83 protein-coding genes, 2 tRNA genes and 1 riboswitch (1 of these 86 only partly in view) are annotated in these 101043 nt (G+C 72.0%); of the genes, 55 read left to right on the top strand and 30 right to left on the bottom strand.

The window, feature by feature from the left end:
* Window positions 1–51 precede the first annotated feature (51 nt).
* The gene (locus ABT232_RS06880) at window positions 52–1287 is read right to left on the bottom strand and encodes a DEAD/DEAH box helicase (protein WP_502975338.1); all 1236 of its coding nucleotides are present in this window, start codon (window positions 1285–1287) and stop codon (window positions 52–54) included.
* A gap of 486 nt (window positions 1288–1773) precedes the next feature.
* Between ABT232_RS06880 and ABT232_RS06875 the strand changes: the two genes are divergently transcribed.
* Window positions 1774–2526, top strand: a complete 753-nt coding sequence (locus ABT232_RS06875) for a ferritin-like fold-containing protein (RefSeq protein WP_351836901.1) — start codon at window positions 1774–1776, stop codon at window positions 2524–2526.
* 77 nt (window positions 2527–2603) lie between these two features.
* Here ABT232_RS06875 and ABT232_RS06870 read toward each other — a convergent pair whose 3' ends face one another.
* The 4 genes from ABT232_RS06870 to ABT232_RS06855 all read right to left on the bottom strand — a co-directional run bounded on the left by ABT232_RS06870 (window position 2604) and on the right by ABT232_RS06855 (window position 4553).
* On the bottom strand, window positions 2604–2873 hold the full coding sequence (locus tag ABT232_RS06870) for a hypothetical protein (protein WP_351836898.1): 270 nt from the start codon (window positions 2871–2873) through the stop codon (window positions 2604–2606).
* Window positions 2874–3106: 233 nt separating this feature from the next.
* Complete coding sequence (locus ABT232_RS06865) at window positions 3107–3334, bottom strand: DUF3107 domain-containing protein (protein ID WP_073940165.1); 228 nt, start codon at window positions 3332–3334, stop codon at window positions 3107–3109.
* Window positions 3335–3483: 149 nt separating this feature from the next.
* On the bottom strand, window positions 3484–4131 hold the full coding sequence (locus ABT232_RS06860; protein WP_351836894.1) for a TetR/AcrR family transcriptional regulator: 648 nt from the start codon (window positions 4129–4131) through the stop codon (window positions 3484–3486).
* A 197-nt stretch (window positions 4132–4328) separates the two neighbouring features.
* On the bottom strand, window positions 4329–4553 hold the full coding sequence (locus tag ABT232_RS06855; RefSeq protein ID WP_351836891.1) for an Rv3202a family protein: 225 nt from the start codon (window positions 4551–4553) through the stop codon (window positions 4329–4331).
* A 198-nt stretch (window positions 4554–4751) separates the two neighbouring features.
* Here ABT232_RS06855 and ABT232_RS06850 point away from each other — a divergent pair, with 198 nt between their 5' ends.
* The 12 genes from ABT232_RS06850 (at window position 4752) to moeZ (ending at window position 19947) form a co-directional block, all read left to right on the top strand.
* Window positions 4752–5861 (top strand): alpha/beta fold hydrolase, encoded by a 1110-nt coding sequence (locus ABT232_RS06850; protein ID WP_351836888.1) that lies wholly within the window; start codon window positions 4752–4754, stop codon window positions 5859–5861.
* Between the two features lie 8 nt (window positions 5862–5869).
* Window positions 5870–7165: a DUF3152 domain-containing protein gene (locus ABT232_RS06845; protein ID WP_351836885.1), complete on the top strand. Its 1296-nt coding sequence runs from the start codon at window positions 5870–5872 to the stop codon at window positions 7163–7165.
* Between the two features lie 68 nt (window positions 7166–7233).
* Window positions 7234–7326, top strand: coding sequence for an Ms4533A family Cys-rich leader peptide (locus ABT232_RS06840; protein ID WP_329334993.1), 93 nt, complete (start codon window positions 7234–7236; stop codon window positions 7324–7326).
* Window positions 7327–7547: 221 nt separating this feature from the next.
* Window positions 7548–9266, top strand: coding sequence for an ABC transporter substrate-binding protein (locus ABT232_RS06835; RefSeq protein WP_351836881.1), 1719 nt, complete (start codon window positions 7548–7550; stop codon window positions 9264–9266).
* A gap of 4 nt (window positions 9267–9270) precedes the next feature.
* Window positions 9271–10275, top strand: coding sequence for an ABC transporter permease (locus tag ABT232_RS06830; protein WP_351836878.1), 1005 nt, complete (start codon window positions 9271–9273; stop codon window positions 10273–10275).
* Complete coding sequence (locus ABT232_RS06825; RefSeq protein ID WP_351836875.1) at window positions 10272–11270, top strand: ABC transporter permease; 999 nt, start codon at window positions 10272–10274, stop codon at window positions 11268–11270. Before ABT232_RS06830 ends, ABT232_RS06825 begins: the two co-directional genes overlap by 4 nt.
* 158 nt (window positions 11271–11428) lie before the next feature.
* The gene (locus tag ABT232_RS06820; protein WP_351836920.1) at window positions 11429–13234 is read left to right on the top strand and encodes a dipeptide ABC transporter ATP-binding protein; all 1806 of its coding nucleotides are present in this window, start codon (window positions 11429–11431) and stop codon (window positions 13232–13234) included.
* Between the two features lie 189 nt (window positions 13235–13423).
* Window positions 13424–15190: a DUF3492 domain-containing protein gene (locus ABT232_RS06815; protein ID WP_351836872.1), complete on the top strand. Its 1767-nt coding sequence runs from the start codon at window positions 13424–13426 to the stop codon at window positions 15188–15190.
* Between the two features lie 170 nt (window positions 15191–15360).
* Window positions 15361–16683 (top strand): hypothetical protein, encoded by a 1323-nt coding sequence (locus tag ABT232_RS06810; RefSeq protein WP_351836917.1) that lies wholly within the window; start codon window positions 15361–15363, stop codon window positions 16681–16683.
* Between the two features lie 226 nt (window positions 16684–16909).
* Window positions 16910–17968: an SDR family oxidoreductase gene (locus tag ABT232_RS06805; protein WP_351836870.1), complete on the top strand. Its 1059-nt coding sequence runs from the start codon at window positions 16910–16912 to the stop codon at window positions 17966–17968.
* The gene (locus ABT232_RS06800; RefSeq protein ID WP_351836868.1) at window positions 17956–18705 is read left to right on the top strand and encodes a spherulation-specific family 4 protein; all 750 of its coding nucleotides are present in this window, start codon (window positions 17956–17958) and stop codon (window positions 18703–18705) included. The genes ABT232_RS06805 and ABT232_RS06800 overlap by 13 nt, the downstream gene beginning before the upstream one ends.
* Window positions 18706–18768: 63 nt before the next feature.
* Window positions 18769–19947, top strand: coding sequence for an adenylyltransferase/sulfurtransferase MoeZ (gene moeZ / locus ABT232_RS06795; protein ID WP_351836865.1), 1179 nt, complete (start codon window positions 18769–18771; stop codon window positions 19945–19947).
* Window positions 19948–20011: 64 nt separating this feature from the next.
* Here the strand turns inward: moeZ and ABT232_RS06790 are convergent, their stop codons facing one another.
* The 3 genes from ABT232_RS06790 to ABT232_RS06780 form a co-directional block, all read right to left on the bottom strand.
* Complete coding sequence (locus ABT232_RS06790) at window positions 20012–21532, bottom strand: alpha/beta hydrolase (RefSeq protein ID WP_351836863.1); 1521 nt, start codon at window positions 21530–21532, stop codon at window positions 20012–20014.
* Window positions 21533–21672: 140 nt separating this feature from the next.
* A complete protein-coding gene (locus ABT232_RS06785; protein WP_351836860.1) occupies window positions 21673–23223 on the bottom strand; it encodes an alpha/beta hydrolase in 1551 nt (516 codons plus the stop codon).
* A 236-nt stretch (window positions 23224–23459) separates the two neighbouring features.
* The gene (locus ABT232_RS06780) at window positions 23460–26375 is read right to left on the bottom strand and encodes a lysylphosphatidylglycerol synthase transmembrane domain-containing protein (RefSeq protein ID WP_351836857.1); all 2916 of its coding nucleotides are present in this window, start codon (window positions 26373–26375) and stop codon (window positions 23460–23462) included.
* Between the two features lie 185 nt (window positions 26376–26560).
* On the opposite strand from ABT232_RS06780, the gene ABT232_RS06775 reads away from it, so the two are divergent.
* From ABT232_RS06775 to nudC, 5 genes are all read left to right on the top strand, one after another.
* Window positions 26561–26950 carry an MGMT family protein gene (locus ABT232_RS06775; RefSeq protein WP_351836856.1) on the top strand — a complete coding sequence of 130 codons (390 nt, stop codon included), beginning with the start codon at window positions 26561–26563 and terminating at the stop codon, window positions 26948–26950.
* A 257-nt stretch (window positions 26951–27207) separates the two neighbouring features.
* The gene (locus ABT232_RS06770; RefSeq protein WP_351836853.1) at window positions 27208–30741 is read left to right on the top strand and encodes an ATP-dependent helicase; all 3534 of its coding nucleotides are present in this window, start codon (window positions 27208–27210) and stop codon (window positions 30739–30741) included.
* A 108-nt stretch (window positions 30742–30849) separates the two neighbouring features.
* Entirely contained in the window at window positions 30850–34398 is a 3549-nt protein-coding gene (locus ABT232_RS06765) for an ATP-dependent helicase (protein ID WP_351836850.1), read from the top strand.
* Window positions 34399–34408: 10 nt separating this feature from the next.
* Window positions 34409–35812 (top strand): dipeptidase, encoded by a 1404-nt coding sequence (locus ABT232_RS06760; RefSeq protein ID WP_351836847.1) that lies wholly within the window; start codon window positions 34409–34411, stop codon window positions 35810–35812.
* Between the two features lie 157 nt (window positions 35813–35969).
* Window positions 35970–36914 (top strand): NAD(+) diphosphatase, encoded by a 945-nt coding sequence (gene nudC, locus ABT232_RS06755; protein WP_351836846.1) that lies wholly within the window; start codon window positions 35970–35972, stop codon window positions 36912–36914.
* Between the two features lie 105 nt (window positions 36915–37019).
* Here the strand turns inward: nudC and ABT232_RS06750 are convergent, their stop codons facing one another.
* Window positions 37020–37262, bottom strand: a complete 243-nt coding sequence (locus ABT232_RS06750) for a mycoredoxin (protein WP_351836843.1) — start codon at window positions 37260–37262, stop codon at window positions 37020–37022.
* A gap of 170 nt (window positions 37263–37432) precedes the next feature.
* Here ABT232_RS06750 and ABT232_RS06745 point away from each other — a divergent pair, with 170 nt between their 5' ends.
* From ABT232_RS06745 to ABT232_RS06725, 5 genes are all read left to right on the top strand, one after another.
* The gene (locus tag ABT232_RS06745) at window positions 37433–39634 is read left to right on the top strand and encodes an ATP-dependent DNA helicase UvrD2 (RefSeq protein WP_351836842.1); all 2202 of its coding nucleotides are present in this window, start codon (window positions 37433–37435) and stop codon (window positions 39632–39634) included.
* 165 nt (window positions 39635–39799) lie between these two features.
* Complete coding sequence (locus ABT232_RS06740) at window positions 39800–40126, top strand: hypothetical protein (protein WP_351836839.1); 327 nt, start codon at window positions 39800–39802, stop codon at window positions 40124–40126.
* A 178-nt stretch (window positions 40127–40304) separates the two neighbouring features.
* Window positions 40305–40673, top strand: a complete 369-nt coding sequence (locus tag ABT232_RS06735) for a WhiB family transcriptional regulator (RefSeq protein ID WP_351836836.1) — start codon at window positions 40305–40307, stop codon at window positions 40671–40673.
* Window positions 40670–40999: a putative WhiB-interacting protein gene (locus ABT232_RS06730; protein ID WP_351836834.1), complete on the top strand. Its 330-nt coding sequence runs from the start codon at window positions 40670–40672 to the stop codon at window positions 40997–40999. The genes ABT232_RS06735 and ABT232_RS06730 overlap by 4 nt, the downstream gene beginning before the upstream one ends.
* Before the next feature lie 137 nt (window positions 41000–41136).
* Window positions 41137–41346 (top strand): hypothetical protein, encoded by a 210-nt coding sequence (locus ABT232_RS06725; RefSeq protein WP_351836831.1) that lies wholly within the window; start codon window positions 41137–41139, stop codon window positions 41344–41346.
* A gap of 9 nt (window positions 41347–41355) precedes the next feature.
* On the opposite strand, the gene ABT232_RS06720 is transcribed toward ABT232_RS06725, so the two are convergent.
* On the bottom strand, window positions 41356–42717 hold the full coding sequence (locus ABT232_RS06720) for an ABC1 kinase family protein (RefSeq protein WP_351836830.1): 1362 nt from the start codon (window positions 42715–42717) through the stop codon (window positions 41356–41358).
* Window positions 42710–43924, bottom strand: a complete 1215-nt coding sequence (locus ABT232_RS06715; protein WP_351836828.1) for a TOMM precursor leader peptide-binding protein — start codon at window positions 43922–43924, stop codon at window positions 42710–42712. The genes ABT232_RS06720 and ABT232_RS06715 overlap by 8 nt, the downstream gene beginning before the upstream one ends.
* A 184-nt stretch (window positions 43925–44108) precedes the next feature.
* On the opposite strand from ABT232_RS06715, the gene ABT232_RS06710 reads away from it, so the two are divergent.
* From ABT232_RS06710 to ABT232_RS06695, 4 genes are all read left to right on the top strand, one after another.
* Entirely contained in the window at window positions 44109–44705 is a 597-nt protein-coding gene (locus ABT232_RS06710; protein WP_351836825.1) for a M48 metallopeptidase family protein, read from the top strand.
* Window positions 44706–44860: 155 nt separating this feature from the next.
* Window positions 44861–46600, top strand: coding sequence for a TerD family protein (locus tag ABT232_RS06705; protein WP_351836823.1), 1740 nt, complete (start codon window positions 44861–44863; stop codon window positions 46598–46600).
* 11 nt (window positions 46601–46611) lie between these two features.
* Window positions 46612–47292, top strand: a complete 681-nt coding sequence (locus ABT232_RS06700; protein WP_351836821.1) for an AIM24 family protein — start codon at window positions 46612–46614, stop codon at window positions 47290–47292.
* An 18-nt stretch (window positions 47293–47310) separates the two neighbouring features.
* Window positions 47311–48066 carry an AIM24 family protein gene (locus tag ABT232_RS06695; protein ID WP_351836818.1) on the top strand — a complete coding sequence of 252 codons (756 nt, stop codon included), beginning with the start codon at window positions 47311–47313 and terminating at the stop codon, window positions 48064–48066.
* A gap of 51 nt (window positions 48067–48117) precedes the next feature.
* Here the strand turns inward: ABT232_RS06695 and ABT232_RS06690 are convergent, their stop codons facing one another.
* Both ABT232_RS06690 and ABT232_RS06685 read right to left on the bottom strand, forming a co-directional pair.
* Window positions 48118–48654: an NUDIX hydrolase gene (locus ABT232_RS06690; protein ID WP_351836816.1), complete on the bottom strand. Its 537-nt coding sequence runs from the start codon at window positions 48652–48654 to the stop codon at window positions 48118–48120.
* Window positions 48651–50132 carry a zinc-dependent metalloprotease gene (locus ABT232_RS06685; protein WP_351836813.1) on the bottom strand — a complete coding sequence of 494 codons (1482 nt, stop codon included), beginning with the start codon at window positions 50130–50132 and terminating at the stop codon, window positions 48651–48653. The genes ABT232_RS06690 and ABT232_RS06685 overlap by 4 nt, the downstream gene beginning before the upstream one ends.
* A 194-nt stretch (window positions 50133–50326) precedes the next feature.
* Here ABT232_RS06685 and ABT232_RS06680 point away from each other — a divergent pair, with 194 nt between their 5' ends.
* The 4 genes from ABT232_RS06680 to ABT232_RS06665 all read left to right on the top strand — a co-directional run bounded on the left by ABT232_RS06680 (window position 50327) and on the right by ABT232_RS06665 (window position 53449).
* The gene (locus ABT232_RS06680; RefSeq protein WP_351836812.1) at window positions 50327–51439 is read left to right on the top strand and encodes an SDR family oxidoreductase; all 1113 of its coding nucleotides are present in this window, start codon (window positions 50327–50329) and stop codon (window positions 51437–51439) included.
* Window positions 51440–51544: 105 nt separating this feature from the next.
* Window positions 51545–52006 carry a molybdenum cofactor biosynthesis protein MoaE gene (locus ABT232_RS06675; protein ID WP_351836809.1) on the top strand — a complete coding sequence of 154 codons (462 nt, stop codon included), beginning with the start codon at window positions 51545–51547 and terminating at the stop codon, window positions 52004–52006.
* A 127-nt stretch (window positions 52007–52133) separates the two neighbouring features.
* Entirely contained in the window at window positions 52134–52298 is a 165-nt protein-coding gene (locus ABT232_RS06670; protein WP_351836807.1) for a hypothetical protein, read from the top strand.
* A gap of 53 nt (window positions 52299–52351) precedes the next feature.
* A complete protein-coding gene (locus ABT232_RS06665) occupies window positions 52352–53449 on the top strand; it encodes a YlbL family protein (RefSeq protein WP_351836804.1) in 1098 nt (365 codons plus the stop codon).
* A gap of 70 nt (window positions 53450–53519) precedes the next feature.
* Here ABT232_RS06665 and ABT232_RS06660 read toward each other — a convergent pair whose 3' ends face one another.
* Complete coding sequence (locus tag ABT232_RS06660; protein WP_351836802.1) at window positions 53520–54065, bottom strand: PPA1309 family protein; 546 nt, start codon at window positions 54063–54065, stop codon at window positions 53520–53522.
* A 162-nt stretch (window positions 54066–54227) separates the two neighbouring features.
* Here ABT232_RS06660 and ABT232_RS06655 point away from each other — a divergent pair, with 162 nt between their 5' ends.
* From ABT232_RS06655 to ABT232_RS06640, 4 genes are all read left to right on the top strand, one after another.
* On the top strand, window positions 54228–57200 hold the full coding sequence (locus ABT232_RS06655) for a UPF0182 family membrane protein (RefSeq protein ID WP_351836914.1): 2973 nt from the start codon (window positions 54228–54230) through the stop codon (window positions 57198–57200).
* Between the two features lie 43 nt (window positions 57201–57243).
* Window positions 57244–57317 (top strand) — tRNA-Met (locus ABT232_RS06650).
* A 206-nt stretch (window positions 57318–57523) separates the two neighbouring features.
* Complete coding sequence (locus tag ABT232_RS06645; RefSeq protein ID WP_351836799.1) at window positions 57524–59404, top strand: tetratricopeptide repeat protein; 1881 nt, start codon at window positions 57524–57526, stop codon at window positions 59402–59404.
* Window positions 59405–59488: 84 nt separating this feature from the next.
* A tRNA-Met gene (locus ABT232_RS06640) sits at window positions 59489–59562 on the top strand.
* A gap of 155 nt (window positions 59563–59717) precedes the next feature.
* On the opposite strand, the gene ABT232_RS06635 is transcribed toward ABT232_RS06640, so the two are convergent.
* Entirely contained in the window at window positions 59718–60134 is a 417-nt protein-coding gene (locus tag ABT232_RS06635) for a Fur family transcriptional regulator (protein ID WP_351836797.1), read from the bottom strand.
* Between the two features lie 153 nt (window positions 60135–60287).
* Between ABT232_RS06635 and ABT232_RS06630 the strand changes: the two genes are divergently transcribed.
* Complete coding sequence (locus ABT232_RS06630; RefSeq protein WP_351836794.1) at window positions 60288–61742, top strand: catalase; 1455 nt, start codon at window positions 60288–60290, stop codon at window positions 61740–61742.
* Window positions 61743–61864: 122 nt separating this feature from the next.
* On the opposite strand, the gene ABT232_RS06625 is transcribed toward ABT232_RS06630, so the two are convergent.
* Window positions 61865–62302: a CBS domain-containing protein gene (locus tag ABT232_RS06625; RefSeq protein ID WP_351836791.1), complete on the bottom strand. Its 438-nt coding sequence runs from the start codon at window positions 62300–62302 to the stop codon at window positions 61865–61867.
* A gap of 169 nt (window positions 62303–62471) precedes the next feature.
* Window positions 62472–63272, bottom strand: coding sequence for a histidinol-phosphatase (gene hisN, locus ABT232_RS06620; protein ID WP_351836788.1), 801 nt, complete (start codon window positions 63270–63272; stop codon window positions 62472–62474).
* A gap of 197 nt (window positions 63273–63469) precedes the next feature.
* Between hisN and ABT232_RS06615 the strand changes: the two genes are divergently transcribed.
* Complete coding sequence (locus tag ABT232_RS06615; RefSeq protein WP_351836785.1) at window positions 63470–64078, top strand: TetR/AcrR family transcriptional regulator; 609 nt, start codon at window positions 63470–63472, stop codon at window positions 64076–64078.
* A 142-nt stretch (window positions 64079–64220) separates the two neighbouring features.
* Here ABT232_RS06615 and ABT232_RS06610 read toward each other — a convergent pair whose 3' ends face one another.
* The 4 genes from ABT232_RS06610 to ABT232_RS06595 all read right to left on the bottom strand — a co-directional run bounded on the left by ABT232_RS06610 (window position 64221) and on the right by ABT232_RS06595 (window position 67844).
* Window positions 64221–64544 (bottom strand): DMT family transporter, encoded by a 324-nt coding sequence (locus tag ABT232_RS06610; protein WP_351836783.1) that lies wholly within the window; start codon window positions 64542–64544, stop codon window positions 64221–64223.
* 89 nt (window positions 64545–64633) lie between these two features.
* Entirely contained in the window at window positions 64634–65644 is a 1011-nt protein-coding gene (gene rsgA, locus ABT232_RS06605) for a ribosome small subunit-dependent GTPase A (protein ID WP_351836781.1), read from the bottom strand.
* 17 nt (window positions 65645–65661) lie between these two features.
* Window positions 65662–67005, bottom strand: coding sequence for a 3-phosphoshikimate 1-carboxyvinyltransferase (aroA, locus tag ABT232_RS06600; RefSeq protein ID WP_351836778.1), 1344 nt, complete (start codon window positions 67003–67005; stop codon window positions 65662–65664).
* Window positions 67006–67130: 125 nt separating this feature from the next.
* On the bottom strand, window positions 67131–67844 hold the full coding sequence (locus ABT232_RS06595) for a M50 family metallopeptidase (protein ID WP_351836775.1): 714 nt from the start codon (window positions 67842–67844) through the stop codon (window positions 67131–67133).
* 49 nt (window positions 67845–67893) lie between these two features.
* Here ABT232_RS06595 and ABT232_RS06590 point away from each other — a divergent pair, with 49 nt between their 5' ends.
* From ABT232_RS06590 to ABT232_RS06545, 10 genes are all read left to right on the top strand, one after another.
* Window positions 67894–68709, top strand: a complete 816-nt coding sequence (locus ABT232_RS06590; RefSeq protein ID WP_351836772.1) for an SOS response-associated peptidase — start codon at window positions 67894–67896, stop codon at window positions 68707–68709.
* Between the two features lies 1 nt (window position 68710).
* Entirely contained in the window at window positions 68711–69358 is a 648-nt protein-coding gene (locus ABT232_RS06585) for an alpha/beta hydrolase family protein (protein ID WP_351836769.1), read from the top strand.
* Window positions 69359–69679: 321 nt separating this feature from the next.
* Window positions 69680–70375: an RNA polymerase sigma factor SigR gene (gene sigR / locus ABT232_RS06580; RefSeq protein ID WP_351836766.1), complete on the top strand. Its 696-nt coding sequence runs from the start codon at window positions 69680–69682 to the stop codon at window positions 70373–70375.
* Complete coding sequence (gene rsrA / locus ABT232_RS06575; RefSeq protein WP_351836764.1) at window positions 70372–70674, top strand: mycothiol system anti-sigma-R factor; 303 nt, start codon at window positions 70372–70374, stop codon at window positions 70672–70674. The genes sigR and rsrA overlap by 4 nt, the downstream gene beginning before the upstream one ends.
* 117 nt (window positions 70675–70791) lie before the next feature.
* Window positions 70792–72096, top strand: a complete 1305-nt coding sequence (locus tag ABT232_RS06570; protein ID WP_351836761.1) for an HD domain-containing phosphohydrolase — start codon at window positions 70792–70794, stop codon at window positions 72094–72096.
* Window positions 72093–73334, top strand: a complete 1242-nt coding sequence (locus ABT232_RS06565; protein ID WP_351836758.1) for an HD-GYP domain-containing protein — start codon at window positions 72093–72095, stop codon at window positions 73332–73334. The genes ABT232_RS06570 and ABT232_RS06565 overlap by 4 nt, the downstream gene beginning before the upstream one ends.
* 116 nt (window positions 73335–73450) lie before the next feature.
* Complete coding sequence (locus ABT232_RS06560) at window positions 73451–74458, top strand: tetratricopeptide repeat protein (RefSeq protein WP_351836755.1); 1008 nt, start codon at window positions 73451–73453, stop codon at window positions 74456–74458.
* A 112-nt stretch (window positions 74459–74570) separates the two neighbouring features.
* The gene (def, locus tag ABT232_RS06555; RefSeq protein ID WP_351836752.1) at window positions 74571–75221 is read left to right on the top strand and encodes a peptide deformylase; all 651 of its coding nucleotides are present in this window, start codon (window positions 74571–74573) and stop codon (window positions 75219–75221) included.
* Window positions 75222–75529: 308 nt separating this feature from the next.
* Complete coding sequence (gene cyc1 / locus ABT232_RS06550) at window positions 75530–76609, top strand: epi-isozizaene synthase (RefSeq protein ID WP_351836749.1); 1080 nt, start codon at window positions 75530–75532, stop codon at window positions 76607–76609.
* On the top strand, window positions 76606–77979 hold the full coding sequence (locus ABT232_RS06545) for a bifunctional albaflavenone monooxygenase/terpene synthase (RefSeq protein ID WP_351836746.1): 1374 nt from the start codon (window positions 76606–76608) through the stop codon (window positions 77977–77979). The genes cyc1 and ABT232_RS06545 overlap by 4 nt, the downstream gene beginning before the upstream one ends.
* Window positions 77980–77982: 3 nt before the next feature.
* Here ABT232_RS06545 and ABT232_RS06540 read toward each other — a convergent pair whose 3' ends face one another.
* The 3 genes from ABT232_RS06540 to ABT232_RS06530 all read right to left on the bottom strand — a co-directional run bounded on the left by ABT232_RS06540 (window position 77983) and on the right by ABT232_RS06530 (window position 82538).
* Window positions 77983–78945 (bottom strand): GlxA family transcriptional regulator, encoded by a 963-nt coding sequence (locus ABT232_RS06540; protein ID WP_351836744.1) that lies wholly within the window; start codon window positions 78943–78945, stop codon window positions 77983–77985.
* 225 nt (window positions 78946–79170) lie between these two features.
* On the bottom strand, window positions 79171–80184 hold the full coding sequence (locus ABT232_RS06535) for a ribonucleotide-diphosphate reductase subunit beta (RefSeq protein WP_351836741.1): 1014 nt from the start codon (window positions 80182–80184) through the stop codon (window positions 79171–79173).
* On the bottom strand, window positions 80184–82538 hold the full coding sequence (locus tag ABT232_RS06530) for a ribonucleoside-diphosphate reductase subunit alpha (protein ID WP_351836739.1): 2355 nt from the start codon (window positions 82536–82538) through the stop codon (window positions 80184–80186). Before ABT232_RS06530 ends, ABT232_RS06535 begins: the two co-directional genes overlap by 1 nt.
* A 120-nt stretch (window positions 82539–82658) precedes the next feature.
* A riboswitch (cobalamin riboswitch) is annotated at window positions 82659–82787 on the bottom strand.
* Between the two features lie 227 nt (window positions 82788–83014).
* Between ABT232_RS06530 and ABT232_RS06525 the strand changes: the two genes are divergently transcribed.
* The gene (locus tag ABT232_RS06525; protein ID WP_351836736.1) at window positions 83015–86635 is read left to right on the top strand and encodes an NACHT domain-containing protein; all 3621 of its coding nucleotides are present in this window, start codon (window positions 83015–83017) and stop codon (window positions 86633–86635) included.
* A 216-nt stretch (window positions 86636–86851) separates the two neighbouring features.
* Here ABT232_RS06525 and mctP read toward each other — a convergent pair whose 3' ends face one another.
* From mctP to ABT232_RS06510, 3 genes are all read right to left on the bottom strand, one after another.
* Window positions 86852–88480 (bottom strand): monocarboxylate uptake permease MctP, encoded by a 1629-nt coding sequence (mctP, locus tag ABT232_RS06520; RefSeq protein WP_351836734.1) that lies wholly within the window; start codon window positions 88478–88480, stop codon window positions 86852–86854.
* Window positions 88477–88743, bottom strand: a complete 267-nt coding sequence (locus tag ABT232_RS06515; RefSeq protein ID WP_351836731.1) for a DUF3311 domain-containing protein — start codon at window positions 88741–88743, stop codon at window positions 88477–88479. The genes mctP and ABT232_RS06515 overlap by 4 nt, the downstream gene beginning before the upstream one ends.
* Window positions 88744–88925: 182 nt before the next feature.
* Window positions 88926–89690, bottom strand: coding sequence for a GntR family transcriptional regulator (locus tag ABT232_RS06510; protein ID WP_351836728.1), 765 nt, complete (start codon window positions 89688–89690; stop codon window positions 88926–88928).
* A gap of 411 nt (window positions 89691–90101) precedes the next feature.
* Here ABT232_RS06510 and ABT232_RS06505 point away from each other — a divergent pair, with 411 nt between their 5' ends.
* From ABT232_RS06505 to ABT232_RS06490, 4 genes are all read left to right on the top strand, one after another.
* Window positions 90102–91379, top strand: coding sequence for an extracellular solute-binding protein (locus tag ABT232_RS06505; protein ID WP_351836725.1), 1278 nt, complete (start codon window positions 90102–90104; stop codon window positions 91377–91379).
* 135 nt (window positions 91380–91514) lie between these two features.
* Entirely contained in the window at window positions 91515–92504 is a 990-nt protein-coding gene (locus tag ABT232_RS06500) for a carbohydrate ABC transporter permease (RefSeq protein WP_351836722.1), read from the top strand.
* Window positions 92501–93331, top strand: a complete 831-nt coding sequence (locus tag ABT232_RS06495; RefSeq protein ID WP_351836719.1) for a carbohydrate ABC transporter permease — start codon at window positions 92501–92503, stop codon at window positions 93329–93331. The genes ABT232_RS06500 and ABT232_RS06495 overlap by 4 nt, the downstream gene beginning before the upstream one ends.
* A gap of 8 nt (window positions 93332–93339) precedes the next feature.
* Window positions 93340–94824: a glycoside hydrolase family 3 protein gene (locus tag ABT232_RS06490; RefSeq protein ID WP_351836716.1), complete on the top strand. Its 1485-nt coding sequence runs from the start codon at window positions 93340–93342 to the stop codon at window positions 94822–94824.
* Window positions 94825–94996: 172 nt separating this feature from the next.
* On the opposite strand, the gene nagB is transcribed toward ABT232_RS06490, so the two are convergent.
* Window positions 94997–95782: a glucosamine-6-phosphate deaminase gene (gene nagB / locus ABT232_RS06485; RefSeq protein WP_351836713.1), complete on the bottom strand. Its 786-nt coding sequence runs from the start codon at window positions 95780–95782 to the stop codon at window positions 94997–94999.
* 380 nt (window positions 95783–96162) lie between these two features.
* Between nagB and ABT232_RS06480 the strand changes: the two genes are divergently transcribed.
* On the top strand, window positions 96163–97233 hold the full coding sequence (locus tag ABT232_RS06480) for an SIS domain-containing protein (RefSeq protein ID WP_351836711.1): 1071 nt from the start codon (window positions 96163–96165) through the stop codon (window positions 97231–97233).
* Between the two features lie 40 nt (window positions 97234–97273).
* On the opposite strand, the gene ABT232_RS06475 is transcribed toward ABT232_RS06480, so the two are convergent.
* Window positions 97274–98026, bottom strand: coding sequence for an SDR family oxidoreductase (locus ABT232_RS06475; RefSeq protein ID WP_351836708.1), 753 nt, complete (start codon window positions 98024–98026; stop codon window positions 97274–97276).
* A 96-nt stretch (window positions 98027–98122) separates the two neighbouring features.
* On the opposite strand from ABT232_RS06475, the gene ABT232_RS06470 reads away from it, so the two are divergent.
* Together ABT232_RS06470 and ABT232_RS06465 are read left to right on the top strand one after the other, a co-directional pair.
* Window positions 98123–98845, top strand: coding sequence for a TetR/AcrR family transcriptional regulator (locus ABT232_RS06470; protein ID WP_351836706.1), 723 nt, complete (start codon window positions 98123–98125; stop codon window positions 98843–98845).
* A 436-nt stretch (window positions 98846–99281) separates the two neighbouring features.
* Entirely contained in the window at window positions 99282–100748 is a 1467-nt protein-coding gene (locus tag ABT232_RS06465; RefSeq protein WP_351836912.1) for a histidine kinase N-terminal domain-containing protein, read from the top strand.
* A 288-nt stretch (window positions 100749–101036) separates the two neighbouring features.
* Here ABT232_RS06465 and ABT232_RS06460 read toward each other — a convergent pair whose 3' ends face one another.
* A protein-coding gene (locus tag ABT232_RS06460) for a WhiB family transcriptional regulator (RefSeq protein WP_003992873.1) crosses the window boundary here: on the bottom strand, window positions 101037–101043 show its end. Its footprint extends 251 nt past the window's final position; 7 of the gene's 258 nt are visible here — the last part of the coding sequence; the start codon falls outside the window, past its right edge; its stop codon occupies window positions 101037–101039.

Genomic DNA, 101043 nt, shown 5'->3' with positions numbered 1-101043 from the left:
TGGCGGTGCACTGGGGCGAAGACGCCGAGAACGAGACCTCCGGGGGCCGTGTCACCGGCCACCACGGCCGCCGCGTCCGCGGCCCTGACGGCCACCCGGCTCGCCCAGGTCCTCCAGCTCCTCCGCGTCGAGCCCGGCGCGGGTGCGCTCGGCGCGCGGCAGGACACCCTTGGTGCCGGCCGGGATGCCGAGGTCCTCGAACAGGTGCGGGGAGGTGGAGTAGGTCTCCACCGGGTCGTTGAAGTCCAGCTCCAGCGCCTTGTTGATCAGCTGCCAGCGCGGGATGTCGTCCCAGTCGACGAACGTGACCGCCGTGCCCTTGGCGCCCGCGCGACCGGTGCGGCCGACGCGGTGCAGGTACGTCTTCTCGTCCTCGGGCGACTGGTAGTTGATGACGTGGGTGACGCCCTCGACGTCGATGCCGCGCGCGGCGACATCGGTGCAGACCAGCACGTCGACCTTGCCGTTGCGGAAGGCGCGCAGCGCCTGCTCGCGGGCGCCCTGGCCGAGGTCGCCGTGGACCGCGCCGGAGGCGAAGCCGCGGCGCTGCAACTGCTCGGCGATGTCGGCGGCGGTGCGCTTGGTCCGGCAGAAGATCATCGCCAGTCCGCGGCCCTCGGCCTGGAGGATCCGGGCGATCATCTCCGGCTTGTCCATGGAGTGCCCGCGGTAGACGAACTGCTTGATGTTCGCGACCGTCGCGCCCTCGTCGTCCGGCGCCGTGGCGCGGATGTGCGTGGGCCGGGACATGTACCGGCGGGCCAGTCCGATGACCGCGCCCGGCATGGTCGCCGAGAACAGCATGGTCTGGCGCTTGGCCGGAAGCATGCCGATGATCTTCTCGACGTCGGGCAGGAAGCCCAGGTCGAGCATCTCGTCGGCCTCGTCGAGGACCAGGCACTTGATGTGGCTCAGGTCCAGCTTCTTCTGGCCCGCGAGGTCGAGCAGGCGGCCCGGGGTGCCGACGACCACGTCGACGCCCTTCCTCAGGGCCTCCACCTGCGGCTCGTACGCCCGGCCGCCGTAGATGGCGGTCACGCGGACGTTGCGCACCTTGCCGGCGGTCAGCAGGTCGTTGGTGACCTGGGTGCACAGCTCGCGGGTCGGGACGACGATGAGCGCCTGCGGGGCGTTGGTCAGGGCCTCGGGCGCGGCACGCCCGGCCTCGACGTCGGCGGGGACGGTGACACGCTCGAGGAGCGGAAGGCCGAAGCCCAGCGTCTTTCCGGTGCCGGTCTTGGCCTGGCCGATGACATCCGTGCCCGCGAGGGCGACGGGAAGGGTCATCTCCTGGATGGGGAAGGGGGAGACGATACCGACGGCTTCCAGGGCCTCGGCGGTCTCGGGAAGGATCCCGAGCTCTCGGAACGTCGTAGTCAGGGTGCTGCCTCTTCTGTGTGTGCGGTGCGAGGCGAGCGCGGGGGTCGTGTCGGACCGTGCCGGGGACGTCGGCCGCCTAAGGGCGGGCCTTGGGGCACGGGAACCGCGCCGACGCTCTAGCGCTCGTACCGCTGAGGGTCCCTCCGATCGTCGTACGCACAGAGCCGTACGGTCAGGGAGGGCTGTCGGGTCGGAGCCGATCGGGCCACCGACCGGGCATCCTCATACGTGCGGCCTGTCGAGACACGTCGAAACCAGCCGACGTACCAGCAGGCGCATTACCACCATACCCCGGATTCGCGCACATGCGATGGCCGATTCGGTCACGTAGTCGTCGTCACACTGAATGACCAGGGACTTCCCCGATGCGGTGGGCGGGCTATTGTGCGCTCCATGACGAGCTCTGACAAGCCTGACCCCGCCGCCGACGCCTCCGACGCCGTGGCACCCACCGGGGTCGCCGCCCTGGACTGGGCGACGGCCTCCGCCGATCCGCAGTACCGGGCCGCGGTCGTGGACCTGCTGGGCGCGCTCGCGTACGGGGAGCTCGCGGCGTTCGAACGGCTCGCGGAGGACGCCAAGCTGGCGCCGACCCTGGAGGACAAGGCGGAGCTGGCGAAGATGGCCTCGGCCGAGTTCCACCACTTCGAGCGGCTGCGGGACCGGCTCGCCGGGATCGGTGAGACGCCGACCGCCGCGATGGAGCCGTTCGTCGCCGCGCTGGACGGCTTCCACAAGCAGACGGCGCCCTCCGACTGGCTGGAAGGCCTCGTCAAGGCCTATGTCGGCGACTCGATCGCCAGCGACTTCTACCGCGAGGTCGCGGCCCGGCTCGACTCCGACACCCGCGAGCTGGTGCTGGCCGTGCTCGACGACACCGGGCACGCGGGCTTCGCGGTGGAGAAGGTGCGGGCGGCGATCGACGCGGACCCGCGGGTCGGCGGGCGGCTCGCGCTGTGGGCGCGGCGGCTGATGGGCGAGGCGCTGTCGCAGTCCCAGCGGGTGGTCGCGGAGCGCGACGCGCTGTCCACGATGCTCGTCGGCGGTGTCGCGGACGGCTTCGACCTCGCGGAGGTCGGACGGATGTTCTCCCGGATCACCGAGGCCCACACGAAGCGGATGGCGGCCCTGGGGCTGGCCGCGTAGTCGTGGCCGCTCGGTGATCGAGGGTCAGTCGTCGCTCGGTCGGCGGGGGCGGGCCCGTGGGCGGCCCCGGCGGCGGCTCAGGCCGTCGCCGAGTGCCGCCGCAGTCTTCCCGCGGGGCGCAGCAGCAGCGACAGCGAGGCGACGGAGACGACCGCCGCACCGATCAGGGACGGCAGGAAGCCGCCGGCGTCCAGCGCGGTGTGGGTGACGAAGGCCCCGAAGAGCGCGCCGGCCACACCGGTCGACAGCACCAGCGGGCGTGCCGGGAGCCGGTGCGGCAGCCGCAGGGCGTACGCCCACGCGAGGATCAGGCCGAGGATCGCGGAACTGAAGGCTTCCAAGAGCATGTAGTGGTTCCTCCCACCTCGCCGTCCTGCCCTAACGGTCGTAGCCCGTCTTACCCCTGACCTGCGGAATGCAATCCTCCTGTGAGCGAGCCATGTGGACTTCAGGGGGATTGCGCGCCCGGTGTGGACATGCGTGCGACGCCCGTGCGACATGCGTGCGACGCGCTGCGGCACCCACGCGAAAGGGCCCGTCGGGTGACACCCGACGGGCCCTTCTCGCTTGCTCTGGCTGCCTACAGCGCGCCGAAGCCGACCTTGCGCGGCGCCGGCTCGCCCAGTTCCACGTAGGCCAGGCGGTCGGCCGGGACCAGGACCTTGCGGCCGTGCTCGTCCACGAGGCTCAGCAGCTGCGACTTGCCGGCCAGTGCCTCGGCCACCACCCGCTCGACTTCCTCGGCACTCTGACCGCTCTCCAGAACGATCTCGCGCGGCGCGTGCTGCACGCCGATCTTGACCTCCACGGCTATGTCCCTCCGAACGGTCAGTGAAGTGCGCGGACGTCCGCGCCGTACCCAGCACACATTAGCCCGGTGAGGGGACCCGCACGCTCCGCCCGAGAACGCCAACAGCGAACAGCGGACGGGAACAAACGTGCCCCTGGGCCATGGGGTCAGTGGTGCTGCTGCTCGATCCCGTGCAACGGGAAGCCCGCGATGCCCCGCCAGGCGAGCGAGGCGAGCAACTGCACCGCCTGGTCGCGCGGCACGCTGCGGTCGCTGTGCAGCCAGGAACGGGCCACCACCTGGGCGAGTCCGCCCAGCCCCGAGGCGAGCAGCATCGACTCCGCGCGGGACAGCCCCGTGTCCTCGGCGATGACGTCGCAGATGGCCTCGGCGCAGTCGTTGGTGACCTTGTCGACCCGCTCGCGCACGGCGGGCTCGTTGGTCAGGTCCGACTCGAAGACCAGGCGGAAGGCCCCGCCGTCGTCCTCGACGTACGCGAAGTACGCGTCCATCGTCGCCCGTACGCGCTGCTTGTTGTCGGTCGTCGACGCCAGCGCGCTGCGCACGGACTGGATCAGCGACTCGCAGTGCTGGTCCAGCAGCGCGAGGTACAAATCGAGCTTGCCCGGGAAGTGCTGGTAGAGCACCGGCTTGCTGACGCCGGCGCGCTCGGCGATGTCGTCCATCGCGGCCGCGTGGTAGCCCTGTGCCACGAAGACTTCCTGAGCGGCGCCCAGCAGCTGGTTCCGTCGGGCACGGCGCGGCAGGCGCGTGCCTCGTGGGCGTGCTGCCTCTGTCTGCTCGATGGCTGTCACGCCGCCTCCCAAAATCGTCCACATGCGGTGTGCGCCGCGCCGCCATCGTACTTTTCGGTAACCGTGTCGTGCGCGGTGCGAGCGCAGAATTTCACGGACCGGACGGGGGCGAAAGCCGCGCATAAGGTTTCGAACAGAGGCGGACCGGGCAAAAATCGGCCCCGCTCCTGCTCAGCGGTGCCCCGTACCGGCCCGGCTCAGCGGTAGTCGTCCTCGTCGAGGGAGACCACGCGGGCCTGTTCGACGAGATCGGCCTCGTTGGCCAGATCGGGGTCGACCTCGGTCAGTGGATCGTCGCGGTCCGGTGTCACGTGCGCCTGCTGTTCGGCGGCGTCGACCTCCGGCGCCTCGACGTCGAACTCCTGCGCCTCGTCGCCGTCGCGGTCCGCGAACGTCTCGGGGTCGGTGGGGTCTACGGCCATGGTGGGCTCCCTTCCTACGAACGTCCCTGAGACAAGCAGGGGCCACACGCGGGTGCCCTCTTCCCGAGCCTAGGAGACACCCGAACCGGACGCTATGCGATCCGCGTCCGGATGGTGACGGGGTGCGCACCGACGCGCCCGTGCGCCTGTGATGGCGAACACACGAACCATGGCGTGATCGTCTCGTAACATTGCCGCATGTCTTCGACCGAGCCCGCCTTCGTGCCGACCGCCAACGTGCTCCCGAAGGTCGCGCCCGTGCGGGTCGCGGAGGGCGAACGGCTCAGGTCGATCCGGCTGCCCGGTATCACTCTCACAGTGCGCTCCCGGCCGCCCGCGCGGCAAGGGCTGCCGCCCGCGCTCTACGTCCACGGCCTCGGCGGTTCCTCGCAGAACTGGTCGGCGCTGATGCCGCTGCTCGACGACGTCGTCGACAGCGAGGCCGTCGATCTGCCGGGCTTCGGCGACTCGCCGCCGCCGGACGACGGCGACTACTCCGTCACCGGGCACGCGCGCGCGGTCATCCGGCATCTCGACGCCGCCGGACGCGGGCCCGTCCACCTCTTCGGCAACTCCCTGGGCGGCGCGGTCACCACCCGGGTGGCCGCGGTGCGGCCCGACCTCGTGCGGACCCTCACCCTCGTCTCGCCCGCGATGCCGGAGATCCGGGTCCAGCGCAGCGCCGTCCCCACGGGGCTGCTGGCGCTGCCGGGCGTGGCCGCGCTGTTCACCCGGATCACCAAGGGCTGGACCGCCGAGCAGCGGGTGCGCGGCGTCATGGCGCTCTGCTACGGCGACCCGGGGCGGGTGACGCCGGAGGGGTTCCGCAACGCGGTCGAGGAGATGGAGCGGCGGCTGCAGCTGCCGTACTTCTGGGACGCGATGGCGCGCTCGGCGCGCGGGATCGTGAACGCCTACACCCTGGGCGGTCAGCACGGGCTGTGGCGGCAGGCCGAACGGGTGCTCGCGCCGACACTCCTCATCTACGGCGGCCGGGACCAGCTCGTCGGCTTCCGCATGGCGCAGAGGGCGGCCCGCGCCTTCCGCGACTCCCGGCTGATCACGCTGCCGGACGCCGGGCACGTGGCGATGATGGAGTATCCCGAGACCGTGGCGAAGGCGTTCCGCGAACTGCTGGCGGAACAGCGCGACGCCGAGGCGGACGCCCGCGGCGATGCCCGGCGCCGAGACGACGGCTCCCTCGGCGACACGTCCTCCGGCGATACGCCGGGCGGCAGGTCCGGTGACACGTCCTCCCGTGTCGCTTCCTCCGGTGAGGCGGCCGAGTCCGCCGGTGCGGGGAGCTGAGACGCGACGTGGGACGTCACAGCCGCCGCGGCCCCTCACCGAAGGACGAGTCCGCGGGCGCTTTCGGACGGCGACGGGCCCAGGGCCCCGCACAGGGCGCGGATGCGCCGCGGCCCGACGGCACCCCTGCCCACGGTGTGCCGCGGTTCCCTGACGGGACGCCCGCGCACGGCACGCCGAGGATGTCCGACGGCACCCCCGCGCACGGCACGCCGCATGTCCGCGGCGGCCATCCCGAGCAGCGTGAATCCGGTGGTGGCTGGGGCGAGTCGAGGAGTCCGGCGGCCGGTGCCGCCGGGCCCGGGATATCGCGACCGCGGCCGGCGAGGCCCCGTCAGGACTATCTCGACGCCTTCGGCGCGGCCGACGACGTCTTCACCCCGCCGCCCGGCCGCGCCGCCGAGCCGTACCCCTCCGTCACCGACTGGGACGACACGGACGGTGCGGGCTCGGGCGACGTCCCGCCGCCGAGCGACGAGGCCGTGCCCCCGAAGCGCGGCAAGGGCCGGGCGTTCACCGGTGTCGCCGCCGCCGCGGTGACCACCGTGCTGGCCGTCGTGGTCGCCGGCCAGGTCGCCGACGGGCGGGAGGACGGCGGCGTGCGCTCGCAGGCCGCCGCCGACAAGGGGCGTGACACACGTGACTCCGCCTCGCGCGGCGAGGGGCGGCCGACGCCGTCCGGGTCGCCGAGCGCGGTGGTGCCGCTGACGTACGACCAGAAGATGGGCCTGAAGTACCCGTTGAGCCCGTCGCTCGACGGGGCCGGGAAGTTCGACGCCGTCCCGGGCATCGACAAGGCGCCGGGACAGGGCGAGAAGTACACCTACCGGGTGGACGTGGAGCAAGGGCTCGGGCTGGACGGCGCGCTGTTCGCGCAGGCCGTGCAGCAGACCTTGAACGACGACCGCAGCTGGGCGCACAACGGCGGCCGTACCTTCGAACGCATCCACTCCGGCGAGCCCGACTTCGTGATCACCCTCGCCAGCCCCGGTACGACGGCCGAGTGGTGTGCCAAGTCCGGTCTGGACACCACGGTCGACAACGTCTCCTGCGACTCCGCGTCCACCGAGCGCGTGATGATCAACGCCTACCGATGGGCACAGGGCTCGCCGACCTACGGCGAGCAGATCCACGCCTACCGCCAGATGCTGATCAACCACGAGATCGGCCACCGGCTCGGCTACTCGCACGTGACCTGCGACAAGGACGGCGACCTCGCGCCGGTCATGCAGCAGCAGACCAAGTTCCTGGAGTACGAGGGAATCCGCTGCAAGCCCAACCCCTGGCCCTATCCCGCCAGTTGAGAGGAAGGTTTCCGCACCCTGGTGGCACCGCGTTGACATGCGCGCAGAGTTCGTACATATTTTTGACCATGTCGTCCCGTCACGCCTCCGTTCGCGCCGCCATCGAGCTGGCGCTCATCGGCGTGACCGCGCTCTGCGTGGCCGACATCCACTGTCGCTGACGCCGCCCCAGGGCGCGCGCGTCGCGAATCCCGCTTCTCCGCAGATCCGTTCTCATCGTTCCGTCCTCCGGTTGCCCGTGCTCCGGCCCGTGACGGCTGCTGACGACCCGATCCCCGGTACACCCCGGTACTTCCCGACGATCTGACGCCCAGGGCTGCCGTCTGTGCGGCGCTGTCTCACTCCTTGTCATTTCGTCTCACCTTTCGAGAGGTCGTCTCCGATGCGTCATCCGTCCCTCAGAGCGCGCCGCGTGGCCGCGGCATCCGTCAGCCTGGTCCTGGCCGCGGGCGCCGCCGCCTGCGGCCCCGAGGACAGCGGGGCCAAGGAGTCGGCAGGCGACTCCGCACCGCACAAGGGCGGCACCCTCACGGTCCTGAACGCCAACCCGCAGGAGGACTTCGACCCGGCCCGCCTCTACACCTCCGGCGGCGGCAACGTCCCCTCCCTCGTCTTCCGTACGCTCACCACCCGCAACCGCGAGGACGGGGCGAAGGGCGCCGAGGTCGTCCCCGACCTCGCCACCGACACCGGACGCCCCTCCAAGGACGCGACCGTGTGGACGTACACGCTGAAGGAAGGGCTGAAGTACGAGGACGGCACCCCGATCACCTCGGCCGACGTCAAGTACGGCATCGAGCGCTCCTTCGCCGCCGAACTCTCCGGCGGTGCGCCCTACCTGCGGGACTGGCTGATCGGCGGCGCGGACTACGCGGGGCCGTACAAGGACAAGGGCGGGCTGGACTCGATCGAGACACCGGACGACCGGACGATCGTCTTCCATCTCAACAAGCCCGAGGGCGAGTTCCCCTACCTCGCGACCCAGACGCAGTTCGCGCCGGTCCCCAAGGACAAGGACACCGGGACCAAGTACGAGGAGCACCCGGTCTCGTCCGGGCCCTACAAGGTCGTGAAGAACGAGAACGACGGCGAACGGCTGATCCTGGAGCGCAACCCGCACTGGTCGGCCGCCACCGACGCCGAGCGCAAGGCGTACCCGGACAAGATCGACGTACGGTCCGGGCTCGACTCCGCCGTGATCAACCAGCGGCTGTCCGCGTCCCAGGGAGCGGACGCCGCGGCCGTCACCACGGACACCAACCTCGGCCCGGCCGAACTCGCCAAGGTGACCGGTGACAAGGAGCTCGCCTCCCGCGTCGGAACCGGGCACTTCGGCTACACCAACTACATCGCCTTCAACCCGAAGGTGAAGCCGTTCGACGACCCCAAGGTGCGGCAGGCGATCGCGTACGCCGTCGACCGCTCGTCGGTGATCAACGCGGCGGGCGGCTCCGCGCTGGCCGAGCCCGCGACCACCTTCCTGCCCGACCAGAAGTCCTTCGGCTACACGCCCTACGACCACTTCCCGGCCGGTGACTCCGGCAACGCGGCCAAGGCGAAGGAACTGCTGAAGGAGGCCGGCCACGCCGACGGGCTCACCGTCACGCTGACCCACTCCAACGCCAGGGACTTCGAGACCAGCCCGGAGATAGCGACCGCGATCCAGGACGCGCTGAAGAAGGCGGGCATCACCGTCGAGCTGAAGGGCCTGGAGGAGAACGAGTACTCCGACACCACCCACGACGCGAAGACCGAGCCCGGCTTCTTCCTCGCCCACTGGGGTGCCGACTGGCCCTCCGGCGGCCCCTTCCTCGCCCCGATCTTCGACGGGCGGCAGATCGTCGAGGACGGCGCCAACTTCAACACCGGCTTCCTCGACGACAAGTCGGTCAACGCCGAGATCGACGCGATCAACAAGCTGACCGACCTCGACGAGGCCGCAAGGCGGTGGGGCGCGCTGGACGCGAAGATCGGCGAGCGGGCGCTCACCGTGCCGCTGTTCCACCCGGTCTACAAGCGGCTGTACGGCAAGGACGTCAAGAACATCGTGATCAGCGACTGGACCGGCGTGCTGGACATCTCGCAGGTCGCGGTCAAGTGACGTCATGAGCGAGGCACTTGTCGCCACCCAGGTCCCCGGGGCGGACACCACCGCCCCGGGGCCCTCGGGGGCCCGTCAGTTCTGGCGGCGGCTGCGGACACAGCGCGCCGCCCTCGTCGCCGCGGGCGTCGTCGCCCTCCTCGTCCTGGTCGCCCTCGCCGCACCGCTGCTCACCGCGATCGAGGGCCAGGACCCCACCACCTACCACCCCACGCTCGTCGACTCCGCGCGCGGCGGTGTGCCGATCGGCTCCTTCGGCGGCATCAGCGGCGACCACTGGCTGGGCGTCGAACCGCAGACCGGACGCGATCTGTTCGCTCGTCTCGTGCACGGCGCCCGGGTCTCGCTGGGCGTGGCGCTGGCCGCGACCGTCGTCCAGATCACGATCGGTGTCGTCGTCGGCGTCGCGGCCGCGCTCGGCAGCCGCTGGGTCGACCAGCTGCTGAGCCGCGTCACGGACGTCATCGTCGCCATGCCGCTGATGATCATGGCGTTGGCGCTGCTCGCCATCGTGCCGTCGAGCTTTCCCCGGCCGGTGCTGGTCGCCCTCGTCATCGGTCTGATCGCCTGGGGCAACATCGCCAAGATCGTGCGGGCCCACACCCTCACCCTCAAGCAGCTCGACCACGTCGCCGCGGCCCGGCTCAGCGGCTGGGGGACCTGGCCGATCGCCCGCCGCGAACTGCTCCCCGGCATCGCCGCACCCGTCATCACCTACGCCGCGCTGCTCGTCCCCGCCAACATCGGCATCGAGGCCGCCCTGTCCTTCCTCGGCGTCGGAGTGCAGCCGCCGACCCCGTCCTGGGGACAGATGCTCACCTCCGCCGACGTCTGGTACCAGGCGGCCCCGCAGTACCTGCTGCTGCCCGCCGGCGCGCTCTTCGTGACCGTGCTGGCCCTGACCGTCCTCGGCGACGGCGTGCGCACGGCCCTCGACCCACGCGCGGCCTCACGGCTGCGGGTGGGGACGAAGCGGGCCGGGACGGCCGGGAAGGAGGGCGTCGCATGACCGGCTTCGCCGGCTTCGCGCTGCGCCGCACGCTCGGCGCCGTGCTCACCCTGCTCGCCATCTCCGTGATCGTCTACGTCGTCTTCTACGTCACCCCCGGCGACGTCGCCCAGATCACCTGCGGCCCGCGCTGCTCACCCGCCCAGGTCCAGCAGGTCGCCACTCAACTCCACCTGGACGACCCGCTGTACGAGCGGTATTGGCACTTCCTGCAAGGACTCGTCGCCGGCCAGGACTACTCCACCGGCGCCTCGGTCCAGCACTGCCCGGCGCCCTGCCTCGGGCTGTCGTACCAGAGCGACCAGCAGGTCACCGAGCTGATCCTGGCGAAGCTCCCGGTCAGCCTCTCGCTGGTGCTCGGCGCGATGGTGCTGTGGCTGGTCCTCGGCGTCGGCACCGGGGTGCTCTCCGCGTGGCGGCGCGGCCGGCTGTCCGAGCGGATCCTCACCGCCCTCACTCTCGTCGGCACCGCCACGCCCGTCTTCGTCATCGGGCTGGTCCTGATGATCGTCGTTTGCGGCGAGCTGCGCCTGCTGCCGTTCCCGCAGTACGTGAACCTCACCGACGACCCCGAGCAGTGGGCCTGGAACCTGCTGCTGCCGTGGATCTCGCTGGCCCTGATCGAGGCCGCCGCGTTCGCCCGGCTGACCCGGGCGTCGATGCTGGAGACGCTGGCCGAGGACCACATCCGTACCTTCCGGGCGTACGGCGTCGGCGAGCGGTCGGTCGTCGGACGGCACGCGCTGCGCGGGGCGTTCGCGCCGGTCATCGCGCTCAACGCCAACAACGTCGGCTCGGCGGTCGGCGGCGCCGTGCTCACCGAGACGCTGTTCGGCCTGCCCGGCATCGGACAGGAACTCGTGCACGCGGTCAATGTGGTCGATCTGCCGGTCGTGGTCGGCATGGTCCTGGTCATCGGCTTCTTCGTGGTCGTCGCCAACGCCGTCGCGGACGTGCTCTACGCGGTGGCCGATCGAAGGGTGGTGCTGACGTGAGTGTCGAAGGTGTCGAGGGTGTCGAAGGTGTCGAGGATCTCGGAGATCGCGACGTGCTTGGCGGCGACCGTGGCCATGGCGGCGCCAGCGGCGACGGTGGGTATGGCGGCGCCAGCGGTGACGGCGGCGATGGCGGCGACGGCGGTGGTCTGGTCGTGGTGGACGGGCTGTCCGTGCGGTTCGGCGAGGTGCGGGCCGTCGACGGTCTGTCGTTCCGGCTGGCGCCGGGCGGCGCCCTGGCCCTGGTCGGCGAGTCCGGCTCGGGCAAGTCGACCGTCGCCTCCGCGCTGCTGGGACTGCACCGCGGAACGGGAGCGCGGGTGACCGGCTCCGTGCACGTCACCGGCGTCGACGTCGCGGCGGCGTCCGACGAGGAGCTGCGGCGGCTGCGCGGGGCGCGTGCCGCGATGGTCTTCCAGGACCCGCTGTCGTCGCTGGACCCGTACTTCGCGATCGGCGACCAGATCGCCGAGGTGTACCGCGTGCACACTCGGGCGTCCCGGCGAGCGGCACGCGCGCGTGCGGTGGCGGTGCTCGACCGGGTGGGCATCCCGGACGCCGCCCGGCGGTCCCGCTCCCGCCCGCACGAGTTCAGCGGCGGGATGCGCCAGCGCGCCCTGATCGCCATGGCGCTGGCCTGCGAGCCGCGGCTGCTGATCGCCGACGAGCCCACCACCGCGCTCGACGTCACCGTCCAGGCCCAGATCCTCGACCTGCTGCACACCTTGCGGCAGGAGACCGGGATGGGGCTGCTGCTCGTCACGCATGACGTGGGCGTGGCGGCGGAGAGCGTCGACGAGGTGCTGGTGATGCGGCACGGGCGGGCCGTGGAGCAGGGTCCCACCGCGGCGGTGCTGGGTGCGCCGGAGCAGGCGTACACCCGGGAACTGCTGGCGGCGGTGCCTCGGGTGGACGGCGTGAGGGCCGTCGCCGGAAGGGCCGTCGCCGGGGTGGGAGTCGCCGGGGTGGGAGTCGCCGTCGTGGTGCCGGATGGGGGTGACGGGTCCGGAGGCGGGTCCGGTGGGGAGCCCGGAGTTGAGGCCGCCGAGGCGGGTTTCGGTGAGGCAGTGATCGGCCTCGGTGAGTCCGGTGAGTCCGGTGGGTCTGGTGAGTCTGGTGAGTTCGGTGAGGCCGGTGAGGCCAGTGAAGCCGGGCAGCCTCCGGCTCGCGATGACGTCGTGCTCGCGGCCGTCGGGCTGCGGCGGGAGTTCGGGCGGGGGAAGCGGGCGTTCACCGCGGTGGACGATGTGTCGCTGACCGTCCGCCGGGGCGAGACCCTGGGCATCGTCGGGGAGAGCGGCAGCGGCAAGACGACCCTCGGGCGGATGCTGGTCGGTCTGCTGGAGCCGACGGCCGGCGCGGTCCGGCCCGGCGGGGGAGTGCGGCCCGAGGTGCAGATGGTCTTCCAGGACCCGGTCTCCTCCCTCAACCCCCGCCGGAGCGTGGGCGAGTCCATCGCCGACCCGCTCCGCGCGCGCGGCGAACGCGACGAGGGGCGCATCCGGGGGCGCGTACGGGAACTGCTGGAGCGCGTGGGGCTCGAAGGGGCGCACTACGACCGCTACCCGCACGAGTTCAGCGGCGGTCAGCGCCAGCGCGTGGGCATCGCGCGGGCGCTCGCGGCCGACCCGCGCGTGATCGTCTGCGACGAACCGGTCTCCGCGCTCGACGTCACCACCCAGGCCCAGGTCGTCGCCCTGCTCGGCGCGTTGCAGCGCGAGCTCGGACTCGCCCTGGTCTTCATCGCCCACGACCTGGCCGTCGTACGCCAGGTCAGCGACCGGGTCGCGGTGATGAGACGGGGCCGTATCGTCGAGACGGGCCCGGCCGACGCCATCTACGAGTCGCCGCAGGACCCGTACACCCGGCAGCTCCTGGCCGCCGTCCCCTCCCTCGACTCCCTCGATCCGGAGACCGCCGCCCGCCGCCGCGCGGCCCGCCGGGAACCTGAGGTACTCGTGTGACGATCCGTGCGCACATGATCTCTTAGCGCGACGGAACGCGGACCGTACGGGAAAGTTACGACCGTTCACCCCTTCTGGTGGCGCGACGGACAACCGTCCGTCGCGCCACCGGCTTGTCCGCATACGTTCGTCCCGCTGCGAGCCGCCGGGCAACGGTGGCTCCCCATACGGGAGATCGGGGGTGCACTTGTGCGCATCGGACTGCTGACGGAGGGTGGCTATCCGTATGTGAGCGGTGACGCCAGGCTCTGGTGCGACCGGCTCGTGCGCGGGCTCGGGCAGCACGAGTTCGACGTCTACGCGCTCAGCCGCAGCGAGCGCCAGGAGGACGAGGGCTGGATCCCGCTTCCGCCGCAGGTCAACAGGGTGCGTACGGCACCGCTGTGGACGGCCGACGACGACGGGGCCGGGCACGGGCGGCGCGCGCGCCGGCGGTTCGCGGAGGCCTATGGGGAGCTTGCCGGCGCGTTGTGCGCCGGGTCGCCTCAGGAGGCGTCCACCGCTGAGGCGGACCGTTTCGCCAACGCTCTGTACGGGCTCGCCGAGCTGGCCCGCGACGAGGGCGGGCTGGTGGGCGCGCTTCGTTCCGAGGCCGCCGTGCGCACGCTGGAGCGCGCCTGTCGCGCGCCCGGCGCACTGCGGGCGGCGCGTGAGGCGCGCGTACCGGATCTGCTCTCCGTCGCCGCGCACCTCGAACGCGCCCTGCGCCCGCTCTCGCTCGACTGGTACGAGGACGACGGACTCGGCTCGGTCGACCTCTGCCACGCGGCGTCCGGTGGCGCGGCCGCCCTGCCCGGACTGCTCGCCCGGCACTTCCACGACGTACCCCTGCTGGTCACCGAGTACGGCGTACGGCTGCGCACCCACTACCTGGCCGCCACCGACGCACCGCCCGCCGTGCGTGCCCTGGTCGCCGCCTTCCACGGTCGGCTCGCCGCCGAGACGTACCGGCGGGCCGAGCGCATCACCCCCGGCAACGCGCACGCCCGCCGCTGGCAGGAACGCTGCGGCGCCGACCGCGCCAAACTGCGCACCGTCTACCCCGGCATGGACGCCGCCCCGTTCGCGGAGGTCGGCGAGTCACCGGAGGGCGCCGACCCCGACACCCTGGTCTGGGTCGGCCGGATCGAACCGGCGAAGGACCTGGTCTCGCTGCTGCACGCCTTCGCGGAGATCCGCAAGGAGGAGCCGAAGACCCGGCTGCGGATCATCGGCGCCCCCACCGGCCCCGAGGGCGCGGCCTATCTCGCCCACTGCCGCGCGCTCGCCGCCCAGCTCTTCCCCGACGAGGCCGAGGGCCCGCACGCCGTCGGCGACAACCCGGTCTCCTTCGAGGAGATAGGCGGGCCCGAGGCGCCGACACCCGCCGAGGCGTACGCGTCCGGTGCGGTGACCGTGCTGTCCAGCGTCGTCGAGGGCTTTCCGCTCAGCCTCGTCGAGGCCATGTTCTGCGCCCGGGCGACGGTGTCCACCGACGTCGGCGCGGTGGTGGAGGCCATCGGCGGGACGGGACTGGTGGTGCCGCCGCGCAATCCGCGGGCGCTCGCGGAGGCGTGCGTCGCGTTGCTGCGCGACCCCGAGCGCCGTGCGCGCCTGGGGGCCGCGGCGCGCGCCCGCGCACTCGAACTCTTCACCGTGGAGCAGAACGTCCAGGCATTTCACGGCATTTACCTGGAGATCGTCGCCCAGTGCCCGGTCCGCCGGGTCGTGCTCGACGACGCCGGCGAGCCGCTGCCGTTCGGTGTACCCGCCGAGGCGCGTGTCCCCGGGCGCTGGACGGACCCGGCGGCGCGGGCGCTGAGCCGAGGGCCGGGGTGGGCGACCGCGCCCTCGGGTCCGGGGCCTGGGTCGGGTCCGGTGCGGGGGCCGGATCCGACGCCGGGTTCGGGTTCAGGGGTTCCCGGGGCCGTGGGATGCGCCGGGTCCGCCGAGTTCGTCGGAGAGAGAGCGCGATGAGTGACCTCGACCGCCGGGACGGCCTGAGCAGTGTGCCCGGTGCGAATGGTGTGACCGGTGTGGCCAGTGCGCACGGTGGAGATCCTGTGGCCGGTGTGGCCAGTGTGACTGGCGTGGCGCCGGATGTGACCGGTGTGACCGGTGTGACCGGCGTGGCGGGTGGGGACGAGCTGGACGGGTTGGACGGCTTGGACTTTCCGGGTACGCCGGGAAGCCCCGGAGCCTGGGACGCGCGGTCGGAGCGGCTGCTCGCGCGGGAGCGGGCTGCGTCCGGCGCCGAGGCGGTCGCAGCGTCGGTCGCGGAATCGGTCGCAGAGTCGGTCGCCGAGTCGGTCGCGGAGGCCCCTCCGGCGACCTCGCGGCGCGAGCCCGCCGCCCCCACCGCCCCCCGACGCGGCGCCGCGGACCCCGTGAAGGCGCTGATGCACCGCCACCGCGAGCTGTGCGAACGCGCCGTCGACCCGCTGGAGATCGCCGCCGGACTGGAGGCGCACGGCCTCACCGACCGGACCGCCGCCCGCTTCCGCCACCGGGACGTCTTCTCCCTCGCCGAGGAGATGTACGCCCGCGTGCCCCGCGACAGCGGCACCTCCCCGGGCCCCACGCCCGCCACGGCCCCCCGGCTCCGCGCGGACTGGATCGTCCGCTGCCTGCTGCCCGGCGCCGTGTGCGCGGCGACCCTCACCGGGCTGCGCCTGACCGACGGCCAGACCCGCCTCGGCGTGGCCGCGGCCGGCCTCCTCGCCCTGGTCCTCGCCGTCCGCGCCACCCTGTCCCGAGGCCCGCTCGCCGCCCACCGCCCCGGCCCCGCGCACCCGCCCGCCGCCACCGGCGTCCGCACCTGGACCTGCTGGCTCCTCGCCTACGCCGCCCTCGGCGACGGTCTGCTGAACGCCGCCGCCGACGGAGGCCCCGACACCCTGCCGACCGGCACCGCCGACACCGTCTGGCCCGTCGACACGGCCGTCCTCCTGGCCCTCATGCTCTCCAGCGCCCCCGCCGCCTGGTGCGCCCATCTCTTCGCGGCCGGCGTCCGCGGCAAGCTGACCGCCAGCCGCGGCCTGGAGGACTTCGCCGCCGCCGTACGACCGCTGCTGCTCGGCGTGTTCGCCCTGTACCTGGCGGCCCTCGCCGCCCTGCACGCCCTCTCGGCCGCCGCCCTCGACGAGCCCGCCGCCCACGCCCGCACCCTCACCCTGGGCGCGCTGCTGCTGCTCGCACGCCTCCTCGCCACGCACGGCTTCACCCACGCCCCGGCGCTGGTGCTCGGCGCGGCGGCGACGGCCGAAGCCACGGCACTCGCCGCGCTCTTCGCCGCCCGGCTCCCGGGCTGCGGATTCCTCGAAGCCCCCGTCCAGGCCGTCATGGACGTCCAGGGACCCGGCGGCGTCCCCGTCCTCGCCTGCGGAGCCGGTGCACTGACCCTGCTGATCCACGCCGGCCGCACCCTCACCCGCGCATCCGCCCACGCCCGAAGGGACGCCCGATGTTGACCGCCCCGCGCCCGGCGCACCCCCGGCCCGGCGGGCGCGCCACCCCCGTGAACCATCCGACCGCCGCAGGCGCCCGGCCAGGCCGCCGGAGGCATCCGCACCACCCCCGCGAAGGAGAAGACCAGATGACCACCTCCCGACCCGGAACCCCCGGAGCACACGGAGCGCACGGAGCCACCGGCGCCCGTGTCGTTCCCTCCGGAACGCACACCCCGGGAGCCGCCCGATGAGGGTCCTGCTGATCGGAGCCAACGGCTACATCGGCCGCTTCGTCGCCGACCGCCTGCTCGCCGACCCGGCCGTCCAGCTCACCGCCCTCGGCCGCGGCGACGACGCCGACGTCCGGTTCGACCTGGCGTCCGGCAGCCCCGGCGCGCTCACCCGCTTCCTCGACGCGGTCCACCCCGGCGTCGTCATCAACTGCGCCGGCGCCACCCGAGGCGGCGCGCGCGAACTCACCCGGCACAACACCGTCGCCGTCGCCACCGTCTGCGAGGCCCTGCGGCGCAGCGGCTGCGGCGCCCGCCTGGTGCAGATCGGCTGCTCCGCTGAGTACGGGCCCAGCCAGCCCGGCTCCTCCACGGCCGAGGACGCCGTCCCGCGCCCCGGCGGCCCCTACGGCGTCAGCAAGCTCGCCGCCACCGAACTCGTCCTCGGCTCCGGCCTGGACGCGGTCGTGCTGCGGGTCTTCTCCCCGGCCGGCCCCGGCACCCCCGCCGGCTCCCCGCTCGGCCGGCTCGCCGAGGCGATGCGCCGCGCCATGCAGACCGGCGACGGCGAGCTGAAACTCGGCGGCCTCGGCGTCCAGCGCGACTTCGTCGACGTCCGCGACGTGGCCCGCGCGGTGCACGCCGCCTCGCTCTCTGCCGCCCAGGGCGTCATCAACATCGGCTCCGGCCGTGCCGTACGGCTACGGGACGCCGCCGCGATGCTCGCCCGCGTGGCCGGCTACGGCGGCGCCCTGCACGAACTCGACGGCCCGCCCGGCCCGCTCCGCCCCACCATCGGCCACCCGCGCGCCGAAGCCCTCGTCCACCACCGCGGCGAAGCCCTCCACCGCGCGGACGGCCTCCACCGCCCGGACCGCGCAGACCTCGGCCACCACCGCACCGACTCCGACCACCCGCCGCACACGGCACCGGTCGCCTACCCGTACCCGGACGGCTGCGGCAGCTGGCAGCAGGCCGACGTCCGCACCGCCCGCGACCGGCTCGGCTGGCGGCCCCGGATCAACCTCGAAGAATCCCTCGCCGACATCTGGATGGAGGCGGCATGCCGCATCTGACCAGCGCGAGAGCGACCGCCGCGGAAACCGGTGTCCGCGCCGGCTTAGGCGTCCCCGGCCTCGCGCACCCGCTGCTCGCCCCCACCGAATGGGCCGAGCTGACCCGCCCCGGCCGGCCCCTGCACTGGGTCGTCCTCAACGTCGCCCAGGGCCCCGGCACCCGCCCCGACCCGCACTGCCTCGAAGCCGCCGGCCGACTGCGCAACGCGGGCGTCCGCGTCCTCGGCCACCTGGACACCGCCTACGGCGCCCGCGCTACCGGCGATGTGATCTCCGACGCACACCGGTACCTCGACTGGTACCAGGTCGACGGCTTCCTGCTGGACCGCTGCCCGTCCGACCGCGTCTCGCTCCCCGAGACCCGCCGGACGGTCACCACACTCCGCTCCCTGCGCGACGACGCCCACATCGTCCTCGGCCACGGCACCCATCCCCACCCCGGCTACGCCGAGTACGCCGACCAGCTGGTGACCTTCTCCGGGCCCTGGAGCGACTACCGCTGGTCCCAGGTGGCGGAGTGGACGGCCGACCATCCGCCCGAGCGGTTCTGCCACCTCGTGCACGGAGTCCCCCGGGGCCACCTCGACGAGGCACTGCGCATCGCCCGCTGGCAGGGCGCCGCCACCATCTGGTTCACCGATCGCACGGACCGCGGCGGACGCGTCGGTCCCTGGGAGACCATGCCCGGCTACTGGGACGAAATCGTCTCGCAGATCGGAACAGGTGTCTCGGAATGAAAAAGGCCGTGGCAGTGTTACGGGGAGAACCACCGTACTTATTGACCGACCAACGGAGTCCCCGTGTCGCTGCCACCCCTGGTTGAGCCAGCCTCTGAGCTCACCGTAGACGAGGTCCGCAGGTACTCCCGCCACCTGATCATCCCCGATGTCGGGATGGACGGGCAGAAGCGGCTGAAGAACGCCAAGGTGCTCTGTGTGGGCGCCGGCGGCCTGGGCTCGCCGGCGTTGATGTACCTGGCCGCCGCGGGCGTGGGCACGCTCGGCATCGTGGAGTTCGACGAGGTCGACGAGTCGAACCTGCAGCGCCAGATCATCCACAGCCAGGCCGACATCGGCCGCTCCAAGGCCGAGTCCGCGCGCGACTCCGTCCTCGGCATCAACCCGTACGTGAACGTGGTCCTTCACGAGGAGCGGCTCGAGGCCGACAACGTGATGGACATCTTCAGCCAGTACGACCTGATCGTCGACGGCACGGACAACTTCGCCACCCGCTACCTGGTGAACGACGCCTGCGTGCTGCTGAACAAGCCGTACGTCTGGGGCTCCATCTACCGCTTCGACGGCCAGGCCTCCGTGTTCTGGTCCGAGCACGGCCCCTGCTACCGCTGCCTCTACCCGGAGCCCCCGCCCCCCGGCATGGTCCCCTCCTGCGCCGAGGGCGGCGTGCTCGGCGTGCTGTGCGCGTCCATCGGCTCCATCCAGGTCAACGAGGCCATCAAGCTCCTCGCCGGCATCGGTGAGCCGCTCGTCGGCCGCCTGATGATCTACGACGCCCTGGAGATGCAGTACCGCCAGGTCAAGGTCCGCAAGGACCCCAACTGCGCGGTCTGCGGCGAGAACCCGACCGTCACCGAGCTCATCGACTACGAGGCCTTCTGCGGCGTCGTCTCCGAGGAGGCCCAGGCGGCGGCCGCCGACTCGACGATCACTCCCAAGCAGCTCAAGGAGTGGATCGACGACGGCGAGAACATCGAGATCATCGACGTCCGCGAGATCAACGAGTACGAGATCGTCTCGATCCCCGGCGCCCGGCTGATCCCGAAGAACGAGTTCCTCATGGGCGCCGCCCTGGAGACCCTGCCGCAGGACAAGAAGATCGTCCTGCACTGCAAGACGGGCGTCCGCAGCGCCGAGGTCCTCGCGGTCCTCAAGTCGGCCGGCTTCGCCGACGCCGTCCACGTCGGCGGCGGCGTCATCGGCTGGGTCAACCAGATCGAACCGCACAAGCCGGTCTACTGATCCCACCCCGCTTCCCTCCACGGGGGCTCCGCGCACCGACGGTGTGCGGGGCCCCCGTCGGCGTTCAGGAGCAGGTCTTGCCGTCCTTCGGGGGTGTGCCGTTCAGGAGGTAGGTGTTCACCGTGGAGTCGACGCATGAGCTGCCGCTGCCGTAGGCGCCGTGGCCCTCGCCGTTCCAGGTGAGGACCACGCCCACGTCCTTGCCGAGCTCGTCGGCCATCCTGCGGGCGCCCTCCACGGGGGTGGCCGGGTCGCCGGTGTTGCCGACGGTGAGGATCGGCGGGGCGCCCGGGGCGCTCACCTCCGGGGTGTCGTGCTGACCGGGGACCGGCCACTCGTGGCACCAGCCCGCGGTGTCCCAGCCCAGGAACGCGCCGAAGACCGGCGAGATCCTCTCGAACTCGGGCAGCAGCGCCTTCGTCTGCGCGGGCGTCGGGCGCTGGCGGTCGTCCAGGCACGATATGACGCGCTGTGAGTGGGTCGTGGTGCCGTACCGCCCCGACGCGTCGCGCTCGTTGTAGCCGTCGGCGAGGGCCAACAGCTCCGACCCGTCGCCCTCCTCGGCGGCCTCCAGGGCGCTGGTCAGGCTCGGCCAGCCGGCCTTGCTGTACAGCGGCAGCACGATCCCGGTCACGGCGAGCGTCTGGGTGAGTTCGCGGCCGGAGGAGGACGTCGGCAGCGGTTCCGCGTCGATCCGGTCCAGCAGGTCCGCGATCTCGCGGGTGCCCTGCTCCGGGTCCTGGCCCGTGGACTCCAGGTAGTCCTCGAGCGCGCGCTGGAAGCCCAGCGTCTGGTTCTTGGCGTGCCCCACGGTGTCGGCGCTCGGGTCGACGACCGCGTCCAGCACCATCCGCCCGACCTTCTCCGGGAACAGGTGGGCGTAGACACCGCCGAGTTCGGTGCCGTAGGAGATGCCGAAGTAGTGCATCTTCTCGTCGCCGAGGACCTGGCGCATCAGGTCCATGTCGCGCGCGGTGTCGGTGGTCGAGACATGCGCCATCAGCTTCCCGGCGGCCTTCTGGCAGCCCTTGCCGAAGTCGGCGGCGTCGTCGAGGTACGCCTTCTCCTCGGCCGGGGTGTCCGGGGTGGCGTCCACCTTCTCCTCGGCGGCCTGGATGTCCTCGTCCTCGCGGCAGCGCACGCCCTCGCTGGCGGCGACTCCGCGCGGGTCGAAGCTCACCAGGTCGTACCGCTCGTGCAGCGCCGAGACGGTGGAGGCGTACGACGGCATCATCGACACCCCCGAGCCGCCGGGGCCGCCGAAGTTGAACAGGAGCGAGCCGATGCGGTCGTCGCCGGTGGCCTCGGCGCGGATCAGCGCGACGCCTATCGTCTCGCCCTCGGGCTTCGACCAGTCCAGCGGCACCTTCAGCGTCGCGCACCGCCACTCGTCGCCGGGTGCCGGGCCGTCCGCGGTCGCCTCGCAGTCGCCCCAGTCGAGCTTCTGCCCGGTCAGCGAGGAACCCGAAGGACCGGAGGAGTTCTCCGTCTTGTCGTCGGAGCTGCCGTCCCCCGGTGAGTCGCAGGCCGACACCAGCAGCGCGGCGGCGGCACCCAGCGCCGCCCACCGTACGAATCGAGCCATGGACAGATCCCCCCTCGCAGGCCTCCGCATCTCGCCTGCGGAATGGCTGTCCCGCCATGGTAGGCGGAAGCCGGCGAGCCCGTCCGAGCCTGTGGACAACCCCGTGATCTGCGAGTTCGCCGTGCCTCGCGAGACGACCCCTAGCCGCAGACGGTGCCGGCGGCCGGCACCTTCCCGTTCAGCAGATAGCCGTCCACCGCGTCGCGGACGCACTTGTTCTCGCTGTCGTACGCGCCGTGCCCCTGCCCCTTGTACGTCAGCTCCACACCGACATCGCCGCCCAGTGCCCGCACCATCTTCCGGGCGCCCTCGTACGGCGTCGCCGGGTCACCGGTGTTGCCGACGACGAGGATCGGCGCCGCACCCGGCGCCGCCACGTCGGGATGGTCGACGGCGCCCGACACCGCCCAGTCGGTGCAGCTGACCATGCCCCAGGCGAGGTAGTCCCCGAACAGCGGCGAGGCGGCCCGGAACTCGGGCAGCTTCCGCTCGACGTACTCAGGGGTGTAGCGCGGCTTGTCGTCGGCGCAGTTGATGGAGACGTTGGCCGCGACGAGATTGCTGTACTCGCCGTTGGCGTTGCGCCCGTTCAGGGAGTCGGACAGCAGCATCAGGATCTGTCCGTCCCCGTCGTACGCCTGCTCCAGGCCCTCGGTCAGGTACTCCCAGAACTCCTGCGAGTACAGCGCCTGCGCGATGCCGCTGGTCGCGGCGGTCTCGGTCAGCCGGCGCGGGAAGACGCCGTCGATGGGGTCGCTGTCGAGGTCCTTCAGCAGCCGGGCGATACGGTCCTTGACGTCCTGGGCGGTGTCCCCGATCGGGCACTCCTCCGCCTTGGACACACAGTCCTCGGCGAAGTTGTCGAGCGCCAGCTGGAACCCTTTGGCCTGGCCGAGCGCGCCCTGCTCCGGGCTCTGCGTCGGGTCGACGACGGCGTCGAAGACGGCCCGGCCCACCTTCTTCGGGAACAGGTGGGCGTAGACGCCGCCGAGTTCGGTGCCGTAGGAGATGCCGAAGTAGTGCAGTACGTCGTCGCCGAGGACCTGGCGCATCAGGTCCATGTCGCGGGCCGCGTCCGTGGTGAGGACGTGCGGCAGCATCTTCTCGGAGTTTCGCTCGCAGGCCGCGTTGAAGCCCTCCACGTTCTCCACCAGCTCCGCGCGCTCGGCCGCGTCGTCGGGTGTCGCGTCCTGCTGGAAGTACGCGTCGAGCTGCTGGTCGTTCTCGCACAGGACGGGAGCGCTGCGGCCGACCCCGCGCGGGTCGAAGCTCACCAGGTCGTAGCGGGTGCGCAGGGTCTCGTAGTCGCCGCCGAAGGCGGGCAGCGTGGTGACGCCCGAGCCGCCGGGGCCGCCGAAGTTGAAGATCAGGGAGCCGATGCGGCGGCTCGCGGCGCCGCTCGTCGTCGCCCGGATCAGCGCCAGTCCGATCGTCTCGCCCTCGGGGTCGTCCCAGTCGCGCGGCACCTTCATGGTGGCGCACTGCCACTCCTGGCCGTCCGGCAGCGGCGACGGGGCCGCACCGCCGCCCTCCGCCTGGGACGGGGCCGGGCAGTCCTTCCAGCTGAGCTTCTGCTTCGTCAGGTCTCCGTTGCCGTCCTCGGCGTCGTCGCCGCAGGCTGCCAAAGCGGGGGTCAGCAGCAGGGCGGAGACGGTCAGGGCGGCGGCGCGCAGCACGGAGGGATTCGGCATGATCCCATCCTGCGGCGGCCCCAGGCGGGGCGCTCGGGGCGCGGGCCGTACGAGGTACGCGGGTACGAGGTGCGCCGGTACGAGGTACGCGGGTACGAGGTGCGCCGGTACGAGGTGCGCCGGTACGAGGTGCGCCGGTACGAGGTGCGCCGGTACGAGGTACGCGTGGACGGGTTACGCGGGTGCGCGGCTGTTCGGGAACGGGGTGCGCGGTCGCGAGGCCGGCTATCGCGCGCCTAGAGCGCGCCCTTGCGGGTCAGCTGGTTGAAGGCCAGCCAGCCCGGCAGGACCGGCAGCCACAGCGTCAGGAGCCGGAACAGCAGCACCGCGGGGGCGGCGACCTCGCTGGGCAGGCCGACGGCGATGAGACCGACCGTCAGGGTCGCCTCGACGGCGCCGACGCCGCCCGGGGTGGGTGCCGCCGAGCCGAGCGCGTTGCCCGCGAGGAAGACCACGGCGACGCTGGCGATGCTGATCGAGGTGGTCTCGTCGCCGAAGGCACGGATCGACGCGTCCAGGCACATCACGAAGCAGGCGGTGAGCAGCAGCATGCCGCCGATGCCGGTGAGCAGCTTCTGCGGCCGCTGGAGCACGTCCAGCATCCGCGGCACGACTCCCGCGAACAGCGACCTCACGCGCGTGGCGACGAACTTCCGCAGGAACGGCACCGAGGTCACCACGAGCACCAGGACCGCCACGGTCAGCAGACCGGCGATCACGGTCCGGGACGGCGACAGCGACGGTGTCTTCTCGGTGCCCGTCAGGTAGCCGAAGGACAGCAGCATCAGGATGTGGCAGCCGAGTCCGAACAGCTGCGAGGCGCCGACGCTCGCCACCGCGAGCCCGGGCCGCACCCCCGCGCGCTGGAGGAAGCGGGTGTTGAGCGCGACCCCGCCCACCGCGGCCGGCGCCACGATCTTCACGAACGATCCGGCGACCTGCGCCGCCACGGTCCGCGGGAACGGCACCCGCTCCGGCACGAAGCCCAGCAGGCTCATCGCGGCGGCGACGTAACTGAGCGCCGAGAACAGCACCGCCGCCGCCACCCAGCCCCACTCGGCGTTGGCCATGAGCGGGCCGAACTCGATGTGGGTGAGCTGCGTCAGCAGGAAGTACGCGCCGATGGCGCCGGCGATGAAACTGATCAGCGTGCGCGGCCGCACCCGCTCCAGACGGGCCGGTTCCACCGGTGCCTGCGGCCTGATCAGCAGCACCTCGTGGCGGATCTGGGTGAGCAGGTCCTCCTCGCGCGCCTCGTCCAGCGCCTCGTCCAGGGCCCGCTTCTCCGCCCGGGCCTGTGCCCGTACGGCCTTCTTGCCCGGCTTCTCGGCGGCCGCCTCGGCCTCATGGCCCGCCGCCTCCGCACGGGCCAGCTTGGCCTGCCGGGAGGCCTCAAGGACCGCCTCGCGCTCGCGCTCGGCCCGCTCCCGCGCCAGCCGGCGCAGCGTCGCGCGCGTGGAGCGGGTCAGCGCGATGGGCTGGAGCATGGGCAGGCAGTCCGCCACCGCGTCGGGGCCGAGCACCCCGACCGCCGAGCCCACCGCGCGGTCGGCGCCCACCCGCAGCGCGAGCGTCGTCATCAGCTGGGCGACGTCCATCCGCAGCAGCAGATCGCCCGCCGCGATCTCGCCGCCGCGCAGATCGGTGAGGATCACCGTGCCGGAACGATCCACCAGAATCGCGTCGCCCGCGAGCCTGCGGTGCGCGATCCGCCGCGACTGCAGCGCGCGCACCTGGTGCCAGGTGTTGCGCAGCAGATCGTCGGTGATCTCCTCGTCGGCGAGGGAGTCCAGGGTGCGTCCGCCGGTGTGCTCGTAGACGAGCATGACGGCGTCGGGGCCGAGTTCGGAGGTGGCGATCAGCTTGGGCGCGTGGGCGCCGGCCGCGATGGCGGCGTAGGCGAGCAGCGCCTCCTGCTCCAGGGCCTGGCGCAGCGACTGGAGGCTGCGGCGGGTGGCGAAGCCGCGCAGCGTGAGATTGCGCCAGACCCGGTAGAAGAAGCCCTGGGCCTGCTGTTCCCGGTCGACGACCGTGACGTCCAGCGGTGGGCCGTCCTCCAGGGTGACGAAGTAGCGCCGGCCGCGGTCGCCGCCGTCCGCCGCGTCCGCCGTCTCCTCGCGGGCCGCGCTGACCGGGTGGAATCCGACGGTCCGCAGGCCCGCCATCAGCGTCCGGCCGGTGGGGCGGACGTTGGGCGAGCCGACCGCGTACAGCGTGCCGTAGGCCACGGTCCAGCCGATCAGCACCGTCAGGATGATGGAGAACGGTGTGGTGTAGCCGGTGACCAGCATCGAGAAGGCGTCCAGCATCAGCACGATCCACAGCACCGCGCGCCAGCGCGGTCTGCGGGACATGCCGACGGCCGTCATGTAGGCGATGACGGGCGCGAGGTAGCCGTGCACCGGGTCCGTGAGTGCGGTGATGTCGCCGGGGGAGGGCTGGGTCAGGGCCTCCTGGATGGAGTCCGGGGCGGCCTTGGCGACCCAGAGGTCGGTGGCCAGGGTCACACCGTGCGCGAGGACCGCCGCGAGCACGCCGTCCGCGATCCGCAGCCCGTCCCGCTTGATCAGCCGTTCGATCGCGAAGGCGACCGGCACCAGCAGGATCGCGATGCTGGACGCGAGCCCGGCGATCTTGATGAGCAGGTCGGGGGCCTGGCCGGTGCCCTTGTTGATGTCCTGTTCGAGGCCTGAGGTGGTGCCGTGCGCGAACGCGGCGATCGCGAGCAGGACGACGACGGCGAGCACCCCCACCAGGAGCCGCATCAGGTCCGACGGGCGGTGCACGCGCGCGGGGAGCAGCGGTTCGTCGCCCTCGACCGCTTCGGTGGGAGTGTCGGGGTCGCGGTCGGTGGGAGTGTCGGGGTCGCGTTCGGCGGAGGTGTCCGGGTCGCGGGAGTCGTCGGCGGTGCCGTCGTCGGCGGGACCGCCCGAGGCGCGCCCGCCGGTGCGGCCCTCACCGTGATTGTCGGTGCGGCCCTCGCCGTGCTTGCCGGTGCGGCCGGCTTCTCGCTCGCCGGGTCCCGCGCCTTCCGTCCCGGTGTCGGCCGTGTCGGTCGCGTCGGTGGTGTCGGCCGCGTCGGCGGTGTCCGGGCGCGACGAGACATCAGAGGTGCTGTCCGCGCCCTCCGGGTGCACGCCCTGCTGCTTCATCGTCTCTTCTTGATCTCGTATCACCAGTCACCGCCCGCACGATGGTGGCATGCTCCACCGACACACGGGGGCATCAGGGTGCAAATGCGGGGGCGCACAGTCTGCCCGAAGCACCGCCGCGGGGCGAGGGTCACGCTCCGTCGCGAGCGCGTCACGGTGTCGGTGGCATGCGGCAGGATGGGCGGATGAGCGAGGAGAGCCGCCTTCCCGAGGACGCCCGCGCGGAGTACACCGACGCCCTGCCGGACTACGCCGAGCGGGTTCTCGACGTGACGGAGATGATCCCGCCCGGTCGCGTCATGACCTACGGCGACGTCGCGGAATGGCTGGAGGACGGCGGTCCGCGCCAGGTGGGCCGCGCGATGGCGCTCTACGGAGGTGCCGTCCCCTGGTGGCGGGTCGTCCGCGCGGACGGGCAGCTGCTCCCCGGCCACGAGCAGGAGGCCCTGGCCCGATACCGGGAGGAGGGCACACCGCTGAGGGAGGCGAGCCGGGCCGCCGAGGGCCATCTGCCGCGCATCGACATGAGACGCGCGCGGTGGGACGGCGGCGAACGCGACAAGGGTCACACCTGACAGCTTCCGCCATCGGACGCGACCGCGGGAGACCCGTGATCCGTACGGAGGAAAAACAGCACGTCCGCGACATGACGTACGTTCGAGAGGCTGGAGACGCACGGGCCCGGTGAGCCGGGAGGGAACAACCGGAAGTTCTGCTTCCGGCCTGCCCGTCGGCGTACCGTCGCCTCCACGTGTCCCCCTCACCCCGCGGCCACCGCCGTCCCCGCAGGACGGTCGGCCCACCAGCACACCCACCAGGACCGGCGAACCACGTGAGCTCCTCTTCCTCCACCCGACGCCTGTCGCACCCGGCGGTGCGACAGGGGAACCGTGGCGCTTACCGACTGGTGCGTACCCCTCCGGCCCGGCCCGACCCCCCTCTTCTGGACGCCGCACAGCGCTCCGTGGTTGACCACCGGTCCGGACCGCTGCTCGTCCTCGCCGGCCCGGGCACCGGCAAGACCACCACGCTGGTGGAGTCCGTGGCCGCTCGGATCGCCCGCGGCGCGGACCCCGAACGCCTCCTGGTGGTCACCTTCAGCCGCAAGGCCGCCGTCGAGCTGCGCGACCGCATGGCCCTGCGCATCGGCGCCGCCCGCGCGCCCCGGGCGACCACCTTCCACTCCTTCTGCTACGCCCTGGTCCGCGCCCACCAGGACAGCGACCTGTTCGTCGAGCCGCTGCGGCTGCTGTCCGGCCCCGAGCAGGACGTCGCCGTACGCGAGCTGCTGGCCGGCCAGCCCGACCTGGAACGCCTCGGGCTCGCCCATGTGCGCTGGCCGGACGAGCTGCGGTCCTGCCTGACCACCCGCGGCTTCGCCGACGAGGTCCGCGCGGTCCTCGCCCGCAGCCGCGAACTGGGCCTCGGCCCGGACGCCCTCGACGCCTTCGCCCGGCGCATCGGCCGCCCCGACTGGCGGGCGGCGGCCGCCTTCCTCGCCGAGTACCTCGACGTCCTCGACCTGCAAGGGGTCATCGACTACGCCGAACTCGTCCACCGCGCGGTGCTGCTCGCCCACCGTCCCGAGGTGGCCGCGCGGCTCGCCGAGCAGTACGACGCGGTGTTCGTGGACGAGTACCAGGACACCGACCCCGCGCAGGTGCGGCTGCTGCACGCCCTCGCGGGCGGCGGCCGCACCCTCGTCGCCTTCGGCGACCCCGACCAGTCGATCTACACCTTCCGCGGCGCCGACGTGAACGGCATCCTCGACTTCCCGGACGCCTTCCGGCGCGTGGACGGCCGCCCGGCGCCGGTCGAGGTGCTGCGCACCTCCCGCCGCTCCGGCGCCGCACTGCTGGCCGCCACCCGGCTGCTGACCCGGCGCATGCCGCTCACCCGCCTCCCGGCGGAGAAGGTCCGGGCCCACCGCGAGCTCGCACCGGAGCGGGACGGCGGCCGGGTCGAGGTGTACACGTATCCGACGGCCGGCACCGAGCTGGACAACATCGCCGACATCCTGCGCCGCGCCCACCTGGAGGACGGCGTTCCGTGGCGCGACATGGCCGTCCTGGTGCGCGCCGGCTCCCGCACCATCCCGACGGTCCGCCGCGCGCTCACCGCCGCGGGCGTCCCGCTCGACATCGACGGCGACGACCTTCCCCTGCGGCACGAGCCGGCGGTGGCGCCGCTGCTGACGGCCCTGCGCGCGGTGGCGACGGCGGAGGCCGGGGGGCGGCCCGCCGCGGACGGCGCCGCCGCCGAGGACACCGCCGAGACCAGTCGTGAGACCACCGCGGAAACCACCACCGAAACGACCGCCGATACCGCTGCCGAAACCACTGCTGAGGTCGCCGGCGTCGCCGCAGCCGACAACGCCGCCGACAACGCCGACGCCACCGCCGCCGACAACGCCACCGCCGCCGACGCCGCCACCGCCGCCGACGCCGCCGCCGCCGAGGCCCCCGCGTCCACCGCCCCGCAGCAGTCCGCCCGCTGGCTCGACACCGAGACCGCGCTCACCCTCCTCGCCTCCCCGCTCGCCGGCATGGACGCCGCCGATCTGCGCCGCCTCGGACGCGCCCTGCGGGAGGAGGAGCGCGCCGCGGGCAACCCCGTACCGCCGCCCTCGGACGAACTCCTGACCCGGGCGCTCGCCGAACCCGAGCGCCTGGTGGTGCACGACCCTGCGTACGCGCGCGGTGCCCAGCGCCTCGGCGCGCTGCTGCGCACGGCACGCGAGCGCCTGGCGGGCGGCGGCACGGCCGAGGAGGCGCTGTGGGACCTCTGGACGGGCACACCCTGGCCTTCGCGCCTGGAGCGGGCCGCTCGGCGCGGCGGCGCCGCCGGACGCAACGCCGACCGGGACCTGGACGCCGTCTGCGCGCTGTTCGCGACCGCGGCGCGCGCCGAGGAGCGCACCGGCGGGCGCGGCGCCCTGAACTTCCTGGAGCAGATCGAGGCCGAGGACATCGCCGCCGACACCCTCACCGGGCGGGCGCTGCGCCCGGACGCCGTGCGACTGATGACCGCCCACCGTGCCAAGGGCCTGGAATGGCGGCTCGTCGTCGTGGCGGGTGTCCAGGAGGGCCTGTGGCCGGACCTGCGCCGCCGCGGCTCCCTGCTGGAGGCCGACCGCATCGGCCGCGACGGACTCGCCGAACCGCTCACCCCGGGCGCGCTGCTCGCCGAGGAACGCCGCCTGTTCTACGTCGCCGCCACGCGCGCGCGGGAACGGCTCGTCGTCACCGCGGTGAAGGCCCCCGCCGACGACGGCGACCAGCCCTCCCGGTTCCTGACCGAACTCGGCGTCGAGCCGAAGGACGTCACCGGCCGCCCGCGCCGTCCGCTGGCCGTCGCCGCGCTGGTCGCCGAGTTGCGCGCCACCACCGTCGACCCGCGGGTGTCGGACACCCTGCGGGAGGCCGCCGCCCGCCGGCTGGCCCGGCTAGCGGCGCTCGCCGACGAGGACGGCCGGCCGCTGGTGCCGTCCGCGCACCCCTACCGCTGGTGGGGCATGTTCGAGCCGACCGAGAGCAAGGTGCCGCTGCGCCACCGCGACCAGCCCGTCGTGCTCTCCGGCAGCGCCCTCGACCAGCTCGCCAACACCTGCGCGCTGCAGTGGTTCCTCGGCCGCGAGGTGAAGGCCGACGCACCGGCCACCGCCGCCCAGGGCTTCGGCAACGTGGTGCACGTCCTCGCCGACGAGGTCGCCTCCGGGCGCACTCCGGCGGACCTCGCCGTCCTCATGGAACGCCTCGACTCGGTGTGGGACGCGCTGGCCTTCGACGCGCCCTGGAAGTCGGCGCAGGAGAAGGAGCACGCGCGCGTGGCGCTCGAACGCTTCCTGAAGTGGCACGTCATGGACCGCACCGGGCGCACCCCGGTGGCGAGCGAGCACGACTTCGACGTCACCCTGGAGGCGGGCGACTACGAGGTCCGTATCCGCGGCCAGATGGACCGCGTGGAGGCGGACGCCGAGGGCCGCGCCTACGTCGTCGACTTCAAGACCGGCAAGCAGGCGCCCAGCGCGGCCGAGGTGGCCCGCCACCCCCAGCTCGCCGTCTATCAGCTCGCGGTCCGCGAGGGCGCCGTCGACGACGCCTTCGACGGGGTCCGCCCCGAGCCGGGCGGCGCCGAACTCGTCCAGCTGCGCCAGGGCGCCGCCAAGCGGGACGGCGGGGAGACACTGCCCAAGGTGCAGGCGCAGGAGCCGCTGGCGGGGGAGTGGGTCGGCGACCTGCTCGCCACGGCCGCCGGCAAGGTGCTCGACGAGCGGTTCGCGCCGACCACCGGGCAGCACTGCGCGCACTGCGCGTTCCGGGCGTCGTGCAGCGCGCGGCCGGAGGGCCGGCACGTGGTGGAGTGACGCCGCCGCCGGTGTGACGAGCCGCACCACCCCCGCTGACCTGCGATTCCACCGACCGGGCGGATGATCCGGCGTCGACTGTCGGTGGCCGCCGCTAGCCTCTTTGAGGTGCCCGCACGTATCACCGACCCCGAGCAGCTCAAAGAGCTCCTCGGCATCCCGTTCACCCCGGAGCAGACGGCCTGCATCGTCGCGCCGCCGGCTCCGCAGGTGATCGTGGCGGGCGCCGGTTCCGGCAAGACCACGGTGATGGCCGCCCGCGTGGTGTGGCTGGTCGGCACCGGCCAGGTGGCACCCGAGCAGGTGCTCGGCCTCACCTTCACCAACAAGGCCGCCGGTGAACTCGCCGAGCGCGTCCGCAAGGCACTGATCAAGGCGGGCGTCACCGACCCCGACCCCGTCGACCCGGACAACCCGCCGGGCGAGCCGGTGATCTCCACGTACCACGCCTTCGCGGGCCGTCTGCTGACCGACCACGGCCTGCGCATCGGTCTGGAACCGACCTCCCGCCTCCTCGCCGACGCCACCCGCTACCAGCTGGCCGCGCGGGTGCTCCGCGAGGCGCCCGGCCCCTACCCCGCGCTGACCCGCTCCTTCGCGGACCTCGTCAGCGACCTGCTCACGCTCGACTCCGAACTCGCCGAGCACCTCGTCGACGCCGACGACCTGCGCGCCTGGGACGCCGAGCTGCTGCGCACCCTCCAGGGCGCCAAGCTCACCAACGCCGACCTGCGCAAGGTGCCCGAGACCGCCGCCGCCCGCCGCGAACTCGCCGGCCTGGTGCTGCGCTACCGGGCCGCCAAACGCGAGCGGGACCTGCTCGACTTCGGCGACCAGATCGCCCTGGCCGCCCGCCTCGGCCGGGTGCCCGAGGTGGGCCGCCTGCTGCGCGACGAGTTCCGCGTGGTGCTCCTCGACGAGTACCAGGACACCTCGGTCGCCCAGCGCGTCCTCCTCGCCGGCCTGTTCGGCGGCGGCACCGGCCACCCGGTCACCGCCGTCGGCGACCCCTGCCAGGCGATCTACGGCTGGCGCGGCGCCTCCGTCGCCAACCTCGACGACTTCCCCGACCACTTCGCGCACGCCGACGGCCGCCCCGCCACCCGCCAGGCGCTCAGCGAGAACCGCCGCAGCGGCGGCCGCCTCCTCGACCTCGCCAACGGCCTCGCCGAGCCGCTGCGGGCCATGCACGCGGGCGTGGAGGCCCTGCGCCCGGCCCCCGGCGCCGAACGGGACGGCGTCGTCCGCTGCGCCCTGCTGCCCACCCACGCCGAGGAGATCGACTGGATCGCCGACTCCATCGCCCACCTGGTGAACACCGGCAAGGCACCCGGCGAGATCGCCGTCCTGTGCCGCACGGCGACCGACTTCGCCGAGATCCAGGGCGCGCTGGTCGCCCGGGACGTGCCCGTCGAGGTGGTCGGCCTGTCCGGGCTGCTGCACCTGCCCGAGGTCGCCGACCTGGTCGCCGTCTGCGAGGTCCTGCAGGATCCGGGTGCCAACGCCTCCCTGGTCCGGCTGCTCACCGGCCCCCGCTGGCGGATCGGCCCGCGCGACCTCGCCCTGCTCGGGCGGCGCGCCCGGCTGCTCGTCTCCCACGCGCGCGTGGAGGCGGACGACGACCCCGACCGGCGGCTCGCCGAGGCCGTGGAGGGCGTCGACCCGGCCGAGGTGATATCGCTCGCGGACGCCCTCGACACCTTCCTGGAGACGCCCCTGGACGGCGGCGGGGACGACGACGGGCTGCCTTTCTCGCCGGACGCGCGCGTGCGCTTCGCCCGGCTCGCAGCCGAGCTGCGCGACCTGCGGCGCTCGCTGGCCGACCCGCTCATGGACGTGCTGCACCGCGTCCTCGCCGTCACCGGCCTGGAGGTCGAGCTGTCGGCGTCCCCGCACGCCCTGGCCGCCCGCCGCCGCGAGACCCTGTCGAACTTCCTCGACGTCGCCGCCTCCTTCGCCGCCCACGAGAGCGAGGCCTCCCTGCTGGCCTTCCTCGGCTTCCTGCGCACCGCCGCCCAGTACGAGAAGGGCCTCGACAACGCCCTGCCCGGCGGCGAGAACACCGTCAAGGTGCTCACCGCGCACAGGTCCAAGGGCCTGGAGTGGGACGTCGTCGCCGTCCCGGGCCTGGTCACCGGCACCTTCCCGAGCGCCCAGGGCCGTGAGAAGTGGACCGCCCAGGCCAAGGTGCTGCCGCACGAGCTGCGCGGCGACGCGGACACCCTGCCCGACGTCGAGGCCTGGGACTCCCGCGGCATGAAGGCGTTCCACGAGGCGATGAAGGAGCACCAGCACACCGAGGAACTGCGCCTCGGCTACGTCACCTTCACCCGCCCGCGCTCCCTGCTGCTCGGCTCCGGCCACTGGTGGGGCCCCAGCCAGAAGAAGCCCCGCGGCCCCTCCGACTTCCTCCAGGCCCTGTACGACCACTGCGCGGCCGGCCACGGCGAGATCGAGGTCTGGGCGGACGCTCCCGCGGAGGACGAGGAGAACCCGGCCCTGCTCCGGGGCTCCGCCGACCAGGCCTGGCCCCTGCCCCTGGACGACACCGCCCTCGCCCGCCGCCGCGCGGCCGCCGAGACGGTCCTCGCCCACCTCGACGCCCTCGCCACCGCCGACGACCGGCCCACGGCGACCCACGACCCCGACGCCCACGACGACCCGGAATGGCCCCCGCCCCCGGAGGAGGACCCGTTCCCGTACGACGAGCTGTATGACGAGACGCCGTACGAGGACGACGACGTGCCGTACCAGGACGGCGTGCCGTTCGAGGGCGAGGACGACGCGATCACCCACCAGGACGACGCGATCACCCATGAGGACGGCGAGGACCCCGCCGACTGGGACTCCTGGACCACCCGTCCCCCGAGCGTCCCCCACCAGGCGACCGGCCCGGGCCCCGGCCCCGGCGTGCCCGGACAGCCCCGTCTCACCCCCGAGGAAGCCCGGATCGTCGCCTCCTGGGACCGCGACCTGGACGCCCTCACCGGAGAGCTGCTGCGAGCCCGGGAGAGCGTCACCGAGGTGCCCCTGCCCGCCTCGCTGACGGCGACCCAGCTGCTGCGGCTGGCCGCCGACCCGGACGGCTTCGCGCAGGAACTGGCCCGCCCCATGCCCCGCCCGCCGCAGCCCGGAGCCCGCCGCGGCACCCGCTTCCACGCCTGGGTCGAATCCCGGTTCGAGGCGCTGACCCTGCCCATGCTGGAGCCGGACGAGCTGCCCGGCGCCGACGCCGAGATCGCCGACGAACGCGACCTGGAAGCCCTGAAGGACGCCTTCGAACGCACCGAGTACGCCCGCCGCACGCCGTACCGCGTGGAGGCCCCGTTCCAGATCACCGTCGCCGGCCGCGTCGTACGGGGCCGTATCGACGCCGTCTACCGGGACGGCGACGGCGAGGAGGCGACGTACGAGATCGTCGACTGGAAGACCGGCCGCGACCGCACCGCCGACCCCCTCCAGCTCGCCCTGTACCGGCTCGGCTGGGCCGAGCAGCAGGGCGTTCCGCTGGAGTCGGTCACGGCGGCGTTCGTGTACGTGCGCAGCGGAGAGGTCGAGCGGCCCGCCCTTCCGGACCGGGCCGACCTGGAACGGCTGCTGCGGGAGGAGCCGCCCGGTGACGAACCGCACGATCGGGCTGTCACCGCGGGCGGATAGGCTCGTGACCATGAGCCAGACCCCGGACAGCGCCGTCCGTACGTACATCGACCAGCACCGTGCCGCCTTCCTGGACGACCTCGCGGAGTGGCTGCGCATCCCGTCGGTGTCCGCCCAGCCGCAGCACGCGTCCGACGTGCGGCGCAGCGCCGACTGGCTCGCCGGCAAGCTCAAGGAGACCGGCTTCCCGACCGCCGAGGTCTGGCAGACCCCGGGCGCACCGGCCGTCTACGCCGAGTGGCCCTCCGACGACCCCGCGGCGCCGACCGTCCTCGTCTACGGCCATCACGACGTACAGCCCGCCGCCCGTGAGGACGGCTGGCACAGCGAGCCCTTCGAGCCCGTCGTCCGCGAGAACCGGCTCTACGCGCGCGGTGCCGCTGACGACAAGGGTCAGGTGTTCTTTCACACACTCGGTCTGCGCGCCCACCTCGCCGCCACCGGCCGCAGCGTCCCGGCGGTCCATCTGAAGCTGCTCGTCGAAGGCGAGGAGGAGTCCGGCTCGCCGCACTTCCGTGCCCTCGTGGAGGAGCACGCCGACCGGCTCGCCGCCGATGTCGTGATCGTCTCCGACACCGGCATGTGGTCCGAGGACACCCCCACGGTGTGCACCGGCATGCGCGGCCTCGCCGAGTGCGAGATCCGGCTGCACGGCCCCGACCAGGACATCCACTCCGGCTCCTTCGGCGGCGCCGTGCCCAACCCGGCCACCGCCGTCGCCCGCCTCGTCGCCGCCCTGCACGACGAGCACGGGCGCGTGGCGATCCCCGGCTTCTACGACGGCGTCGTGGAGCTCACCGACCGCGAGCGCGAACTCTTCGCCGAGCTGCCCTTCGACGAGACGCGGTGGCTGCGCACCGCGAAGTCGTACGCCACCCACGGCGAAGCCGGCTACACCACCCTGGAGCGCGTCTGGGCCCGCCCCACCGCCGAGGTCAACGGCATCGGCGGCGGCTACCAGGGCCCCGGCAGCAAGACGATCATCCCGTCCACGGCCATGGTGAAGCTCTCCTTCCGGCTGGTGGCGGGCCAGGACCTCGACCACGTCGAGGCGGCCGTCCGAGCGTGGGCCGCCGACCGGCTGCCGGCCGGCATCCGGCACGAGATCGCCTTCTCCGCGGGCACCCGCCCGTGCCTGACCCCGCTGGACCACCCGGCCCTGCAGTCCGTGACCCGCGCCATGGGCCGCGCCTTCGGCACCGCCGTCCGCTACACCCGCGAGGGCGGCTCCGGACCCGCCGCCGACCTTCAGGAAGTGCTCGGCGCCCCCGTCCTCTTCCTGGGCATCTCCGTCCCGTCCGACGGCTGGCACGCCCCCGACGAGAAGGTCGAGCTTGATCTGCTCCTCAAGGGCGCCGAGGCCGGCGCCTATCTGTGGGGCGACCTCGCGGCGAACTGGCGCCATGCCCCCTGACCCCGCCGAGCCGTCCGGAGCGCCCGCCCGCGCGGGGCACACTGGAAGGGCCGCCCCGCACCACCGAGCCCTGCCGGACCCGGTCGCCTCCCGCACGTACGACCCGCCGAACCGCCCGCCGAAACAAACCGCTGCACCGGGGGAGTTGGAAGCACCCGTGACCACCTGGACCGACCACACAGCCGACCGACCCATCTCGCTCACCGCCCCGAGCGGCATCGACCGCGCCGCCCACCACCGGCTCGACGAAGCCTGGCTCGCCGCGGCGTGGAGCCACCCCACCACCCGCTGCTTCGTGGTCTCCGGCGGTCAGGTCCTCATCGACGAGACGCCGGACGGCCGTACCGAACTCGTCATGACCCCGTCCTTCGAGGCCCCGCTCACCGAGGCGCACCGCTACTTCCTCGGCATCGACGAGGACGGCGTCAGCTACTTCGCCCTCCAGAAGGACTCGCTGCCCGGCCGTATCGACCAGTCCGCGCGGCCGGCCGGCCTGCGCGAGGCGGGCCTGCTGCTGTCGCCGCGCGACGCCGGACTGATGGTGCACGCCGTCGGCCTGGAGAACTGGCAGCGCACCCACCGCTTCTGCTCCCGCTGCGGCGAGCGCACCGCGATTGCCGCAGCCGGCCACATCCGCCGCTGCCCGGCCTGCGGCGCCGAGCACTACCCGCGCACCGACCCCGCGGTGATCATGGCGGTCACCGACGAGGACGACCGCATCCTGCTCGGCCGCCAGGTGCACTGGCCCGAGGGCCGCTTCTCCACGCTCGCCGGCTTCGTCGAGCCGGGCGAGTCCATCGAGCAGGCGGTGCGCCGCGAGGTCTTCGAGGAGGCCGGCGTCGCCGTCGGCCAGGTCGAGTACGTCGCCAGCCAGCCCTGGCCCTTCCCGTCCAGCCTGATGCTCGGCTTCATGGCGCGGGCCACCTCCACGGACATCGACGTCGACGGCGACGAGATCCACGAGGCCCGCTGGTTCTCCCGCGACGAGCTGGGCGCCGCCTTCGACTCCGGCGAGGTGCTGCCGCCCTACGGCATCTCGATCGCGGCCCGCCTGATCGAGCTCTGGTACGGCAAGCCGCTGCCGACGCGCAGCGTCATCTGAGCCGCGTCATCCGACCCGCGGCCGCCGAGCCGCGCCGTCGGATGCGAGAAGGCGGCCTCCGGGAGATCCCGGGGGCCGCCTTCATCAGGTCGCGGCAGGCGTCCGTCAGACGCCGATCTTCTGCTTGACCTGCGCCAGCGACGGGTTGGTCAGGGTGCTCCCGTCCGGGAACAGCACGGTCGGCACCGTCTGGTTCCCCCCGTTCGCCTTCTCCACGAAGGCGGCGGACTGCGGGTCCTGCTCGATGTTGATCTCGTCGTACGCGATGCCCTCGCGGTCCATCTGGCTCTTCAGCCGACGGCAGTAGCCACACCACGTGGTGCTGTACATCGTCACAGTGCCCGGCATTCTCGGCGCTCCTCGGCGGCTCGGGGGACGGGTGGTCGCAGAAGGGTGAACGTACTTGAAACCGCCACCATTCCCGCACCCGGCCCCGCCACGAGTGATTAGTACGACTAACGGGGTCCGCCTGTGGACAACCGGCTCGGCCGTCTCCGGCGACCTGGCAGCATGGCTGTGTGACAGCAGCAACGCACTCCCCTCTCTTCCCGCGCGTCCCGGACACGGCCGACGCGGTGCTCGAAGGGCTCGACCCCGAGCAGCGCGAGGTCGCCACCGCGCTGCACGGCCCGGTGTGCGTCCTGGCCGGAGCCGGCACGGGCAAGACCCGCGCGATCACCCACCGCATCGCCTACGGGGTGCGGGCCGGGATCCTCCAGCCGTCCAGCGTGCTCGCCGTCACCTTCACCAACCGCGCGGCCGGAGAGATGCGCGGCCGGCTCCGCCAGCTCGGCGCGACCGGCGTCCAGGCCCGCACCTTCCACTCCGCGGCCCTCCGCCAGCTCCAGTACTTCTGGCCGAAAGCGATCGGTGGCTCCCTGCCCCGGCTCGTCGACCGCAAGATCCAGCTCGTCGCCGACGCGGCCGCCGCCTGCCGCATCCGCCTCGACCGGGGCGAGCTGCGGGACGTCACCGCGGAGATCGAGTGGTCCAAGGTCACCCAGACCGTGCCCTCCGACTACGCGCTGGCAGCCGCGAAGGCCGGCCGCGAGACCCCACGCGACGCCGCCGAGATCGCCCAGCTCTACGCCGCCTACGAGGACGTCAAGCGCAACCGCGCGGTCATCGACTTCGAGGACGTGCTGCTGCTGACCGTCGCCGTCCTCCAGGACCGGCAGGACATCGCCGAGCAGGTCCGCGCCCAGTACCAGCACTTCGTCGTCGACGAGTACCAGGACGTCAGCCCCCTCCAGCAGCGCCTGCTGGACCTCTGGCTCGGCGACCGGGACGACCTGTGCGTCGTCGGCGACGCCAGCCAGACGATCTACTCGTTCACGGGAGCAACCCCGGACCACCTCCTCGACTTCCGCACCCGCCACCCCGGCGCCACCGTCGTCAAGCTGGTCCGCGACTACCGCTCCACGCCCCAGGTCGTCCACCTCGCCAACGGTCTGCTCGCGCAGGCCCGGGGCCGAGCCGCCGACCACCGGCTGGAACTCGTCTCCCAGCGCCCCGCCGGCCCGGAACCCGGCTACGCGGAGTACACCGACGAGCCCGCCGAGGCCGAGGGCGCCGCCCGCCGCATCCGCGACCTCATCGCCTCGGGCATCCCGGCCGGCGAGATCGCCATCCTGTTCCGCACCAACGCCCAGTCCGAGACCTACGAACAGGCCCTCGCCGACCTCGGCATCCCCTACCAGCTGCGGGGCGCCGAGCGGTTCTTCGACCGGCCCGAGGTCCGCAAGGCGGGCATCGCCCTGCGCGGCGCGGCCCGCTTCGGCGGCAACGACTCGGCCCTCGACGCAGCCGTCGACCTGCCCTCCCAGGTCCGCGCGGTGCTCTCCTCCGACGGCTGGACCCCGCAGCCCCCAGCCGGCTCCGGCGCCGTCAGAGAACGCTGGGAGTCCCTGGCCGCGCTGGTCAACCTGGCGCAGGACTTCGCCGCCGCCCGCAGCGGTGCCGGCCTCGCCGACTTCGTCGCCGAACTCGACGAGCGGGCGAACGCCCAGCACGCCCCGACCGTGCAGGGCGTCACCCTCGCCTCCCTGCACTCCGCCAAGGGCCTGGAATGGGACGTCGTCTTCCTGGTCGGGGTCGCCGAGGGCATGATGCCGATCACCTACGCCAAGACCGACGAGCAGATAGAGGAGGAGCGCCGCCTCCTCTATGTCGGCGTCACCCGCGCCCGCTCCCGTCTCCATCTCTCCTGGTCGCTCGCCCGCTCGCCCGGCGGCCGCCCCAGCCGCCGCCCCAGCCGGTTCCTCGACGGGCTGCGCCCCGGCTCGGGCGCGGCCGCCGCGGCTGGCCGCGGCGGACCGGGCGGCGCCGGCGGCGTCGAACGCGGTCTCGCGGGCCGGTCGCAGACCGCCCCGCGCCGCACCCGGCGCACCCCGGCCCGCTGCCGGGTCTGCGGGCGCACCCTCACCGACGCCGGCGAGCTGAAGCTGCTGCGCTGCGAGGACTGCCCCTCCGACATGGACGAGGGGCTGTACGAGCGGCTGCGCGACTGGCGTGCGGACCAGGCGCGGCGCAGCGGCCAGCCCGCGTTCTGCGTCTTCACCGACAAGACCCTGATGGCGATCGCGGAGACCGTCCCCGACGAGGCGGGCGAACTGGCCCGGATCCCCGGCGTCGGGACACGCAAGCTCAACCGCTACGGGGCCGATGTGCTGGCGATCTGCGCAGGCCGGCAGCTCGGCGGCGAAGAAGATCGGGACTGATACGAACTCGTCGAAAAAATAGTTTGCGCATGCCCCAGCAAGCCCCATAGGTTCTTAGCCGTGGGAACGGCGGCCTTCTCCAAGGCCCCGCTTCCGTGTTGTACTTGCATATCCGTAGGACCGGTTCACCCCGGTCCCCCGAGACGCCGAGAGGAGGCGAGTCCAGTGATCAGCATCAACAGCAGCTCCATCAGCACCGCCAAAATGACCGATCGCTCGGTCGTCGCCTCCCTGTGCATGCTCGGCGCCTCGGACCAGGGCACCGGTCTGTCCGGCATTCGTGCCGTCCGTCCGGCGTCCTCTCCGTCCCTCGCGGGTCTTCCCGTCCGCGAGCGGAATGTGCGACCGACCAAGGCACTGGAAGCGGCAGTAGAGGCCCAGGCACATGCCTATGCCTTTACGGCGACCGGTGCCGGATTCCGGAAGCAGACGACGCAGCACCACCAGATGTGGGCCTTCCGTGGGCCAGAACCCTGGAGTGATCCAGCCTGATCGGCGATCAGGCCGGCGCCTTCAGGGCCGCGGAACCCCATCCGGGATCCGCGGCCCTTCTGTTTGCCCACGTACGTGGGCGACAGGGCGAAGGGGCCTCGGGACAGGAAAAGAGAACCCGGTACCAGCCGCCAACCGGTCACACCCGACCGGAACGACCAGACGAGGAAAACGATCCGTGCAACTCGAAGCGCACGCCCCGTCAGTACCGCCTTCCGAAACGATCCCCCCGCCCGGCCTCACGGAGGACTCCACCTTGATCCCGCTCACCGCGCTCACCGCGCTCGACGACGCCATCGAGAACCTCGGCGTACCCGTCCCCTGCCGCTCGTACGACCCGGAGGTCTTCTTCGCCGAGTCGCCGGCCGACGTCGAGTACGCCAAGTCCCTGTGCCGCACCTGCCCGCTGATGGAGGCCTGCCTCGCCGGCGCCAAGGAGCGGCGTGAGCCCTGGGGCGTCTGGGGTGGCGAGCTGTTCGTGCAGGGTGTCGTCGTCGCCCGGAAGCGGCCGCGTGGCCGCCCGCGCAAGAACCCGGTCTCGGCATGAACATCGCATTCGCAGGAACGATCGACCGTCCCCTCACGCACGACCCCAAGAAGCAGGCCCCGATGAAGCCGTCCGCCAGCGAGCCCACCGGCTCCGCAACTCCAGACTTCACCCCCACCGGCGCGACCACCTCGCGTCAGAACAGGACCCGAGAGATGCAACTCATTCCAGAAGCCCTGGCTCGTGCGCATATGCACGACCGCCTGCATGAGGCGCAGCGGGAGCGCCGGGCCATGAGCCTGGCCGCCGCCCGCCGGATGCAGCGCCGGGCGGAGCGCGCCTCGCTGCGCGCCCGCCGCGCGCTCGCCCTCGCCGTCATGCAGTAACCCACCACGCCATGAGCGGCGGCCTCCCGGTTCTCGGGAGGCGAAAGCTTCCCGCGGGGGCCGGTCCGTCCGAACGGACCGGCCCCCGCGGTGCGTTGTGTCCCCGGATCGGCCGATCTCGGCGTTATCGTCACCAGGTGACGAGTCTTCCCGGGAGCAGTGACCAAGGTGGCTCCGCGAGGGAGCCCGGACCGATCGTGTGCGCTCGCTGCGGCACCCCGGCGGACGGCCCGCGGCCCACCTGGACGTGCTCCGTGGAGAACGGCGTCCGCCAGTACTTCTGCGACACCTGCTCGCGGCAGAACCTCAGAGCGATCGAAGGACGCCTGGACTCGGCCTGGTGGTGAGGCCGGCGCTCACGCCTCCGCGGCCTCCTCCTCCGGCAGCTCCTCCACGAAGCCCGGCAGCCACTCCTCCAGTTCGTCGCGCAGCCGGACCGTCGCGTTCAGCTGGCACAGGACACCGATGGTGCTCAGGGTGACGCGGTGGATCAGGAGATACGCCGGAGGCAGGTTGAGCTGCTTGCCGAGCTGGTAGGCGGGGGAGCGGATGTCGGCGATCCGGGCCGCCTGGCTGCGCATCCAGCCGCGGGCGAAGGTGAACTCCTCCGCCTGCGCCGGTTCGATGATCGGCAGCAGGTAGTCGAGCACCGCGTCCGGGTCCAGGTCGATGGACTCCTTGACGAACCCCTCCGCGCACAGCAGGTCGTAGACGGCCTGGGCCTCGCCGTCGAGGGTCATGCGCAGGGACTCGCCGATCGGGGTCGGCAGACCGCCCGGGAGACGGTCGACCGTGCCGAAGTCCAGCACGCCCAGCCGCCAGTCCTCCTTGCCGGCCGGGCCGCCCGGCAGCAGCCGGAAGTTCCCCGGGTGCGGATCGGCGTGCAGCAGTCCGGTGCGGGCGGGACCGGAGAAGAGGAAGCGGGCCAGGAGCTGGCCGGCCCGGTCGCGCTGCTCCTGGGTGCCGTCGGAGATGATCTCCGACAGCGGGATGCCGTCGATCCACTCGGTGACCAGGACCTGCTCGCACTGGTGGACCACGGCGGGCACCACCACGTCCGGGTCGTCGGCGAACTCCTCGGCGTGCACCTGCTGGGCCTGCGCCTCCAGACCGTAGTCCAGCTCCTCCGAGACCCGGTCGCGCAGCTCGCTGATCAACGGCTTGATGTCCATGCCGGGGATCAGCGGTCCCAGCAGCCGGGCGAAGCGGCTGAGCTGGTTGAGGTCGGAGAGCAGGGCCTCGCCGGCTCCGGGGTACTGCACCTTGACCGCGACCTCACGGCCGTCGCGCCACACCGCGCGGTGCACCTGGCCGATCGATGCCGCCGCCGACGGCTTGTCGTCGAACTCCAGGAACAGCTCGCGCCAGTCCTCCCCGAGCCGCTCCGCGAGCACGGTGTGCATGGTCCGCGTCGGCATCGGCGGCGCGGCCTCCTGGAGCTTGGTCAGGGCCGCCCGGTAGGGGCCCGCGACCTCCTCGGGCAGCGCCGACTCGAAGACGGACAGGGCCTGCCCGAACTTCATCGCGCCGCCCTTGAGCTCCCCGAGCACCTTGAAGAGCTGTTCCGCCGTGCGCTGCTGCAGCTCGCGCCCGACGATCTCCGCCGACTCGCCGACGATCCTCTTGCCCAGGCCCCAGGTCGCGCGGCCGGCGAAGCCGAGCGGGAGCGCGGCGAGCTTGGCGGTCCGGGTGACCGCCTTCCGGGGAAGATCAGACATGCGCCCTCCAAGTCCCAGCCGGCCGCGCCGCGCCTGCCGGACGGCGAACCCGCGTTGACGACCCTTGCTCCGCCATTGTCGCGTGTGCGGCCCCGTCCTTTGAGGCCTGTCGACCGTGAGATTTCTCCGCTGCCCCGCACGGGCAGGCGGAGTGTGCCCAAACGGGCCTCGGGTGCCACTGGAGCGTGGGGAGGGAGGCCTCCCAGCGGGCGCCCGCGCTGGAGGGCGTCCGCCCGTCCAGGAAGGTGAGCGCGTGCGCGGCCGCCAGCCCGGCCACCGTGGTGGCCAGCGCCAGGTCACAGGGCCGCACGGCGCGCTGCCCGCCCGACCGCCACTGGGCGACCAGTCGCGGCCAGGCCGGATCCCGGTCGGTGCGGGCCTCGTGCAGACAGCCCGCGCAGCCGGTCTCCCCGGGCAGGACGAGCGGGCCGACGACGGCGGTCCCCTCCACCACCCCGGCGTACAGATGCGGGGTGCCGGAGGCGATCAGGGGAGCGGCGGTGTCCGGGCCGGGGGCGTGGACGGTGACATCGTCCCGCGGGGCGAGGATCACCAGGGAGAAGCCGGGGTCGGCCTCCTGCGCGGGGGAGCGTGGGCGCCGGCGGGGCGGGCGGTCCGGTGCGGCCCGGCGCACCACCCGCCGGGCGGCCTCGTCCCGACGCTCGCCGACGGCCTCGGCGGGCAGGCCGCCCGGGGCCGTGTCCCACGGCTCCACCCGGCCGCCGTCGCACACGTCGACCGTGCCCACACCTGCGCCCGACAGCAGTGCCGCCAGCGTGGCGCCGACCCGGCCGGCGCCCCGCACCTGTACCCGCAGGTGGCGGCGGGCGGCCAGCCGCTCGATCGCCTCGCCCGGCTCCGACGTCGTCAGCGACAGCGTGGCCAGGTCGGGGCGCAGCCGGTCCAGCGTTTCGGTCCGGCCGCGCAGCGCCTGCGCGTCCGGACCGCCGCCGGTGGCGTCGTCGAGCAGCCCGGCCTCGGTCAGCCGCCCGACGAGGGCGTCGACGTGCCCGTCGGGCAGTTCCGTCCGCCGGCCCTCCTCGCGCAGGAGTTCCAGGCCGCGCGTGCCGTTGAGGAGATCGAGGAAGCCGCCGGTCGCGCGGTCCATCGGACCCAGCGTCAGAGCGTGTGCCGGAGTCATCCCGAATTGGACGGTGTTGAGGTCGCGCCAGCCGCGCCGCAGCGCGGGTTTCACCATCGGATGCATAACAGGCCCCCGTTGCCCGAGAAGGTCGACGCCTGCCAGCTTGCCCGGAACGGGCGCCGGGCGGCGGAAGTTGTCCACAGGCCCTGGGTGATAGTCGTACAAATCAAAGCGCGCGGTGGGCGATCGAAGTGGAACCGCCCCCGGAGCCGGGACTTCCCCCCGGCACAACCGGTAACGTCGGGGCGTGCCCGCCGACCCACTGCAGAGCGCCGGAACCCCACAGCGCGGCGCGACGAGCCAGCCGCCCGGCGGCCCGGGGGCGAGCCCGATCGAGGTGCGCCGCAGCACCCGCCGGCGCAGGACGGTGTCCGCGTACCGCGAGGGCGACCGCACCATCGTGCTCATCCCGGCCCGGATGTCCGAGGCCGAGGAGCAGCGCTGGGTGAACGTCATGCTCGCCAAGCTGGCCGCCCAGGAGAGCAGGCGCGCCCCGGGCGACGCCGAGCTGACCGAGCGCGCCGAGCGGCTGTCGGCCCAGTACTTCGAGGGCCGGGCCCGGCCCGCCTCGGTCCGCTGGGTCACCAACCAGAGCACCCGCTGGGGGTCGTGCACCCCCGCCGAGGGCAGCATCCGCCTCTCCCACCGGCTCCAGGGCATGCCGGAGTACGTCGTCGACTACGTGCTCCTCCACGAACTGGCCCATCTCCTGGTGCCCGGTCACGGGCCGCGCTTCTGGCGGCTGCTGGAGGCCTACCCGCGCACCGAGCGGGCCCGGGGCTACCTCGAAGGCGTGGTGGCGGCCGAGCGGCTGCCCCATCTGCCCGGCGCGCGCGGGGAGTGACCCGCACCGCGCGGTGCGTGACCGGCCCGCGCGCGGTCTCCGGCACCGCTCGGCGGAGGTTCTGTACCGGCTCTGTACCGACTGCGTCCGTTGTCGGACTTTGCCGTTAGCCTGGCGCGACGCACTCACATCGGGATGGGGGACGGTCGTAACGCATGGCCAGGGAATTCCAACGGGGCCACAAGGCCCGGATCAGTGACCTCACCGCGGGCACGGATCTGTACGTAGGTGTGCAGATCTCCGCCCCCGGACTGAGCTTCGACATCAGCTGCTTCGGGCTCGACGCCGACGAACGGCTCTCCGACGACCGGTACTTCGTCTTCTTCAACCAGCCGAAGACCCCCGAGGAGGCCGTGCAGCTGCTCGGCGCCCAGGCGGGGGACACGGAGTCCTTCCGGGTCACGCTCGACCGGATCCCGCCGCAGATCCACAAGCTGTCCTTCACGGCGACGATCGACGGCGCCGGACAGATGTCGCAGGTGAATCCCGGATACCTCCGGATCGTCGCGGGCGGCGAGGAGGTGGCCCGGTACTCCTTCAGCGGTGCGGAGTTCTCCACCGAACGTGCCGTGATGCTGGGCGACTTCTACCTCAAGGACGTCTGGCGGTTCGCTGCCGTCGGACAGGGCTTCGACGGCGGCCTCGAGGCGCTGCTCAGGAACTTCGGCGGCGAGGTCCTCGAAGAGGAGGCCCCGGCACCGCAGCAGGCCCCGCCCGCCGCCAGCCCCGGTTTCGCCCCGCCCGCCTTCGGCGCCCCGGCCGCCCCGGCACCCGCACCCGCACCCGCGCCTGCCCCAGCACCCGCTCCCGCTCCCGCGCCCGCCCCGGCACCCGCTCCGCAGCCCGCCGCGCAGGGCTTCGCGCCCCCGCCGGGAGCCACACCGCCCCCGGCCCCGGCACCGGCGCCCCAGATGCACGCCCAGCCGACCATCGTCGCGCCCATGACGCCGCCCGGCGGCACCGTCCCGCCGCCCGCCCCGGCCCCGACGCCGCCCTACGGCCAGCCCGCCCCGCAGCAGCCCTACGGCCAGCCGCCCCAGCAGCAGCCGTACGGCCAGGCCGCGCCCGCCGCCCCGATGCCGCCCGGCTACGCCCAGCAGGCACCGCAGGCACCGCACGCGCCCCAGGCGCCGATGCCGCCCGGCTACGGCCAGCAGCCCCCCTTCGCCCAGGCCCCCGGCCAGCCCGCGCCGTACGGCGCCCCGCAGGGCATGCCCCAGGGCGGCGGGCAGGCGCCCGGCGTCGCGGCCGCACTGCAGCAGTTCAAGGAGTCGCCCACCGGGCAGCGCTGGACCCAGCAGAACAAGAAGATGGTCCGGGTCGACCTCGGCATCGGCGGTCAGCCGGTGCTCGCCCGCCAGGGCAGCATGGTGCTGTACCAGGGCAAGGTCGACTTCAGCTACAAGGGCGCCGGATTCGCCGGCCGCATCGCGGGCAACGCGACCGGCCAGGAGATGCAGCTGATGCGCTGCACCGGCCAGGGCCAGGTCTTCCTCGCCGACAACTCCACGATGCTTCACCCGATCGAGCTCCAGGGCGACGGCATCTGCGTCTCCGCGGAGAACGTGCTCGCCTTCGACGAGAGCCTCCAGTACGAGGTCCGGCGGATCGAGGGCCACGGCATCCCCGGCGGCGCGCTGTTCACCATGCAGTTCACCGGCGTCGGCACGATCGTCGTCAAGACCCACGGCACGCCCGTCGTGCTGCCGGTCACACCCACCACGTTCGCCGACTGCAACGCCGTGGTCGCCTGGTCGGCCGCCTCCCAGGTGGTCGTCTCCAGCCAGGTCCGGATGCGCCGCAACGCCTACCCCGGGGACACCGGCGAGAGCGTCAACCTCCAGTTCCGAGGCGCGCCCGGCAACTTCATCGTCGTCCAGCCGTACGAGGTCTGAGGGAGCCCGTCATGAACCAGCCGCTCGCGGGCTACGCTCCCGCACCCGTCGCCGCCCGCATGGACAACCACGGCAATCACATGCTGAAGGTCGCCATGCAGACCGGAAACGACCTCCTCGCGCGCGTGGGGTCGATGGTCGCCTATGAGGGGTTCATCCAGTACGAGCCCAACCCGCCGGCCGTGCGCCAGATCGCCCGCGACTGGGCCACCGGCGAGGGCGCGCCGCTGATGAAGTGCTCCGGCGACGGACTGCTCTACCTCGCCGACTACGGCGCCAACGTCGTCGTGATCAACCTCAACGGCGACGGCATCTCCGTCAACGCCACCAACCTGCTCGCCTTCGACGCGCACCTCACCTGGGGCGTGGAGCGGGTCAAAGGGCTGGCGAAGTTCGCCGGGCAGGGCCTGTGGAACACCAAGATCTCCGGGCAGGGCTGGGTCGCGCTGACCTCCCGGGGCAAGCCGATCGTCGTCGACTGCGGCGGCGGCGAGGACGAGACGTACGTCGACCCGGACGCGCTCGTCGCCTGGTCGCCGAACCTCAAGGTGAAGGGCAAGCGCAGCTTCAAGGCGCAGTCCCTGATCGGCCGGGGCAGCGGTGAGGCCTACCAGATGGCCTTCTCCGGCCAGGGCATCGTCGTCGTCCAGCCCAGCGAGGACAGCACCGACCGCCTCCGGGTCCGGGGCTGAGGGGGAGCCAGAAACGTCATGCAGAGCCCGCTTTTCGCCTACACCGACCAGCAGACCCAGGACCGCTGGGGCCTGCAGAACAAGCAGATGCTGCGCGTCACCCTGGAGGGCCACGACGACATCCTGGCCCGCAAGGGCACCATGGTCGCCTACCAGGGCCTCGTGGAGTTCGACGCGGAGTTCCAGAGCAACAGCCAGTCCCGCGATCGCGCCCGCACGGGCGAGGGCCTGGACCTGATGCGCTGCCACGGGCAGGGCACGGTCTACCTGGCCAACCTCAAGCAGCACGTCCATCTGGTGGACGTCGACCAGGACGGGCTCACCGTCGACAGCAGCTACGTCCTCGCCATGGACTCCTCGCTGCACCACGAGGTCATCGCCGTCGACAGCCTCTACGGCATCTCCGGCTCCGGGAAGTACCAGCTCAACATCACCGGCCGCGGCAAGGTCGCCCTGATGACCTCGGGCATGCCGCTGATGCTCCAGGTGACGCCGGACAAGTACGTCAACTGCGACGCCGACGCGATCGTCGCCTGGTCCACCGGGCTGCGGGTGCAGATGCAGGCCCAGACGCACTCCAGCGGCATCTGGCGGCGGCGCGGCAACACCGGCGAGGGCTGGGAGCTCAGCTTCATGGGTTCCGGGTTCGCGCTGGTCCAGCCGAGTGAACTGCTGCCGCCGCAGAACGCCCAGATCGGTTCGGGCATCGCCGCGCAGTACGGGATGGGCCAGCAGGGTGTCCGCGGGCAGAACCAGGGCAACGTCTGGAGCTGAGCCGGGAGAACCGGCAAGGGGTGACCGCCTGGGCGGTCACCCCTTACGCGTTCACAGCCTGGCCCGCGTCGCCTCCAGCAGCCGCACGACCGACTCGTCGGCCACGTCGGCCACCTCGTCGTAGGCGAACCAGCGCAGGTCCAAGGACTCGTCGCTGATCGCCTGGACCGCGTCCCACGGCGCCAGCACGGCGTACTGGACGTCGAAGTGGACGTGGCACGGCGGGGGGATCGGATGGCGGTCCAGGCGCACCGGGCCGCCCGGCAGCAGGGTCAGGCCCGCGACGCCGGACTCCTCCGTCGCCTCCCGCAGGGCCGCCGCCGCCAGCGAGACGTCCGCCGGCTCGCAGTGGCCGCCCATCTGGAGCCACATCCGCAGCTTGCGGTGGAGCGTGAGCAGCACCCGGCCCTGTTCCGGATCGACGACCAGGGCGCTCGCCGTGAGGTGACCGGCGTGACAGGCCTTCCACAGGCCGTCCGGATGGCCGGCGAGGTGGTCCAGATAGGCCTGGCGCAGTTCTTCCTGGCCCTCGGCCTGGCGGCCCTCGTACTCCTTCAGGACGAGGACCGCGTCGTCGTACAGGCTCACTCGGTGCCGTCACCCTCGCCGTCGTCGTCGGCCCGGGATCCGCCCTTGCCGTCGTCGTCCTCGGTGTCCTTGGCGTCCTTGTCCTTCTTCCGCAGGTCGGGCTTGCCCGCCGCCTCGCCGAGCATCTTGTCCCACTCGGAGAAGTCCATGTGCTCGCGGTGGACGAAACCGTCCGGGTCGTCCAGGTCGGTGGCCGTCGGCAGCATGTCCGGGTGCGACCACAGCGCGTCCCGGCCGTCCACGCCACGCGCGTCCGTGAGCGAGGCCCACAGGCGGGAGGCGTCGCGCAGCCGGCGCGGGCGCAGCTCAAGACCGATCAGCGTGGCGAACGTCTGTTCGGCCGGGCCGCCCGAGGCGCGGCGCCGCCGCAGGGTCTCGCGCAGGGCGTCGGCGGAGCTCAGGCGGGGCTTGGCGGCCGCGTGCACGACGGCGTCCACCCAGCCCTCCACCAGCGCCAGGGCGGTCTCCAGACGGGCCAGCGCCGCCTTCTGCTCCGGGGTGTCCTCCGGCTGGAACATGCCCTGCTGAAGCGCGTCCTGAAGCTGCTCCGGGTTCTGCGGGTCGAACTGGCCGACCACGTCCTCCAGCTTGGCGGTGTCGACCTTGATGCCGCGCGCGTAGCCGTCGACCGCGCCGAACAGGTGCGAGCGCAGCCACGGCACATGGGCGAAGAGACGCTGGTGGGCGGCCTCGCGCAGGGCGAGATACAGCCGCACCTCCTCCTTCGGGACACCGAGGTCCTTGCCGAAGGCCTCGATGTTCACCGGCAGCAGCGCGGCCCTGCCGGCCGGGCCGAGCGGCAGGCCGATGTCGGTGGAACCGACGACCTCGCCGGCCAGCACACCGACGGCCTGTCCGATCTGCGTGCCGAACATGGCGCCGCCCATCGAGCGCATCATGCCGATCAGCGGGCCGGCCATGGCCTGCATCTCCTCCGGCAGGACGTCGCCCATGGCGGTGCCGACGCGCTCGGCGACCGGGTCGACCAGTTCCTTCCAGGCGGGCAGGGTCGCCTCGACCCATTCCGCGCGGCTCCAGGCCACGGCGGAGGCGGCGCCGGACGGCAGGGAGGTGGCGTCGTCCAGCCACAGGTCGGCCAGGCGGACGGCCTCCTGGACCGCGGAACGCTCGGCGGGGCCGACGCTGGCGTCCTTGGTGCCGTCCGACGTGCCCTGGGAGACCGTCTGGCGGGCGATCTGCTTGGCCATGTCCCAGTTCACCGGGCCGCCCTCGTAGGAGAGCATCTGGCCCAGCTGCTGGAACGCGGCGCCCAGGTCGGTGGGGTTCAGGGAACCGAACATGGCAGCGAGCGGATTGTCCGCACCGCCTCCCAAGCCACCGGCGCCGGGCAGCGACCCGAAACCGAACGGGTTGGCCGGTCCCTGCCCACCGCCGCTCTGCTGGTCCTTCTTCTTGCCCTCGTCGCCGTTCTCCGGCTCCTCCGGCGGAAGGCCGAATCCGAATGGGGTGTCACTCACGGGATTCCTCGGCTGGTAAGGCCGCCGGTTCTTCACCCGACGGCACGACTGCCCGACAACACCACCCAGCGTAGACACCTGGGGCGGATCGGGCCTCGGTGCTTCGCCGACAGAGGGCCTGCGGCAGGATGGATGCCACCTGGTACGTACGCGTCCCTCGCGCTCGTATTGAAGACAACCGCTGGAGACACCCGGTGAGTTCCCCAGACCCGCAGGTTCGCGCAGCGCGAAACCACTCAACCTCTCCCGCCGCGCGCGGGCCCGTCGTCGCCGTCACCGGCGCCGCGTCCGGCGTCGGCGCGCTGCTCACCGCGCGGCTGGCCGCGTCGGAGGAGATCAAGCAGGTCATCGCCATCGACGAGCGGCGCGGCGAGTGCGCGGACGCGCAGTGGCACATTCTCGACGTACGCGATCCGGCCATCGCCGAGAAGCTGCGCGGTGCTGACGTCGTCGTGCATCTCGCGCTCGACCTCGACCTGGAGACCGATCCCGCCGCCCGGACGGCCTACAACGTCCGGGGGACACAGACCGTGCTCACCGCGGCCGCGGCGGCCGGGGTGCACCGCGCGGTGCTGTGCACCTCCGCGATGGTCTACGGGGCGCTCCCCGACAACGAGCTGCCGCTGTCCGAGGACGCCGAGCTGCGGGCCACCGCGGAGGCGACCGGCGTCGGCGACCTCCTGGAGGTCGAGCGGCTGGCCCGGCGGGCGCCCCGCGCGCACCCCGGGCTCAATGTCACCGTGGTGCGGCCCGCCGTGCTGGTCGGCGGCACCGACACCGCGCTGACCAGGTATTTCGAGTCGCCACGGCTGCTGGTGGTGGCCGGGTCGCGGCCCGCCTGGCAGTTCTGCCACGTCGACGATCTGTGCAGCGCTCTGGAGTACGCCGTCCTGGAGAAGGTCGACGGGGAACTCGCCGTCGGCTGCGACGGCTGGCTGGAGCAGGAAGAGGTCGAGGAGCTGAGCGGCATCCGGCGGATGGAGCTGCCCTCGGCGGTCGCGCTGGGCGCGGCGGCCCGGCTGCACCGGATCGGGCTGACGCCGTCCCCGGCCGGGGACCTGGCGTACACGATGTACCCCTGGGTGGTGAGCGGCAGCCGGCTGCACGACGCCGGGTGGCGTCCGCAGTGGACCAACGAGGAAGTGCTCGCCGAGCTCCTGGAGGAGGTCTCCGGGCGGCACACGGTGGCCGGGCGGCGGCTCGGCCGCAAGGACGCGACGGCGGCCGGGGCCGCCGGGGCGACGGTCGCCCTGCTGGGCGCGGCGGCCGTGGTGCGGCGGGCGCGCAAGGCCCGCCGGCGGATCTGAGACGGGCGGCGCCCGCCGCCGCTGTAGGAGGCTCCAAAGCAGTGGCCTCCGGCACGGGGGAAAGGGCTATTCCTTGTCGTCCGCGGGCTGAGGCACGATGGGGGTATGGCTGTCACGAACGATCACCCCGGTGAGCAGGGCGCTCAGGAGCCCATCAAGCTGATCGGCATCCGGGAAACGCCGCTCTCCCTGGACGAGGTCTTCCGCGCGGTGGGGGACGACGCCGCCGGGGGCACCGCGCTGTTCGTGGGGACCGTGCGCAACCACGACGGCGGCGCGGACGTCGACGAGCTGGGCTACTCCTGCCATCCGAGCGCCGAGGCGGAGATGCGGCGGATCGCGGAGAAGGTCGTCGCCGACTTCCCGGTGCGCGCGCTGGCCGCGGTGCACCGCGTGGGCGACCTGCGGGTCGGCGACCTCGCCGTCGTCGTCGCCGTGTCGTGCCCGCATCGCGGTGAGGCCTTCGAGGCCTGCCGCAAGCTGATCGACGACCTCAAGCACGAGGTGCCGATCTGGAAGCACCAGCGGTTCTCCGACGGCACCGAGGAGTGGGTCGGCGCCTGCTGACCGGCGCTCCACCCCGGTGTCGACCTCCGGTTGCGTAACCGCACCCCTGGCGTGAGCGTTGTCAGTGCGGATGGTTAATCTGCTGATCAGTCAGTTGCGGACGCCTACGTGGGGTTGGGAGGTCGGCATGGCGGCGCTCGCCTGGTTGCTGATTCCGCTTGTGGCTGCGATCGGCGCGGGCCTGTGGGGCGTGTGGGCCAACAGGACCCGCAAGGCGCGCAGTGACGGACCCGAGCTCGACGGGTACGCCCGGTTCCGCGCGGCCATGGAGAAGTCCCACTCGGGCAGCTGACCGCGGGGCCGCCCTGACGGTGTGCTGACAGAGGCGTCCCGTACTGTCGAGGCATGCCACGCCGCACCGCGACGCTGCTCGCCTCCACCCTGATGCTGATCGCGCTCCTGTGCGCGGGGGTCCTCATCCCCGTGCCGTACTCCGAGATGTCCCCGGGGCCGACGGTCAACACGCTGGGCGAGCACGACGGCGAGCCGGTGCTCCAGATCTCCGGGCGCAAGACGTATCCGACGAGCGGCCACCTCAACATGACCACCGTCCGCGTCACCAGCGCCGACTACCGGATGAACCTGGTCGAGGCCGTCTACGGCTGGCTGGCGCACGACAACAAGGTCGTGCCGCACGACACGCTCTACCCGGACGGCAAGACCGAGGAGGAGTCCACCCAGGAGAACGCCGAGGAGTTCAGCCAGTCCCAGGAGAGCGCCAAGGTCGCCGCCCTGAAGGAGCTGGACGTCCCGGTGGAGTCCTGGGTGATCGTCTCGACCGTGGTGAAGGGCTCCCCGGCCGAGGGCAGACTGCACGCGGGCGATGTGATCAAGGCGGTCGACGGTACGACGGTGAAGGAGCCGGCGGACGTCGCCGAGCTGGTCACCAAGCACCAGCCGGGTGAACCGGTGCGCTTCACGATCGTGCCGGCCAAGGAGCAGGCCGCCGCCGAGAAGGAGAAGCGGGCGCCGGTGAAGACCGAGAACATCACCATCACCACGGCGGCCTCCGACGACAGCGGCGACAGGCGCGCCATCGTCGGGATCTCGGCGGGCACCGACCACACCTTCCCGTTCACCATCGACATCAAGCTGGCCGACGTGGGCGGCCCGAGCGCGGGTCTGATGTTCGCGCTGGGCATCTACGACAAGCTCACCCCGGGCGATCTCACCGGCGGCAGGTTCGTCGCCGGCACCGGCACCATCGACGACGCCGGCAAGGTCGGCCCGATCGGCGGCGTGGAGATGAAGACGGTCGGCGCGCGGAACAAGGGGGCCGAGTTCTTCCTGACGCCCGCCGACAACTGCGCGAGCGCCGCCAAGGACACCCCCGAGGGCCTCACCCTGGTCAAGGTGGACACCATCGACGACGCCCTGGACGCCCTCGAGGACATCCGCGGCGGGAACACCGCCGACCTGCCGAAGTGCACGGCCAAGGGCTGACCGGCCCGCCGCCCGGCACGGCCGGGGCGCCCCGCGCCGCGCGGGCGCCCCACCGCCGTGACCGGACCTCTCAGTCCGCGAAGGTCGCCGTCAGCGCCTCGGCCAGTCCGGGCACCAGGTCCGAGCCGGTCAGCACCTCGGTCGGCGAGTCCTTCTCCCGCAGCCGCAGAGCGGACTCGCGCGAGCCGTCCCGCAGGACGGCGACCGTCATACGGACCTCCTGGCGTTCGGGGTGACGGGCCACCCACCGGGTGAGCGCGGCCTCGTCGAGGTCCTTGGGAACCTGGGCCTCCGCGGACGGCGGCAGCATCAGGCGCTCCACGGTCAGCGCGCAGCCGACCACGGCGTCGGGCCAGGCGATGGTGCCCAGGAACTCGTCGAGCGGCTTGTCCGAGGGGATTTCGTCCTGCTCGATCGGGGTGAGGGCGGTGCTGTTCTCCTGCTCGTCCCCCAGGCCGAGCTGCGCCGCGAGGGAGGGCTCCTGGGCCCGCAACCGCGCGGTGTCTACAAGGGCGAAAAGGCGGGCGGGCTGGTCCCAGCCGAGGCCGGAGACGTACTCGTCGATCTCGAGCACGGCCCGGGTGAGCGGGCTCGCCGCCATGGGAGTGTTGGACATGGTCACAATCCTGCCTCGTTCCCGGCCCGAATCGGGAACCGAGTAAAGCGTGAGTAAGTTGCATAGGTGAGGGCCTACGATCACGGGGCCCCGGGACGGCCCACGAAAACGGGGGCCTGACAGACCAACAGCGAACTTCGAGGTGCCACCTTGGCTTTCCAGATGCCGGACCGCGGCGGAGGCCCGACGGGGCCACGGATCAGAGTGGGCCGCCCGTCCCGGCGTGTCCGGACCCTGCTCATGACGCTGGGCGTCCTTGCCGTCCTCGGCATGGCGTTCACCATGTTCGCGGGTTTCTGGACCGACTGGCTCTGGTACCGCTCGGTGAACTACTCGTCCGTCTTCACCACCACCCTGTGGACCAAGATCGGACTCTTCTTCGTCTTCGGCCTGCTGATGGCGTTGGCGGTCGGCTTCAACATCTGGCTGGCGCACCGGCTGCGGCCGCCGCTGAGCGCGATGTCGATGGAGCAGCAGAGCCTCGACCGCTACCGGATGGGCATCGCGCCGTACAAGAAGTGGCTGCTGCTCGGGATCACCGCCCTGGTGGGGCTGATCGCCGGCGCCTCCGCTTCGGGTCAGTGGCGGACCTGGCTGATGTGGGTCAACGGCGTGCCCTTCGGGCAGAAGGACCCGCAGTTCCACCTGGACGTCAGCTTCTACGCCTTCGACCTGCCCTGGTACCGGTTCCTGCTCGGCTTCGGCTTCGCCGCCGCGATCCTCTCCGTGATCGCCGCCGCGCTCACCCACTACCTGTACGGCGGGCTGCGCGTCACCAGCCCGGGTGCGCGCGCCACGGCCGCCGCCACCGGCCACCTGTCGGTGCTGATCGGCATCTTCGTGGCGCTGAAGGCGGTCGCGTACTGGCTCGACCGGTACGGCCTCGCGGTCAAGTCCAGCGACTTCAAGGCCACGGACAACTGGACCGGCCTGAGGTACGTCGACGCCAACGCCTATCTGCCGGCCAAGACGATCCTGTTCTGCATCGCCGTCATCTGCGCCCTGCTGTTCTTCGCCACCCTGTGGCGGCGCACCTGGCAGCTGCCCGTCATCGGCTTCGGCCTGATGGTGCTGTCGGCGATCCTCATCGGCGGTCTGTACCCGGCGATCGTCCAGAAGTTCCAGGTCCAGCCGAACGAGCAGGCCAAGGAAGCGCCGTACGTCGAGAAGAACCTCGCGGCCACGCGTGAGGCCTACGGCATCGACGGGACGAAGGTCAGCGACTACGCGGGCACCAGCAAGACCGAGGACAAGACGCAGCTGCGTGACGACGCGGACGGCGCGGCGAGCATCCGGATCATGGACCCGAACATCGTCTCGCCGACGTTCCAGCAGCTCCAGCAGATGCGTAACTACTACGCGTTCCCGACCAACCTGGACGTCGACCGCTACAGCGAGGACGGCAAGGACCAGGACACGGTCATCGGTCTGCGCGAGCTGAACCTGGCCGGCATCCCGAAGAAGAACTGGATCAACAACCACTTCCGCTACACCCACGGCTACGGCGTGGTCGCCGCCAAGGGCACCACCGCCGACGCCGAGGGCCGCCCGGTCTTCACCGAGTCCGACCTGCCGTCGCAGGGCGACCTCGGGACGTACCAGCAGCGGGTGTACTACGGCGAGAAGACCACCACGTACTCGATCGTCGGCGGTCCCCAGAAGGAGATCGACTACTCCGACGACAGCGGTGAGAAGACCTACAGCTACGAGGCCAAGAGCGGGGTCAACCTCTCCAGCCCGGTCAACCGGGCCGCGTACGCGGTGGCGTTCAACGAGCCGCAGATCCTCTACTCCGGTGCCATCGGCGAGGGTTCGCGGATCCTGTACAACCGCACGCCGAAGGAGCGCGTCGAGGCGGTCGCCCCGTGGCTGACCATCGACGGCGACGCCTACCCGGCGGTCGTGGACGGCAAGATCCAGTGGATCGTCGACGCCTACACGACGACGAACGGCTACCCCTACGCCTCCCGGACGACCCTCGGCGACACCACCGCCGACTCGCTGACCGCGACCAACGACTCCCGCGCGGTGGTCGCCCAGCAGAACCAGGTCAACTACATCCGCAACTCGGTCAAGGCGACCGTCGACGCGTACACCGGTGAGATCAAGCTCTATCAGTGGGACACCAAGGACCCGGTCCTCAAGACCTGGATGAAGGCGTTCCCGGACACGGTGGAGCCGAAGAGCGCCATCTCCGAGTCGCTGATGGCCCATCTGCGCTACCCGCAGGACCTGTTCAAGGTCCAGCGCGAGCTGCTGACCCGCTACCACGTGAAGGACGCCGAGACGTTCCTCAGTGGCAGCGAGGTCTGGCAGGTGCCGGACGACCCGACCAACAAGACGGGCGACGCGGTTCCGCCGTACTACCTGAGCATGAAGATGCCCGACCAGCAGGAGCAGGCGTTCTCGCTGACGACCACCTTCACGCCCAACGGCCGGGACAACCTGAGTGCGTTCATGGCGGTCGACGCCGAGGCCGGCACCGACGGCTACGGCCAGATCAGAATCCTGAAACTGCCGACGAGCACCACGGTCTCCGGACCCAAGCAGGTGCAGAGCCAGTTCAACTCCGAACAGGACATCGCCGAGTCGATCAGGCTGCTGAGAGGCGGCGACTCGGAGGTGGAGTACGGCAACCTGCTGACGGTGCCGCTGGACGGCGGGCTGCTCTACGTGGAGCCGGTCTACGTCCGCGGTGGCGGGCTCAAGTACCCGCTGCTGCGCAAGGTGCTGGTGACGTACGGCGGCAACACCGCGTTCGAGGACACCCTCGAGGAAGCCCTCAACAAGGTGTTCGGCGCGGAGGGTTCGGCGCCCCGGCCACCGGAGGAGGAGGACGGCGACACCACGCCGCCGCCGACCACCGGTGATCCGACGGTCGAGGACGCGCTCTCCGACGCCCAGAAGGCGTTCGAGGCCGGCCAGGAAGCCCTCCAGAAGGGCGACTGGGAGGCCTACGGCCGGGCGCAGGCGGACCTCGAGGACGCGCTGAAGCGGGCCGAGGAGGCTCAGTCGCAGGCAGACGGCACCGGCGGTGACACCGGCGGTGACAACGCCGGGGACGGCGACGGTGGCGGTGACGGTGGCGGGGAGAGCGGCGCCACCGGTGGTCCCAGCCCCAGCCCCAGTAGCTGAGCGAATGCTCCCCTCGCGCCGTGGTACGGTTGACACACAACGGCGCGGGGTGGAGCAGCTCGGTAGCTCGCTGGGCTCATAACCCAGAGGTCGCAGGTTCAAATCCTGTCCCCGCTACTGAAAGACGAAGGCCCGGATCCTCAAGGATCCGGGCCTTCGTCTGTGTGCGAACTCATGTGCCGGTCCGCGCGATCGCCGTGCCGCCGTGGGGAGTTGGGCGATCTGTGTTTGACTTGTCTCTCTGTGGGCATGTCGACAAAACGCTGAAGTGACCTCACTGGCTGCGGTATACCAGGTGTACCCGGGTTGCGGGTGGTGCGACGATGGACGTTATGGGGGACATGGCAACTCTGTTCGAGACAGGGCGGTTTGTGCAACCTTCCGGCCAGGAGGAGACCCGCGACGAGGCCGGTGAGGCTGCCGAGGAGGCCCGGCAGCGGCTCGCCGCGGAGGCCGGCGACGCCGAGGCGATGAGCGTTCTCGGGGCCATGCTGCTGCGCCGCGGAGATCTCGACGGAGCCGAACCCCATCTGCGGGCCGCCACCGCGGCCGGGGACCGCGCCGCCGCGAACAACCTGGGAGTCCTCCTCCATCAGCGGGGCTACCCGGACGAGGCCGCCGGATGGTGGCGGATCGCCGCCGTCGCCGGGTCCGCCGCGGCGGCGCACGCGCTCGGCAGACACCACCGCGAGCGCGGTGACGAGCCCGCCGCCGAGTACTGGCTGCGCCAGTCCGCGGAGCAGGGCCACGCGCTGGGCGCGTACGCGCTCGCCGACCTGCTGGAGCACCGCGGGAGCGACGAGGCCGAGAAGTGGATGCGCGCCGCCGCCGAGCGGGGCCACCGCGAGGGCGCCTACCGGCTGGCGCGGGCCCTTGACCGGCGGGCTGCCGGCACGGGGGAGGCCGACGGTGACAACGGTGTCGCGACCGGGGCGGGTGTCGCCGGTGCCGCGGGCGCCGTGGCCGGCGGTGCGGGTGCCGGGATCCGGGCCGGGGCGGTGGAGGAGGCCGAGCAGTGGTACCGGCAGGCCGCCGCGCGCGGCCACCGGCGGGCCGCGCTGTACCTCGGGGCGATCCTGGAGCGGCGCGGGGAGCTGAAGGAGGCCGGGCGCTGGTACCTGACCTCCGCCAAGGACGGGGAGGCCCGTGCCGCCTGCGCGCTCGGCTTCCTGCTGCGGGACGCCGGGGACGAGGAGAGCGCCGCCGTGTGGTGGCTGCGGGCCGCGCAGGAGGGCGACGGCAACGCGGCCAACGCGCTGGGCGCGCTGCACGCCGAGCGCGGGCAGACGCAGACCGCGGAGCGGTGGTACCGCGCGGCGATGGACGCCGGCGATGTGAACGGCGCCTACAACCTCGCGCTGCTCTGCGTCGAGCAGGGACGGACCGCGCAGGCCGAGCAGTGGTACCGGCGGGCCGCGTACGCCGGGCACCGGGAGGCGGCGAACGCGCTGGCCATCCTGCTGCTCCAGGGTGGCGACGAGACCGGCGCCGAGCCGTGGTTCTCCAAGGCCGCCGAGGCCGGCAGCGTGGACGCCGCGTTCAACCTGGGGATCCTCTACGCCGGGCGGGGCGAGGACGCCGCCGCCCTGCGGTGGTACGAGCGGGCGGCGGCCGCCGGGCACACCGAGGCGGCCCTCCAGGTCGGGATCGCCCGGCTGCGGGACGGCGACGAGCAGGAGGCCGAGCGGCATCTGCGGTGCGCGGCCGGCGGCGGCAGCGCGGAGGCCGCGTACCGGCTGGCGGCGGTGCTGGACGCCCGGCAGCCGGCCGGGGCGGGGCCGGAGCTGGGGGAGCCGGTGCACCGGCGGACCGAGTGCGAGGAGTGGTACGAGCGGGCGGCGTCCCAGGGGCACCGGCGCGCGCAGGTGCGGGTCGGGATGCTGGCGGCGGCGCGCGGGGACGTCGTCGAGGCGGCCCGGTGGTACCGGGAGGCGGCCGAGGCGGGCTCGCGCAACGGGGCGTTCAACCTGGGTCTGCTGCTGGCCCGGGAGGGGAGCGAGCCGGAGGCGGTGGTCTGCTGGAAGCGCGCCGCCGACGACGGGCACGGACGGGCGGCGCTCCGGCTCGCCCTGGTCTACGCGCGTCGCGGTGAGCTGGTGGAGGGCCAGCGCTGGGCCGATCTCGCGGTGCGCCTCGGCCCGGCCGAGGTGGCCGAGCGGGCGGCGCGGCTGCGGGACGCGCTGCGGGAGGAACTGTCCGCGTGAGGGCTCGCGCGAGGTGCGGCGAGTGTGCGAGAGAGAAGGGATTTGCTTCCGGCGGCAGGGTTGACGTAGTGTTCCATTCATCGACGCGGGGTGGAGCAGCTCGGTAGCTCGCTGGGCTCATAACCCAGAGGTCGCAGGTTCAAATCCTGTCCCCGCTACTGAAGGCCGAGGGCCGGAATCCGAAAGGGTTCCGGCCCTCGGTGCGTTTGCGGATTCACCGGCGTGACCGTGACGAGGCGCCGAGGGGTACGAGAAAGGCCCTGACGATCGTCAGGGCCTTCTTCCGTGTGCGTGGCGTGTGCCGTGCGGCGCGCTACGCCGCCGTGCAGTTCGGGCAGATGCCGCGGTACGTCACCTCGACGTCCGACACCGTGAAGCCGAAGCGCTCCGAGTCGGGGAGGTCCGCCAGCGGGTTGCCGACGGGGTGGACGTCACGGATGGAACCGCACTGGGCGCAGACCAGGTGGTGGTGCGGCCGGTGTGCGTTCGGGTCGTACCGCTTGGCGCGCTTGTCGGTGCTGACCTCGATGACCTCGCCGAGGGAAACCAGCTCGCCGAGGGTGTTGTAGACGGTCGCCCGGGAGATCTCGGGCAGCTTCGCGACGGCTCGGGCATGGACCTCGTCGGCAGTGAGGTGCACGTGCTCGCCGTCGAGGACCTCGGCCACCACGCGCCGCTGCGCGGTCATCCGCCATCCGCGTCCGCGCAGCCGATCAAGAAGGTCGCTCATGGAGACCAGCCTAACAGCAAGGGACCTGAGTCCCGAATGGGTGTGATTTTGGAGTCTTCCTGGAGTTGGAGACTCACTTGACTTAGACAATGTCCATTGTAGGATCGAGCTCGGCATTAGCCAAGGACAGGCAAGACCACGAAGGGCGCGGAAGTGACTCAGGGACCGCTCACCACCGAAGCCGGTGCTCCGGTAGCCGACAACCAGAACAGCGAGACCGCGGGCGTCGGCGGCCCCGTGCTCGTCCAGGACCAGCTCCTCCTGGAGAAGCTGGCCCACTTCAACCGCGAGCGCATCCCGGAGCGTGTGGTGCACGCCCGCGGCGCCGGTGCCTACGGCACCTTCACGGTGACCGCCGACGTCACGAAGTACACGCGGGCCAAGTTCCTCTCCGAGGTCGGCAAGCAGACCGAGACCTTCCTGCGGTTCTCCACCGTGGCCGGCAACCTCGGTGCCGCCGACGCCGTGCGCGACCCGCGTGGCTGGGCGCTGAAGTTCTACACCGAGGAGGGCAACTACGACCTCGTCGGCAACAACACCCCCGTGTTCTTCATCCGCGACGCGATCAAGTTCCCGGACTTCATCCACACCCAGAAGCGCGACCCGTACACCGGTTCCACCGAGGCGGACAACGTCTGGGACTTCTGGAGCCTGTCGCCCGAGTCCACCCACCAGGTGACCTGGCTGTTCGGCGACCGCGGCATCCCCGCCTCGTACCGTCACATGGACGGCTTCGGCTCGCACACGTTCCAGTGGAACAACGAGGCCGGCGAGGTCTTCTGGGTCAAGTACCACTTCAAGACCGACCAGGGCATCAAGAACCTGACCCAGGCCGAGGCCAACAAGCTCGCCGGTGAGGACCCCGACTCCCACCAGCGCGACCTGCGCGAGGCCATCGAGCGCGGCGACTTCCCGTCCTGGACCGTGTACGTCCAGATCATGCCCGCGGCCGAGGCGGCGAACTACCGCTTCAACCCCTTCGACCTCACCAAGGTGTGGCCGCACGCGGACTACCCGCGCATCGAGATCGGCAAGCTGGAGCTCAACCGCAACCCGCAGAACGTCTTCGCGGAGGTCGAGCAGAGCATCTTCTCGCCCGCCCACTTCGTGCCGGGCATCGGTCCCTCCCCGGACAAGATGCTCCAGGGCCGGCTGTTCGCCTACGGCGACGCGCACCGCTACCGCGTCGGCATCAACGCCGACCACCTGCCGGTGAACCGTCCGCACGCCACCGAGGCGCGCACCAACTCGCGGGACGGCTTCCTGTACGACGGGCGCCACGGTGCCGCGAAGAACTACGAGCCGAACAGCTTCGGCGGCCCGCAGCAGACCGGCCGGCCGCTGTGGGAGCCGTTCGACGGCTTCACCGGCGGCACCGGCAACCACGCCACCCCGCGGCACGCCGAGGACGACGACTTCGTCCAGGCGGGCAACCTGTACCGGCTGATGAGCGCCGAGGAGCAGGAGCGGCTCATCGACAACCTGGCGGGCTTCATCGCCAAGGTCTCGCGCGAGGACATCATCGAGCGCGCGATCGGCAACTTCCGCAACGCGGACGCCGACTTCGGCAAGCGGCTGGAGGCCGCGGTCCAGGCCCTGCGCGGCTGAACGACCCACCAGCACTGGATCGCTTGTCGTGGACGGCGGGCCGGGTCCCCTCAGGGGCCCGGCCCGCCGGTGTTTCCGGGTGCTGTCAGGGTGTTTCCGGGTGCTGTCGGGGGTGGTCGGGGTCAGGCGGGGACGGGTGGGGCGGCGGTGGTCGTCGGGGCGGGGGAGGGCGTCGGGGCCTGCCGGCGCGGCGGGGCCCAGCAACGGAGGATGTCGCGGACGGAGACGATGCCGACCGGCTCGTCCCGGTCGAGCACGATGAGATGCCGGAAGCCGCCGTGCGCCATGGCGCGGGAGGCCTCCTCCAGGGTCCAGGCCGGAGCGGCGAAGACGACGTCGTTGGTGGTGTGGGCGTGCGCGAGTTCGGTGTCCGGGCTCTGGCCGAGCCCCACGGAGTTGAGGATGTCGCGTTCGGTGAGGATGCCGATTCCGCCGGCGTCGGGGTCGTGCACCAGGGCCGCGCCCACCCGACGGGCGGACATCAGGGCTGCGGCCTGGCGGAGGGTGTGGGTGGGGCCGATGGTGAGGACCACGGTGCTCATGGCGTCGCGGACGAGCATGGGCTGGAGCCACCTCCTTGGGAATCCCCCGGTTCCTGGAATCCCCGGTTCCCCGGTTCCGGGTTCGGTCCGGGACGGTTCTGGGATTGTTCAGGGATTCACAAATTCACAAGTGGGGGGACTCTCAGAGTGGCAGGCAAAGGGAGGGTCAACAAGGGGGCGCGGAAGCTCAGCGGCGCTGGTTCAGATGACCCAGCAGCTCGTCGTGGAGCAGGCCGTTCGACGCGGCCGCGTTGCCGCTGTCGACCCCCGGCCGGCCGTCCAGGCCGGTGAACGTGCCGCCGGCCTCCATGACGATGATCGCGTTCGCCGCCATGTCCCAGAGCGACAGCTCCGGTTCGGCGCACAGGTCGACCGAGCCCTCGGCCACCATCATGTACGGCCAGAAGTCGCCGTAGGCGCGGGTGCGCCAGACCTCGCGGGTCAGGTCCAGGAAGCCGTTCAGCCGGCCCTGCTCCTCCCAGCCGGAGAGCGAGGAGTACGCGAACGAGGCGTCGGAGAGCTTCGAGACGCGGGAGACATGCATGCGGGTGGCCTTCGACAGGCTGCGGCCGGTGAAGGCGCCGTGGCCCTTCGCCGCCCACCAGCGGCGGCCGAGCGCGGGGGCGGAGACCACGCCCACCACCGGCTGGTAGCCGCCCTCCCCGGCTTCCATCAGGGCGATCAGAGTGGCCCAGACGGGGACGCCGCGGACGTAGTTCTTGGTGCCGTCGATAGGGTCGACGACCCAGCGGCGGGGGCCGGTGCCCTCGATGCCGTACTCCTCGCCGAGGATCGCGTCCCGCGGGCGCGCGCGCTGGAGCTGCCCGCGGATGAGCTCCTCGGCGGCCTTGTCCGCCTCGCTGACCGGGGTCATGTCCGGCTTCGTCTCGACCTTGAGGTCGAGGGCCTTGAAGCGGTCCATGGTGGCGGCGTCCGCGGCGTCGGCGAGAACGTGGGCGAGGCGGAGGTCGTCGAGGTAGTCCGGCATATGAGGAACGGTATCCGGCGGGGCGGGGCCGGGGCCACACGGGGCCGGTGCGGGCTGTGCTGCGGAATGCGGCGCGGGGTGTGCGGCGGGCTTCGGCGGGGTGGTTCTCCCCGGTCATTTGTCCGTGCGGGAAGGGTTGACAGTGGTTTGGGGGGCGTCAAATCTGGGCGCAGGGTCGGTTCGGCGCGAGGGAGGCGATGATGCCTGCGGCGCGGGAGTCCTTGCTGGACGCCGCTTACACGGCGCTCGCGCGTCGGCCGTGGTCGGCGGTGCGGATGGTGGACGTGGCCGCGGCGGCCGGGGTGTCCCGGCAGACGCTGTACAACGAGTTCGGCAGCAAGGACGGGCTGGCCCGCGCGCTGGTGCGGCGGGAGGCGGACGGCTTCCTCGCCGGGGTCGAGCGGGTCCTCGCCACACCGGGGGACCTCCCGGACCGGCTGGCCGCCACCGCCGAGTGGACCGCTGCCGCCGCCCGGCGGAACGCCTTGGTCCGCGCCCTGTTCACGGGCTGCTGGAGCGAGCGGCTGCCCGCCCCGGTGCTCACCGCCGTACCGTCCACCTCGGCCGTGCCCGCGCAGCGGCGGGCGGACGGGCCGCTGCCGTCGCCCGGCGAGGTCGTGGTGATGGTGCGGGACCGGGCCGTCGCCGCGCTCGCGGGGCCCGGCGCGGATCAGGCGCAGGCCGACGAGCTGGGGCGGTCCTGCGAGCTGGTCGTCCGGCTGGCGCTGTCCTGCGTGGCGGCCCCGCCCGGCGAGGGCGGCGTCGCCGATCTGGTGCGCGGTGTGCTGCACCGCCAGCCGGCGTGAGGCGGGTGCACGGCGCGCGGCGGCGACAGGACGGGCAGCCTCAGCGCGGGCGGTTCGAGCAGCGCGGGCGGCCTCGGTGCGGGCTCGGGCGGGCTCGGGCGGCCTGGGGCGGCCCCGGCGGGCGGACGGCGGGCGGTCGGCCCTACTGCGCGGAGCCCGACAGCTGGAGACCGATCACGCCGATGATCACCAGGCTGATCGAGACGATCTTCAGGGTGGAGACGATGTCTCCGAGGAAGACCATGCCGTAGATCGCCGTACCGGCCGCGCCGATGCCGGTCCACACCGCGTACGCCGGGCCCACGTCGAGCTTCCTCAGGGACAGCGTCAGCAGTCCGAAGCTGCCGAGCGCGAAGACGCAGAAGGCGACGGTCGGCCAGAGCCGGGTGAATCCGTGCGAGAGCTTGAGGCAGACGGCGAAACCGGTTTCGAGCAACCCGGCCACGATGACCAGCAGCCACGCCATGTGCAGTCCTCCCGCTCTGGCCGAGCTTGCCTCCGGCTCGGTGCGATTATGCCCTTGCCGGACACCCGCCGGGACAAACAACGCGGAGGTCAGTCGCCCTCCCGGCGCTCCCGGGTGGCGAGCAGCCGGCGCAGCGAGTAGAGGCGGGCGGGGTCGGCGTGGCCCTCGGCCACCCAGGCGTCCAGCGCGCAGTCCGGCTCGTCGTGACTGCACGCGCGCGGGCAGCCCTCGGTGCCCGGCTGAAGGTCGGGGAAGGCGAGGATCACCCGGGACGGGTCGACGTGGTGGAGGCCGAAGGACCGCACGCCCGGGGTGTCGACCACCCAGCCGTCCGCGGCGGGCAGCGGGAGCGCGAGGGCGGAGGTCGTGGTGTGCCGGCCGCGGCCCGTCACCGCGTTCACATGGCCGGTCAGCCGCCGGCGCTCCTCCGCCACCAGCGCGTTGACCAGCGTCGTCTTGCCGACGCCGGAGTGCCCGACGAACGCGGTGATCTTGCCGCTCAGGTGCTCGCGCACCCGGTCCGCCGCGCCGCCGTTCTCCAGCTCGTCGCGGCTGGTGACGACGTACGGGATGTCGAGGTCGCCGTACAGCTCCAGCAGCTTGTCCGGCGGGGCGAGGTCCGACTTCGTCATCACCAGCAGCGGGGTCAGACCGCCGTCGAACGCGGCGACCAGACAGCGGTCGATCAGCCGCGGGCGCGGCTCCGGGTCGGCGAGGGCGGTGACGATGGCCAACTGGTCGGCGTTGGCGACGACCACCCGCTCGTACGGGTCGTCGTCGTCGGCGGTGCGGCGCAGCACCGAGCTGCGCTCGTCGATGCGGACGATCCGCGCGAGGGTGTCCTTCCTGCCGGACATGTCACCGACCAGGGCCACCCGGTCGCCGACCACGGCCGCCTTGCGGCCCAGTTCCCTGGCCTTCATCGCGAGGACCGTGCGGTCCTCGACGAGGCAGGTCAGGCGGCCCCGGTCGACGGTGAGGACCATGCCCTCGGCGGCGTCCTCGTGCTTGGGCCGGATGTTGGTGCGCGGCCGGTTGCCCTTGCGATTGGGGCGGCTGCGGATGTCGTCCTCGTCGGTGTGCTTGCCGTAGCGGCGCATGACTTTTCCCCGCGTCCCTAGGCCCCGAGCATCCCGGTCCACAGCTCGGGGAAGTCCGGGAGGGTCTTCGCCGTCGTCGCCACGTTCTCGATCCGTACCCCCTCGACCGCCAGGCCGAGGATCGCGCCGGCGGTCGCCATGCGGTGGTCCTCGTAGGTGCGGAAGGTGCCGCCGTGCAGCGGTCGCGGGCGGATGTGCAGGCCGTCGGCGGTCTCGGTGACATCGCCGCCCAGCTCGTTGATCACCTTGGTGAGGGCCGCCAGCCGGTCCGTCTCGTGCAGCCGCAGATGCGCCACACCGCGCAGGGTGGACGGCGAGTCGGCGAGCGCGGCGACCGCCGCGATGCCCGGGGTCAGCTCGCCCACGTCGCTCAGGTCGACATCGATGCCATGGATCGCACCCGAACCGGTGAACCTGAGGCCCTGCTCCGTCAGCTCGCAGGAGCCGCCCATCTCGGTGAAGATCTCCCGCAGCCGGTCGCCGGGCTGGGTGGTCCGCGCCGGCCAGTCCGGGATCAGGATCTTGCCGCCGGTCACCAGCGCCGCCGCGAGGAACGGCTGGGCGTTGGACAGATCCGGCTCGACCGTCAGATCACGGCCCAGCAGCGCGCCCGGCGTCACCCGCCACACGTTCGGCTCGCCGCCCGACTCGGGGGTGTCCACCTGGGCGCCGACCGCGCGCAGCATCTCGACCGTCATCCGGATGTGCGGCATGGAGGGCAGCGAGGAGCCGGTGTGCCGCACCTCGACCCCCTGGTTGAAGCGCGGACCGGACAGCAGCAGCGCCGACACGAACTGCGACGACGAGGACGCGTCGATCTCCACCCGGCCGCCGTCCAGCGCACCCCCGCCCTGCACCGTCAGCGGCAGCGCGCCGCGGCCGTCGTCGTCGATCCGGGCGCCCAGCACCCGCAGGGCGTCGATGACGCCGTTCAGGGGACGCTCGTACGACCGGGGGTCGCCGTCGAAGCGGATGGGGCCGTCGGCGAGCGCCGCGACCGGCGGCAGGAACCGCATCACCGTGCCCGCGTTGCCGACGTCGACGGTGGCCGGGCCGCGCAGTCCCGCCGGGAGCACCCGCCAGGCCTCGCCGGTGACGTCGGCGGCGCCCGCGCCGGCCGAGCTGGACGACACCGTCTCCTCGATGCCCACGCCCATCGACCGCAGCGCACCGGCCATCAGCAGGGTGTCGCGGGACCGCAGCGGGCGGCGCACCCAGCCCGGCTCGGAGGCGAGCGCGGCGAGCACCAGAGCGCGGTTGGTGACCGACTTGGACCCCGGCACGTGGACCGTCGCGTCGACGGCTCCGCTCGCGTGCGGGGCGGGCCAGAGGGCGGTGGGTGCGGCGGGGTTCGGGGCCATGCCCCCACTTTATAAGGAGGGGGATGGGCGGGCCCTCGTTCGGGTACGGCGCCGTTGTGGCTGGTCGCGCCCGGCCGGAAGCCGGTCGCCGACGGTGCCCTGCGCCCTGCGCGCCGCGCCGGCCGTCACCGGTCCAGCAGCCAGCGTCCGCCGCCGATCAGCGAGCACAGCGACACCGCGTGGAACAGGAACAGCCAGAGCGCGGCCGGGACGTTCGTCAGCCGGGACAGCTGGTCCGCGTCCGAGTCGCCGGCCCCGCCCCGGCGCCGCTTCGACTGGAGCTCGAACGCCGGGCGCACCCCGCCCAGCAGCAGGAACCACACGGCCGCGTACCCGAACGCCGCCTGCACCTGCGGCCCGGCCAGCCAGGACACCAGCAGGAAGGTGCCGCCGGTCAGCACCACCGTCAGGACGCCGTAGGCGTTGCGGATCATCACCAGCATCACCAGCAGCAGCGCCGTGGCCAGCCACAGCAGCAGGGTGAGACGTCCGGTGGCCAGCAGCGCGGCACCGCCCAGGCCGAGCAGCGGCGGCGCGGTGTAGCCCGCGGCGGCCGTGAGGATCATGCCGAGGCCGTACGGCTTGCCGCGGCTGACGGTGAGACCGCTGGTGTCGGAGTGCAGCCGGATGCCGGTGAGGGTGCGGCCGGTGAGCAGGGCGATCAGACCGTGACCGCCTTCGTGGGCGATGGTGATCGCGTTCCGGGAGAGCCGCCACGGACCCGGCGGGACGACTATGCACAGCGCGGCGACCAGGGTGGCGATCACCACCCACAGCTCGGGACCGGGCTGCGTGCCGACGAGTTCGTCCCACAGCGAGGTGGCGGTGTTGGCTTCCATGATTGCGGGGAGCTCCCTCGGTCGTGCGGAGTCTGGCAGTGTGGCACGCATGTGCGGACGGTATGCATCGAGTCGTGGGCCCGAGGATCTCGCGGAAGTCTTCGAGATAGAGAAGTGGGAGCCGGAGGAGACCCTGGCGCCGGACTACAACGTGGCGCCGACCAAGGAGGTCTACGCCGTTCTGGACCGCCCGGTGAAAGACGCCGACGATCCGCGTCCGGTTCGGCAGCTGCGCCGGCTCAAGTGGGGTCTGGTGCCGTCCTGGGCCAAGACGCCCGAGGGCGGCGCCCGGATGATCAACGCCCGCGCGGAGACCGTCCACGAGAAGCCCTCCTACCGCCGCGCCTTCGCCACCCGGCGCTGCATCCTGCCCGCCGACGGCTACTACGAGTGGGTCACCGGCACCCAGGAGCGGGAGCTGGAGGTCGAGGGCAGGCGCAAGCGGCCCCGCAAGCAGCCGTACTTCGTGCTGCCCGCCGACGGCTCGGTCTTCGCGATGGCCGGGCTGTACGAGTTCTGGCGGGACCGCACGCTGCCCGACGACCACCCGCGGGCCTGGTGGGTCACCTGCTCGGTGATCACCACCGACGCCGAGACCTCGCCGCTGGCCGTCGCCCCCGCCGAGGGCCCGGGCACCCTCGCCGACATCCACCCCCGGATGCCGCTGATGCTCACCCCGGACCGCTGGGACGCCTGGCTGGACCCCTCCCGCACCGACCCGGAGGAGCTGCGCGCCCTGCTCGCCCCGCCCCCGGCCGGCCTGATGCGCGCCTACCCGGTGTCCACGGCCGTCAGCAACGTCCGCAACAACGGGCCGGAGCTGCTCAAGGAGCTGGCGGGGCCCGAAGAGGGCACACTCTTCTGACGTGACGAACGAGATCACCGGCACCACAGAGACCGTCGAGACCGACGCGGGGACCGCCCGCATCACCTGGCACCGGGCCCCCGCGGCCCGCCTCGTCCTCGCCGTCAGCCACGGCGCGGGCGGCGGCATCGAGGCGCGGGACCTGGCCGCGCTCGCCGCCGCGCTCCCCTCGCACGGCGTGAGCGTCGCGCTGGTGGAGCAGCCGTGGCGGGTGGCCGGGAAGAAGATGGCACCCGCGCCGAAGACGCTGGACGTCGGCTGGCGCGGCATCTGGCCGGCGGTGAGCGCGCCGGGCCTGCCGGTGGTCTCGGGCGGACGCAGCGCCGGCGCCCGGGTGGCCTGCCGTACCGCCGTGGAACTCGGCGCGGCCGGGGTGCTGGCGCTCGCCTTCCCGCTGCACCCGCCGGGCAAGCCGGAGAAGTCCCGCGCCGAGGAACTGCTGGGGGCGGGCGTGCCGACCCTCGTCGTCCAGGGCGGCAACGATCCCTGGGGGCGGCCCGCGGAGTTCCCCGACGGCGACTTCGAGCTGGTGGAGGTGGCGTACGGCGATCACGGCCTCGCGGTGCCGAAGCGGGCGCCGGTGGACCAGCGGGAGGCCCTGGCGGTGGTCACGGACGCGGTCGCGCGGTGGACGGGGTCTCTCGGGTAAAGCTTCGGGAATGGCGCGGGCACGGTTCGGAAATGCCGCGGGCACGGTTCGGGAATGCGCGGCGCACCGAGGCTGTTGAGGCGGACAGAAGTGCTGACGACCAGCACCGACGTCGTAGGAAAGGAAGTCCGCCGCATGGGTTCGACCTTCTGCCCGAGCCGCAGCAGCCGCACTGACCTCGACTGGACGGTGCTGCACGCGGCCAAGACCGCCCCGCTGCGGGCGGCGGGCGGATCGGATCGACAAGCGACCCCGACCATGGGTCGTCTATCCTCCGATTCGAGTGGGACCGGTTTCGGTCCCGTCCGGAACTTTGAGGAGGTGGGTCCGGTCACCGGTACCGACGCAGGGACCGACAACGGCCAGGCGGAGCTGCCCGAGGGCCAGGGCGCCGGCGCGGACACGGGTGCGGAGACCACCGTGGAGCGCAGCGCGCGCTTCGAACGGGACGCGCTCGAATTCCTCGACCAGATGTACTCGGCCGCGCTGCGCATGACGCGCAATCCGGCCGACGCGGAGGACCTGGTGCAGGAGACGTACGCCAAGGCGTACGCGTCCTTCCACCAGTTCCGGGAGGGCACCAACCTCAAGGCCTGGCTGTACCGGATCCTGACCAACACGTTCATCAACTCGTACCGCAAGAAGCAGCGCGAACCGCAGCGCAGCGCGGCCGAGGAGATCGAGGACTGGCAGCTCGCCCGCGCCGAGTCGCACATGTCGACGGGCCTGCGCTCCGCGGAGTCGCAGGCGCTGGACCACCTGCCCGACTCGGACGTCAAGGAAGCCCTCCAGGCCATCCCCGAGGAATTCCGCATCGCCGTGTATCTCGCCGACGTAGAGGGCTTTGCGTACAAGGAGATCGCGGACATCATGGGGACACCCATCGGTACGGTGATGTCCCGGCTGCACCGGGGCCGCCGTCAGCTGCGCGGCATGCTCGAGGACTACGCCCGCGAGCGGGGTCTGGTCCCGGCCGGCGCCGGAGAGTCGAACGAAGCGAAAGGCTCGGGCTCATGAGCTGCGGAGAGCCGCACGAGACGGACTGCAGTGAGGTCCTGGACCACCTGTACGAGTTCCTCGACAGCGAGATGCCGCCCGTCGACCGGGACAAGTTCCAGCACCACTTCGAGGAATGCTCTCCCTGCCTGGAGAAGTACGGGCTGGAGCAGGCCGTGAAGAAGCTGGTCAAGCGGTGCTGCGGACACGACGAGGTGCCGACCGACCTGCGCGCCAAGGTCATGGGGCGGATCGACCTGATCCGCTCCGGGCAGACCGTGCCCGAGCACGACGTGACGGCGGCCCCGCAGGAGTCCTGAGCGGCCCGCGTCACCCGAATGTGCTAATCGGCGGACCATCGGTCCGCACCCTCCCCCTCGCCGACCTAGGCTCCGAGCCTGGACAGGCACGGACGGGGGCTGGGGAGGGGCGTCGTCATGGAGGCGGTTCCGGCACGAGCGCGGATCTACGTCGCCGGAGTCGCCGTCGGCGCGCTGAGCTGCCTGACACCCCTGCCCACCGGACCCGTCCCGTGGTGGGAGACGGCCCTGCTGGCCCTTCTGTGCGCCGCGGGCGAGCGGATCGCCGGCCGGAGGTTCCCCGGCATCTGCTACCCCCTGCTGCTCGCCGGCGCCTTCCTGCTGCCGCCGTCCGCCGCCGCGCTCGCCGCGCTGCCGGGCGCGCTGTCGGCCCGGGCCGAGCGCCGGCCGGTGGCGCTGCGCCGGATCTGGCGGGCCGCCGAGCTGATGCTCGCCGTCTGGGCCGCCGCCCTGGTCTTCCAGGCGCTGGGCGGCCGGGACGCGGTCACCGCCGCCGACTTCCCGTACGCGCTGCTGCCCGCCGGCTGTGCGGTGCCGGTGTTCTGCGTGGTGCTCGCCCTCCTCGACGGAGGCGTCCGCACGCTCGCCGAGCAGGTGCCGCCCCGCCGGGCCTGGCGGGGACTGTTCGCGCCCTCCCTCGCCCCGCTCGCCGTGCACGGCCTGGCCGGGCTGATGACGGCCCTGCTGTGGCGCAGCCCCTACGGGCCGGTCGCCGCGCTGCTCGTGCTGCTGCCGATGTGCGTGTCCTGGTGGGCCTTCGCCCAGTACCACCGGGAGCACGCCGCCCACCAGGCCACCATCAGGGCCCTGGTGCAGGCCGTCGACATCAAGGACGGCTACACACGCGGCCACAGCGAACGGGTCGGACAGGCCTCGATGATGATCGCCCGCGAGCTGGGCATGGACGACGGGCGCGTCGAGGTGCTGCGCTTCGCCGGCATCCTGCACGACGTCGGCAAGCTCGGTGTGCCCACCCGGCTGCTGCGCAAGGACGGGCCGCTGACGCCCGAGGAACGGCGGATCATCGAGCTGCACCCCGAGTACGGGCACGAGATGGTGCGGGGCATCTCCTTCCTGGGCGAGGCGCGGGCCGCCGTCCTCCACCACCACGAGCGGCTGGACGGCACCGGCTACCCCTACGGGCTGGCCGGCGGCCAGATCCCGGAGTCCGCGCGGGTGGTCGCCGTCGCCGACGCCTTCGACGCGATGACGTCCACCCGGTCCTACTCCCGCGCCCGGCCGGTGCCCACCGCGCTCGCGGAACTGGAGCGGTGCGCCGGCACCCACTTCGACCCGCGGATGGTCCGGGCCCTGGCGCGGGCCCTGGGACGCCACGGCTGGCATCCGGCCGTCACCGCCGACGAGGTCCCAGCGCCCCGCCCGCCCGCGCCCCTGCCCGGCCGGCGCGGAGCCGACCGATGACCCCCGCCCTGCCCCGCGCCCTCATCCACACCGGCGCCGCCCTGCTCGCCGCCGCCTCCCTCACCGTCACCCTGCGCGCCGGACCGGAGGAACGCGGCATCGCCCTCGCCTTCGGCGCGCTGATCGCGCTCGGCGAGCTGACCCGCTGGACCGGGGCCGCCCCGGTCCGGGAGGCGGCACCGCTCGGGGCCGCCGGAGCACTGTCGTACGCCCTGCTCGGAGCGGCCGCCGGACAGCCCACCCGGCACGGCGTCACCCAGGTCGTCACCGTCGTGCTCGCCGCCTCGCTGGTCGGCTGCGTCCCGCACATCGCCCGCGGCCGAGGACCCACCTACGACCATCTGGCGCGCCGGGTGCTCACCGCCGGGTTCGCCGCCGCCTGCTTCCAGCCGCTGTACAACCGGGGCGTCTTCGACGGCTGGATCGGCCCCGCCTACGCGCTGCTGCTGATCGCGCTGCTCGCGCTGACCGCGCTCTGCGACGCTGTGCTCGCCGCCGCGCTGGCCGGGGCCCGCACCGGCTGGCCGTTCGGCCCGCTGCTGCGCGACGAACTGCGGGCACTGCCCGGCGTCGGCTCCGCGGTCTGCGCGACCGGGGCCGTGATGGCGCTCGCGGTCGCGGTCGCCGGGCTGTGGGCGCTGCCCGTGTTCTGTGTGCCGCTGCTGCTGACCCAGGTCTCCGTCCGCCGGTACGCCGCCGTGCGCGCCACCTACCGGCAGACCATCGCCTCCCTCGCCCGCGCCACCGAGATCGCCGGCTGCACCCCGGCCGGGCACGCCCGCCGGGTCGCCGCGCTCAGCCGGGCCGTCGGCCGCGACCTGGGCCTGTCGGGACCCGCGCTGACGGTGCTGGAGTACGCGGCCCTCATGCACGACATCGGCCAGCTCAGCCTGGTCGACCCGGTGCCGGCCGGGGCCACCGCCGCGCTGCCCGCCGCCGAGCAGCGCCGGATCGCGCTGCTGGGCGGCGCGGTCGTCCGGCAGACCGGGGTGGACCCGCGGGTCGCCGAGGTCGTGGAGCGCCAGGCCGACCCGTGCGCGGAGCAGCCGCTCGCCGCCCGGATCGTGCGGGTGGTGAACGCGTACGAGGAGAAGGTGCGGGACGCCGGGCCCGGCGGGCCCCTGACGGCACTGGAGGAACTGCGCCTGTCGACGGCCGGAGAATACGCCCCGGAGGTTGTGGAAGCGCTGGCCCGGGTACTGTCCCGGGGCTGTCTGACCTTGCCCGCGGGTGGGTAACCCATGGGTAATGAGCGCCCCTCCAGGCGCACGTGGTTGGATGCGAAGGAGAGGGAGTCCGAGAGGCTGTCCGGGGGCACAGCCGGCCCACTCCACGGAACTGGCAGGCGGGAATCGTGAGGATCTTCGGCAAGGGACGGCACCGGCCCTCCGCCTCCTGGCGGCAGGCCACCGACCGTGCGTTCACGCTGATCGGCGACGGCCGGTACGAGGACGCGGGCGCGCTGCTGACGCGCGCCGCCGATCTGGAGCCGTGGCTGTCCGAGTCCTGGTTCAACCTCGCCCTGCTGCACAAGTTCCGGCACGACTGGGAGCAGGCCAGAGCGGCGGGCCTGCGGGCCGTCGCGCTGCTGGACCGGGAGGCCGGCGCGCCCGACTGGTGGAACGTCGGCATCGCCGCGACCGCGCTCCAGGACTGGCCGCTTGCCCGCCGCGCCTGGCAGGCGTACGGGCTGCACGTGCCCGGGGGCTCCGCCCGGCCGAAGGGCGGGGCCGGCGCCACCGCCACCGGCGAGCCGGTCGGCATGGACCTGGGCAGCGCGGCCGTGCGGCTGTCGCCGGAGGGCGAGGCCGAGGTGGTGTGGGGGCGGCGGCTGGATCCGGCGCGGATCGAGGTGCTGTCCATTCCGCTGCCGTCGTCCGGGCGGCGCTGGGGCGAGGTGGTGCTGCACGACGGCGTGCCGCACGGCGAGCGGAGCACGGCCGCGGGGCACACCTATCCGGTGTTCGACGAGATCGAGCTGTGGGCGCCGTCGCCGGTGCCGACCTGGGTGGTGCTGCTGGAGGCCGCCACCGAGGCGGACCGGGACGCGCTGGAACAGCTGGCCGCGGAGGCCGGGTTCGCCGCGGAGGACTGGTCGTCGTCGGTGCGGCTGCTGTGCCGGATGTGCTCGGAGTCGCGGATGCCGTCGGACGAGGGCGACGGCGAGCACCTCGACCCCCACGACCACAGCGAGCCGGGGCACCCGGGGCCGCTGGGGCACCGCACCGACGGGCAGTTGTGGGTGCCGGAGCGGGAGTGCGGGGTGGCGGCGCCGGCTTCCCTGGTGCGGGGGCTGCTGGACGGATGGGTCGCGGACAGTCCCGACTCCCGTGACTGGCGGGATCTCGAGGAAGTCTGTTAGCCGCGGTCGTGCGGGGGCCGGGCACGCGGTTCTCCGCGCCCCCGAGGGGCGCGCTGCCCGTACCCTGTATCAGCAACATCCCCCGGTTCTTCCAGGAAGGCATACGTCGGTCATGGCGCAGCAGGACACCGATCAGCAGCACGTGGGCGTGCTCCCCGTGGACGACGAGGGCTTCGTCATCGACACGGAGAACTGCGAGGAGCGCGAGCAGGCGTACCGTGAGCGCGGCGCCTCGCGGCCGATCACCGTCGTCGGGAACCCGGTGCTCCACAAGGAGTGCCAGGACGTCACCGAGTTCGACGACGAGCTGCGCAAGCTGGTCGACGACATGTTCGCCTCGCAGCGCACCGCCGAGGGCGTGGGCCTCGCCGCCAACCAGATCGGTGTCGACCGCAAGGTCTTCGTCTACGACTGCCCGGACGACGAGGGCGTGCGCCACGTCGGTGTGGTCTGCAACCCGAAGCTGGTCGAGCTGCCCGCCGAGCGGCGCCGTCTCGACGACAGCAACGAGGGCTGCCTGTCGGTGCCGACCGCCTACATGCCGCTCGCCCGGCCCGACTACGCCGAGGTGACGGGCCAGGACGAGAAGGGTAACCCGATCAAGGTCCGCGGCACCGGCTACTTCGCACGGTGTTTGCAGCACGAGACGGACCACCTGTACGGCTACCTGTACATCGACCGGCTCTCCAAGCGCGACCGCAAGGACGCGCTGCGGCAGATGGCCGAGAACGAGCCCCGCTACCCCGTCGTCGCCAACGACTGAGGCCCGCGCGCCTCTTCCTCGTCCCTCTCGCACGATCCGCACGTTCCGCACGGCGCCTGGTCAGGTTTCGCTTTCCGACCAGGCGCCGTTCGTCTGTGCGTCGTACGTTCGCACGCGACCGCCCCGCCTAGTGATCCAGAACCGGTCACACAAGAGGGGGGTCTCGGCACTATGGGGTAGTGAATGGAGCAAATCCGTTCCCAGATCGGTCAGTTGTAGGGCTGAATGGTGAGGGCGGGGATACGCAACGGCGCACGCCCCGGCACAGCGGAGGGGTGTGCCAACCGGCGGCTGAGAGGGGTTTGTTCGTGCCTGCTTTCCCACACAGCACCACCGCGACCGCGGTCGCCGTTCCACCGTCGCTCGCACTTGAGGTGATCGAGGCGGCGTTTCCCAGGCGATTGCACACGTATTGGCCCAGGCTCCAGGAGAAGACCCGTACCTGGCTGCTGGAAAAGCGGCTCATGCCGGCGGACAAGGTGGAGGAATATGCCGACGGCCTGTGCTACACCGACCTGATGGCCGGTTACTACCTGGGCGCTCCCGACGAGGTGCTCCAGGCGATCGGGGACTACAGCGCGTGGTTCTTCGTCTGGGACGACCGCCACGACCGCGACATCGTGCACCGGCGCCCGCTGTCCTGGGGCCGGCTGCGGACCCGGCTGCACACGGCACTGGACTCCCCCCGAGACCATCTGCACCACGAGGAACCCCTGGTGGCGGCGTTCGCCGACAGTGTGCTGCGGCTGAACTCGTTCCTGCCGCCCACCTGGAACGCCCGGTTCGCACGCCACTTCCACGCGGTGATCGAGGCGTACGACCGGGAATTCCACAACCGGATCGAGGGAAACGTGCCCACCGTCCAGGAATACCTGGAGCTGCGCCGCCTCACCTTCGCGCACCAGATATGGACCGATCTGCTGGAGCCGAGCGCCGGATGTGAACTCCCGAACGCCGTGCGGAAACATCCCGCATACCGGCGGGCCGCGTTGCTGAGCCAGGAATTCGCCGCCTGGTACAACGACCTCTGCTCACTGCCCAAGGAAATCGCGGGCGATGAGGTCCACAATCTCGGAATCAGTCTCATCACCCATGAGGGACTGACTCTCGAAGAAGCCATCGCCGAAGTCCGGCGCAGAGTCGAGAAGTGCATATCCGATTTCCTCGTCGCCGAACGGGACGCCCTGCGTTTCGCCGACGGCCTGGACGACGGCACGGTCCGGGGAAAGGAAACGAGCGCCGCCGTGCGCGCCTGTGTCGCGAATATGCGGAACTGGTTCAGCTCCGTCTACTGGTTCCACCACGAGTCCGGCCGGTACATGGTCGACAGCTGGGACGACCGGTCCACGCCCCCGTACGTCAACAACGAAGCGGCAGGTGAGAAATGACCGTCGAGTCCGTGCAGCCCGGGGCTCCCGCCCAGGCGTCACAACTCCGTGAACCACCCCTCGCCGGAGGGGCCGTACCGCTCCTCGGGCACGGGCTGCGCCTGGTGCGCGACCCGCTCGCCTTCATGTCCCGGCTGCGTGAGCACGGCGACGTCGTCCGGCTGCGGCTCGGCCCCAAGACGGTGTACGCGGTGACCACGCCGGAGCTCACCGGAGCCCTGGCGCTCAGCCCCGACTTCAAGATCGACGGCCCGCTCTGGGAGTCCCTGGAGGGCCTGCTCGGCAAGGAGGGCGTGGCCACCGCCAACGGCCCCCGCCACCGCCGCCAGCGGCGCACCATCCAGCCCGCCTTCCGGCTGGACGCCATCCCCGCGTACGGGCCGATCATGGAGGAGGAGGCGCACGGGCTGACCACCCGCTGGAAGCCCGGCGAGACCATCGACTGCACCGCGGAGTCCTTCCGGGTGGCGGTGCGGATCGCGGCCCGCTGCCTGCTGCGCGGCGAGTACATGGACGAGCGGGCCGAGCGGCTGTGCAACGCGCTCGCGGTCGTCTTCCAGGGCATGTACCGGCGGATGGTGGTCCCGCTCGGGCCGCTGTACCGGCTGCCGCTGCCGGCCAACCGCGAATTCAACCGCGCCTTGGCCGATTTGCATCTCCTGGTGGACGAGATCATCGCCGAGCGCCGGGCCTCCGGTCAAAAGCCGGACGATTTGCTGACGGCATTGCTGGAGGCGAAGGACGAGAATGGCGACCCCATCGGGGAACAGGAGATCCACGACCAGGTGGTCGCGATCCTCACGCCCGGAAGTGAAACCGTGGCGTCGACGATCATGTGGCTGCTCCAGGTGCTCGCGGAACACCCGGAACACGCGGACAAGGTCCGGGAGGAAGTTGAATCCGTGACGGACGGCCGCCCGGTGGCATTCGAGGACGTCCGCAAGCTGCGGCACACCAACAATGTCGTCGTCGAGGCGATGCGTTTGCGCCCGGCCGTCTGGATATTGACCCGGCGCGCGGTCACCGACACCGTGCTGGGCGACTATCGCATTCCGGCCGGAGCCGACATCGTGTACAGCCCGTATGCGATCCAGCGCGATCCGCACTCGTACGCGGAGCATCTCGACTTCGACCCCGACCGGTGGCTTCCGGAGCGCGCCAAGGATGTGCCGAAATATGCCATGAGCCCCTTCAGCGTGGGTAATCGGAAGTGCCCGAGCGACCACTTCTCGATGGCCCAGCTGACGCTGATCACGGCCGCGGTGGCGACCGCGTACCGGTTCGAGCAGGTGCCCGGCTCCGACGACGCCACCCGCGTGGGCATCACGCTCCGTCCGCAGCGGCTGCTGCTGAAGCCGGTGCCGAGGTGAGGCTCAGGCCGCGTCCGGTCCCCTGAAGGTGCGCCGGTAGGCGTTCGGTGTCGTCCCCAGGGCCCGGACGAACTGGTGGCGCAGCGCGGCCGCGGTGCCGAACCCCGTTCGGCCGGCGATCGCGTCCACCGTCTCGTCCGTCGCCTCCAGCAGCCGCTGGGCCAGCAGCACCCGCTGGCGCAGGATCCAGCGGTAGGGAGTCGTCCCCGTCTCCTGCTGGAAGCGGCGGGCGAAGGTGCGCGGGGACATCAGGGCGCGGGCCGCCAGCTGCTCGACCGTGACCTCCCGGTCCAGGTGGCGCTCCATCCACACCAGTACCTCGGCGACCGTGTCGCACGGGGAGCTGGGCAGCGGGCGCTCGATGAACTGGGCCTGGCCGCCGTCGCGGTGCGGCGGCACCACCATCCGCCGGGCGATCCGGTTGGCGACCTCGGGGCCCTGTTCCTTGCGCACGAGGTGCAGACAGGCGTCGATGCCGGCCGCCGTGCCCGCCGAGGTGATCACCGGGTCGGCGTCCACGTACAGCACGTCCGGCTCGACGACCGCCCGCGGATACTGCCGGGCCAGCTCGTCCGCGTGCCGCCAGTGCACGGCGCAGCGCCGCCCGTCCAGCAGCCCGGCGGCGCCCAGCACGAAGACCCCGGAGCAGACGCTGAGCACCCACGCACCGCGCGCCACGGCCCGCCGCAGGGCGTCCAGCAGCTCCGGCGGGAAGGCCCGCGAGTCGTACGACGACCCGGCCGGGACCGCGATCAGGTCGGCCGCCTCCAGCCGCTCCAGACCGTGCTCGAACCGCATCGAGAACCCGGCGTTCGAGCGCAGCACCGGGCCCTCGGCGGAGACCGCCGCGAAGTCGTAGACCGGCAGCCCGTCGTCGCTGCGGTCGACGCCGAACACCTCGCACACCACGCCGAGTTCGAAGGGGTTCACACCGTCGACGAGGACGGCGGCCACGTTCTGGAGCATGCCGTCAGTGTGCCTCAGGGACGGCGATGAGTGGCAGTAATTCGAGGCTCTACGGCAGTCCTGCCACTGTCAGGAGTGTCCTGCCGCGACGACACTTACCGGCATGGACACTTTCCTCTCCTACCTGCCGGTCCTCGTGATCTTCGCTCTCCTCGCCGGTCCGGCGCTCGTGGGACTGATCCACGAGCGCCGGATCGACCGTCAGCTGCGGCAGGCCGCGCCGGCTCAGAAGTCCTCGTCGAGGTCGACCGTGCCCTCCACCGCGACCTGGTACGCGGACGGACGCCGCTCGAAGAAGTTGGTCAGCTCCTGAACACCCTGCAACTCCATGAAGGAGAACGGGTTCTCCGAGCCGTACACCGGGGCGAAGCCGAGACGCGTCAGACGCTGGTCGGCCACGCACTCCAGGTACTGCCGCATCGAGTCGGTGTTCATGCCGGGCAGGCCGTCCCCGCACAGGTCCCGCGCGAACTGCAGCTCGGCCTCGACGGCCTCCCGGAGCATGTCCGTCACCTGCTGCCCGAGCTGGTCGTCGAACAGGTCCGGCTCCTCCTTGCGGACGGTGTCGACCACGTCGAACGCGAAGCTCATGTGCATCGTCTCGTCGCGGAACACCCAGTTGGTGCCGGTGGCCAGACCGTGCAGCAGGCCCCGGCTGCGGAACCAGTAGACGTAGGCGAACGCGCCGTAGAAGAACAGGCCCTCGATGCACGCGGCGAAGCAGATCAGATTGAGCAGGAAGCGGCGGCGGTCGGCCTTGGACTCCAGCCGGTCCAGCTTCTCGACCTCGTCGATCCACTTGAAGCAGAACTCGGCCTTCTCCCGGATGGAGGGGATGTTCTCCACCGCGTCGAAGGCCGCGGCCCTGTCCTTCGGGTCGGGCAGATAGGTGTCGAGCAGCGTCAGATAGAACTGGACGTGCACGGCCTCCTCGAACAGCTGACGGCTCAGGTAGAGCCGCGCCTCGGGGGAGTTGATGTGCTTGTACAGCGTCAGCACCAGGTTGTTCGCGACGATCGAGTCGCCCGTCGCGAAGAAGGCCACCAGACGGCCGATGAGGTGCTGCTCGGCCGGCGTGAGCCGGGCCAGGTCGGCGACGTCCGAGTGGAGGTCGACCTCCTCCACCGTCCAGGTGTTCTTGATGGCGTCCCGGTAGCGCTCGTAGAAGTCCGGGTAGCGCATCGGGCGCAGCGTCAGCTCGAAGCCGGGGTCGAGCAGGTTCTTCTCGGTGGAGCTCATCACTGACAGGCCTCGCAGGACTCGGGGTTCTCAAGGGAGCAGGCGACCGCTTCCGGGTCGGCCACCTGCTGGACGGGGACGGCCGCCCGCGCCGCGCGGGCGATCCGGGTCGCCGGGCGCGACCGCAGGTAGTACGTCGTCTTCAGGCCCGACTTCCAGGCGTACGCGTACATCGAGGAGAGCTTGCCGATGGTCGGCGTCTCCATGAACAGGTTCAGCGACTGCGCCTGGTCCAGGAACGGGGTGCGCGCCGCGGCCATGTCGATCAGACCGCGCTGCGGGATCTCCCACGCCGTGCGGTACAGCCGCCGTACGTCCTGCGGGATCCACGCGAAGTCCTGCACCGAGCCGTTCGACTCGCGCAGCGCCTCCCGGGTGCGGGCGTCCCACACGCCGAGCTCCTTCAGCTCCCGCACCAGGTAGGAGTTGACCTGGAGGAACTCACCGGACAGCGTCTCGCGCTTGAACAGGTTGGACACCTGCGGCTCGATGCACTCGTAGGCGCCCGCGATCGAGGCGATGGTCGCGGTGGGCGCGATCGCCAGCAGCAGCGAGTTGCGCATGCCGACCTCGGCGATCCGCGCCCGCAGCGCCGCCCAGCGCTTAGGCCAGGTCAGCTCCACGTCGTAGTGGTCGGGGTGCAGGACCCCGCGTGCCGTACGGGTCTTCTCCCAGGCCGGCAGCGGACCGTTGCGCTCGGCCAGGTCGGCGGACGCCTCGTACGCGGCGAGCATGATCCGCTCGGCGATCCGCGTCGACAGGGCCTTCGCCTCCGGCGAGTCGAACGGCAGCCGCAGCTTGAAGAAGACGTCCTGGAGGCCCATCGCGCCGAGCCCGACCGGACGCCACCTGGCGTTGGAGCGGCCCGCCTGCTCGGTCGGGTAGAAGTTGATGTCGACCACGCGGTCGAGGAAGGTGACGGCCGTGCGGACGGCCTCGTCCAGCCGCTCCCAGTCGAGCTCGCCGCCGGCCACGAACGCGCCGAGGTTGACGGAGCCCAGGTTGCAGACCGCCGTCTCCCCGTCGTCGGTGACCTCCAGGATCTCCGTGCAGAGGTTCGAGGAGTGGACGACGTGGCCCGGCTCGGCCGTCTGGTTCGCGGTGCGGTTGGCGGCGTCCTTGAACGTCATCCAGCCGTTGCCGGTCTGCGCCAGGGTGCGCATCATCCGCCCGTACAGATCACGGGCCGGAATGGTCTTCCTCGCCAGCCCCTTCGCCTCGGCCGCCCGGTACGCCGCGTCGAACTCCTCGCCCCACAGGTCGACCAGCTCCGGCACGTCCGACGGCGAGAACAGCGACCACTGCCCGTCCGCGTCGACCCGGCGCATGAACTCGTCCGGCACCCAGTGCGCCAGGTTCAGATTGTGCGTACGGCGGGCGTCCTCACCGGTGTTGTCCCGCAGCTCCAGGAACTCCTCGATGTCGGAGTGCCAGGTCTCCAGGTAGACCGCGGCGGCACCCTTGCGCCGGCCGCCCTGGTTCACCGCGGCCACCGAGGCGTCGAGGGTCTTCAGGAACGGCACGATGCCGTTGGAGTGGCCGTTGGTGCCGCGGATCAGCGAACCCCGCGAGCGGATCCGGCTGTACGACAGGCCGATGCCGCCGGCGTGCTTCGACAGGCGCGCGACCTGGTGGTAGCGGTCGTAGAGGGAGTCCAGCTCGTCCTTGGGGGAGTCCAGGAGGTAGCAGGACGACATCTGGGGGTGCCGGGTGCCGGAGTTGAACAGCGTGGGGGAGGACGGGAGGTAGTCGAGGCGGCTCATGAGCCCGTAGAGCGCCGCGACCTCCTCCAGCGCGTGCGCGGTGTCGTCCTCGGCGAGGCCGGCGGCGACCCGCAGCAGGAAGTACTGGGGCGTCTCCACCACCTTGCGGGTGATCGGGTGCCGCAGCAGATAGCGGCTGTGCAGGGTGCGCAGCCCGAAGTAGCCGAAGCGGTCGTCGGCGGCACGGTCGACGAGCGCGTCCAGGCGCTCGCCGTGCAGCCGCACGAACGCGGCGGTCCGGTCGGCGATCAGGCCCTCGCGGTGGCCGACGGCGACCGACTCGGTGAAGGACGTGACACCCTGCGAGGCGGCCTCGGCGGTGATGCCGATCGCCAGCAGGCGGGCGGCCAGCCGGCTGTAGGCGGGGTCCTCGGAGATGAGCCCCGCGGCCGCCTCCGTCGCCAGCTCGCGCAGCTCCGCGTCGTCCGCGTGCGCGGACCGGCCGCGCAGCGCGGCGGCGGCGACCCGGCCCGGGTCGGCGTCGGGAAGGTCGGCGGTCAGCTCGGTCAGGGTCCGCAGCAGTGCGGCACCGGGACCGTCGTCGTTCGACGGGGGCGCTGCTGAGGCCGGATCTGCGGGCGCGATGGTCACGTGGGGGCTCTCCCTCGCTCGGCACGGGGCCTTCAGTGCAGGGGGCAGCTCACGAGCGCACACGGCGTCGCGTCCACCGGCCCATTCCACGAGGCCCGGACGTCAGGCACCCGGACCGGACGGCCGGGCGCACTGTCGGCAGGTCCTCGGACTGACCCCCATACCCGCACATACGGGCATGGGTACACCGTTGCGGGACAGTTCCGGATTCACACCGGATTCCCCTGCGGCGACAGCGAGCATGAGCATACATGTTGTGCCGGGTCGCGGCGGCACCCCCAGATGTAGTGTCGGTGCGGTTTCGGAGCGTCAACTCTCCGATGAGGAGAGTGATGTCGCCCCGGCCCGCACGGCGCCCGGCCCCGGCCCGCGCGGGGCCGGGTTGCGGGGCGATCCGGGAGTGCTTCCATGGAACTAGGCGCCGGCGTGCCCGCCCCCTCCCACAGCACCCTCCCACTCCCGTGAGGAGACCGCCCATGACGAGGGTCGTCCGGCACCCCCCGGGCAAGGAACGGCCGCGCTCCGCGCCGATGGCGACGCTGGAACTCCGCCGCGGCGGCAGCCGGGTCAGACGCGGCCTCATCAGCCGCTGGCACGCCCTGACGATCGCCCTGGAAGCCCGCCGCGGCAGCGCCCGGCCCCGCAGATGGCGCCGCTGGGTCTCCTACACCAACGCGACCCGGGCCATCTGGCTGCTGGCCGCGCTGGCCGTGGTCGCCTGGTGCGCCGAAGGCATCTACATCCTGATCACCGGAGAGACGACCGGCTTCGAGTCCTGGCGCAAGAAGAACGCGGCGTTCGAGGACCTCCTGCGCTTCGTCGGCCCCGTCCTCACCGCGTCCTTCGCCGCCGCGCTCTTCCTCTTCTGGTGGTACAGCTGGACCAAGCGCCGCTACCTCGCCCGCGCTCGCGCCTGCCCCCGCAGACTGGTGCTCACCGCCGGACCGGACATCGACGAGATCGTCGGCCGCGAAGAGCTCGCCCAGGTCATCGCCGAACGGCTGCGGCAGCGCGACACCCGCCGCCCCTACCTGCTCGTCGGCGGCGTCGGCGCCGGCAAGACCGCCGTCCTGGTGCGGCTCACCGAACTCCTCGCCCGCCGGCAGGCCGTACCCGTACCGGTCCGGCTGCGCGACGCGGACGGCCAGGGCACCCTCAACTTCGAGCGGATGGCCCGGCAGCGGTTCGCCGAGGAAGCACCCCAGGGCATCCTCGCCCGCACCAAGAACGAACGCGTCTGGCAGCAGCTCCTCGCCGACGACAAGGTGGTCGTCATCGCCGACGGCCTCGACGAGGCACTGCTCGACGAGGACCTCCAGCAGAACCGCGACAACATCATCCGCCGGGCCATCGAACGCGCCAACGACGAGAAACTCCCCCTGGTCATCGCCTCCCGGCCGCACAGCCCACTGGAGAGCACCCCCGCCGCGATCGTCGAACTCGAACCCCTCAGCGAGGAGGAGGCACTGCACTTCGTCGCCGCCCGGGTGCCGGACACCGACGAACGCCGCGTCGACTGGATCGTGGAGACCGCCGAGGTCACCGAGTCCCCCATCTACCTCCAGATCGCCCGCGAACTGCACCACCACGGCCTGCTCGAACGCGACCGCCCACGCGACGACCCCTACCACCTGGATACCCGCAGCAGAGACCGCGGCACCCTGCGCCTGTGGCTGCTGGAGACCTGGGAGGCCGCCCTGTGCGAGGGCCGGCTGCGCGACGACGTGGCGCTGAACCCGCGGCAGCGACGCGAGATCCTGGAGGTCGTCTCCGCGCTGGCCTGCATCGGACTCCTCCAGGACAAACTCGAGGTCGGCTTCGGCGAACTGCTGGACCAGGACGTCCACCCCGGCCCCACCCGGCGGGCCCGCGCCCGCGCGGAACACCTGTGGAACAGCCGCCGCGCCTTCGACCGCTACGGCAGACGCGACACCGTCTGCTCCGAGTGGCACCGCCAGCGCGTCTGGGACACCCTCTGCGACCGGCTCGGCGGGGAGAGCGGCAGAAGGCTCCGCGAGGGCAACGCCGTCCAGTGCCACGCCCTGCTCTCCGACTTCGTGGCCGGCGCGGACCGGCTCGACCTCGTCGAAGGCTTCGAGAAGAAGGTCCGCTTCCCGCACAGCATCATCCAGGCCTACTTCGGCTTCCGCCTGCTCAACGAGCTGGGGGAGCAGGGCGCCGGCGAACTCGTCGACCAGGCGCTGCAACCCCCAGGACCCAGCCGGGAACTGCTCATCGCACTGGTGCTGCTGTCCCGCCGGCGGGCCGCGGAGTCGACCGTCACAGGCAGCGGCATCCGGTCCCAGCTGAAGAGGGAGATGCAGGACCGGTGGCGGCAGGCACCCCTGGGCGGGCGCTCCCTGGCCCGCCGCCTCAGCACCGCCGCCGACCACCGCACCGACGACCCCAAGGCCCTCGACCTGTACGCGGCGGCCCTGGAGGTCGAGAGCGTCGAGGAGGAGCCCACCCTGCTCAGCGGCATCGTCTCCTCGGTCCACGAACGCTGGCCCCGCATCAAGGGCGATCCGCGCACCCTCCAGGACGCCAAACTGCGGCTGCTCAAACAGCTCGGCGCGGCCCTGCGCAAGGCCTCCGACCGGATCGACACCACACCGCTGTACTGGCAGCTGTTCACGATGGGCATCGGCGAGCCCTCCTACGCGATACGCCTCGCCGCCGCGCAGGAGTTCGGCGCCGGCGGCAACTCCGCGTTCGCGGTGATCCGGGAACGGGTCGGGCTGACCAGCGACCCCATCGAGGAGTACAACGGCAAGATCGCCGACCTCAAGGCGTGGAAGCGACGCGAGTACCAGACCTGGGCCACGAGGATGAAGCAGGCCCGGACCGCGCGCGGGCACACGCGCGCCACCCGCGACCGCGTCGAGGCGCTGCTGCGGGAGCGCCGCGACCTCAACCTGCGCTACCGGGAACGACGCGTCGCCCTGTTCCGGGAGTTCGTGATGCGGGCCTGGCTGCTGCCCATGCTGCTGGGTTCCGTCGACGACGCGCATCGCGACGAGGCCCGCGAACGGTTCACCAGGTGGCTGCGCCACCTCGACCCCAAGCACACCGGCGGCACCCCCGACATGCCGCTCGCCCTGGAGGCCGCGCTGGCCCAGGGCTTCAAGTACGCCGCCAACCGGCGCAAACGGCACCCGCACACCTACCCGGGAAACCGCACCGAGCTGGTCCGGCAGGCGGAGACCGTGCTCCAGCAGTCCCGGTGCTGGTACTCGCAGCTGGTGCTGCTCCAGGCGCTGTGCCTGTGGGAATTGCCGGACAGCGTGGGCCGTCAGGAGGGGCAGGGCGACGGCGCCGCCGGGCGGCACGAGCACCGGGTGGACGGGGCGGGCGGACCGCGTCCGACGATCGGCCGGACCAGCGCCGTACAGATCGTGGAACGCTGGCTGTCGATGGCCGGCACGGTGAACCGCGTGCCCGGCCGGCCCGAGGCGAACGGGCAGGAGACCCGGCGGCTGCACCCGTTCGTCGCCGAGGCGGGCGACCTGGTGGCGCTCGCGCTGGAGACCGGGGAGCCCGAACGGTTCCTGTGGATCGACGAGAAGGGCGTCAGCGACACCATCGGCTCACGGGCCGGCAACTCCGGCGGCTACCGCAAGCACAACCTGTGGATCCCGCCCTCGGTCGGCTGGAGCACCCTCGACGCCCGCGCCCAGCGGCTCGTCGCCGATGTGCTGGTCATGCTGAACCTGGTCGAGCGGGACGGGCACCCGGACGAGGTCGAGGAACGGCTGGCCCGGGTGGAGCAGTCGGACATGCCGTTGCCGCCGTGCATCCGCACCGACCGCGAGCCGCTCCGGCCCGGACTCCAGGCCGGGACCTCGATGCCGCCGGCCCCCGGCACCGGCTGTCTGCCCGACTGCAAGTTCCAGCTCTGCCCGTACCCGCCGCGCGGCTGTGTGCCGCGCGGGGAGATCCGCGAACCGTTCTGCCGCCAGCAGCAGGCCCTGCTCCCGGGCCGCTGGCGCCGCTGCCTGCCGCGCGGCCTGCGCCGGAAGACCCCGCACTGGGTCGGGATGCGGGTGCGGGAACTGGACCGGTTCTGGGGTGAGATGGCGCGGCGGACACGGGCCTGACGCAAGGAGGGCCCGCGGCGCCGGCGAAGCGGGAGGGCCCGCCGCCGGCGTCAGTCAGGGCGACGAACACGGACGGCGGCGACCCGCGTCTCGCGGATCGCCGCCGGATGTGCCGGATGTGCCGGACGTAGCGGATGTGCCGACGTGCCGGAGGTACCGGACGTGCCGGAGGTACCGGACGTGCCGGAGGTACCGGACGGGCCGGTCAGGCCGGGGTCAGTGGGCGGACCCCGCGGTGGCCGGCGGGAGCTCCACCTGGACGCCCGGGTCGCCCGCGTCGGCCGTGTAGTCCTCGGGACGGGTCTCGTCGACACCCTCCGGGGCCTTGGCCGCCTTCAGGACGAACGTCAGGACCACGGTCACCACCAGGTTCAGCACGATCGCGGTCAGGCCGATGTAGCCGATCTCCCCGATGCCGGGGATCTCCTTCGACGAGCCGCCGAAGTGCTTCTGCGTCGGCGAGGCCACGCCGTACGCGGCGATCGTGCCGTAGAGCATGCCGACCGCCCAGCCCGCGAGCAGCGCCCAGCGGTGGAACCAGCGGGTGAACAGACCGCCGACGAGCGCGGGGAAGGTCTGCAGGATCCAGATGCCGCCCAGCAGCTGGAAGTTGATCGCGACCGTCTTGTCCATGCCGAGGACGAAGACCAGCGCACCCACCTTCACCAGCAGCGACACCAGCTTGGACACCTTGGTCTCCTCCGCCGGGGTGGCGTCCGGCTTGAGGAAGTCCTTGTAGATGTTGCGGGTGAAGAGGTTGGCCGCCGCGATCGACATGATCGCCGCCGGCACCAGCGCGCCGATGCCGATCGCCGCGAACGCCACGCCGGTGAACCAGTCGGGGAACATGTCCTCGAACAGCTGCGGGATCGCCAGCTGCCCGTTGTCCACCTTGACGCCGGCCGCGATCGCCATGAAACCGAGCAGGCCCAGCAGGCCCAGCATCAGCGAGTACAGCGGCAGGATCGTCGAGTTGCGCCGGATGACGTCACGGCTGCGGCTGGACAGCACGGCCGTCACCGAGTGCGGGTACATGAACAGCGCGAGCGCCGAGCCCAGCGCCAGCGTGGCGTACGTCCACTGGGACGCCTCGCCCGGGGCGAGCGCTCCGCGCGGCTGGCCGGTGGCCGGGTTGGTCTGCGCGAACGCGTCGCCGGCGGACTTGAAGATGTCGTCGAAGCCGCCCAGCTTGATCGGGATGTAGATGATGGCGACCGCGATGACGATGTAGATCAGCGTGTCCTTGACGAACGCGATCAGCGCCGGCGCCCGCAGGCCCGAGGAGTAGGTGTACGCGGCCAGCACGCCGAAGGCGATGAGCAGCGGCAGGTCCTTGATGAACCAGTTGGTGTCCTCGCCGCCGCCGACGCCCATCACGTCCAGCACGGCCTGGATGCCGACCAGCTGGAGCGCGATGTACGGCATGGTGGCGAGGATGCCGGTCACCGCGACGGCCAGCGACAGGCCCTTGGAGCCGAAGCGGCCGCGGACGAAGTCCGAGGTGGTGACGTAGCCGTGCTTGTGCGAGACCGACCAGAGGCGGGGCAGGAACACGAACATCATCGGGTAGATGAGGATCGTGTACGGCACGGCGAAGAACCCGGCCGCGCCCGCCGCGTAGATCGCCGCCGGCACGGCGACGAAGGTGTACGCCGTGTAGAGGTCGCCGCCGAGCAGGAACCAGGTGATCCAGGTGCCGAACGACCGGCCGCCCAGACCCCATTCGTCGAGGCTGTGCTCGTTCTCCGCCTTGCGCCAGCGGGCCGCCATGAAGCCCATGACGGTCACGGCGAGGAAGAACAGGATGAAGACGGTCAGGGCCACACCGTTCACGCCGTCGTTCACTTCGACGCACCCCCGTCCTGGCTCTTGCGGGCGCGCTGGTCACGCTGCCAGAGCACGTACGCGACCATCGTGAGCACCGTGGAGATCACGACCCACGCCATCTGGTACCAGTAGAAGAACGGGATGCCGATGAACGTCGGGTCGGTCTTCGCGTACGAACCGACCCACAGCATCGCCACGAACGGCGCTATGAGGCAGAGGGCGATGACGACGCGCACAGGCGTCACCACCGCTCCTCTGCCGACTTGTGGGGCTTGTGACATCGGCGGCTCCGTCCCCTCACTGATCACCTGTGATCACCTGTGAATGCGCAGGAAATCTAGGTCAGGGGACGGCGCGGACGGAACCCCTCGTCCGTATATCGGTCGCGACCCGGTATCGAAAGGCGCGGGAATCCTTGACAGCGCGCCGGTTCTGACGGGCAGCCGGCGCGGTGCCGGGGAGGTCAGTCGATGGGGCGCTTGAGGCGGGCCACGAACTTGTACCGGTCGCCGCGGTACACCGACCGCACCCACTCCACCGGCTTGCCCTCGCGGTCCAGCGAGTGCCGGGACAGCATCAGCATCGGCAGGCCGACGTCGGTGCCGAGCAGGCCGGCCTCGCGCGGGGTGGCCAGCGAGGTCTCGATGGTCTCCTCGGCCTCGGCCAGATGGACGTCGTAGACCTCGGCCAGGGCGGTGTAGAGGGAGGTGTACTTGACCAGGGAGCGGCGCAGCGCCGGGAAGCGCTTGGCCGAGAGGTGGGTGGTCTCGATCGCCATCGGCTCGCCGTTGGCCATGCGCAGCCGCTCGATGCGCAGCACCCGGCCGCCGGCGGTGATGTCGAGCAGCTCGGCGAGCCGGTCGTCGGCGGTGATGTAGCCGATGTCGAGCAGCTGGGAGGTCGGCTCCAGGCCCTGGGCGCGCATGTCCTCGGTGTAGGAGGTCAGTTGCAGCGCCTGGGAGACCTTGGGCTTGGCGACGAAGGTGCCCTTGCCCTGGATCCGCTCCAGCCGCCCTTCGACCACCAGCTCCTGGAGCGCCTGGCGGACGGTGGTGCGCGAGGTGTCGAACTCGGCGGCCAGGGTCCGCTCCGGCGGCACCGGGGTGCCGGGCGCCTGGGTCTCCGTCATGTCGAGCAGGTGCTTCTTCAGGCGGTAGTACTTGGGCACGCGCGCGGTACGGACGGTCGCCCCACCCTCGTTCTCCGCACTGCTGACGTCGGTGCTCATGCTCTGCCTTCCCGGCTCCTGGTGCCGAAGCGGCCGACGCCCCGTCGGCCACGGCTCACATCGTGGCACGGCCGCGGGCCGGGTGGTCCCCGCACGCTCCGTGATCTCCTCTGTATACCCTCGCCGCCCCCGTTGGTCTAGTCCAGAGCGCGGTCAGTGGTCTGTCCGCTGGGGCGTTCAGTGGTCCGTCCGATCTGTCGGATTCGAAATGAAAGTTCCCTGCATATCTCGGTCCCATCACGGACCCCTGGGGCCCGCTTGAACACCCTTGACAGGCCTATTGGTCTGGGCCAAGCTCCCCCTACTGGTCTACACCATTGGTCCAGTCCCGGCCCCACGGGCGGTACGTGTACTCAGTCGACGGTCACCGCGGGGAGCAGGGGGGTTTGTGGCATCCCTGAGGAGGGTGGCGTGAAGCGCAAGCTGATATCCGCGATCGGTGTCGCGGGCATGATGATCTCGCTCGCGGCGTGCGGGAGCGACGACGGCAGCGGCGAAGGCAAGGGCGGGGCGGACGGCTACGCGGGACAGACCCTCACGGTCTGGGTCATGGACGGCTCCTCGCCGGACCAGTGGCAGAAGGACGTCGCCGCGGCCTTCGAGAAGAAGACCAAGGCCAAGGTCAAGTTCGAGATCCAGCAGTGGAACGGCATCCAGCAGAAGCTGACCACCGCCCTCTCCGAGGAGAACCCGCCGGACGTCTTCGAGATCGGCAACACCCAGACCCCGGCCTACGCCAAGACCGGCGGCCTCGCCGACCTCGCCGACCTCAAGACCGCCGTCGGCGCCGACTGGACCGAGTCCCTGAACAACTCCTCGGTCTTCGAGGGCAAGCAGTACGCGGCCCCCTGGTACTTCGCCAACCGCGTCGTCATCTACAACAAGAAGGTCTGGGCCGACGCCGGCATCAAGGACCTCCCCAAGACCCGCGACGAGTTCTACGCCGACCTCAAGCAGATCGGCGACAAGACCGACGCCGAGCCGATCTACCTGCCCGGCCAGAACTGGTACCACTTCGTCGGCCTCGTCGTCGGCGAAGGCGGCGAACTCGTCAAGAAGGACGGCGACAAGTACGTCTCCAACCTCGACGACCCCAAGGTCGCCGCCGCCATGGAGACCTACAAGAAGTTCCAGTCCCTCTCCAAGGCCCCCAAGGACAAGGACGAGGCCACCCCGCAGCAGGGCGAGATCTTCGGCAAGGGCAAGACCGGCGCCTTCATCGGCATGGGCTGGGAAGCCGGCATCGCCATCGAGGCCAACCCGAAGATCGAGAAGGAGATCGGCTACTTCACCATCCCCGGCGCCACGGCCGACAAGCCCGAAGGCGTCTTCCTCGGCGGCTCCAACCTCGCCGTCGCCGCGGGCAGCAAGAAGCAGGAACTCGCCAAGGAATTCCTGAAGATCGCCCTCTCCGACCAGTACGAGGGCCAGCTCGCCAAGCTCAACGGCGTCATCCCCAACAAGGAATCGCTCCAGAGCAACGTCAAGGGCAACGCCGCCGCCGAAGCCATGGCACCGGCCGCCGCCGGCGGCGGCACCACGCCGCTCATCCCCGAATGGGCCGCCGTCGAGAACGCCCCCAACCCGGTCAAGACCTACATGACCGCGGTGCTGAACGGTAAGTCCCCGGCCGAGGCCGCCAAGCAGGTCGAGGACGACTTCAACAAGCGCCTGGCCCAGCAGCAGTAAGGCGCTCGCCGAGGACGGGGGCCGCACACCCGCACCGCACGGCCACCGGACGGAACACTCCGGCCGGCCACCGGACGGGCCACCGTGCGGCCCCCGCCCCGCGACAGTCGTAGCTCTAGAGAAGAGATGGCGAGCATGACCGTGCAGACCGAACGGCCGCCCTCCGGCCCGGCGGACGTCCGCAAGGGGGCGGACGACGGAGCAACCGGCAGGCCCACCCCGAAAACCGCGCCCCGCGCCGGCGCGCTCGGCCCCTACCTCCTGCTGCTGCCGGCCTGCGCGGCCACCGTGCTGCTGCTCGGCTGGCCGCTGCTCAAGGACATCCTGCTGTCCTTCCAGAACCTCAACATGGCGCAGCTGATCCAGCACGTCACCGAGTGGAACGGCATCGACAACTACAAAGAAGTCCTCACCGGAGAGGACTTCTGGCGCGTCACCCTCCGCTCCATCCTGTTCACGGCGGTCAACGTCGTCCTGACCATGCTGCTCGGCGCCCTGGTCGGCCTACTGCTCGCCCGCCTCGGCCCCAAGATGCGGCTCACCCTGCTGGTCGGACTGGTCCTCGCCTGGGCCATGCCGGTCGTCGCCGCGACCACCGTCTACCAGTGGCTCTTCGCCCAGCGCTTCGGCGTCGTCAACTGGGTCCTGGACAAACTCGGCTGGCACTCCATGGCCGACTACAGCTGGACCAGCAGCCAGATGTCGACGTTCTTCGTCGTCACCGTACTGATCGTCTGGATGTCCATCCCGTTCGTCGCGATCAACCTCTACGCGGCCACCACCACCATCCCCGTCGAACTCTACGAAGCCGCCTCCCTCGACGGCGCCGGCGCCTGGCGCAGCTTCACCACCGTCACCCTGCCGACCCTGCGCCCCTTCCTCTACGCCACCACGTTCCTGGAGATCATCTGGATCTTCAAAGCGTTCGTACAGGTCTTCACCATCAACGGCGGCGGCCCGGACCGGCTCACCGAGATCCTGCCCGTCTACGCCTACATCGAAGGCGTCGGCAACCAGCACTACGGCATGGGCGCGGCGATCGCCGTCCTGACCATCCTGATCCTGCTCGGCCTCACCGCCTACTACCTGCGGATCGTGCTCAAGCAAGAGGAGGACGAGCTGTGAAGCGCTCGCTCTTCGGCCGCCTGTGGCCCAACGTCACGGCCGTCGTCCTGTTCATCGGCTTCGTCTTCCCCGTGTACTGGATGTTCTCCACGGCCTTCAAGCCGACCGGCGACATCATCTCCGAGGACCCCGTCTGGTTCCCCACCGACATCACCCTCGAGCACTTCAAGACCGCCACCGGCGTCGACCACTTCTGGACCTACGTCACCAACTCACTGATCGTGACCGTCCTCGCGGTCGTCCTCTCCCTCGTCGTCGCGCTCGCCGGCTCCTTCGCCCTGGCCCGCATGCGCTTCAAGGGACGCCGCGGCTTCATCATCGGCTTCATGCTCGCCCAGATGGCCCCCTGGGAAGTCATGGTCATCGCGATGTACATGATCGTCCGGGACGCCTCGATGCTGAACAGCCTCGTCCCGCTGACGCTCTTCTACATGATGATGATCCTCCCCTTCACCATCCTCACGCTCCGCGGCTTCGTCGCCGCCGTGCCGATGGAACTGGAGGAGGCCGCCATGGTCGACGGCTGCACCCGAGTCCAGGCCTTCCTCAAGGTCATCCTGCCGCTGCTCGCCCCCGGCCTGATGTCGACCTCCCTGTTCGGCTTCATCACCGCCTGGAACGAGTTCGCGCTGGTCCTGGTCCTCAACAAGGAAGCCGAGGCCCAGACCCTGCCCCTGTGGCTCTCCAGCTTCCGCACCGCCTTCGGCGACGACTGGGGCGCCACCATGGCCGCCTCCTCCCTCTTCGCCGTCCCGATCCTCATCCTCTTCGTCTATCTCCAGCGCAAGGCCGTCAGCGGCCTGACCGCCGGCGCCGTGAAGGGATAACCCCCTCGATGACGACATTCGCCAGCGAAACCGACACCCTCACACGTGACGCGCTGACGGTCCTCCAGCCCGGCTTCACCGGCACCACCGCACCCGACTGGCTGCTCCGCCGCCTCGGCGAAGGCCTTGCCTCCGTCGGCCTCTTCGGCCGCAACATCGCCGGCCCCGAACAACTCGCCGCCCTCACCGCCCAGCTCCGCGCCGAACGCGACGACGTCCTCGTCGCCATCGACGAGGAAGGCGGCGACGTCACCCGCCTGGAGGTCCGCACCGGCTCCTCCTTCCCCGGCAACCACGCCCTCGGCGCCGTCGACGACGCCGAACTCACCCGCGAGGTCGCCCACGAACTCGGCCGCCGCCTCGCCGCCTGCGGAGTCAACTTCAACTGGGCCCCCTCCGCCGACGTCAACTCCAACCCCGACAACCCGGTCATCGGCGTCCGCTCCTTCGGCGCCGACCCCGCCCTCGTCGCCCGCCACACAGCCGCCTACGTCACCGGCCTCCAGGCCGCCGGCGTCGCCGCCTGCACCAAGCACTTCCCCGGCCACGGCGACACCGCCGTCGACTCCCACCACGCCCTGCCCCGCATCGACGTGGACCCCGTCGTCCTCGGCGACCGCGAACTGGCACCCTTCCGCGCCGCCATCGAGGCCGGCACCCGAGCGGTGATGAGCGCCCACATCCTCGTCCCCGCCCTCGACCCCGACCGCCCGGCAACGTTGTCCCACCGCATCCTCACCGACCTGCTGCGCGGCGAACTCGGCTACGACGGCCTCATCGTCACCGACGGCATGGAGATGCAGGCCATCGCCGCCACCTACGGCATCGAACGCGGCAGCGTCCTCGCCATCGCCGCGGGCGCCGACGCCATCTGCGTCGGCGGCGGCCTCGCCGACGACGAGACCGTACGACGCCTGCGCGACGCCCTCGTCGCCGCCGTACGCTCCGGCGAACTCGCCGAGGAACGACTGGCCGACGCCGCGGAACGCGTCCGGGCACTGGCCCGCTGGACGGCCGAAGCCCACAGCGGCGCGCAGCGCGCCGACACCGGCGACGTCGGCCTGCGAGCGGCCCGCAGAGCCCTGAGAGCCACCGGCGCCGACGCCTTCACCCCGCTCACCCAAGCGCCCTACGTCGCCACGCTCACCCCCGTCGCCAACATCGCCGTCGGCGACGAGACCCCCTGGGGCGTCACCGCCGAACTCGGCCGACTGCTTCCCGGCACCGAGTCCGGCACCTTCACCGGCGCCGACGCCGGCACCGCCGCCCTCACGGCAGCCGGAAGCCGCAGGATCGTCGCCGTCGTCCGCGACGAGCACCGCCACCCCTGGATGGCCGCCGCCCTCGACACCCTGCTGACCGCCCGCCCCGACACCGTCGTCGTCGAGATGGGCGTCCCGCAGGCCCCGGCCCGCGGCGCCCTGCACCTGGCGACCCACGGCGCGGCCCGCGTCTGCGGCCGCGCGGCAGCGGAGATCATCGCGGGCGCGTAGCCCTCGCCGCCCACACCGCACGACGCGAAAGGCGCCGGGTTCCCAAGGGAACCCGGCGCCTTTCGGCATCCGGAGGGGGGTGGGTGCCTGGTGCGCTCTCAGGCCGGCCGGCGGGTGCCTGGTGTGTTTCCGGGCCGGCCGGCGAGTGCCTGGTGTGCTCCCAGGCCGGACGCTAGATCCCCTGCCACTCCGGCTTGTTCGCATACGTGTGCCGGAAGTAGTCCGCGAGCTTCAGCTTGGACGCCGCCGCCTCGTCGACCACCACGGTGGCGTGCGGGTGCAGCTGGAGCGCCGAGGCCGGACACACCGCGGTGACCGGACCCTCCACCGTCGCGGCGACGGCATCGGCCTTGCCCTCACCGGTGGCCAGCAGCACCAGATGCCGCGCCTCCAGGATCGTCCCGATGCCCTGCGTGATCACGTGATGCGGGACCTGGTCGATGTCACCGTCGAAGAAGCGCGCGTTGTCGACCCGGGTCTGCTCGGTCAGCGTCTTGATCCGCGTACGCGAGGCCAGGGAGGAACACGGCTCGTTGAACCCGATGTGCCCGTCCGTCCCGATCCCGAGCAGCTGAAGATCCACCCCGCCGGCCTCGGCGAGCGCCCGGTCGTACGCCTCGCAGGCGGCCTGCACGTCCGCGGCCTCACCGTCGGGCCCCATGAACGCGTCCATCTCCAGCCCCAGCGGCTCCAGCACCTCGCGCCGCAGCACGGACCGGTACGACTCCGGATGCGTCGCCGGCAGCCCCACGTACTCGTCGAGCTGCGCGATCCGGGCTCGCGAGGCGTCCACGGCACCGGCGCGCACCTTGGCCGTCAGGGCCTGGTAGATGGGCAGCGGGGTCGAGCCGGTGGCCACACCGAGCAGGGCGTCGGGCTTGCGCCGGAGCAGCTGAGCCATGGCCTCGGCAATCAGCTCGCCGCCGGCCTCGGCGTCCGGAACGATGACAACTTCCACGCTGGGCCTGCCGATCTGAAGAGGGGACTCGAAGACACCCGAAAGGGCTATGTGGTTTAGACCAATCTAACAGAGCCGGGCCTGCCGTCCCAGGCATTCGAGGGGGTGGCGAGGCGGGGGCGGGGGAGGGGCGGGGGCCTCGTCCGGGGTGGGGGAGGGGGTGTGGGCCCGCATTGGAGGGGCGGGTTGGAGTGTGGGTCCGCGTTGGAGGGGCGGGTTGGGGTGTGGGTCCGCGTTGGAGGGGCGGGTTGGGGTGTGGGGGAGTGGAATGGGAGCTGGAGCTTGCCTTGCCGTGCCGCACTTCCCTTTGGGGGCCCTCCCCCTCCCCTCCCGCCCCACCCCCCAAGCCCTCCCACCCCCGCCGCCGCCCCGGAGGACCCATGACCGCCACCCCACCGGACCCCCACACCGACGTCCCGGGCCGGATCATGTCCCGTGAGATGGGCGAGCAGCCGGCCGTGCTGCGGCGGCTGCTGACGGACGGCGCGCCGCACATCCACCGGGTCGCACAGGAGATCGCCGCCCGCAAGCCCCGCTTCGTGCTGCTCACCGCCCGCGGCACCTCGGACAACGCCGCGCTCTACGCCAAGTACCTTCTGGAGATCCGCCACGGACTGCCGTGTGGGCTCACCTCCATGTCGACCATCACCGCCTACGGTGCCCGCCCCGATCTCACCGATGTCCTCGTCGTCACCGTCAGTCAGTCCGGCGGCTCCCCGGACCTGGTCGGCTCCACCCGGGCCGCCCGCCAGGCGGGCGCGATCACTCTCGCGGTGACCAACAACCCGGACTCTCCGCTGGCCGGCGTCGCCGAGTACCACATCGACATCCTGGCCGGGCCGGAGAAGGCCCTGCCCGCGACGAAGACGTACACGGCCTCTCTCCTCGCGCTCTATCTGTTCGGCGAGGGCCTGCGCGGCGGCGACGGCGCGCCCGCGAAGCCGCTCCCCGACCTCGCCGCGCAGCTGCTGGCCCGGCAGGACGAGGTGCGTGCCCTCGCCGCCCGCTACCGGTTCGCCGGACGCATGGTGATCACCTCGCGCGGTTACGGCTATCCCACGGCCAAGGAGGCCGCTCTCAAGCTGATGGAGACCAGCTACATCCCCGCCCTCTCATACTCCGGCGCGGACCTGCTGCACGGCCCGCTCGCCATGGTCGACAACGTGTCCCCGGTCATCGCGGTCGTCACCGACGGCAGGGGTGGCGAGGCGCTTCAGCCGGTCCTCGACCGGTTGCGCGGCCGTGGTGCCGATCTGGTGGTCTTCGGCCCCAGGCGCCAGGTCGAGCAGGCATCGGCCGGCTTCGTCCTGCCCACCGAGGGCATCGCCGAGGAGGTGCAGCCGATCCTGGAGATCATCCCGCTCCAGCTGCTCGCCTACGAGGTCACCATCGCCCGCGGCCAGGACCCTGACGCCCCGCGAGCCCTGGCCAAGGTGACGGAGACCCGCTGAACCGGGCCCGGCATCGCGCCCCGCGCTTCCTCGCCGCGCCTCAGGTCAGCGACCCGCCCGTGGCGTCCACCCAGCTCCCCGTGATCCACCGGCCCCCGTCGGAGGCCAGGAACGCCACCACGTCGGCGACGTCCGCCGGCTCGCCCACCCGGCCCAGCGCCGATATCGCCGCGGCCTGGGCCCAGCCGTTCTCGGTGCGGTGCAGGAACTCGGCGGTGTTGTCGGTGTCGATGATGCCTGGGGCCACCGAGTTCACCGTGATGCCCCGGGGGCCGAGGATCTTGGACAGGTCGCGGGTGAAGACGTCGAGCGCGCCCTTGGTCATCGCGTAGGCCATCTTGTCCGGCATCACCGCCGTGCGGGCCAGGCCGGAGGAGATGTTGACGATGCGGCCGCCGTCGCGGAGCCGGCCCAGGCCGTGCTGGACGATGAAGTGGGGCGCCTTCACGTTGACCGCGAAGACCCGGTCGTACTCCTCCTCGCCGATCCCCTCCAGGGGCGAGGACGTGCCGATCCCGGCGTTGTTCACGATGATGTCGACGCCGTCCGCGTGCCGGTCGAACTCGGACCACAGGTCCTCGGCGTCTTTGGGGCGGCCCAGCTCCACGCCGATCGCGAAGGCCGAGCCGCCTTCCGCCTCGATCGCCGCGACCGTCTCCTTCGCCGCTGCCTCGTTGGTGCCGTAGTGCACCGCCACCCGCGCTCCGTCGCGGCCCAGCCGCTCGGCGATGCCTCGCCCGATACCCCTGCTCGCCCCCGTGACGAGTGCCGTCCTGCCGGTCAGCGCGCCCATGCCGACGCCCCCTTCGCAATAAGCTAGTGATCGATACAAAAAAACCGTAGAGCACGCCGCTGACAATTGTCTAGTGGGCGCTATAAAATGCACTCCATGGTGAGCAAGCAGGAGACCGACACGAGGGCGGATACGCAGACCGGCCCCGCCGATGCGCCCGCTCCCGAACCCGCTCCCGAACCCGCCCTCACCTCGGCCGCCGTGCCGGCTCCCGCCGCCAAGCCCCGTGGCCGCGGCCGTGGCCGTCCCCGCTCCTTCGACCGGGAGACCGCCCTGGAGAAGGCGCTGCTGGCCTTCTGGGAGAACGGATACGAGGCCACCTCCGTCTCCGACCTCACCCGCGCCATGGGCATCGGCGCCCCCAGCCTCTACTCGGCCTTCGGCGACAAGCAGGCGCTGTTCAACGAGGTCGTGGAGGTGTACGGGGTGCGCTACGGCTCCTTCGGCACCCGCGCTCTCGACGAGGAGCCCACCGTCCGGGACGCCGTGCGGCGCATACTGCGGGAGGCCGCCGCCGAGTACACCGCCCCCGGCCGCCCGCGCGGCTGCCTCGTCGTCCACGCCGCCACCAACTGCACCACTCCCGAGGTGGAGCGGTCCCTGCGGGACCGGCGCAACGCCAACATCGCCGCCTTCGAGAGCCGTATAAGAGCGGACGTCGCCTCGGGGGAGCTGCCGGCCGGCACCGACGCAGCGGCGCTGGCCCGGTACACCGGGGCGATCATCCAGGGGATGTCCCAGCAGGCGCGCGACGGCGCGAGCCGGGTGGAACTGGAGGCGCTCGCCGAAATTGCCATGACCATCTGGCCCCGGAAGTGACCGGGGCGGGTTAGGCTGCCAAGCGCCGATAAGGTAGAGGCGGCCCGCGCCGCACGGTCTTCGACAACAAACAGTCTCCGACGCATGGACACGCGGAGTGGTCTAGTCCACAATCGTTGTAGTTCATACTTGTGGAAAGCCCCCGCTGTGCAGTAGCTCCCACGCGTGGGAACAAGCCTCCGTCTTCCCCGCACAGGAAGACGGACCGAGGAACCGGGCTCTCTGCCCTGACTGCCCCGGCTCCTCATCCTTCGGCCGACCGGGACCGCACACCCCGCGGCCGTTGTTGCTCCGGGCTGCGGTGCCGGGAGGGTTGAGGGTCCCTCCCAGGCGCCGCGGCCCGCGGGTGTCTTCGGGCCCGTACATTTCGGCGGCGTACGACCCGCGTATTTCTGAGCCGTACAAACCGCCGGGTACGCTCGCACACGTGCCCTCCATGAACGAACTGGTCCGCCAGCACACCGCCCTCGACGACTCCGACCTCGAGTGGCTCCATCTGCTGGTGTCGGAGTGGCAGCTGCTCTCCGACCTCTCCTTCGCCGACCTGGTCCTGTGGGTGCCCACCCGGGACGGCACCCGCTACGTCTCCGTCGCGCAGATGCGGCCGAACACCGGCCCGACCTCCTACCAGGACGACATGGTCGGCCACCTGGTGCCGCGCGGCCGCCGCCCCATGCTGGACGCCGCGCTCGACGAGGGCCGGATCGTCCGCGAGGGCGACCCCGAGTGGCGCGAGGAGGTCCCCGTACGGGTCGAGTCGATCCCCGTACGACGGGAAGGACGCGTCCTCGGCGTCATCGCGCGCAACACCAACCTGCTCACCGTGCGCACCCCGAGCCGACTGGAGCTGACCTATCTCCAGTCCGCCTCCGACCTCGCCCAGATGATCGCGGCCGGCGCCTTCCCCTTCGCCAACCAGCAGGTCGACATGGACGCCTCGCCCCGCGTGGGCGACGGCCTGATCCGGCTCGACGCGGACGGCACCGTCCAGTACGCCTCCCCGAACGCCCTCTCCGCCTACCACCGCATGGGCCTCGCCGCCGACCTCGTCGGCCACCACCTCGGCCGGACCACCGCCGAACTCGCCCCCACTCACGGGCCCGTGGACGAGGCGCTCGCGAAGGTCGCCAGCGGCTGGGCGCCGCGCGAGTTCGAGATCGAGGCCAACGACGGGGTCATCCAGTTCCGGGCGATCCCGCTCAAGCCCAAGGGCACCCGTATCGGCTCGCTGGTGCTGCTGCGGGACGTCACCGAACTGCGCCGCCGCGAGCGCGAATTGATCACCAAGGACGCCACCATCCGGGAGATCCACCACCGGGTGAAGAACAACCTCCAGACGGTGGCCGCCCTGCTGCGCCTCCAGGCCCGGCGCATCGAGTCCGAGCGCGGCCGCGCGGCGCTCGAAGAGGCGGTCCGACGGGTCGGATCGATCGCCATCGTGCATGAGACGCTGTCCCAGAACCTGGACGAGCGCGTGGAGTTCGACGAGATCGCCGACCGGGTGCTGGCGATGGTCGCCGAGATCTCCCCGGGCAAGGTGGCCGGCCGCCGCACCGGACGCTTCGGCATCCTCGACGCCGAGGTCGCCACCCCCCTGTCCATGGTGCTGACCGAGGTGCTGCAGAACGCGCTGGAGCACGGCTTCCGCGAGGGGGACACCGGCACCGTCGAGGTCTCGGCGGTCCGCGGCGGCACCTCCAAGGAGGCCCGCCTGCTGGTCACCGTCCAGGACGACGGCGTCGGCCTGCCCGCCGGCTTCGACCCGCACACCTCCGGCAACCTGGGCCTGCAGATCGTACGCACCCTGGTGGAGGGCGAGTTGGGCGGTACGTTCGACATGGTCCCGGCACCGGAACGAGGCACCCAGGTGCTGCTGGACATCCCGGTGCGGGCGCAGAAGTAGGCCTCCACCCGCGGAAGGCGAGATCCCTGGTGAGGCGCGCCCCTCCGGGCGTGCCTCACCAGGGCGCGGTCCCCAGGACGTGCCCCCGAGTCCGCCGCCGAGCACCCGGGTCGGCCGTGAGGGGAAAGCAAAGAGCCCCGGACCTTGGTCGGTCCGAGGCTAGTGCTCGCTGCTGCTCTGCTCGTTTGCTAAGCGCATCGGGGGTACTGCGCGCTGCGTGCTCGGGGGCGGGAGTTGCGTACTCGCTGTACGCGCCGCCAAGCTCAGGCTGTCAGCGGGGTGGGTGTGTCAGGCG

This window comes from Streptomyces sp. NPDC001532, from assembly GCF_040298625.1.
GTDB lineage: Bacteria > Actinomycetota > Actinomycetes > Streptomycetales > Streptomycetaceae > Streptomyces.
The sequence above is the reverse complement of the archived record's forward strand: the minus strand, read 5'-3'. Positions and strand labels throughout refer to the sequence as shown.

Bases quoted from the DNA above. Each gene is read 5' to 3' on its own strand.
- ABT232_RS06880 (WP_502975338.1), bottom strand. From the start codon at position 1,287: ATGACCCTTCCCGTCGCCCTCGCGGGCACGGATGTCATCGGCCAGGCC.
- ABT232_RS06875 (WP_351836901.1), top strand. From the start codon at position 1,774: ATGACGAGCTCTGACAAGCCTGACCCCGCCGCCGACGCCTCCGACGCC.
- ABT232_RS06870 (WP_351836898.1), bottom strand. From the start codon at position 2,873: ATGCTCTTGGAAGCCTTCAGTTCCGCGATCCTCGGCCTGATCCTCGCG.
- ABT232_RS06855 (WP_351836891.1), bottom strand. From the start codon at position 4,553: ATGGCCGTAGACCCCACCGACCCCGAGACGTTCGCGGACCGCGACGGC.
- ABT232_RS06850 (WP_351836888.1), top strand. From the start codon at position 4,752: ATGTCTTCGACCGAGCCCGCCTTCGTGCCGACCGCCAACGTGCTCCCG.
- ABT232_RS06840 (WP_329334993.1), top strand. From the start codon at position 7,234: ATGTCGTCCCGTCACGCCTCCGTTCGCGCCGCCATCGAGCTGGCGCTC.
- ABT232_RS06835 (WP_351836881.1), top strand. From the start codon at position 7,548: ATGCGTCATCCGTCCCTCAGAGCGCGCCGCGTGGCCGCGGCATCCGTC.
- ABT232_RS06830 (WP_351836878.1), top strand. From the start codon at position 9,271: ATGAGCGAGGCACTTGTCGCCACCCAGGTCCCCGGGGCGGACACCACC.
- ABT232_RS06825 (WP_351836875.1), top strand. From the start codon at position 10,272: ATGACCGGCTTCGCCGGCTTCGCGCTGCGCCGCACGCTCGGCGCCGTG.
- ABT232_RS06805 (WP_351836870.1), top strand. From the start codon at position 16,910: ATGAGGGTCCTGCTGATCGGAGCCAACGGCTACATCGGCCGCTTCGTC.
- ABT232_RS06800 (WP_351836868.1), top strand. From the start codon at position 17,956: ATGCCGCATCTGACCAGCGCGAGAGCGACCGCCGCGGAAACCGGTGTC.
- ABT232_RS06790 (WP_351836863.1), bottom strand. From the start codon at position 21,532: ATGGCTCGATTCGTACGGTGGGCGGCGCTGGGTGCCGCCGCCGCGCTG.
- ABT232_RS06785 (WP_351836860.1), bottom strand. From the start codon at position 23,223: ATGCCGAATCCCTCCGTGCTGCGCGCCGCCGCCCTGACCGTCTCCGCC.
- ABT232_RS06780 (WP_351836857.1), bottom strand. From the start codon at position 26,375: ATGAAGCAGCAGGGCGTGCACCCGGAGGGCGCGGACAGCACCTCTGAT.
- ABT232_RS06775 (WP_351836856.1), top strand. From the start codon at position 26,561: ATGAGCGAGGAGAGCCGCCTTCCCGAGGACGCCCGCGCGGAGTACACC.
- ABT232_RS06760 (WP_351836847.1), top strand. From the start codon at position 34,409: ATGAGCCAGACCCCGGACAGCGCCGTCCGTACGTACATCGACCAGCAC.
- ABT232_RS06750 (WP_351836843.1), bottom strand. From the start codon at position 37,262: ATGCCGGGCACTGTGACGATGTACAGCACCACGTGGTGTGGCTACTGC.
- ABT232_RS06730 (WP_351836834.1), top strand. From the start codon at position 40,670: ATGAACATCGCATTCGCAGGAACGATCGACCGTCCCCTCACGCACGAC.
- ABT232_RS06720 (WP_351836830.1), bottom strand. From the start codon at position 42,717: ATGTCTGATCTTCCCCGGAAGGCGGTCACCCGGACCGCCAAGCTCGCC.
- ABT232_RS06715 (WP_351836828.1), bottom strand. From the start codon at position 43,924: ATGCATCCGATGGTGAAACCCGCGCTGCGGCGCGGCTGGCGCGACCTC.
- ABT232_RS06705 (WP_351836823.1), top strand. From the start codon at position 44,861: ATGGCCAGGGAATTCCAACGGGGCCACAAGGCCCGGATCAGTGACCTC.
- ABT232_RS06700 (WP_351836821.1), top strand. From the start codon at position 46,612: ATGAACCAGCCGCTCGCGGGCTACGCTCCCGCACCCGTCGCCGCCCGC.
- ABT232_RS06695 (WP_351836818.1), top strand. From the start codon at position 47,311: ATGCAGAGCCCGCTTTTCGCCTACACCGACCAGCAGACCCAGGACCGC.
- ABT232_RS06675 (WP_351836809.1), top strand. From the start codon at position 51,545: ATGGCTGTCACGAACGATCACCCCGGTGAGCAGGGCGCTCAGGAGCCC.
- ABT232_RS06670 (WP_351836807.1), top strand. From the start codon at position 52,134: ATGGCGGCGCTCGCCTGGTTGCTGATTCCGCTTGTGGCTGCGATCGGC.
- ABT232_RS06665 (WP_351836804.1), top strand. From the start codon at position 52,352: ATGCCACGCCGCACCGCGACGCTGCTCGCCTCCACCCTGATGCTGATC.
- ABT232_RS06660 (WP_351836802.1), bottom strand. From the start codon at position 54,065: ATGTCCAACACTCCCATGGCGGCGAGCCCGCTCACCCGGGCCGTGCTC.
- ABT232_RS06655 (WP_351836914.1), top strand. From the start codon at position 54,228: ATGCCGGACCGCGGCGGAGGCCCGACGGGGCCACGGATCAGAGTGGGC.
- ABT232_RS06645 (WP_351836799.1), top strand. From the start codon at position 57,524: ATGGACGTTATGGGGGACATGGCAACTCTGTTCGAGACAGGGCGGTTT.
- ABT232_RS06635 (WP_351836797.1), bottom strand. From the start codon at position 60,134: ATGAGCGACCTTCTTGATCGGCTGCGCGGACGCGGATGGCGGATGACC.
- ABT232_RS06625 (WP_351836791.1), bottom strand. From the start codon at position 62,302: ATGCTCGTCCGCGACGCCATGAGCACCGTGGTCCTCACCATCGGCCCC.
- hisN (WP_351836788.1), bottom strand. From the start codon at position 63,272: ATGCCGGACTACCTCGACGACCTCCGCCTCGCCCACGTTCTCGCCGAC.
- ABT232_RS06615 (WP_351836785.1), top strand. From the start codon at position 63,470: ATGATGCCTGCGGCGCGGGAGTCCTTGCTGGACGCCGCTTACACGGCG.
- ABT232_RS06610 (WP_351836783.1), bottom strand. From the start codon at position 64,544: ATGGCGTGGCTGCTGGTCATCGTGGCCGGGTTGCTCGAAACCGGTTTC.
- rsgA (WP_351836781.1), bottom strand. From the start codon at position 65,644: ATGCGCCGCTACGGCAAGCACACCGACGAGGACGACATCCGCAGCCGC.
- aroA (WP_351836778.1), bottom strand. From the start codon at position 67,005: ATGGCCCCGAACCCCGCCGCACCCACCGCCCTCTGGCCCGCCCCGCAC.
- ABT232_RS06595 (WP_351836775.1), bottom strand. From the start codon at position 67,844: ATGGAAGCCAACACCGCCACCTCGCTGTGGGACGAACTCGTCGGCACG.
- ABT232_RS06590 (WP_351836772.1), top strand. From the start codon at position 67,894: ATGTGCGGACGGTATGCATCGAGTCGTGGGCCCGAGGATCTCGCGGAA.
- rsrA (WP_351836764.1), top strand. From the start codon at position 70,372: ATGAGCTGCGGAGAGCCGCACGAGACGGACTGCAGTGAGGTCCTGGAC.
- ABT232_RS06570 (WP_351836761.1), top strand. From the start codon at position 70,792: ATGGAGGCGGTTCCGGCACGAGCGCGGATCTACGTCGCCGGAGTCGCC.
- ABT232_RS06565 (WP_351836758.1), top strand. From the start codon at position 72,093: ATGACCCCCGCCCTGCCCCGCGCCCTCATCCACACCGGCGCCGCCCTG.
- def (WP_351836752.1), top strand. From the start codon at position 74,571: ATGGCGCAGCAGGACACCGATCAGCAGCACGTGGGCGTGCTCCCCGTG.
- ABT232_RS06545 (WP_351836746.1), top strand. From the start codon at position 76,606: ATGACCGTCGAGTCCGTGCAGCCCGGGGCTCCCGCCCAGGCGTCACAA.
- ABT232_RS06540 (WP_351836744.1), bottom strand. From the start codon at position 78,945: ATGCTCCAGAACGTGGCCGCCGTCCTCGTCGACGGTGTGAACCCCTTC.
- ABT232_RS06535 (WP_351836741.1), bottom strand. From the start codon at position 80,184: ATGAGCTCCACCGAGAAGAACCTGCTCGACCCCGGCTTCGAGCTGACG.
- ABT232_RS06525 (WP_351836736.1), top strand. From the start codon at position 83,015: ATGACGAGGGTCGTCCGGCACCCCCCGGGCAAGGAACGGCCGCGCTCC.
- ABT232_RS06515 (WP_351836731.1), bottom strand. From the start codon at position 88,743: ATGTCACAAGCCCCACAAGTCGGCAGAGGAGCGGTGGTGACGCCTGTG.
- ABT232_RS06510 (WP_351836728.1), bottom strand. From the start codon at position 89,690: ATGAGCACCGACGTCAGCAGTGCGGAGAACGAGGGTGGGGCGACCGTC.
- ABT232_RS06500 (WP_351836722.1), top strand. From the start codon at position 91,515: ATGACCGTGCAGACCGAACGGCCGCCCTCCGGCCCGGCGGACGTCCGC.
- ABT232_RS06490 (WP_351836716.1), top strand. From the start codon at position 93,340: ATGACGACATTCGCCAGCGAAACCGACACCCTCACACGTGACGCGCTG.
- ABT232_RS06480 (WP_351836711.1), top strand. From the start codon at position 96,163: ATGACCGCCACCCCACCGGACCCCCACACCGACGTCCCGGGCCGGATC.
- ABT232_RS06475 (WP_351836708.1), bottom strand. From the start codon at position 98,026: ATGGGCGCGCTGACCGGCAGGACGGCACTCGTCACGGGGGCGAGCAGG.
- ABT232_RS06470 (WP_351836706.1), top strand. From the start codon at position 98,123: ATGGTGAGCAAGCAGGAGACCGACACGAGGGCGGATACGCAGACCGGC.
- ABT232_RS06465 (WP_351836912.1), top strand. From the start codon at position 99,282: ATGAACGAACTGGTCCGCCAGCACACCGCCCTCGACGACTCCGACCTC.